Annotated in this window: 57 protein-coding genes, 3 tRNA genes and 1 pseudogene (1 of these 61 cut by a window edge); 42 read left to right on the top strand and 19 right to left on the bottom strand. The window is 65.4% G+C overall.

Translation table 11 applies throughout. From position 1 onward, the window contains the following. Window positions 1-555: 555 nt before the first annotated feature. The 7 genes from ACW11F_RS03315 to ACW11F_RS03285 all read left to right on the top strand — a co-directional run bounded on the left by ACW11F_RS03315 (window position 556) and on the right by ACW11F_RS03285 (window position 6032). Window positions 556-1758 (top strand): phage major capsid protein, encoded by a 1203-nt coding sequence (locus ACW11F_RS03315; protein WP_456995485.1) that lies wholly within the window; start codon window positions 556-558, stop codon window positions 1756-1758. A 4-nt stretch (window positions 1759-1762) separates the two neighbouring features. After that, window positions 1763-2278: an HK97 family phage prohead protease gene (locus ACW11F_RS03310; protein WP_456995484.1), complete on the top strand. Its 516-nt coding sequence runs from the start codon at window positions 1763-1765 to the stop codon at window positions 2276-2278. Next, window positions 2275-3441 carry a phage portal protein gene (locus ACW11F_RS03305; RefSeq protein ID WP_456995483.1) on the top strand — a complete coding sequence of 389 codons (1167 nt, stop codon included), beginning with the start codon at window positions 2275-2277 and terminating at the stop codon, window positions 3439-3441. Before ACW11F_RS03310 ends, ACW11F_RS03305 begins: the two co-directional genes overlap by 4 nt. Beyond that, entirely contained in the window at window positions 3422-3790 is a 369-nt protein-coding gene (locus ACW11F_RS03300) for an HNH endonuclease signature motif containing protein (RefSeq protein WP_456995482.1), read from the top strand. The genes ACW11F_RS03305 and ACW11F_RS03300 overlap by 20 nt, the downstream gene beginning before the upstream one ends. A 134-nt stretch (window positions 3791-3924) precedes the next feature. Then, window positions 3925-4191: a hypothetical protein gene (locus ACW11F_RS03295; protein ID WP_456995481.1), complete on the top strand. Its 267-nt coding sequence runs from the start codon at window positions 3925-3927 to the stop codon at window positions 4189-4191. Further along, window positions 4192-5697, top strand: coding sequence for a terminase large subunit (locus ACW11F_RS03290; RefSeq protein ID WP_456995480.1), 1506 nt, complete (start codon window positions 4192-4194; stop codon window positions 5695-5697). It begins immediately after the preceding gene. Next, entirely contained in the window at window positions 5694-6032 is a 339-nt protein-coding gene (locus tag ACW11F_RS03285) for a phage head closure protein (RefSeq protein ID WP_456995479.1), read from the top strand. Before ACW11F_RS03290 ends, ACW11F_RS03285 begins: the two co-directional genes overlap by 4 nt. Window positions 6033-6338: 306 nt before the next feature. Here ACW11F_RS03285 and ACW11F_RS03280 read toward each other — a convergent pair. The 3 genes from ACW11F_RS03280 to ACW11F_RS03270 all read right to left on the bottom strand — a co-directional run bounded on the left by ACW11F_RS03280 (window position 6339) and on the right by ACW11F_RS03270 (window position 10238). Then, a tRNA-Val gene (locus ACW11F_RS03280) sits at window positions 6339-6413 on the bottom strand. A gap of 121 nt (window positions 6414-6534) precedes the next feature. Continuing rightward, entirely contained in the window at window positions 6535-7815 is a 1281-nt protein-coding gene (locus ACW11F_RS03275) for an aminotransferase class V-fold PLP-dependent enzyme (protein WP_456995478.1), read from the bottom strand. 2 nt (window positions 7816-7817) lie between these two features. Next, window positions 7818-10238 carry a TonB-dependent receptor plug domain-containing protein gene (locus tag ACW11F_RS03270; protein ID WP_456995477.1) on the bottom strand — a complete coding sequence of 807 codons (2421 nt, stop codon included), beginning with the start codon at window positions 10236-10238 and terminating at the stop codon, window positions 7818-7820. Between the two features lie 152 nt (window positions 10239-10390). Here ACW11F_RS03270 and ACW11F_RS03265 point away from each other — a divergent pair, with 152 nt between their 5' ends. From ACW11F_RS03265 to ACW11F_RS03255, 3 genes are all read left to right on the top strand, one after another. After that, window positions 10391-10795 carry a CopL family metal-binding regulatory protein gene (locus ACW11F_RS03265; protein WP_456995476.1) on the top strand — a complete coding sequence of 135 codons (405 nt, stop codon included), beginning with the start codon at window positions 10391-10393 and terminating at the stop codon, window positions 10793-10795. A gap of 95 nt (window positions 10796-10890) precedes the next feature. Continuing rightward, on the top strand, window positions 10891-12702 hold the full coding sequence (locus ACW11F_RS03260) for a copper resistance system multicopper oxidase (protein WP_456995475.1): 1812 nt from the start codon (window positions 10891-10893) through the stop codon (window positions 12700-12702). Then, window positions 12699-13613, top strand: a complete 915-nt coding sequence (locus ACW11F_RS03255) for a copper resistance protein B (protein ID WP_456995474.1) — start codon at window positions 12699-12701, stop codon at window positions 13611-13613. Before ACW11F_RS03260 ends, ACW11F_RS03255 begins: the two co-directional genes overlap by 4 nt. A 54-nt stretch (window positions 13614-13667) precedes the next feature. Here the strand turns inward: ACW11F_RS03255 and ACW11F_RS03250 are convergent. After that, window positions 13668-14471 (bottom strand): annotated as a pseudogene (locus ACW11F_RS03250) (ribonuclease H-like domain-containing protein); the annotation flags it as partial. 92 nt (window positions 14472-14563) lie between these two features. After that, window positions 14564-16957, bottom strand: coding sequence for a DEAD/DEAH box helicase (locus ACW11F_RS03245; RefSeq protein WP_456995473.1), 2394 nt, complete (start codon window positions 16955-16957; stop codon window positions 14564-14566). Between the two features lie 201 nt (window positions 16958-17158). On the opposite strand from ACW11F_RS03245, the gene ACW11F_RS03240 reads away from it, so the two are divergent. The 10 genes from ACW11F_RS03240 to ACW11F_RS03195 all read left to right on the top strand — a co-directional run bounded on the left by ACW11F_RS03240 (window position 17159) and on the right by ACW11F_RS03195 (window position 29623). Next, a complete protein-coding gene (locus ACW11F_RS03240) occupies window positions 17159-17629 on the top strand; it encodes an Hsp20/alpha crystallin family protein (protein WP_456995472.1) in 471 nt (156 codons plus the stop codon). 161 nt (window positions 17630-17790) lie between these two features. Beyond that, window positions 17791-19002 carry an efflux RND transporter periplasmic adaptor subunit gene (locus ACW11F_RS03235; RefSeq protein WP_456995471.1) on the top strand — a complete coding sequence of 404 codons (1212 nt, stop codon included), beginning with the start codon at window positions 17791-17793 and terminating at the stop codon, window positions 19000-19002. A 3-nt stretch (window positions 19003-19005) separates the two neighbouring features. After that, window positions 19006-20205 carry an ABC transporter permease gene (locus ACW11F_RS03230; protein WP_456995470.1) on the top strand — a complete coding sequence of 400 codons (1200 nt, stop codon included), beginning with the start codon at window positions 19006-19008 and terminating at the stop codon, window positions 20203-20205. Further along, window positions 20198-20926, top strand: a complete 729-nt coding sequence (locus tag ACW11F_RS03225; RefSeq protein WP_456995469.1) for an ABC transporter ATP-binding protein — start codon at window positions 20198-20200, stop codon at window positions 20924-20926. Before ACW11F_RS03230 ends, ACW11F_RS03225 begins: the two co-directional genes overlap by 8 nt. Window positions 20927-21089: 163 nt before the next feature. Then, window positions 21090-22835, top strand: coding sequence for a type I restriction-modification system subunit M (locus tag ACW11F_RS03220; protein ID WP_456995468.1), 1746 nt, complete (start codon window positions 21090-21092; stop codon window positions 22833-22835). After that, a complete protein-coding gene (locus tag ACW11F_RS03215; RefSeq protein ID WP_456995467.1) occupies window positions 22832-24160 on the top strand; it encodes a restriction endonuclease subunit S in 1329 nt (442 codons plus the stop codon). Before ACW11F_RS03220 ends, ACW11F_RS03215 begins: the two co-directional genes overlap by 4 nt. Next, entirely contained in the window at window positions 24157-25029 is an 873-nt protein-coding gene (locus ACW11F_RS03210; RefSeq protein ID WP_456995466.1) for a GIY-YIG nuclease family protein, read from the top strand. Before ACW11F_RS03215 ends, ACW11F_RS03210 begins: the two co-directional genes overlap by 4 nt. Before the next feature lie 21 nt (window positions 25030-25050). Then, on the top strand, window positions 25051-25869 hold the full coding sequence (locus tag ACW11F_RS03205; protein WP_456995465.1) for a hypothetical protein: 819 nt from the start codon (window positions 25051-25053) through the stop codon (window positions 25867-25869). Then, window positions 25866-26474, top strand: coding sequence for a hypothetical protein (locus tag ACW11F_RS03200; RefSeq protein WP_456995464.1), 609 nt, complete (start codon window positions 25866-25868; stop codon window positions 26472-26474). Before ACW11F_RS03205 ends, ACW11F_RS03200 begins: the two co-directional genes overlap by 4 nt. Window positions 26475-26497: 23 nt before the next feature. Next, a complete protein-coding gene (locus ACW11F_RS03195) occupies window positions 26498-29623 on the top strand; it encodes a type I restriction endonuclease subunit R (protein ID WP_456995463.1) in 3126 nt (1041 codons plus the stop codon). Between the two features lie 62 nt (window positions 29624-29685). Here ACW11F_RS03195 and pdxK read toward each other — a convergent pair whose 3' ends face one another. After that, the gene (gene pdxK / locus ACW11F_RS03190; protein ID WP_456995462.1) at window positions 29686-30516 is read right to left on the bottom strand and encodes a pyridoxine/pyridoxal/pyridoxamine kinase; all 831 of its coding nucleotides are present in this window, start codon (window positions 30514-30516) and stop codon (window positions 29686-29688) included. Window positions 30517-30605: 89 nt separating this feature from the next. Here pdxK and tadA point away from each other — a divergent pair, with 89 nt between their 5' ends. Next, window positions 30606-31148, top strand: a complete 543-nt coding sequence (tadA, locus tag ACW11F_RS03185) for a tRNA adenosine(34) deaminase TadA (protein WP_456995461.1) — start codon at window positions 30606-30608, stop codon at window positions 31146-31148. On the opposite strand, the gene ACW11F_RS03180 is transcribed toward tadA, so the two are convergent. Next, on the bottom strand, window positions 31111-31590 hold the full coding sequence (locus ACW11F_RS03180; RefSeq protein ID WP_456995460.1) for a DUF2721 domain-containing protein: 480 nt from the start codon (window positions 31588-31590) through the stop codon (window positions 31111-31113). The genes tadA and ACW11F_RS03180 overlap by 38 nt on opposite strands. Before the next feature lie 67 nt (window positions 31591-31657). On the opposite strand from ACW11F_RS03180, the gene orn reads away from it, so the two are divergent. Next, window positions 31658-32239 carry an oligoribonuclease gene (orn, locus tag ACW11F_RS03175; RefSeq protein ID WP_456995459.1) on the top strand — a complete coding sequence of 194 codons (582 nt, stop codon included), beginning with the start codon at window positions 31658-31660 and terminating at the stop codon, window positions 32237-32239. A gap of 87 nt (window positions 32240-32326) precedes the next feature. Here the strand turns inward: orn and ppsA are convergent, their stop codons facing one another. Next, window positions 32327-34699, bottom strand: coding sequence for a phosphoenolpyruvate synthase (ppsA, locus tag ACW11F_RS03170; protein ID WP_456995458.1), 2373 nt, complete (start codon window positions 34697-34699; stop codon window positions 32327-32329). 94 nt (window positions 34700-34793) lie between these two features. On the opposite strand from ppsA, the gene ppsR reads away from it, so the two are divergent. From ppsR to ACW11F_RS03125, 9 genes are all read left to right on the top strand, one after another. Further along, complete coding sequence (gene ppsR, locus ACW11F_RS03165; RefSeq protein ID WP_456995457.1) at window positions 34794-35615, top strand: posphoenolpyruvate synthetase regulatory kinase/phosphorylase PpsR; 822 nt, start codon at window positions 34794-34796, stop codon at window positions 35613-35615. Between the two features lie 112 nt (window positions 35616-35727). After that, the gene (locus tag ACW11F_RS03160) at window positions 35728-36234 is read left to right on the top strand and encodes a DUF1249 domain-containing protein (RefSeq protein WP_456995456.1); all 507 of its coding nucleotides are present in this window, start codon (window positions 35728-35730) and stop codon (window positions 36232-36234) included. Between the two features lie 21 nt (window positions 36235-36255). After that, a tRNA-Ala gene (locus ACW11F_RS03155) sits at window positions 36256-36331 on the top strand. A 46-nt stretch (window positions 36332-36377) separates the two neighbouring features. After that, window positions 36378-36453: transfer RNA gene (locus ACW11F_RS03150), tRNA-Glu, on the top strand. A 181-nt stretch (window positions 36454-36634) separates the two neighbouring features. Then, window positions 36635-37519, top strand: coding sequence for an ECF-type sigma factor (locus tag ACW11F_RS03145; protein WP_456995455.1), 885 nt, complete (start codon window positions 36635-36637; stop codon window positions 37517-37519). 26 nt (window positions 37520-37545) lie between these two features. Beyond that, window positions 37546-40302 (top strand): protein kinase domain-containing protein, encoded by a 2757-nt coding sequence (locus tag ACW11F_RS03140; RefSeq protein WP_456995454.1) that lies wholly within the window; start codon window positions 37546-37548, stop codon window positions 40300-40302. Between the two features lie 135 nt (window positions 40303-40437). Continuing rightward, a complete protein-coding gene (locus ACW11F_RS03135) occupies window positions 40438-41196 on the top strand; it encodes a SapC family protein (protein WP_456995878.1) in 759 nt (252 codons plus the stop codon). Window positions 41197-41306: 110 nt separating this feature from the next. Further along, complete coding sequence (locus ACW11F_RS03130) at window positions 41307-59615, top strand: leukotoxin LktA family filamentous adhesin (RefSeq protein WP_456995453.1); 18309 nt, start codon at window positions 41307-41309, stop codon at window positions 59613-59615. Further along, window positions 59615-61240 (top strand): ShlB/FhaC/HecB family hemolysin secretion/activation protein, encoded by a 1626-nt coding sequence (locus ACW11F_RS03125; RefSeq protein ID WP_456995452.1) that lies wholly within the window; start codon window positions 59615-59617, stop codon window positions 61238-61240. The genes ACW11F_RS03130 and ACW11F_RS03125 overlap by 1 nt, the downstream gene beginning before the upstream one ends. 127 nt (window positions 61241-61367) lie before the next feature. Here the strand turns inward: ACW11F_RS03125 and ACW11F_RS03120 are convergent, their stop codons facing one another. Beyond that, window positions 61368-61802: a hypothetical protein gene (locus ACW11F_RS03120; protein WP_456995451.1), complete on the bottom strand. Its 435-nt coding sequence runs from the start codon at window positions 61800-61802 to the stop codon at window positions 61368-61370. Window positions 61803-61840: 38 nt separating this feature from the next. Here ACW11F_RS03120 and ACW11F_RS03115 point away from each other — a divergent pair, with 38 nt between their 5' ends. Next, entirely contained in the window at window positions 61841-62227 is a 387-nt protein-coding gene (locus ACW11F_RS03115) for a hypothetical protein (RefSeq protein WP_456995450.1), read from the top strand. A gap of 67 nt (window positions 62228-62294) precedes the next feature. On the opposite strand, the gene ACW11F_RS03110 is transcribed toward ACW11F_RS03115, so the two are convergent. From ACW11F_RS03110 to ACW11F_RS03095, 4 genes are all read right to left on the bottom strand, one after another. Next, a complete protein-coding gene (locus ACW11F_RS03110) occupies window positions 62295-63608 on the bottom strand; it encodes a replication-associated recombination protein A (RefSeq protein ID WP_456995877.1) in 1314 nt (437 codons plus the stop codon). Between the two features lie 106 nt (window positions 63609-63714). Next, window positions 63715-64431, bottom strand: coding sequence for a hypothetical protein (locus ACW11F_RS03105; RefSeq protein ID WP_456995449.1), 717 nt, complete (start codon window positions 64429-64431; stop codon window positions 63715-63717). Between the two features lie 157 nt (window positions 64432-64588). Continuing rightward, window positions 64589-65212 (bottom strand): outer membrane lipoprotein chaperone LolA, encoded by a 624-nt coding sequence (lolA, locus tag ACW11F_RS03100; RefSeq protein WP_456995448.1) that lies wholly within the window; start codon window positions 65210-65212, stop codon window positions 64589-64591. A gap of 108 nt (window positions 65213-65320) precedes the next feature. After that, the gene (locus ACW11F_RS03095; RefSeq protein ID WP_456995447.1) at window positions 65321-67678 is read right to left on the bottom strand and encodes a DNA translocase FtsK; all 2358 of its coding nucleotides are present in this window, start codon (window positions 67676-67678) and stop codon (window positions 65321-65323) included. 216 nt (window positions 67679-67894) lie between these two features. Between ACW11F_RS03095 and trxB the strand changes: the two genes are divergently transcribed. The 5 genes from trxB to infA all read left to right on the top strand — a co-directional run bounded on the left by trxB (window position 67895) and on the right by infA (window position 72411). Then, window positions 67895-68854: a thioredoxin-disulfide reductase gene (gene trxB / locus ACW11F_RS03090; protein ID WP_456995446.1), complete on the top strand. Its 960-nt coding sequence runs from the start codon at window positions 67895-67897 to the stop codon at window positions 68852-68854. Window positions 68855-68898: 44 nt separating this feature from the next. Next, a complete protein-coding gene (locus tag ACW11F_RS03085) occupies window positions 68899-70173 on the top strand; it encodes a DUF445 domain-containing protein (protein WP_456995445.1) in 1275 nt (424 codons plus the stop codon). 35 nt (window positions 70174-70208) lie between these two features. After that, a complete protein-coding gene (locus tag ACW11F_RS03080; protein WP_456995876.1) occupies window positions 70209-71372 on the top strand; it encodes a GNAT family N-acetyltransferase in 1164 nt (387 codons plus the stop codon). Next, window positions 71369-72109 (top strand): leucyl/phenylalanyl-tRNA--protein transferase, encoded by a 741-nt coding sequence (aat, locus tag ACW11F_RS03075; protein WP_456995444.1) that lies wholly within the window; start codon window positions 71369-71371, stop codon window positions 72107-72109. Before ACW11F_RS03080 ends, aat begins: the two co-directional genes overlap by 4 nt. An 83-nt stretch (window positions 72110-72192) precedes the next feature. Then, window positions 72193-72411 carry a translation initiation factor IF-1 gene (gene infA / locus ACW11F_RS03070; RefSeq protein ID WP_028839405.1) on the top strand — a complete coding sequence of 73 codons (219 nt, stop codon included), beginning with the start codon at window positions 72193-72195 and terminating at the stop codon, window positions 72409-72411. Between the two features lie 109 nt (window positions 72412-72520). On the opposite strand, the gene clpA is transcribed toward infA, so the two are convergent. Both clpA and clpS read right to left on the bottom strand, forming a co-directional pair. Continuing rightward, on the bottom strand, window positions 72521-74812 hold the full coding sequence (clpA, locus tag ACW11F_RS03065) for an ATP-dependent Clp protease ATP-binding subunit ClpA (protein WP_456995443.1): 2292 nt from the start codon (window positions 74810-74812) through the stop codon (window positions 72521-72523). 45 nt (window positions 74813-74857) lie between these two features. Continuing rightward, window positions 74858-75220, bottom strand: a complete 363-nt coding sequence (clpS, locus tag ACW11F_RS03060; protein WP_456995442.1) for an ATP-dependent Clp protease adapter ClpS — start codon at window positions 75218-75220, stop codon at window positions 74858-74860. An 83-nt stretch (window positions 75221-75303) separates the two neighbouring features. Here clpS and ACW11F_RS03055 point away from each other — a divergent pair, with 83 nt between their 5' ends. The 4 genes from ACW11F_RS03055 to hflD are packed head-to-tail and all read left to right on the top strand — an operon-like array spanning window position 75304 to window position 78052. Next, complete coding sequence (locus ACW11F_RS03055) at window positions 75304-75807, top strand: hypothetical protein (protein ID WP_456995441.1); 504 nt, start codon at window positions 75304-75306, stop codon at window positions 75805-75807. After that, window positions 75808-76287 carry an NUDIX hydrolase gene (locus ACW11F_RS03050; RefSeq protein WP_456995440.1) on the top strand — a complete coding sequence of 160 codons (480 nt, stop codon included), beginning with the start codon at window positions 75808-75810 and terminating at the stop codon, window positions 76285-76287. It abuts the gene before it with no gap. After that, on the top strand, window positions 76284-77432 hold the full coding sequence (mnmA, locus tag ACW11F_RS03045) for a tRNA 2-thiouridine(34) synthase MnmA (protein ID WP_456995439.1): 1149 nt from the start codon (window positions 76284-76286) through the stop codon (window positions 77430-77432). Before ACW11F_RS03050 ends, mnmA begins: the two co-directional genes overlap by 4 nt. Further along, on the top strand, window positions 77429-78052 hold the full coding sequence (hflD, locus tag ACW11F_RS03040; protein ID WP_456995438.1) for a high frequency lysogenization protein HflD: 624 nt from the start codon (window positions 77429-77431) through the stop codon (window positions 78050-78052). Before mnmA ends, hflD begins: the two co-directional genes overlap by 4 nt. Before the next feature lie 27 nt (window positions 78053-78079). Here hflD and ACW11F_RS03035 read toward each other — a convergent pair whose 3' ends face one another. From ACW11F_RS03035 to ACW11F_RS03020, 4 genes are all read right to left on the bottom strand, one after another. Continuing rightward, window positions 78080-78478: a bacteriohemerythrin gene (locus tag ACW11F_RS03035; RefSeq protein WP_456995437.1), complete on the bottom strand. Its 399-nt coding sequence runs from the start codon at window positions 78476-78478 to the stop codon at window positions 78080-78082. A gap of 162 nt (window positions 78479-78640) precedes the next feature. Beyond that, window positions 78641-81247 (bottom strand): bifunctional aconitate hydratase 2/2-methylisocitrate dehydratase, encoded by a 2607-nt coding sequence (gene acnB / locus ACW11F_RS03030; RefSeq protein ID WP_456995436.1) that lies wholly within the window; start codon window positions 81245-81247, stop codon window positions 78641-78643. Window positions 81248-81280: 33 nt separating this feature from the next. Next, window positions 81281-81688: a type II toxin-antitoxin system VapC family toxin gene (locus tag ACW11F_RS03025; RefSeq protein ID WP_456995435.1), complete on the bottom strand. Its 408-nt coding sequence runs from the start codon at window positions 81686-81688 to the stop codon at window positions 81281-81283. Then, window positions 81685-81933, bottom strand: a complete 249-nt coding sequence (locus ACW11F_RS03020) for an AbrB/MazE/SpoVT family DNA-binding domain-containing protein (RefSeq protein ID WP_456995434.1) — start codon at window positions 81931-81933, stop codon at window positions 81685-81687. The genes ACW11F_RS03025 and ACW11F_RS03020 overlap by 4 nt, the downstream gene beginning before the upstream one ends. A 188-nt stretch (window positions 81934-82121) precedes the next feature. Here ACW11F_RS03020 and acnA point away from each other — a divergent pair, with 188 nt between their 5' ends. Continuing rightward, window positions 82122-83415 carry the beginning of an aconitate hydratase AcnA gene (gene acnA, locus ACW11F_RS03015; protein ID WP_456995433.1) on the top strand. It continues 1466 nt past the right edge of the window, so only the first 1294 of its 2760 coding nucleotides appear in the window; its start codon is at window positions 82122-82124; its stop codon lies beyond the right edge, outside the window.

Raw genomic sequence — 83415 nt, 5'->3', positions numbered from 1 at the left:
CCGCAGGCGCAAATGTCTCCAATCGGAGACAAATCACCGGAGCTGCACCCGCGTGCGCGCGGGGAACCCGCCAGCTTCGTCTGAATTCGGACGAAGCTGGGGACTGCACCCGCGTGCGCGTGGAGGAACCCATCAAGCGTCCGATGGTGGGACATTTGATTTCCGGTTGCACCCGCATGTGCGTGGGGAACCCTGTTCGTCTGAATTCGGACGAACAGAATCCACCGGCTTGCGAACCTGCTGCGCGTGGGGAACCCTACGCGTCCGATGATGGGACACGTATCGAACCCGCTTCACTCGCATGCGCGTCACTTTGTCCGATGGCCGGACGAAGTTGCACCCGTTCGCGTGGCGCGTCTGTTTGTCCAATTTTGGAAAAACAGATTCGGCTTTCGGGCGCGTCACATTTCTCCAAACTTGGCGAAAGGTTCGCGCACTTTTCCCTGTTTGCCCGCTGTTTTGTATTCAGTTGAGTGCCATAGCGTCATAACTTGACGGCAGACACTACGTGTCTAGCTTCGCAGGTGGAATTCCATTCAACCCGGAGCTATTCACGTGAACCTTCAAGCTACCCGCGAAGCCAAGGCCGAGGCCGTGGCCGAGCTGCGCAAGCTGGCCAACCTGGCCGACGCCGAGCGCCGCGCACTGACTGCCGACGAGTCCGCCACCTTCGACGCATTGAAGGCCAAGGTGGAGAAACTGGAAGCCGACGAGGCCCGCGCCACGTTCGTGGCCGACGCCGAACGCCGCATGGCCGGCACGCCTGTGACCGGCAACGACTCGCTGGAGTCGCTGGAGCGCCGTGTGTCGCTGCTGGCGGCTGTGCAGGCCGGCATCGAGGGCCGGCCCCTGACGGGTGCCGAAGCCGAGTTCCACGCCGAGGCCGAGCGCCGCAGTGGCCGCAAGGCGCAGGGCGTGTTCCTGCCGCTGTCCGTGTTGGAAAAGCGCAACCCGAACCTGACCACCACCGCGCCGGAGCTGGTGCCGACCGACCACCGGGGCGACCAGTACATTGGCCCGTTGCGTGACTCGCTGGTGGTGCGTTCCCTTGGCGTGCGCGTGCTGTCCGGCCTGACCGGAAACGTCGAGATTCCGAAGTTCGCAAGCGGCCTGTCTGCCGGTTGGGTGAACGAGAACGAGGCGCTGCCCGAATCGCAGATGGCGTTCGAATCCGTGAGCCTGAAGCCGCGCCATGTCGGGGCCATCACGTCGTGGAGCCGCCAACTGGCGCTGCAATCGAACCCGAGCATTGAAGCACTGCTGCGCGATGACCTGGCCTATGCCGTGGGCGCTGAAGTGGACCGCGCCATCATCGCGGGCGATGGCGACAAGGAGCCGCTGGGCATCGTCAACGTGACGGGCGTGCAAGCTGCCGACCTGCCGACCACGTGGGAAGACGTGTTGGCCATCGAAGGCATGCTGGAAGACGCCAACGTGACGCCGAACGCATGGTTTGCCCGTGCATCCGTGCTGCGGCCCTTGCGTGCGACGCTGAAGGATTCCGTTGCGGGCGCCGACTACATCGCCACCGCATCGAGCATCGGCGCACTGCCGGCCAAGACTTCGAACGCCGCGCCGGCTGACACCGCGATTCTGGGCGATTGGAGCCAAATCATTCTGGGCACTTGGGGCACGCTGGACGTGCTGGTGAACCCGTACGAAGCCGACGCCTACCGCCGCGGCAACATTTTGATTCGGGCGCTGATGACTGCGGACACCGTGGTGCGCCACCCGGAAGCGTTCGTGGTGGCGAGCTGAGCCGATGGAGCTTGAGCGCCGCTATGCCGTCGCCAATGTGCAGGGCCGCCAGTTGTCCGGGCTGGCGGCCCCCTACGGGCAGGAAACCCGCATTGGCGAGTTCCGCGAGGTGATTGCGCCGGGCGCGTTCGCTGGCACGCTGGCGGCAGGCCGGGACATTCTGGCGCTGGCCGATCATGACCCCACCCGAGTGCTGGCCCGCACGCGCAGCGGCACGTTGGCGCTGGAAGAACGCCAAGACGGGCTGCACTTCACCTTGACGCTGCCGAACACTTCCGCCGGCAACGACATCCGCGCATTGGCCGAGCGTGGCGACCTGGGCGGCATGTCGTTTGGCTTCCGTGCCGTGCGTGACCAGTGGCAAGGCGAGCTGCGCACCCTGCACGAAGTGGAGCTGCACGAGGTGTCCATCGTGTCCGCATGGCCGGCCTACCCGGACACCACCGTGGCACTACGCAGCCGACCGAATGAGCGCGACCGGCTCGGAGCGTTGCGCCTGTGGCTGGAGACTGTGCGATGAGCTGGTGGCCGTTCAAGCGCGAGAAGCGCGAGGCAAGCACTGATCCGTCATGGGCGCACATGCAGGCGCTGGTGCCCGACGCCACCATGTCCGGGCGCTGGATCGGGCCGGACAATGCCGAGAGCTTGGCGACCGTCTATGCGTGCGTGCAAGCGATTGCGGAGACAGTGGCCAGTCTGCCGTTGCTGGTGTACCGCCGCGCTGCTGATGGTGGCCGCGAGCGTGCACCCGAACACCCGCTGTATTCGATCCTGCACGATGCGCCGAACGGCAACCAGACAAGCTTGGAATTCCGCGAGCAAATGCAGGCCGCTGTGCTGCTGCACGGCAACGCCTATGCCGCGATTGACTGGGCTGGTGACGGCACCGTGCGGAGCCTGACGCCGCTGCACCCGCGCACTGTCACCGTGGTGAAGCTGGGCAACGGACGGCACGCCTATGACGTGGCCAACGAAGACGGCAAGGCCAAGCGCCTGCTGGCCGAAGAAGTGCTGCACCTGAAGGACCGCAGCGAGAACGGCTTGACGGGCCGCAGCCGCATCACCGTGGCGCGTGAGTCCCTTGGGCTGGCCATGGCGCAGCAAGAGCATGGTGCGCGGACGTTCACCACCGGCACCCGGCTGTCTGGCGTGCTGGAAACCCCGCACGTCATGACCACCGATCAACTGGACCGGATCCGGGAAAGCTGGCAGGGCCAGTTCGGGGGCCAGTCCAATGCCGGCAAAACCGCAATTTTGGAAAACGGCTTGAGCTACCGGCAAATGTCCATGTCGCTGGAAGACGCCGAGTGGCTGGCCAGCATGCAGTTCAGCGTTGAACAGGTCTGCCGCATCTTCCGCGTGCCACCCACCATGGTGGGCGACTTGCGCCATGGCAACTACAGCAACACCAGCGAGCTGGCCCGGCACTTCGTTGTCCATTCGTTGCGCCGCCACCTGGTCATGTGGGAACAGGCACTGAGCCGCGCACTGATGGGGCCGATTGCACGTTCCCGCTACCTGATCGAACACAACGCCGAAGGATTGCTGCGGGGTGACTCCAACCACCGCGCCGAGTTTTACAAGTCCGGCATTGACGCCGGTTGGCTGCTGCCAAGTGAGGCCCGCCGACTGGAAAACCTGCCTGTGATTGAGGGGATCGACCATGGCCGACCGGCAAGCTAAGCGTGGATTGAACACCGGCAGCAAGGCATGGCGCACCATCCGCAAGGCCGTGCTGACCATGGAGCCGCTGTGCCGCCACTGTGGCGAGGCGGCCACTGACGTGGACCACATCGACGGCGACACGTTCAACAACCACCTGACCAACCTGATGCCGCTGTGCAAGTCCTGCCATAGCAGGAAGACCGCGCAGGAACAGGCCGGCAAGGTGGCCGTGATTCCGGGTTGCGACGTGACCGGCTGGCCGCTGGACCCGAATCATCCGTGGAACGCGGACAAAAATCGCCAGCAACCGAGAGCCGCCAGCACGCGCGCCCCCTTTTCTTTTGGTGCTAACCGGAGGTTGCAATGACCCGACCCCGTGCCCGCCGGAGTGATTCGGCTGAAAGCGCCGTTGTGGCGCAGCAGAACGCCGCACAAGCGCCGCCTGAGCCGCCTGCGCACACCCCCTTGCCGGATGAAGCGCGGCCATTCTGGGACGCGCTGATGGCCAACCGTCCGCGTGACCGTTGGAACGAAGCGGACCTGGGCAATGCGGCCATTCTGGCCGTGACGCAGGCGCAGGTGCATCACCTGATTGGCGACATTGACCAAGTGGTGCTGGTGGACAAGCTGACCCGCCGCATCATTGCGTTGTCGCGGCTGCTGCACGTGCACCCGGAGGCCACGCAAGGGCGTGCCGAGGCGCAGGCCAACAAGCTGCAATTGGAGCGGCAGGCGGCCAAGGTGCATCACCTGATTCCGGTGGCGTAAGTGACGCGGGCCGAGCGCATCATCGAGTTCATTGAAACCCTGTGCCGGGTGCCGGACGGTGCTGGCGTGGGCAAGCCGATGGTGCTGGCCGACTTCCAGAAAGACTTTATCCGCGCCGTGTACGACAACCCGCACGGCACGCGCCGGGCGTTCCTTTCGTGCGCAAGAAAGAATGGCAAGACAGGAACGATTGCGGCCCTGCTGCTGGCGCACCTTGTCGGGCCGGAGGCCAAGCGCAACGCGCAGATTGTTTCCGGTGCGATGAGCCGCGAGCAAGCCGCGCTGGTGTTCAACCTGGCATCCAAGATGGTGATTCTGTCGCCGGAGCTGATGCAGGTGGTGCGCGTGGTGCCGAGTGGCAAGCGCCTGATCGGGTTGCCGCTGAACACCGAGTTCCGGGCGCTGGCGGCTGAGGGCAAGACCGCGCACGGCCTGAGTCCCGTGCTGGCGATTCTGGATGAAGTCGGGCAGGTGCGTGGGCCGCAGTCTGACTTCATTGATGCCATTACCACGTCGCAGGGTGCGCACGAAGCGCCGCTGCTGCTGGTGATTAGCACGCAGGCCGCGACGGACGCCGACCTGTTGAGTGTGTGGCTGGATGACGCGCAGGCCAGCAATGACCCGCGCATTGTCTGCCACCTGTATGCCGCGCCGGAGGGTGCGGAGTTGTCGGACGAAGATGCATGGAAAGCTGCCAACCCGGCCCTTGGGTTGTTCCGTTCGCATGATGACCTTGCCGAGCAGATGCGGCAGGCGCAGCGCATGCCGAGCATGGAGAATGCGGCCCGCAACCTGCTGCTGAACCAACGGGTGTCAACGGACGCGCCGTTCGTGTCCATGGACGTTTGGAAGGCGTGCGGACGGGTTCCGCAACCGTTCGATGGCCCGGTGTTCGCCGGCTTGGACCTGTCGGCCCGCACTGACCTGACTGCGCTGGTGCTGGTGGGGCAGGTTGATGGCGTGTGGCAGGTGGTGCCGCATTTCTGGACGCCGCAGCAAGGCGTGGCAGACCGCGGCAGGCGCGACCGTGCGCCGTATGACACTTGGGTGCGGCAGGGCTACTTGCGCACCACGCCGGGCGCGACGGTGGACTATGCGCACGTTGCTGCCGACATGGCCGACATCCTGGGCGACCTGGACGTGGTGGCCGTGGCGTATGACAGGTGGCGCATGGATATCCTGAAACACGAGCTGGACCGGCTGGGGCTGTCGCTGCCGCTGGTGCCGTTCGGGCAGGGGTTCAAGGACATGGGGCCGGCTGTGGATGCGCTGGAAGCCGAGCTGCTGAACGAGCGCGTTGCGCACGGCATGCACCCGGTGCTGTCCATGTGTGCGGCCAACGCCGTCACGCTGAAAGACCCGGCAGGCAGTCGCAAGCTGGACAAGTCGCGCACCACGGGCCGCATTGACGGCATGGTGGCGCTGTGCATGGCCATGGGCGTGGCGGCCACTGCTGAAGCGCCTGCACCGAACCCGTACGCAGACAGGGGGCTGTTGTTCGTATGAGCTTCACCGCGCAAGAGTTGAACACCCGCGTCGAGTTCCAAGACTACGTGGAAGTCATTGGCGAGCGTGGCGGGGTGACGTACGAATGGGAGACGTTCGGCACCGACGTGGCCAAGGTGGAACCGCTGGTGGGGAACGAGTATTTCCAAGGCAACCTCATCAACAACAACCACAAGGCCAAGGTGACGTTGCGTTGGCGCGACGACATCCGGCCCAAGCATCGCGTGGTGTTCAACGGGCTGCCGTGGAACATCGTGAGCACGATGAACATCAAGAACAGGAACCGGGAGCTTTTGCTGATGGTGGAAGCGCCGGAAAGTGAGCGCATCGAGTAGCGCGGCAGCTCAAGGCGGATGGGGGCTGCCGCGACTTCATTCCCCACCGCCGCCGGATTAGCTGTGAGTGCCGGCCCTCCAAAAACCGCAGCAGCAGGTGACGGTTGCGGATTACAACTGGGCACCTGCAACCCGCAGGCCCCTGTTGGGGTAGCACGCTGGCGTTGGCAATGCGCCAGCACGGCCCCTGCCGGATTCGTCCGGTGGGGGCCATCTTTTTGCAGTTACCGTGCAGTTACGAAAAACCCGGCTCGCTGGCCGGGTTGTTCAGATTCCACAAAAACCGTTGTTTTTCAGTGGTTTAGGTGGTGGGCGGTACAAGGTTCGAACTTGTGACCCCTACCATGTCAAGGTAGTGCTCTACCGCTGAGCTAACCGCCCGAAGAGGCGAAATCGTAGTCCCTGCAAGCGCTTCTGGCAAGGGGTGCATGCCTCCGGCTGCGCTGACGCGACGCTTTCGGCCCCGGTTTTCGCCCGCGATGGCGATGCACGTGCGGGCTGATCAGCCGCGCAGCGTCGCCAATGCGTCGATCAGCCGGTCGATGTCCGATTCGCGGGTGAACAGCGACGGGGTCACGCGGACGCAGGCGCCGGAGGCGAGGCCGTCGCGATGCACGGTGAACACCTTGGCGCTGTCCAGCAGGTGTCTGGACAGGGCGATGTTGTCGGCCAGTGCGGTCTTGCCGCGCAGGCGGAACGAGGCGATGGCCGAGGCCAGCCGCGGATCGTCGATGCTGGCCAGGACCTGCAATGCCGGCATGTCCTGCGCGGCGCGCAGCCAGCGGTTGCGCAGGTGCTGCAGGCGTGCCTGCTTGCGTGCGCTGCCGATGCGCTCATGCAGTTCCAGCGCGGCGGGCAGGGCGGCGATGGCAGCGAAATTGGTGGTGCCGGTGTGGATGCGGGTGCGGATGTCGTCGTCCTTGCCCGGCTCGCCCATGTACGGCTCGATCGCGTCCACCCGTCCGCGGCGGATGTAGAACGCGCCCAGCCCCACCGGCGCGCCGATCCACTTGTGCAGGTTGATGCCGGCGAAGTCGGCGCCCAGCGCGGGCAGGCTGCAATCGATCTGCCCGATCCCGTGTGCCGCGTCCAGGATCACGTCGATGCCGCGGGCACGCGCCATCTGCGCGATCTCCGCCACCGGCAGTTGCAGGCCATGGCGATGGCTGACCTGGGTCAGCAGGATCATGCGCAGCCGCGGGTGGCGCTCGAACGCCCGTGCGTAGGCGTCGAGCAGGCTCTGGTGGGTGAATGGCTCGGGCAGGTCCAGCCTGATCACCTCGACGCCGCGTCGCTGCTGCAGCCAGCGCATGGCGGTGATCATGCTGTCGTAATCGACATCGGCGTACAGCACGGCATCGCCGGGGCGCAGCCGGTGATAGCCACCGATCAGGACCTGCAACGCCTCGGTCGCGCCGCGGGTGAGCATGATTTCGTCCACGCCCACGCCGAGGAACTGCGCCAGCCGCGCACGCGCCTGTTCGTAGGCCTGCGGGAACAGCCGGCGCCCGTACCAGGCATTGTCCCGATTGGCCTCGGCGGTGGCCGCCTGATAGGCGGTCAGCACCGGCCTGGCCATCGATCCCCAATAGCCGTTTTCCAGCATCACCACGTCATCGGTGATGTCGTACAGATCGGCTACCGCCGACCAGTAGCGGCTGTCCTCGGGGCCGCCGCCGGCGGGCAGGACGCTGGCCGAGGCCGGCAATGCGGGCAGCCAACCGGCCACGCCCATGCCGAGCAGGGTGCCGGATTTGAGCAGGGTGCGACGTTGCGGATCCATGTTCAGAACGTCACCCGGTATTCCAGGTACAGGTTGCGCCCGTCGGTGTCGTAGGGCGCATTGCGCGAATAGATCAGGCCGCGGCTGGCCTGGAAGGTGGCTTCGTCCGGATAGGTGTTGAACAGGTTGTCCGCGCCGAGGCGGAACTGGTGGCTGCCGAGCCGGTAGCGCAGCGCCACATCGAACAGCTGGATGTCACCGAAGCGCTGGAAGATGTCGCCCTGCGCGTTGCCGGAGGAATCGGTCCACGAGCCGTAATGGCGCAGGCGCGCATTGATGCCCCATTGGCCGGCGTCGTAATCGGCGCTGAAGGTGGCCTTCTGCCGCGGCAGGCGTTCTTCGAACAGGATGCGCTGGGTCTGGTTGGTGGCCACCCCGGTGCTGCCGCGGTCCACCTTGGTCTGGTTGTAGTTCCAGGCTGCGGTCAGGTTGAGCTTGCCCGACTGCAACCGTTGCAGCCAGCCGGCGACCACGTCGATGCCGCGGGTGGTGGTGTCGAAGTCGTTGGTGAAGTAGCTGACCGAGGTGTAGTGCATCGGGTTGGGGATGCCCGCGGGAATCGCGAGTGCCGGCGATTGGCTGAAGCGGTCCTTCACCTTGATGTCGTACACGTCGATCGAGCCGGAAAGCCCGGCATCGGTCTGCCAGGCCATGCCCAGCGACAGCGTGCGCGACTTTTCCGGTCCCAGCGGCTTGGCGCCCAGGGCTATCGCGATCGGGTCATTGGGCGAGAGCCGGCCGGCGGTGAACACCTGCAGAGTTACCGTATCCAGGCCCTGGAAGGTATTGGTCGAGTTGACCTGGCCCGGCGTCGGTGCACGGAAGCCGGTCGACCAGGCGCCACGCAAGGCCACCGCCGGGCTCAGCTCCAGGCGCGAGGACAGTTTGCCGTTGAGGGTGCTGCCGAAGGTCGAGAAGTTCTCGTGCCGCAGCGCGCCGCCGAGGTTCCAGCGCGCGGTCAGCGGGACTTCCACGTCCACGTAGGCGGCGCGGCTGCTCTGCCGCCAGCGCCCGGCTTGGGTATCGCTGAAGCCCGGTGCGCCGTTGGAATTGGGGGCCAGCCCGCTGGCCGCGCCGGGGCCGATCGCGTACGACGCCGGGTCACCGGCCGTGACTTCGAAGGTTTCCTGGCGGTGTTCGACGCCGAAGGCCAGGTTCACCGCATCCGGCAGGCTGGCCACGTCCCAGGTGTAGACGAAGTCGGCGTTGAGGTTGCGTTCGGTCTGCGCCAGCTGACCGAGCTGGAAGAAGCTCGGGCTGTCCGGCCCCAGCGAGGCATTGATGGTATTGCCCAGGGTGTAGCGGATGGCGTTGCGCCCCCAGCTGGCGCTGACGTCCCAGCGCAAGTTATCGCTGAACTCGCCACGCACGCCGCCCACCCACTGGCTGTCACGCTGGCGGCTGCCGTACTTGGGCGAGAAGCCCGCCGGGTAGCGGCTGCGCACGTCCCAGCCCGGGAATTGCGGCACCGGCCTGTACACCGAAGGCGTGCCGTCCGGGTTGCGCCAGTTGAAGTCGGACACGCCCTTGCTGGTCGAATGCAGGCCGTGGCTGTACAGCTCGGTGTAGCCGGCCAGCGGCAGCGTCAGGTTGTAGCCGAGGTAGCGATTGTCCAGATCCGGCTGACCCCAGCGCTGCACGGGGTTGGGCACCTGCACGTCGGGATGGGCCTCCTGGAAAGCGATGGCATCGGCACGCTGGCGGCTGCGCGAGGTGGCATCGCTGTTCTCGCCTTCGGCAAACAGGTTGAGATGGCCCATCTCACCCAGCGCAAAACCGGTGCGCGCGCCGAGGCGGAACGCGGTGCCATCGCCTTCGGCATACTGCGACCAGCGTGCCGAGATATCGGTGCCGATGCTGTCGTCGAGGATGATGTTGATCACCCCGGCGATGGCATCCGACCCGTACTGCGCCGAGGCGCCGTCGCGCAGCACCTCGATGCGCTTCACCGCGCTGACCGGGATGCGCGCCAGATCCGCACCCTGCGAACCACGCGCGCCGAGGAAGGCCGAACGATGGAAGCGCCGGCCATTGACCAGCACCAGGGTCTGGTCCGGCGACAGCCCGCGCAGCGTCGCCGGGCGCACGAACACCAGGCCGTCGTTCATCGGCAGGCGCTGCACCACGAACGAGGGCACCAGCTGTGCCAGCACGTTGTTGAGATCGGCCGATTCCACCGCGCGGATTTCCTCCGCCGAGAACACGTCCACCGGCGCCATGGTGTCGAACTGGGTGCGCTGGCTGCCACGGGTGCCGGTGACGATCACGCTGTCCAGACTGGTCGCCGAGGCAGGACGGCTGCCATTCGGCTCCTGCGCGTCGGTTGCAACCGACGCGTCATCCGTGTCGTTCGCCATTGCGGCGGGGAGCACCGAAGCACTCAGAGTCAAGGCGATGCAACGAGCCAGCACAGCGTGTTTCATGGGGCAGTCCAGACTTCCGGGTAAGCCGGCCATGCTGCCGGGCACGGATTGCGCGGGCTTGACGCCGCCATGTCAGTTTCATGAATGCGGGACGGGTTCGACTCATGGACCGTGCCTCGGCGGCGTACATGCCGCGTGCTACGATCCGGCCGATGCTGCAACGTGCATTCCAATGGCTGTTGTTGCTGTCCTTGCTGCTCAACGGGCTTGGTGGCGCGGCCGCGTCATCGATGCGCATGGCGGGCATGCACGATATGCATGGCCGGCTGCACATGGGTGTTGCGGTGCAGATGGCTCCCGATCCCGGAGTCAGCGACCACGTTGATCCGGGGCATGCCACGGATCTCGCGATGGCGGGCGATGACACCAAGTGCAGCAACGACTGCTGCGACGCAAGCGGTGCGTGTCAATGCCCGTGCCTGCACCACCTGCACGCCGTTGCCGGGGGAGCGCAGACATTGAACGCGCAGGACGGACATGGCGACGTGCCGAAGACAGGTACGCGCGGACACGACGCCCCACCACCTGCCCAGAGCACACGACCTCCCATCGCCTGATGCCCTTCGGCGCGTGTGTGCGCCACTTGTCGTGCCCGCGTTGATTCGCGGGCTACGGGCTGTTGCGACAGCCGCTTCAAGCATCGGGAGTCATCATGTCCGTGTTTCGTCCCTGCGATCCCGGCAGCGCACTGTCGCTGTCCCGGCGTCGCTTCGTGCAAGGGCTTGCCGCAGCAGGGGCCGTGTCGGTGTCCGGGTTCTGGCCCGGATCAGCCTGGGCACTGCGTTCCCATGGCCAGCTGGAAGTGCTGTCCGGGACCGAGTTCGACCTCAGCGTCGGGGAAACCCTGGTCAACTACACCGGCAAGACGCGCCCCGCGATTACCGTCAACGGCAGCCTGCCTGCGCCGATCCTGCGCTGGAAGGAAGGCACCACGGTCAGCCTCCGCGTGCGCAATGATCTGCCGCGTGGCTCCATCCACGGCCCGGACACCTCGATCCACTGGCACGGCATTCTGCTGCCGGCCAACATGGATGGCGTGCCCGGGATGAGCTTCGATGGCATCCGGCCCGGCGAGAGTTATCTGTACCGCTTTCAGGTCAAGCAAGCCGGCACCTACTGGTACCACAGCCACTCCGGCTTCCAGGAGCAGGGCGGCCTGTACGGGCCGCTGATCATCGATCCGATCGCGCCCGAACCCTTCCACTACGAGCGCGACTACGTGGTGTTCCTGTCCGACTGGACCGACATGGATCCGGCAAAGCTGTTCGCACGGCTCAAGAAGATGTCGGCCCACGACAACCTGTACCAGCGCACGGTCGGTGATTTTCTGCGCGATGCCCGCACGCACGGGCTGGCCGCCACCATCGAGGATCGCAAGGCCTGGGGCCAGATGCGCATGACGCCCGCCGATTTGTCCGACGTCAATGCGCTGACTTACACCTTCCTGCTCAACGGACATACCGCGCTCGGCAACTGGACGGCACTGTTCAAACCTGGTGAAAAGGTGCGGCTGCGGCTGATCAATGGCTCGGCGATGACCTATTTCGACCTGCGCATCCCCGGCCTCAAGATGACCGTGGTGGCGGTGGATGGGCAATACGTGCATCCGCTGACGGTGGACGAGCTGCGCATCGCCACTGCGGAGACTTATGACGTGATCGTCGAGCCGTCAGGGCAGGATGCCTACACCATCTTTGCCCAGGACAGCGCGCGCACCGGCTGGGTGTCGGGTACGCTGGCAGTGCGTGAAGGCTTGCGTGCGCCGGTGCCGGCCCTGGATCCGCGTCCGTTGCTGACGATGGAGGACATGGGCCACGGCCACATGCAGCACGGTGCCGGCGAGATGAAGTGTGGCGCGTCGATGATGCATTCCGGCGAGATGGCCTGCGGTGCCAACATGGGGCATGCGGGCATGGACGATACCGGTGCCGGGATGCAGCAGCATCCCGCCAGCGAAACCAACAACCCGCTGGTGGACATGCAGACGATGAGTCCCGAGCCGAAGCTTGCCGACCCCGGCATCGGCCTGCGCGGCAATGGCCGCAAAGTCGCCACCTATGCCGACCTCAGGAGCGCCTTCCCGGATCCCGACGGCCGTGAGCCGGGCCGCACCATCGAATTGCACCTGACCGGGCACATGGAGAAGTTCGCCTGGTCCTTTGACGGCATCAAGTTTGCCCAGGCCGAACCGCTGCGGCTGAACTACGGTGAGCGGGTGCGCATCGTGCTGGTCAATGACACCATGATGAGCCACCCGATACATCTGCACGGTTTGTGGAGCGACCTGGAGGACGAATCCGGCGCCTTCCACCTGCGCAAGCACACCATCGACATGCCGCCGGGCACCCGCCGCAGCTACCGGGTGCGCGCCGATGCCCTGGGCCGCTGGGCCTACCACTGCCATCTGTTCTTCCATATGGAGTCCGGCATGTTTCGCGAGGTGCGGGTGGAGGAGCGCGCATGAATCGCTGCTCGATCTTCCTGGTCCTGACCGTGTTGCTGCCGGGTACGGCCGCAGCAACGCTGGCACAGCATGTGGAGCACGCCACGCCGCACGCAACGACCCAATCCGAGCCCGCCCAGCCTGTGCAGCAGATGCATGCGCAGGATCACCAGGACCATCGTGAACATCGGCATGATGCCGATCTGCCCGTCCACGCGACCCCACATGAGCCGATTCCGGCCGTGACGGCCGCCGATCGTGCAGCTGCCTTTCCGCCGGTGGGGGAGCATCACAAGCATGGCACCAGCATCCACAGCTTCTCGTTGCTCGATCGGATGGAATACGTCGGTGCCGAGGACGGCGACAAGCTTGCCTGGAGTGCATCGGGCTGGGTTGGTGGCGACATCCGCAAACTGTGGTGGCGAAGCGAAGGCCATGCATGGGAAGGACGGATCGAGGATGCCAGCGTCGAATTGATGTACGGGCGCGGCGTTCGTGCGTGGTGGGACGTGGTTGCCGGTGTACGCCACGATTTTGGCCAAGGGGCGGACCGCACCTGGCTCGGCATCGGAGTGCAAGGCTTCGCGCCATACAAGTTCGATGTCGCCACCACGCTCTATGTCGGGCAGGGAGGGCGCGCAGCGTTGCGTGCCGAGGCCGGCTACGACACCTTGCTGACCAACCGCCTGATTCTTCAATGGCATGCCGAAGCCGATGCGCATGGCAAGGATGACCCCACGCGTGGCATTGGCCGCGGGCTGTCATCGGTGGAAATCGGACTGCGCCTGCGCTACGAGATCAGGCGCCAGTTCGCTCCCTATGTCGGCATCGAACATGCACGCAGCTTCGGCACTACCGCCGACTTGCGCCGCGCGCACGACGAGGCTGTCCGCGACACCAGCTGGGTTGCCGGTCTGCGCCTGTGGTTCTGAAGCCCGCTTTGCTGGACAGGCAAGCCATGGAAGGCTGCGTGGGCTGCGCTGAAGTCACACTCCTTGCGCGCCGCTCAACACCCCGATCAGTCTTGAAAGCGTGACCACGTCCTGGTGGTTGTGTTGCGCGACGCGGCGCAGGTTGCGGGCGGGGCCGCCGCGCAGGTAGCCAAGCCACGCGGCGGGGGCCTGGCTGCCGGGCAGGTCGTCTTCGCGGACGATGCCCAGGGCGTGGCGTTCAATGGTGGCGAGGCGGCAGTTTTCATATACGCTGCGCCAGCGTCGGCGCGAGGGATACAGCAGGTCGATGTGGGCAAGACCGGCCAGCGGGTCGGGCTGGCGCGCGAGGCGGTAGCGGGTGCGCAGCAGCGGAGCGTCGTAGCTTTTGCCGTTGTAACTGGCCAGCACGGTGTCCGGGCGCAGCCAGCGGGCGAATTCGGCCAGCATCGCGGCTTCGGCCGACAAGCTGGTGATCAGCAGCTGGCGGATCAGCAGATGGCCGTCCTGCCAGTGCGCGGCACCGATCATGAAGGCGCGGGTGCCGGTGCCGCCGGCAAGGCCGGTAGTTTCGGTGTCGAAGAACAGCAGTTGCGCGGGGTCGACGTCGCCGCGGCGGTCGAAGGCACCATCGAAATACGGCGGCAGTGCATCGGCCGGCAGACTGGTGTGGATGCAGCGCAGACCGGGCGCGATTTCCTCGCCGGGCAGGCTGCGGTCGCGAGCGCTGGCGGCCTTGCGCGGCGGCGCGGCGGGCGTGCGGATCCGCAGCAGGGTGCGCAGGCGCGCCAGTTCATCGGCCTTGGCGGTGCCGGTCATGTCCGCGGCAGGCCGCGCATCGTTCCGGCCCGCCGTGCTGGCGGCTTCCACCAACGGGGCAGGGGCAACCCCCGCCTTGCGCCGGCCGCCACCGGCCTGGCGTTGCAGCGCCTGCAAACGGGCCAGGCTCACGCTCATGCCGCACTCAATGCGTGCAGCACGCGCAGGGCGTGGGCTTTGGGCGAGCGCTCGATGGCGATGTCCTCGTCCAGCACCGGGCCGATGCAACTGGGGCAGCCGCCGCGACAGGCACAGCCCTGCACCAGCCCGATCGCCTGGGTCACCAGTTCCGCCTGCCGCTGCCACAGCGGTTCGGACAGGCCGACCCCGCCCGGGTAGTTGTCGTACAGGAACACGGTCGGGCAGAACGTCTCCAGCATCGCCGGCGCGGTGTCCTCGCCCTGCGCGCTGCGCAACTGGCCACGACCGGAGCGGTCGGACTGCGCCGACCACGCGCCATCGCCGCTGCCGACCGCGCGGTGCAGGTCGCGGCCCTCGGCCATCACCGCGATCCGTGCCACCACGTGCAGTGCGTGCGCCGCGCCCAGAAAGCCGTCCAGCGCGTCCTGGCGCGAATCGAACAATCCGTCCAGCAGCGCCTGCGGCAATTGCCACCACAGCGCGCTGGTATGCATCTCCTGATCCGGCAGGTTGACCGGCCCGTAGCCGACGTTTTCGTGGCTGTAATAGCGGATCTTCTTGTAGCCGGCTACGCGCCGCACCACGTGCACCTCGCCGTGATGGCTGAAGCCGGCCCCGGCCACGCACTGCTCGAAGCTCTCCAGCACTTTCAGCCGGGTGTAATCGATGGCGTCGGTGTAGTAATCGACATGGGTGCGGGTGACGAAGGCCTTGCGCCCGTCCCAGTCCAGCCGCTCCACCTGATAGGGCGTGGACTGCACCATGTGGATCGCGCCTTCGTACAGCAGCAGCGGCGCCGAGGAAAAATCGACCTCGGCAATGATCGTCTGCCGGCCATCGCTGCGATCGACCACCACGAAGTTGCCATCGGCCACCGAGCGCAGGCTCACCGCCGCCGCCGGATAGCTGTCGGCGATCCATTCCCAGCGTCCGTTTTCCGCGTGCAGCACGCCATCTTCGGCCAGCAGCTGCAGATAGGGGGCGGGGTCGATCGGGCCGAACGCCTCGCCTTCGGAGAAAGGCAGTTCGAACGCCGCGCAGCGCACATGGTCGAGCACGATCACCGGCTGGTCGGCGGCGATGCGCGCGTGTTCCGGCGGTGCGCTGGAGAAAAACTGCGGATTGCGCACGATGTACTGGTCCAGCGGATCGGATGTCGCCACCAGCACGCCCAGCGAGGCCTGCTGGCGCCGCCCGGCGCGGCCGATGCGCTGCCAGCAGGCGGCGATCGAGCCGGGATAGCCATTCAGCACCACCACGTCCAGCGCGCCGATATCCACGCCCAGTTCCAGTGCCGAGGTCGAGACGATGCCGTCGATGCGGCCATCGCGCATCGCCCGTTCCGCCTCGCGGCGCTCGGTGGGCAGGTAGCCGCCCCGATAGGCGCGAATCCGCGCCGGCTTGCGCGGGTCGTGGTCGAACACGTCCTTGAGGTACTTGGTCAGCACCTCGACCATGGTCCGCGACTGCGCGAACACCAGCGTCTTCAGCCCGGCCTTGATCGCGGTGCGGGCGATGCGGTTGGACTGCGAGCGCGCCGAGGCACGCAGGCCGAGGTCGGGATTGACCACCGGCGGGTTCCACAGCAGCACATGCTTCTCGCCCGAGGGTGCACCGGATTCGGTGATCGCGGTGACGCGCTGGCCGAGCAGCGCCTCGGCATGTTCGCGCGGATTGCCGATGGTGGCCGAGCACAGGATGAATTGCGGCCGGCTGCCGTAGAACGCGCAGATGCGCTTGAGCCGGCGGATCACGTTGGCCAGATGCGAGCCGAACACGCCGCGATAGCTGTGCACCTCGTCGATCACCACGAACTTCAGGTTCTCGAAGAACTGCGCCCACTTGGTGTGATGCGGCAGAATCGCCTGATGCAGCATGTCCGGGTTCGACACCACGATGTCGCCATTGAGCCGGATCGCCTGGCGCTGATCGCCCGGCGTATCGCCATCGAAGGTCGCCGCGCGCACGCCCAGATCGCCGGCCCGCGACAGCTCCAGCAGTTCCGCCACCTGATCCTGCGCCAGCGCCTTGGTCGGGAACAGATACAGCGCCTTGCCGCGCTCGCGCATCGCCGCGGCCACCACCGGCAGCGTGTAGCACAGCGACTTGCCCGAAGCGGTCGGCGTCACCACCACCAGATCCTCGCCACGCGCCGCCGCCTCCCAAGCCTCGGCCTGATGCAGGTACAGCTGCTCGATGCCGCGCGCCCGCAGCGCCTTGCCCAAGGCCTCGGGCAGCGCCGACGGCAACGGCGCGAACCGCGCCGCCTGCGCCGGCAGCACGAACGCACCGCTGATGCGATCGGAAAACTTGCGCGCCAACCGCGGCGCCAGCGCATCGGCCGAACTGCCGGCCGCATCCAGTGACAGGGGAAGCAGAGCGTTCATGCCGCCAGCCTGGCCCGCCCCCGTCTCACGAGGTGAGACTGGACGCCGCAATCGCCAAAACGTTGCGGCAACGCGGTCGATCCGCTCGCGGCAACGCCTCAGCGCGATGCCTGCTTCGGCACGGCCCTTGAAATCCCGCGTGGCGCGCCCATTTCAGTGACAGCGCCGGACATCACGCCGGCAACTTCCAGGAGATTGAAGATGAGCCAGATCAGCCGCAGCCGGGGCCGGTGGCCCCACTCCCAGGATCCCATGGGCCAGCTGTTCGAACGCCTGTTCGAAGGCAGCCTGCTGGGCGACTCCAACGACGAGTCTTCGGTGGTGACCAGCCAGTGGGCGCCGCGCGTGGACATCAAGGAAGAACCCGACCGCTTCGTGCTCTATGCCGATATCCCCGGCGTGGATCCCGCGGACATCGACATCCAGATGGACAAGGGCCTGCTGACCATCAAGGGTGAGCGCAGCAGCGTGAAGCACGACGAGGGCGAGAACTATTCGCGCATCGAGCGCAGCCACGGCGTGTTCCACCGTCGTTTCGCGTTGCCCGACAGCGCCGACGCCGAGGGCATCACCGCGCACGGTGAACACGGCGTGCTGGAGATCGTGATCCCCAAGCGCCCGGAAACCACTCCGCGCCGCATCCAGGTCGGCCCGCGCAGCGACAAGGCCTGACCCGCCGCGTCAACGCCAGTGACCCAGCCCCGCCGGAAACGGCGGGGCTTTTTCTTGACAGTTCTTGCTCGTTTTTGACGTTTTCACGCCGACTGCGGGAGGATGGGCGCTTGCCCGTAGCGATCAGGACAACGGTACCGGTGCGAAAGAAGTGGTTGCTCGTGGCCGTGGTGGTTTTCCTCGCGCTGCTGCTGGCGTGGGCGCTGCTGGCGATGCGTGGCCCGCGGCTGCCCGGATACACGCTTCAGGCCGGGCCGATGGTGCAGAACGTCGTCGCCACCGGGCGCGCTGCCGCACTGTCCCGCGTGCAGGTGGGGACGGAGATCGCGGGGCTGGTGCTGGAACGTCGCGTGCAGGAGGGCGACCGTGTCGCCGCGGGCGACGTGCTGGTGGTGCTGCGCGCGCATGATCTGGAAGCACGCCGCGACGAAGCCCGTGCCGCGCTGCAGGCGCTGCGCGATACCAATCGCCCGGATGCGCAGGCCCGCTTGCAGCAGGCCCGGGCACAGCTGGCGCAGGCCGCGCGGGAACATGCACGCCGGCGCGACCTAGGTGCACGGCAGCTGGTGTCACGCGAGAGCGTCGAACAGGCGGCCCAGGCCGAAGTCGCAGCACGCGCCGCCGAGCGCCAGGCCCGGGTTGCGTTGCAGGCACTGGTGCCCGGTGGCTCGCTGGAGGCGCAGGCACGTGAGCGCCTTGATGCCGCCGAGGCCATGCTTGAGCGTGCGCTGATCCGCTCCGGCGTCAATGGCGTGGTGCTCACGCGCAGTGTTGAGCCGGGCGACACGGTCAGTCCCGGCCAGGTGCTGCTGGAGATCGCGCGTGATGCGCCCGGCGAAATCCTGCTGCCACTGGATGAAAAGAATCTCGCACGGTTGCAGGTCGGGCAATCGGCGACCTGCATCGCCGATGCGTTCCCGGACCGTCCATTCGCCGCCACCGTGCACCATGTCGCGCCCGGCATCGACCCGGCACGCGGTACCGTCGACGTGCGCCTGCGCATCGACCCGGATGTCGACTTCGTGCGCGATGACATGACGGTGACCGCGACCATCCTCACCGGCCAGCGCGACCACGCGCTGGCGGTGCCTAATGATGCCTTGCTTGACGCCAGCCCTGGTTCCGATGCCGCCTATGTCCTGCGCGTGCGCGACGGTCGGGTCAAGCGCACCGCGGTCCGCCTGGGATTGCGCGGCCTTGCCATGAGCGAAGTGCTCGAGGGCCTGGAGGAGGGTGATCAGGTGCTTGCGGCCGGCGCGCTGGAGCCCGAGCGGATTCCCGCCGACGGCAGCCGCGTGCGGCTCGACGGCCAGCCACCACCGGACGACGCAAGCAGCGCCAGCAGTCGCGAACTCCCGGCCGGACTCGACTGAGCCATGTGGGTCGAATCGCTCATCGCGATGCGGTTCCTGCGCCAGGGGCGCACGCAGACCCTGCTGATCCTGTTCGGCATCGCCGTGGGCGTGGCGGTGATCGTGTTCGTCACCGGGCTCATCACCGGGCTGCAGGAGAACATCATCCAGCGCACCCTGGGCACCCAGGCACACGTGCGCGTGGAAGCGCCGCGCGAGGCCAACCGCATTGCCCGGCCGCCGGCTGGCAGCCTGCAATTGCTGCTGGAGGATCGGCGCGCACAGGCGCTGCGACCGATCAACAACTGGCCACAGGCGCGTGACGTGCTCGAACGCCTGCCCGGGGTGACGGCCGTGTCTCCGGTGGTATCGGGCCCGGCCTTCGGCCGGCGCGGTGATGCCGTGCAATCGGTGGCGTTGCTGGGCATCGATCTTGAGCGTTACCTGCGCATCATCCCGTTGCGCGAGAACCTGATCCAGGGTCGGCTTGAAGTTGGCTCGGGCAACGCGGTGGTCGGCAGGAAGCTGGCCGAAGACCTCGGCCTGAACCTGGGAGGGAAGCTTCGTCTGTACACCGGCGAGGATCGTGAGGCGATTGTCAATGTCGCCGGCATCTTCGAACTGGGCGTGCGCGAACTCGATGCCCGCTACGTCTATCTCGACCTCAAACAGGCGCAATCGCTGTTGGCCTTGCCCGGTGGCGTCACCGTGATCGACATGACCGTGGAGGATCTGTTTGCCGCCGATCGCATGGCTGCGCGCGTGCGCGGCTTGACCGGATTGCAGGCCGAAAGCTGGATGGAAAGCAATGCCCAGCTGATGAACGCGTTGACCTCGCAGAGCATGGCCACGCGCATGATCAGTTTCTTCGTCGCGGTCTCGGTCGCGCTCGGCATCGCCAGCGTGCTTGCCGTCAGCGTCGCCCAGCGCACCCGCGAAATCGGCATCCTGCGGGCAATGGGCACGCGCAGGCGGCAGATGCTGCTGGTGTTCCTGGTGCAGGGCGCGGTGCTGGGCCTGGCCGGTTCGATCGTCGGTGGTGTGGCCGGTCTCGGCATGATCGCCGCATTCAACAGCTTCGGGCAGGCCTTGTTCCGCATCCCGCTGCCGGCTGCACTGGTGCCGGCGGCCATGGCGCTGGCCACGCTGGCCGGGATCGGTGCGGCACTGGTGCCGGCTTCGCGCGCCTCGCGCATGGATCCGGTGGAGGCGATCAGTGGCTGAGGACAACGAAGTCCTGCGCCTTGAAGGGCTGCGCAAGTCCTACAACCTCGGCAAGCCGAATGAGGTCGAAGTGCTGCATGGCATTGATTTGTGCCTGGAGCGTTCCGACTTTGCCGCCCTGGTTGGCCCTTCGGGCTCGGGCAAGAGCACCTTGCTGAACCTGATCGGCCTGCTGGATTCGCCCACCGGCGGCGAACTGCACCTGCTTGGCAAGCCCACCTCGGCCATGGACGATGAACAGCGCACCGCGCTGCGCGGCCGGCACATCGGCTTCGTCTTCCAGTTCCACCACCTGATCGGAGCCTTCAGTGCGCTGGAAAACGTGCTGATGCCGTGGATGGTGGCGAATGGAAAACCAGACCGGGAAACGCAGGACATGGCCCGCGAGCTGCTGAGCGCCGTCGGCCTGGAGGCGTTCACCGAGCGCAAGCCGGACGAACTGTCCGGCGGCCAGCAGCAACGGGTGGCGATTGCACGCGCCCTCATCACGCGGCCGGCACTGTTGCTGGCCGACGAGCCCACCGGCAATCTCGATACCCGAACCGCTTCCGGTGTCTTCGACCTGCTGCGACGCTTCAACGAAAGCCACGGCTGCGCGGTGCTGGTGGTCACCCATGACCCGAAGCTGTCCGAGCGCTGCGATCGCACCATCGAACTGGTGGATGGTTGCATCGTGCGCGACGAACGCCGCGCCGCGAAGGCGATGCAGGCGGAGGATTGATCGCGCGCAGTGGCGCGATGCCGCAGGCCGCTCAATCCGCAGCGGTGAACGCGTGTTCCAGCAGCAGTTCGGCGCTGGCCGGCAGCACGCGGCTGCCCGCATCCCACCGCATGGGACAATCGGGCAATCAGCCTGCAATCAACGCTCAGGATCACGCCCGCCCATGCCGCAAGCCGAACTGTCCGCTTTTCTCTGGTCCGTTGCCGATCTGCTGCGCGGCGACTTCAAGCAGTCCGATTACGGCAAGGTCATCCTGCCGTTCACCGTGCTGCGCAGGCTGGACTGCGTGCTGGCACCCACCAAGCAGGCGGTGCTGGCCGAACTTGACGCCAAGAAACAGCAGGGCATCAATCCCGAGCCGTTCCTCAAGCGCAAGTCCAAGGTGCCTTTCTTCAACCAGTCGCCGCTGGACATGAAGACCCTGCTCGGTGACCCCGCGCACATCGCGCAAAACCTGTTCAGCTACATCCAGGGCTTTTCGCCCGAGGTGCGCGACATCTTCGAGCACTTCGAATTCCACGCGCAGATCGAGCGCCTGTCCAAGGCCGACCTGCTGTACCAGGTCACCGGGAAGTTCTGCCAGATCGACCTGCACCCGAACCGCATCAGCAATGCCGACATGGGCACGCTGTTCGAGGAGTTGATCCGAAAGTTTGCCGAGCTGTCCAACGAAACCGCCGGTGAGCACTTCACCCCGCGTGAAGTGATCCGGTTGATGGTCAACCTGATCTTCATCGAGGACAGCCAGGCGTTGTCCAGGCCCGGCGTGGTGCGCACCCTGTACGACCCCACGGCCGGCACCGGCGGCATGCTCAGTGTGGCCGGCGAATACCTGGCCGAACTCAACCCGCGCGCCAGCCTCAACGTGTTCGGCCAGGAACTCAATCCCGAGTCCTACGCCATCTGCAAGGCCGACATGCTGATCAAGGGCCAGAACGTCGACAACATCGTGTTCGGCAACACCCTGTCCGATGACGGCCACCACGGCGAGCACTTCGACTACATGCTGTCCAACCCGCCGTTTGGCGTGGAATGGAAGAAGGTGCAAAAGCAGGTGCGCCGCGAACACGAAACCCTGGGCCATGCCGGCCGCTTCGGCCCCGGCCTGCCGCGCATCTCCGATGGCTCGATGCTGTTCCTGTTGCACCTGATCAGCAAGATGCGCCCGGCCGCCGATGGCGGCAGCCGCTTCGGCATCGTGCTCAACGGCTCACCGCTGTTCACCGGCGGCGCCGGCTCCGGCGAAAGCGAAATCCGCCGCTACGTGCTGGAAAACGACCTGCTCGAAGCCATCGTCGGCCTGCCCACCGACATGTTCTACAACACCGGCATCGCCACCTATGTGTGGATCCTGTCGAACAAGAAACCGCCCGAGCGCAAGGGCAAGGTGCAACTGATCGACGCCAGCGGCATGTGGCAGAAGATGCGCAAGAGCCTGGGCTCCAAGCGCAAGGAACTGTCCGACGCGCACATCGAACACATCACCCGGCTGTTCGGCGCATTTGCGGAAGCCAGGGACGAAGACGGCACGCCGATCAGCCGCATCTTCGACAACCAGGACTTCGGCTACCACAGCATCACCGTCGAGCGCCCGCTGCGCGACCAGGACGGCAGCATCGTGCTGGGCACCCGCGGCAAGCACAAGGGCTTGCCGCAAGCCGACAGCAAGCTGCGCGACACCGAAAACGTGCCGCTGAAGCAGGACGTGGCCGACTACTTCATGCGTGAAGTGCTGCCTCACGCGCCGGATGCCTGGATCGACCTGGACAAGACCCGCGTCGGCTACGAAATCCCCTTCAACCGCCACTTCTACGTGTTCAAGCCACCGCGCCCGCTCGCCGAGATCGATGCCGACCTCAAGGCCAGCACCGATCGCATCCTGCAGATGATCCAGGAGCTGTCGGCATGAGCTTTGCGCGCTATCCGGCCTACAAGGACTCCGGCGTGGAATGGCTGGGGGAGGTGCCGGAGCATTGGGATGTCGCTGCTGGCCGACGCGTTTATCGCCAAGTCCGAGAGCAAGCTCACGCAGGCGATGTTCAACTTTCGGCGACACAAAAGTATGGGGTCATTCCACAGTCGGAGTTCATGGAAGCCGAAGACCAAAAGGTCATGTTGGCTCTCAAAGGCTTGGACAACTTCAAGCACGTAGAAAAGAATGACTTCGTAATCAGTCTTCGGAGTTTTCAAGGTGGTATCGAGCACAGCGCCTACAGCGGGTGTGTCAGTCCTGCATACACAGTGCTTCGTGCGCAACAGGAGATCGACCCCAGCTACATGGCTTTCGCGCTCAAATCGAGTAGTTATATTTCAGCGCTACAAAGCGCTACCGATGGTATTCGAGACGGCAAGAACATCAGCTACGACCAGTTCGGAAGCATAGGTCTGCCGCTGCCACCCGTGCCAGAACAAACCGCCATTGCCAATTTCCTCGACCGCAAGACGGCCAGGATCGATGCGCTGGTGGCCGAGCAGCAGCGGCTGATCGCGCTGCTGAAGGAAAAGCGCCAGGCCGTCATCTCTCACGCCGTCACCAAGGGCCTGAACCCCGACGCGTCGATGAAGGATTCCGGGGTGGAGTGGCTGGGCGAGGTGCCAGCGCATTGGGAGGTTTCGGCGATCAAATACGTTGCGAGTGTCGGTAACGGCTCAACGCCCAACAAGGCTACATTGAAATATTGGACTGACGGTGATTTTCCGTGGTTAACAAGCTCTGTTGTCAATCTTGATAAGGTTTTGTCGGCGGATTATTTCGTCACACGGACAGCGCTGGAGGAGTGCCACCTACCTGTTCTCCAACCTCCGGTAGTGCTTATTGGGATTACGGGGGAAGGCAGAACTCGCGGGATGGCGGCGACGTTGGGAATTCAGGCGACGATTAATCAACATATTGCTTACGTGAAGCCGGATGCTGAAAGGGTGCGGGTTGAATTTCTTCGCTTGTTCTTCGATATGGCGTATGAGCGTATGCGCTTTGATAGTGAAGGCGCTGGTAGCACCAAAGGTGCAATCACATGTCAGCAAATTTCCAACATGCGACTTCCGTTGCCGCCTAGCGTTGAGCAGGAGAAAATCGGGGAATACGTTCACGATACGATTTCGAGGTTTTCTGAATTGGAGGAGGAGATGCTGCAAACACTGACATTCCTCCAAGAGCGCCGTGCCGCCCTGATCTCCGCCGCCGTCACCGGCCAGATCGATGTGCGCGGGCTTGTCGCCAGGGAGATCGCATGAACACGGCTGCCACACCCAAGACCATCCAGATTTTCCTGCCGGGCGGGGATCCGGTCGGCATCCGCGTGGCCGAAATCACCACCCGCATCGTCCAGGTCATCGACGTGCCGCGCAAACGCCTGCCGGACTTTCTGAAGATGCCGGAAAGCGCCCAGGTGGGCGTGTATTTCCTGGTGGCCGAGCCCGAGGACGGCGAGCCGCCGCAGGTGTACGTGGGCCAAAGCGGCGACCTGCGCGGACGGCTGCGCGGCCACGACGCCAGCAAGGACTTCTGGGAGCGTGTGCTGGTGCTGATCTCGCGCACCAACTCACTGACCCAGACCCATGCACTGTTCCTGGAATGGCGGGCGCTGCAATGCGTGCAGGAAGCCGGGCGCTATGTGCATGTCAACGGCAATGCCGGCAGCCGCCCGCACACCCCGGCACCGATGCAGGCCGATTGCGAGGAAATCTTCGAGACCGGCAAGACCCTGCTGGCCACGCTGGGGCATCCGCTTTTCGATGCGGTGGCGGCCTCCGCGCAGGACGGCGACGAAGCGCACCTGTTTCATTGCCGCAGCAGTGATGCCCATGGCCGCGGTCAGTACACCAGCGAAGGCTTCGTGGTGCTGGCCGGCTCGCTGGCCCGCCTTGGACACGTGCCATCGGTGGAAGGCACCGGCGTCACCGCGCTGCGCCAACGCCTGCAGGCCGATGGCGTGTTGCGCAAGGACGGCGACAAACTGGTGTTCAGCAAGGATCACCTGTTCAAATCCCCCAGCATGGCCGCCGCCGTGGTGTTGGGCCGCAGCGCCAACGGCTGGGTCGAATGGCGCGACGACAGCGGCCGCACCTTGGACGCCGTCAAGCGCCAGGCCATCGACGGCTGAGGGCGTGACGGGGGCAATGGCATGCTGAAGGCCGTGGTATCGGGCAAGGCGGGCAGGCTGCGGATCGGGAGTTCGGAGTTTTCCGTTTCCTGGCGCGATGCATTTCGGAGCAACGAGGACCTGCTGACCGGTGCGTTCTTCGGCCGTTTGGGCTATTTCTCCCCGCAAGCCTTGTCGCAGCTGATGACGGTGCTGATTGGCACGGATGCGGAAAACCTTGGAGAACTTGAGCAGATCGAGCTCTGGCCGAGCCTGAAGGCGCCGGGCCGCCTGCGGGTTGAGCCCGACGTGATGATGCGCTTCACTGAGGGGACGTTGATGGTGGAGGTGAAGCCGCCGCATTGGGGTGTGCAGTCGTTGTTTCAGTGGGGCGAACAATTGCGGGCACTGATTCACGACCCGGATGTCTCGCGGGAGCTGGATTTTGAGACCGTTCGGTTCCTGGCATTGGGCGGAAACCTCCGTGCAGGTATCCAAGCCGATGAACTCCAGCTGCCCGAGGAGCTTGCCGAATTGGCCATCACTCAACGCGAGTGGGAGGAGGTCTCGGCGGGTTTGCTGCAATTGCGTGTGCTGGACTTGCCACCCAGCGATACCGCCATCATTGATGACTTGCTGGATCTGCTTGAGCTTTATGGCGTGGCGCAGCCCATTGCGCCACCGCCACCTTGGTCGCCACTGCTGCGGCTTTCGCGGTTGCGTGCATTGCGACTGGATTGTTTGCCGCACTTGCACAGGCCCAGACAACAGCGCACATCGCAGCCAAGCAGCATGGTGGAAGCGATTGACTGGCGTGACCTTCTGAAGTTTTCCAAGAGCCATCCTTTGGAGTTGCGATGAACGACATTTCCGAAAATGAGGCCGCTGAACTGCTGCTGCAGGTGCAAACCGCGCATCGGCTTTGCGCAGGCTTCTACCAGCGCTTCCTGCCCGCCTTGGAACGCATCGCCGAGGATGCAGGCTTCGACTTCTTCCGGGAATGGCGGCCGTCAGAGACATCGCGCCCGGCATCCAGGAGGGCGTGGCCGGGACGCTATTGGGCATGGGACTTGCTGCCCATGTATGCCCCCGCATTCACGTTTCAGAATTCGGCCCCCGGTCCGGCAGTGGTTGGTGATTCTTCCCTGACGTTCCATGTGTATCTGGAAGACAGCTTCCGAAAGTCCAATCGGGCGAACAGGGGCGTGCGTGGCCAACCCGATCCGGTTGAATTGCCGACAGGTGCAGCTGTCATCGATGTGGCGCTTCACCGTTGCCGGGTTCCCAGTGGGCATGAACTCGCCGAGCTCTGGAATGATGTGCGTAGTGTCGAGTCGAATATTGATGAGTGGAAGGCTTGTGGTGAGCACCTTGAAGTGCGCGGTTGGCAAGTGCCCGTGCAAGATTTGCTGGTGAATCCGGAGGGACTGTCTACCCGGATCAAAGACGCCATGCAGGACAGGTGATCCGCGCAAGGGAGGGCAGGTACGTGGCATTGCATCACGAAATCGAGCTGGAAAAAGATATCTGCCACCACCTGGCGGCGCATGGCTGGGACTACGCCGCGCCGGGCAGCGAGGGCGATGCACGCAGCTACGACGTACCGGGTGCGCTGTACCCGGCCGACGTGCTGGCTTGGGTGCAACAAACCCAGCCGGATGCCTGGCAGGCCTTGAGCAAGGCGCACGGCGAAGCCGCCGGCGAGATGCTGCTGAACCGGCTGCGCAAGGTGCTGGACGAGCGCGGCACGCTGGAAGTGCTGCGCCAAGGCTTCGACATGATCGGCTTGCGCGCACCGATCCGCATGGCGCAGTTCAAGCCGGCGCTGGGCATGAACGAGACGCTGCAGGCGCGTTACGCCGCCAACCGGCTGCGCGTGCTGCGCCAGGTGCCGACCAATCATGACGACATCATCGACCTGGTGCTGCTGCTCAATGGCGTGCCGGTGGCGACCAGCGAAATCAAGACCGACTTCACCCAGGACGTGAACCGCGCGGTTGACCAGTACCGCGACGAGCGCCATCCGCGCCCCAAGGGCCGCGCCAGTGCCGAGCCGCTGCTGGACTTTCCGCGCGGGGCGCTGGTGCATTTCGCGATCAGCAACCGCAGCGTGTTCATGACCACACGGCTGGCCGGGCCGGCGACGTATTTTTTGCCGTTCAACCTGGGCGACGGCGGTGGCGCCGGCAACCCGCCCAACCCGGACGGGCATCGCACCGACTACCTGTGGAAACAGGTCTGGCAGCGCGAATCGTGGCTGGACATCATCGGTCGCTACCTGGTTACCGAACGCGACGAGAAAAAGCGCATCAAGGCGGTGATCTTTCCGCGTTATCACCAGCTCGATGCCACCCGCAAGCTGGTGCAGGCGGTGCGCGAGAAAGGCGCCGGCGGCAAATACCTGATCCAGCACAGCGCCGGCTCGGGCAAGACCAAATCCATCGCCTGGACCGCGCATTTTCTGAGCGACCTGCACGATGCCGAGGACCGCAAGGTGTTCTCCACCGTATTGGTGGTCAGCGACCGCAACGTGCTGGATTCGCAATTGCGCGATGCCATCTTCGACTTCGAACGCACCACCGGCGTGGTCGCCAGCATCACCGGCAGGGGCGGCAGCAAGAGCCGCGAATTGGCCGAGGCGCTGTCCGGCGACAAGAAGATCGTGGTGTGCACCATCCAGACCTTTCCCTTCGCGCTGGAAGCGGTGCGCGAGCTGGCCGCCACCGAAGGCAAACGCTTTGCGGTGATCGCGGACGAGGCGCATTCCAGCCAGACCGGCGAGGCGGCGAGCAAGCTCAAGGAACTGCTCGGTGCGGACGAGCTGCAAGCTCTGGCCGACGGCGGCGAGATCAGCAACGAGGACATCCTCGCCGCGCAGATGGCCGCACGCGCCGGGAGCGATGACCACATCACCTATATCGCCTTCACCGCCACGCCCAAGGCCAAGACCCTGGAGCTGTTCGGCCGTCGCCCGGATCCAACGCGTCCGGCCGGCGCTGACAACCTGCCGCAGCCGTTCCATGTGTATTCGATGCGCCAGGCGATCGAGGAGGCGTTCATCCTCGACGTGCTGCAGAACTACACGCCCTACAAGCTGGCCTTCCGCCTGACCCACGAAGGCCGCGACTGGGACGACACCGAGGTGGAGCAGAGCGCCGCGGTGAAGGGCCTGATGCGCTGGGTGCGGCTGCATCCGTACAACATCGCGCAGAAGGTGGCGATCGTCGTCGAGCACTTCCGCAGTACCGTGCAGCCGCTGCTGTCCGGTCATGCCAAGGCCATGGTGGTGACCGCCAGCCGGTTGGAAGCGGTGCGCTGGAAGCGGGCCATGGATGCCTACATCAAGGATCAGGGCTATGCGATCGGCACCTTGGTGGCGTTTTCCGGTGAAGTGCAGGACGAGAGCAGCGGCGAGGCGGTCAGCGAGCGTTCCGATGAGCTCAATCCCGGCCTTGCCGGCAAGGACATCCGCGGCGCCTTCGACACCGATGGTTTCCGTATTTTGCTGGTGGCCAACAAGTTCCAGACCGGTTTCGACCAGCCGCTGCTGTGCGGCATGTACGTGGACAAGCGCCTGGCCGGCATCCAGGCGGTGCAGACCCTGAGCCGTTTGAACCGTGCCTACAACGGTGCGCATGGCAAGAAGGACGCCACCTACGTGCTGGATTTCGTCAACGACCCGGAAGAAGTACTGGCCGCCTTCCGCGTCTATTACGAAACAGCGGAGTTGTCTGGCGTCACCGATCCGCATCTGGTCTACGACCTCAAGGCCAAGCTGGACGGCAGTGGCCATTACGACGAGTTTGAAGTCGAACGCGTGGTCCGGGTGGAACTGGACCCGAATGCGACCCAGGCGGATCTGGTGGCAGCGATCGAACCAGTCGCCGACCGGCTATTGAAGCAATACCGTGCCGCCCGAACGCGCCTGGAAGGCGCCGTTGAAGGCAGTCCGGAAGCCGCTGCGGCCAAGGACGAGCTGGACGCGTTGCTGCTGTTCCGCCGCGACCTGGACAGTTTCGGTCGCGTGTATGCCTTCCTCGGCCAGCTGTTCGACTACGGCAACACCGGCATCGAAAAACGCGCGATCTTCTACCGTCGCCTGCTGCCGTTGCTGGATTTCGGTAGCGAGCGCGAAGGCATCGACCTGAGCAAGGTGGTGCTGACCCACCACCGCCTGATCGACAAGGGCCAGCGTCGGCTTGGCCTGGGCGATGAGGGCGAAAAGTACCTGCTGCAGCCGATGGGCGAAACCGGAACCGGCCAGGTGCAGGACAAGCAGAAGCGTCTGCTGTCGGAGATTCTGGAGAAGGTCAACGAGCTGTTCGAAGGCGACTTGAGCGACGGCGACATGCTGAACTTTCTCCACACCGTCAACGACAAGTTGATCGAGTCGCCGCGGCTGATCGAACAGGCGCACAACAACTCCGAAGCCCAGTTTCGCGCCTCACCGGACTTGCCGCACAGCTTGGTGGATGCGCTCATCGACGTCTTCGACGCGCACCAGATCATGAGCCGACAGGCGCTGGATTCGGAAACTGTGCGAGCCGGCATGCTGCGCCTGCTGGTCGGGCCGATGAATCTGTATCAACGCCTGCGCGAACAGCCGCGGCCCTGAGATCGCAGTCATCACCATGGACGCACGCCGTTCCGGTTGTTCGCATGGCCCTGTGGCCGCGCTCAATCCGCAGCGGTGAACGCGTGTTCCAGCAGCAGTTCGGCGCTGGCGGCCTGGCGGGTGGCGTGCAGGGCGCGGATCACCGCGTCGCTGGCGAGGCGGATGGCGTCGGGCATGGCATGGCCGCGCAGCAGGGCCGCGTTGAGCCAGGCACTGAACAGGTCGCCGGTGCCCTTGGGTTGGGCATCGATGCGCTCGTGTTCCAGCACCTCGACTTCGTCGGCGCTGACCCGCACCATACGCATGCGCCCGTCCGGCCAAGTGTCGGGCAGGGCGCTGGTGGCGATGATCCATTTCAGCTCGCCATGCAGCATGCGTCGCGCGGCGGCGACGATGCCGTCCAGGCTGTCGACCGCCATGCCGGCCAACGCGCCGAGTTCGAAGGTGTTCGGCGTCAGCCCATCGGCCAGTTGCAGCAGGCCGCCGCGGTAGGCGTCGACCAGCGCCGGATCGACGTAGATGCCGGTGTCGCTGTCGCCGATCACCGGGTCGATCAGCACCTGCAGGCGCGGGCGCAAGCCACGCAGCTTGCGCAGCCAGGCTTCGAGGATGCGCACCTGCCCGGGCGAGCCAAGATAGCCCAGTTGCACCGCGCGCACGTGCTCGCCCACACCGCGCAGCAGCAGGTCGTCCAGCCACGCGGCGAACCACGCATCCGGCATCGGCCCGCCGTTGCAGGTGGGGTAGTGCGGGGTATTGCTGAGCAGCACCGTCGGCACCGCCGCCGCACACAGGCTGTGGTGAGCGAACACCGGCAGCGCGACATTGTTGCCCACCCGGCCATACACGACCTGGGACTGGATCGACACCACGTCGATGGGCAGGGGATTCAAGGCGGATGGAGGCATCGGCGGCGTGGCGCGAGGTCGGGCGGGGAAGCGGCGGCGGTATAGTCTGCCAGACTCGCGATGGTGCCCACTGCATGACGACGACGCTTGATCCCGCTCAATCCGCGACCGGTAACGAGGCCGACCTGCGCTGGATGCGCCAGGCGCTGGCGTTGGCCGAACGCGCCGCACGCGAGGATGACGAGATCCCGGTCGGCGCGTTGGTGGTCACCGCCGATGGCAGGCTGCTGGGCGAGGGCTGGAACCGCAACATCGCCGAACACGACCCGGCCGCGCATGCCGAGATCGTCGCCATGCGCCGCGCCGGGCAGGCGCTGGGCAACCATCGGCTGACCGGTTGCACGCTGTACGTGACGCTGGAGCCGTGCGCGATGTGCGCGATGGCGATGGTGCATGCGCGTCTGGCGCGGGTGGTGTTCGCCGCGCGTGATCCCAAGACCGGCGCCGCCGGCAGCGTGTTCGACCTGCTCACCGATCCACGTCACAACCACCGCATCGCGCTCAGCGATGGCGTGCTCGCCGATGAAGCCGGGACGATGTTGAGCAACTACTTCCGTCGCAAACGCGGCAAGTCGCCGATCACGCCGCCGGAGGCAGCGGACCGCGCAGGCGGTTGAGCTCTTCGTCCATTTCCAGGTCGAAGCTCTGCACCGCGAGGCTGACCTCGCGCCACAGCCACAGACTGGCGAGCAGCAGCATCAGCACGCCGAGCACCGCCAGCAGGGTCGGGCCCGCGCCCATGCGGAAGCCGCTGAAGGCATCCAGCGCGAGCGTCAGGCTGGTGCCGACGAAGGCGCCGAGGGCAAGGTAGAGCATGCTGCAGGCCTGCAGCACCAGGTGTGCGCGGCGGCGATGGCGCTTGATCTGCGCATCGGCACGCTCGCGTGCATCCGCCGGCAGGCGTTCCCATTCGCGCAGCAGGGTGCGCAGCCGATCCACCACCCGCGCCAGGCGATTGTTGGCGGAAATAAGCAGCGACGAGGTGGCGGTGATCAACAGCGCCGGCGTCACCATCGCGGCGAGGATCGCGTAATGGCTGCTGAGGGCGGATTCGAACATCGCACGAAGCGGGGCAGGGGGCAGTCGTTATCATGCCAAGCTTCCGCCACTGACGCGATGCGTGAACATGCCCGACGCCACCGAGCAACGCCTGATCTGGATCGACCTCGAGATGACCGGCCTGGATACCCGCCGCGACTCCATTCTCGAGATCGCCTGCGTGGTCACCGATGCGCAGCTCAACGTGCTTGCCGAAGGCCCGGAGTTCGCCATCGCCCATCCGTTGCCGGTACTGGAGGCGATGGATGACTGGAACCGCACCCAGCACGGTCAGTCCGGCCTGTGGCGGCGGGTGCTGGAAGAGGGCGTTGAACTCGCCGAAGCCGAGCAGCGCACGCTGGAGTTCCTGCGCCAGTGGGTGCCGGAGGGCGTTTCGCCGATGTGCGGCAACTCGATCTGCCAGGACCGGCGTTTCCTGCATCGGCAGATGCCGACGCTGGAGCGGTATTTCCATTACCGCAACCTCGACGTGTCCAGCATCAAGGAACTGGCGCGACGCTGGGCGCCGGAGATCATGGCCGGCTTCGACAAGGAAAGCGCGCACACCGCGTTGTCGGACGTGCGCGATTCGATCGCCGAACTGGCGTACTACCGCCGCTTCATGGGCCCGTTGGCCGGGCACGCCGAATCACTCGCATCGCAGGCATGAAACGAAACCCGGCCGGGTGAAGGGCCGGGTTTGCTGGCCTTGCCCGGGTGCGGACACGGCCCGCTGATTGCAGGCGGGCCGTCGGGCTTATTGGTGCTTGGACTTGGCCAGCGCGAGCCAGGTGTCGACCACGGTATCGGGATTGAGCGAGACCGATTCGATGCCTTGCTCCATCAGCCACTGCGCAAGATCCGGGTGATCGGACGGGCCTTGCCCGCAGATGCCGACGTATTTGCCCTGGGCGCGCGCCGCGGAAATCGCCATCGACAGCATCTTCTTGACCGCCGGGTCGCGCTCGTCGAACAGCTCGGCGACGATGGACGAGTCGCGGTCCAGGCCCAGGGTGAGCTGGGTCATGTCGTTGGAGCCGATGGAGAAGCCGTCGAAGATGTCGAGGAACTCCTCCGCCAGCAGCGCGTTGGACGGCACTTCGCACATCATGATGATCTTCAGCCCGTGCTCGCCCTGCTTGAGGCCATTGCGCGCCAGCACCTCGATCACCTTGCGGCCTTCGTCCAGCGTGCGCACGAACGGGATCATCACCCACAGGTTGTCCAGGCCCATTTCCTCGCGCACGCGCTTGACCGCGCGGCATTCCAGCGCGAACGCTTCGCTGAAGCTCGGATCGATGTAGCGGCTGGCACCGCGGAAGCCGATCATCGGGTTCTCTTCATGCGGCTCGTAGCGGCTGCCGCCGATGAGGTTGGCGTACTCGTTGGACTTGAAGTCCGACAGCCGCACGATCACCGGGTTGGGCGCGACCGAGGCGGTGATGGTGGCGATGCCTTCGGCGAGGCGATCGACATAGAAGTCCACCGGCGAGTCGTAACCGGCGATCTTGGCATCGATCTTCGCCCTGGTTTCGGCATCCTGGCGGTCGTATTCCAGCAGTGCCTTGGGGTGCACGCCGATGTGGCTGGCGATGATCATTTCCAGACGCGCCAGGCCAATGCCGGCGTTGGGCAATTGGCCGAAGTCGAAGGCGCGCTCCGGGTTGGCCACGTTCATCATGATTTTCAGCGGCGCCGGCGGCATGTTGTCGAGGTCGGTGGTGGTGCGCTCGAACGGCAGCGACTTCGCATAGATGTAGCCGGTATCGCCTTCGGCACAGCTCACCGTGACTTCGGCGCCATCGGAGATCGCATCCAGCGCATTGCCGGTGCCGACCACCGCCGGCACGCCCAGCTCGCGGGCGATGATCGCGGCGTGGCAGGTGCGCCCGCCGCGGTTGGTGACGATGGCGGCGGCGCGCTTCATCACCGGCTCCCAGTCCGGATCGGTCATGTCGGCGACCAGCACGTCGCCCGGCTGCACCCGGTTCATGTCCTCCAGCGTGCGCACCACGCGCGCCACGCCGGCGCCGATCTTCTGCCCGATGGCGCGGCCTTCGCACAACACGTCGCCGCGTTGCTGCAGGGTATAGCGCTCGATCTGAGTGGCCTTGGCACGCGACTTCACCGTTTCCGGGCGTGCCTGCAGGATGTACAGCTTGCCGGTGGCGCCATCCTTGCCCCATTCCACGTCCATCGGCCGGCCATAGTGCTGTTCGATGACCAGCGCCTGCTTGGCCAGCTCGGCCACGTCGGCGTCGCTGATCGAGAACTTGCCACGCAGGTCTTGCGGCGTGTCCTCGGTGCGCACGCGCTCGCCGGGCACATCCGAATACACCATGCGCAGCTGCTTGCTGCCCAGCGAGCGGCGCAGGATCGCCGGCTTGCCGGCCTTCAGCGTCGGCTTGTAGACGTAGAACTCGTCCGGGTTGACCGCGCCCTGTACCACCATCTCGCCGAGGCCATAGCTGGAGGTGACGAACACCACGTCGCGGAAACCGGATTCGGTATCGAGGGTGAACAGCACGCCCGAGGCGCCGATGTCCGAGCGCACCATCTGCTGCACGCCGGCGGAGAGGAACACGTCCTCGTGCTTGAAGCCGTGGTGCACGCGGTAGGCGATGGCGCGGTCGTTGTACAGGCTGGCGAAGACTTCCTTGACCTTGCGCACCACGTCATCGGCGCCGGTCACGTTGAGGAAGGTTTCCTGCTGGCCGGCGAAGCTGGCATCGGGCAGGTCCTCGGCGGTGGCCGAGGAACGCACCGCCACCGCGAGCGCATCGCTGCCGGCTTCCTTGCACATTTGCGCATACGCGTCGCGGATGTCGGCTTCCAGCTGCGGCTGCAGCGGGGCATCGATCACCCAGCCGCGAATCTCGGCCCCGGCTTCGGTCAGCGCAGGCACGTCTTCCACGTCCAGCGTCGCCAAGCGATCGAAAATGCGTTGCTCCAGGTCGTTGTGCGCGATGAAGTCCTTGAACGCATCGGCGGTGGTGGCGAAGCCGCCGGGCACGGAGACGCCGAGGTCGGCCAGTTGCCCGATCATTTCGCCGAGCGAGGAGTTCTTGCCGCCCACCTGGGCGAGATCGGACAGGCGAAGGTCTTTCAGCCACAGGACGTTGGCGCTCAAGGCAGGCTCCGGAAGTTTTCGATTGGAAAGGACGACACACCGTCAACGCGCTATTTTAGCCCTCCCGACGCCCGTTGACCCAGCCGCACTGCCCATGAGCGCACCCCGCCCGGTTTTTTTCGTTTCCGATGGCACCGGCATCACCGCCGAAACCATCGGCCACAGCCTGCTGACCCAGTTCACCCGACAGGAGTTCTTCACCGATCGCCTGCCGTTCATCGATTCGAAGGAGCGTGCGCGCGAGGCGGCGGCGGAAATCCGTCTCGCCAGCGAACGCAGCGGGCACCGTGCCATCGTGATCAACACCTGCGTCGACAACGAGCTGAGCGAAATCATCGCCGGCAGCGGCGCCTTGATGCTGGACGTGTTCGCCCCCTTCATCGCGCCGCTGGAGGAAGAGCTCGGTGCCAAGCGTCAGCCGCGCATCGGCAAGGCGCATGGCATCGTCGATTTCGATGTCTACCACCAACGCATCAACGCGATGAACTACGCGCTGACGCATGACGATGGCATGCGCGTGGAATACGACGATGCCGACCTGATCCTGGTCGGCGTTTCGCGCGCGGGCAAGACGCCGACCTGCGTGTACCTCGCGCTGCACCACGGCGTGCGTGCGGCGAACTATCCGCTGACCGAGGAAGACCTCGACCGCGACACGCTGCCGGCCAAGCTGCGCCCGCACCGGCACAAGATCTTCGGCCTGACCATCGACCCGGTACGCCTGCACCAGATTCGCGAGGAGCGCCGGCCGAACTCGAATTATGCGCGGCTGGACACCTGTCGCCGCGAAGTCGCCGCGGCCGACGTGATCTTCCGCAACGAGCGCATCCCGGTGCTGTCGACCACCCATGCCTCGATCGAGGAGATTTCCAGTCGCGTGCTGGAAACCCTGGGCATCAATCGCGGCATGTACTGAACGCCGCAAGGGCCACGGCCCGCACGTGGCGGGCCGGGCATTCCAACGTAGCGGCGCATCCCGGCGGCGTCAATACGCTGCCCGCCGCGGCGGCTGCGTGTAGCATCGGGTCATGTCCGCCGTCCTGGCCCCTGTTGCGCGCCTGCCTCGCCTCAACCGTTTCGTGTGGTTGATGGCGCTGTATGCGGAAAACCACCGCAAGCTCTCGCGCCTGTTCGCACCGGCGGCGCTGGCGGTCGGCGACTATCGCTCGCAGGCGGGCGACAGCCTGCCGCTGCGGCTGGAAGTCATCGAGCAACACCGCTTCACCACCGAGTTGCGCCTGACTTACGATCTGCTCGATCCGCTGACCGGCCAGCCCGACCCCTCCGCGCATCTGCGCCACTACCATGACGCGCGCCAGACCGAGGCCACGCACTGCTATGTCGGGCGTCGCTGGCAGGACGTGATCGGCATGTATCCGCCACCGGCGGCACTGGTCGACCATCGCCTGCGCATGAATACGTTCCTGGGCAAATGGCTGGATTACCTCGCCGGCCAGGGGCATGGCGTGGCCACCCTGCGGCGCGTGGCACCGCGCAAGGTGGAAAGTGTTGACGGGGCCCCGCTGGCCTTATAAAATGCCGGGCTTCCACATCGTGGGGCCATAGCTCAGCTGGGAGAGCGCCTGCATGGCATGCAGGAGGTCAGCGGTTCGATCCCGCTTGGCTCCACCAAAATTCGGCGATGTCGGCAGCCTCCCGACCCGCCAGCAAGAACGACGTCCCCATCGTCTAGAGGCCTAGGACACAACCCTTTCACGGTTGCGACCGGGGTTCGAATCCCCGTGGGGACGCCAACTTGAAACCCCTGATTCGTCAGGGGTTTTTCTTTGCCTTCGATACAGTGATGGCATTTGTCGAGTGCTGAGCGATGTGTTCCGGGCGCCGGCGCTCTGGCGTGTCCGGGCTTCGCCAATGCCTCCCGTGCTGGATTGAAAAGTATCGATTTGGCAACGGCAGCCCGGAAGGCGAGGCCGGATGCACGCCCCGCATCCTGCTGCCTGCGTGAAGCGGCACAGGCATGACGCGGGGCCGGCACGATCGTCGACAGCCGCACGCACATGCAACACGATGCAGGTCGTGTGGGGCAGGCCTGCTGCACTGCCGCAGTGTTCGGCTGCCAGGCATGGCAGGAAGCGTGGCAACTGCCGGAGTGCCATGGTCACGTGCCACAGGAACGGCATCGTCGGCGTTGCCTCACCGGTGAATGTGCGCCCGGGACTGCATCGCCCGATACGGCGGCAGCGTCTGTTGGCCGGGCAGTGCCGTATCATTGTCACCCCGCCGCACAGTCACTCGACGACGTTGAAGAGCAACAACATCACCCTGCTTCTGCGCAAGTGGCGAGAGCGCGACAACGACGCGCGCGAAGCGTTGTTCGATGCGTTGTACGAGGATCTGATGCGGGTGGCCCGCGGCCGTCTGGCGCGTGATGCAGGCGGCACCCTGGAGCCGGGTGAACTGGTCAACGAGTCGATGCTGCGGCTGCTCGGCACGGCCGCCGATTATCAGGATCGCACCCATTTCATCGCGGTGGCCGCATTGAAGATGCGTTCGGTGCTCGTCGACCACATGCGTGCACGGATGGCGGACAAGCGCGGCGCGCAGATGCAGCGATTGACCCTCTCGCATGTCGATGAACTGCCCGATCACATGGATGATGGCATCGATGTCATGGCGCTGCACCAGGCGCTGACCCAGCTCTCGGAACAGGATCCGCGGGCCGCGAGCATGATCGACTTGAGTTATTTCGGTGGCCTGACGCGCGAAGAGATCGCCATGGTGCTGGATGTGTCGCTGCCCACGGTTGACCGGGATCTGCGCTTTGCCCGAGCCTGGTTGAACCGTCAGCTGGCGGCCTAGCCACGGCACGGTGTGCGATGGCTGACATGGAATCGACACGCTGGCAACGCGTACGCGATCTGTTCGAAAAAGCCTGTGAACTCCCGCCAGAGCAATGGGACCACGTGCTGGATGCATGCGGCGACGATCCCGAAATCGTGGCCGAAGTACGTCAACTGTTGCGCGCTCAAACCGTCAAACTGGATCGGGTAGGCGAGATTCTCAAGGCCCATGGCGGCGCCGAGCTGGGTGAAGGCGACCGGCTCGGGCCTTGGCGCCTGTGCGAGCGCATCGGTGCCGGCGGCATGGGAGTGGTATTCCGCGCCGAACGTGCAGATGGCAGTTACCAGCAGCAGGTCGCGATCAAGTTGCTGAGCGGATTTGCCAGTCGTGTCGAGATCGAGCATCTGATCGTGGAGCGGCAGATGCTGGCCGACCTGCAGCTGCCCAATGTCGCGCGGCTGTACGACGGTGGTCTGACCCCGGCCGGGCAGCCGTATCTGGTGATGGAACTGGTGGATGGTGTGGCCCTGGATCGCTGGTACCAGGGCCAGGCACTGGATCTTGAGGCGCGGCTGACCTTGTTCCTGGCCATCTGCACGACGGTGCAGGCGGCGCATGAACGGCTGGTACTGCATCGTGACCTGAAGCCGGAAAACATCCTGGTACGTGCCGATGGGCGTCCGGTATTGCTCGATTTCGGCCTGGCTCAGGTAACCACCGACGCGATGTCCAGGCAGACCCGCTATTGCACGCCGGCTTACGCCAGTCCGGAGCGCTTGTCCGGTCAGGACGAAGGCGTGTCCACCGACATCTTCAGTCTGGGCGTGCTGTTCGTGGAGATGCTTGCGGACACGCGCTGTGACCGTGAACTGGATGACGCCTCCAGGCCGGTGGCCTTGCCCAGCCAACTGGCAGCGGCATCGGTGCCATGGAAACGCCAGTTGCAGGGCGATCTGGACGCGATTGCCGGCCGAGCCACCGCATTGCGGGCCGCAGATCGCTATCACTCGGTAGAAGCATTCATTGCCGACATTCGCCTGCACCAGCGGCATTTTCCGGTGACCGCACATCCAGGCGGACTGCCTTACCGCACGCGCAAGGCGGTGCGCCGCAACTGGAAAGTGTTGGCCAGCTTGTTCTCGGTGGCGATCCTGACTGCGCTGATGTTCGCCAACGTGCAGCAAGCGCGACAACGCGCCGAACAGGATGCGGCCATCGCCGAGCAAGTCAGCAACTTCCTGATCGATACTTTCGAAGTGGCTGATCCGCTGAAGCGTGGCGAGCACGGCGTCAGCGAGCTCAGCGCCCGGCAACTGCTGGACAGAGCCGCGCAACGCGTGACGACCGATTTGCAGGATGCCCCCGTGCAACGGGCGCGAATGCAGTTGGTGCTGGGCGAGGCCTATCAGAACCTCGGCATTCCCGGTGCTGCCGAAGCGCAGCTTCGTGGCGCCTTGCCGGTGTTCCGCCAACTGTCCGGCACGCATTCGCGCGAGTGGGCGCGCTTGATGGCCGTGTTGTCGGTGCAGGAAACGCTCAATGGCGACGGCAGGGCCGGGCGTGATTTGGCCGATCAGGCGCTGGCCAGGCTGCCGCGCAAGAACACGGAGCCGGAACGTGCGCGACTGTACGCCGCACGGGGGTTTGCGCTGAGCAACCTGCAGGCATTCGATGAGTCGGTTGCGGCCTACCACAAGGCACTGGATCTGTATGCGGACTTGCCAGCGGCATCGGTTGGCCTGGATGCGCTGCGCGCACGCTATCAATTGGGTCATGCCTTTGCCCTTTGGGGCAGGCAGCAGGATGCCGAACGCGAGTTCCGCAGCGTGCTGGCCCAGCTCGGCGGGCGTTCGCCCGTGCTGCACCTGGCGACCGAGACCCGGCTCGGCCAGGTGCTGCGTTGGCAGGGACAGTTGTCCGAGGCCTTGCCGCTGCTGCAGCAGGCGCTGGCCGAAGCACAGGCCATCTACGGGCCGGACAGCGGCATGCTGATCCTGCAGCACGACGCGTTGGCCGACCTCTATCTGGACATGGGTGACTATCCCGCCTCCGAGGCGCAGTATCGCCAACGGCTGGCATTGAGTGAAAAAGTCCAGGGGCCGGACAGCATCGGTCACAGCATGGGCCTGTTCAATTTCGGGGCGTTGCTGGAGGCGCGCGAAGACCTGGCCGGGGCCGAAGCCCTCTATCGGCAGGCCTGGGCCATCCGCATGCAACAACTTGGCGAGGACGCCACCACCACGCTTCGCGCGCAGACAGGGCTGGGCGAGGTGTTGCTGAAGATGGGGCGCTTGCAGCAGGCCGGGGAGATGCTGAGCGCGGCCGATGCCGGTCTGACGCGGCAATTGCCAGACGATGCGCCGGGGCGACTCGAATCGCGCCTGGTCTTCGCGCGATGGCAATTGGCGATGGGCCAGGTGGCGCAGGCCGGAGCCACATTGGCCGAAGTCGATCCGCATGTCGGCGAAGGGGAGTTCGACATCATCCGCTGGCATCTGCATGGGCTGCTGGCGGCGGCTAAAGGCCAGCACGCAGCGGCAGTCAGCGCCATGCAGCGGGCCTTGATGTTGTCGACCGCGCATTACGGCAACGACAGCCCGGACACCGCGCGCATGCGTCTGGCGTTGGCGCAAGTGCTGATCGATGCCGGCTCCCGCGCGGAGGCAGGGGCCCAGTTGCGCCTGGCCGGCCCGATACTGCGCACCCATCTGGTGGCCACGGCGCCCAGCTTGCGACAGTTGCGCGACCTGGAGCAAGCCAATGCCGCGCAGGACGTGCTCACGCGTCAGGGCGCGCGCTAGGCCCGGCCCGGGTTGTCCGGATGGCCCGCGGCGCCATCGGCAACGCGGCATGATTGTTTTTCGCAACGGTTCCCGGTTGTAAGTGTAGGGGGAGCAAATTCCGACGTCCCCCAGTCACTGCCACAGGGGGGCATCATGAAGCAATTGCTGATCTACGAGCGCCCGGTTCAGCTGAACCGCGTCGCGCACCGAAACCACCGCATCGTCGCCCGTGAGGCCGACTACTCCTTTGCCGCCGAGCTCAACTCGGTGCCGCTGGCCTGTGTGGAGTTTGCCCGCGCAGCGCGTGAATATCCCATCGTGTTCGCCGGTGCCAGTGCCGATGCCGTCGTGCCTGCCGCATTGTTGGGGCTGCGTGCAGGTCAGAACCTGATGGTCGATGCGTCCGGTGCCTGGCGCGAGAATGCGTACATTCCGGCTTTTCTGCGTCGCTATCCGTTCGTGCTGGCCGAGCATCAGCAGGATGACGAAACCGATTTCACCGTCTGTCTGGACGCCGCATTCGACGGCTTCCGCGAAGGCGGTGAAGAGGGTGCGCCGTTGTTCGACGAAGACGGTCAGGACAGCCCGCTGCTGACCAACGCACTGCAGTTCCTGCAGGAGTATCAAACGCATCTGGCCCGCACCACCGAGTTTTGCAAGGTGCTGTCAGACCGCGATTTGCTGGTTTCGCGCCAGGTGAACATCCAGAGTGCCAATGGCGAAACATCGTCTCTGGACGGCTTCTTCGTGGTCGATGAAGACAAGTTGCGCGAACTGAAGGGCAAACCCGCGCTGGATTTGCTCAAGTCCGGCCACCTGGGCTGGATTTACGCGCACCTGCTGTCGCTGGGCAACGTCGAGTTGCTGAGTCGCGCGCTGGATGAACGTCCTGCGTCCGAAGCCACGCACTGACGTCAACACACCCCTTTCCGCTGCATCCGCATCGACAGCTGCCATCCGGCGGCCGAAGCCCATGCCATCAATCCGCCAGCCGTATCGGCTGGCAACCCTCGGAGTTCGTCATGAACCGCATTGATTCGCAGATCCGTCCGCGCGCCACCCGTGATGGCGCCGCCAACAGCAAGCGACGCCTGCGTCCGGCAAGTCTGGCCCTCGCCATCGGTTCCGCACTGGGGCTCGTGGTGGTGCCGGTTGACACGCGAGCGGGTGAGGACGGCAGCTCGATCACGCGTGATGGGCGGACCGACAGCAAGGTTGAGCGTGTCGGCAGCGCAAATCGCTGGAAGGTCACCACCAAGACCATCCGCGATGCACGCGCAGGGCAGGTCGCATTCAACTCGTTCCGGGAGTTCGGGGTGGAAGCCGGTCAAACCGTCGACCTGATCCTGCCGAACAACACCGATGGCAAGCAGGTCAACAACCTGGTCAATCTGGTGTGGGATTCGAAGGCTTACATCAACGGCACTCTCAACGGTTTCCTGGCCGATGAAAAGACGGTCGGCGGGCGCGTGTTCTTCGTCGATCCGCATGGCGTGGTGGTCGGAAGTCAGGGTGTATTGAACGTCGGCTCGCTGTCCATTGCCACGCCGACTTCGAAGGTGATGGAGGACATGCTCACCGACGGTGCCGCACTGACCGGGCTGATGACCGGTACGCTCACCCCCGATCAGATCAGTCGCGACGGCGTGGTCAGCATCGCCGGCACCGTCAATGCCAGCAACGGCGTGCGCGTGCAGGCGAGGGTGGTGGATGTCACCGGTACCATTCTGGTGGCGCAGGCACCGGCGACGGGCCGCGATTCCGCTTCCAGCCTGCAGCGTCTGCAACCGGCGGTCAATCCCGGCGCCACGCCGGACGGCATGGAGCTGGTCGACGATGGCGGCAAGATCCAGCTGCGTGCGGCTGCGATCAGTGACACCGGCGCCGGACTGCGCAATGCCACCGCCACTGTCACCGTCGGTTGCGATGGCGGCATCACATGCGGGCCGAGCACGTTGCGTGCCGACGCCATCGAGCTCTCCGCGCTGGCCGTGGCCGATTCCAGCTATGAAAATCCGGACATGACGCCGGAAGGCATCGCCAACAACGTGCGCGCCACGCTGGAGGATGCCAGCCAGATCACCGGGCTGCTCAATGCCGCTGCCGAGCTGGGGCTGGAGCAGGGATTGAGCGGCCAGGTTGCCTTCCTGCACGTGGATACCACCGCGCGGGTCGAAGTCAAGGGCAACAGCCAGCTGCAGGCCTACGCCGGTGATGTCGCGCTGCATGCGGCGACGCGCCAGGTCATCGATACCTCGGCGGCCGGCAAGGCGTACGAAAAAGGGGAAGTGCCCGAGCTGGATGAGGATGGCAACCAGGTCGTCGACAAGGATGGCAAGCCGGTCACCAGGCCCAAAAAGCACACGCTCAGCCTGGGCGCGGCGTATGCGCAGGTCGATGCCACCACCGAGGCGATCATTCGCAGCGGTGCGCAGGTGGATGCCGGCGCGGGCGCGCTGACGGTCAAGGCCGATGCCGATACCAAGGTGGACGTGGCTGCGGAATCCTTTGCCACCAACAACACCGCATTGGGCTTTACCGCGGCAATCAGCAATGTCAACGTCAACACCAATGCGCTGGTGGAGGCTTCGTCGCAAGCCGTGGTCGCGGGTGCAGTCAATGTATCGGCAGTCAACAGCGCGGAACTGTCCACCTCGGCCACTGCACGTTCCGACCAGAACGGCAAGGTCGGCTTGGCCGGCGCAGTCAGCCTGCAGGACATCCAGGCCAATGCGGTGCTGGATCGCGGCGTGGTCGGCAGCAGCGGCATGTCCACTGGCGACGTGACCGTGCAAGCCGCCAGCATCGCACGCAGCAACAGCACGACCTCGCTGGTGGATGCACCGAAGAAGGGCGAGAAGGACCCCGACGAGGTCGAAGACAGCGGCGCTTCGGGCGGTGGACTGATGGACCTGGTGCAAGGCCTTGCCGGCAAGGGTATCGGCAAGGCCAGCAGCAAGCTCTCCGGCAGCGGAAGCGGCAGCGGAAGTGGCGGAAATGGGGGTGGTACCGACGACGCACCCTCGCCATTCCGCCTGGGTGGCGCGATCAGCTTCGTGCACGGCAATCATGGCGCCAATGCACGCATTGGCAATAACGTCAAGATCAGCAGCGTTGGCGACATTGTCGTCGATTCGCAAGTCATCGATGCGCAGATCGCCAACCACGCGCTGAGCAACATCCAGGGCAAGGGCAAGGGCCAGGACGGCACCGAGTTCAGCCTGTCCGGCGCCGTTTCCATCGCCCTGCTGGACCACGAAGCGGAGACGACCATCGGCGAAGATGCCGAACTGGGCGCCGCACGGATCGGCCTGAACTCGAATGTCACCCTGCCGCGTGACTTCAGCAAACTGCATGCGGCGAAGCCGAACTTCAGCAGCTTCGATGCGTTCAAGGACTCCATTTCTGCGGCGAAGAGCCTGATTTCGGACCCCTCCGACCTGTTCACCACGTACGGCTCGGCCAAGGGCTCGGCCGACAAGCTGGCCATCGGTGGCGTGGTCAGCTACTTCAAGGCACGCAACAGTGCGCGCACCGACGTTGCCAGCGGTGCTTCGCTCAGCACCAGCAACAACTCCGGGGGCGCGTGGAGTGCAAACCTGGACGGCGCAGACCAGGGCGGCAACGACCGCGTGCGTCAATTTGCCGCCGCGACGGCGATCCAGGCCAGCACCGACATCACGGCATTGCATGCCGCGGGCGACCTGGGCCTGACCCTGAAGCGGGTCAGCGTGGCCGATGGCGGCGCCGCGGTCGGCGGCAGTGTCGGCTATCTCGACTATCAGAACTCCGCCACCGCCATCGTCAATGATGGCGTCAGCATCGATACCAACGGCGGTGATCTCGCCATCGATGCACACAACAAGGAGTTCATCGTTTCGCTGGCCCTGCAGTCGGGGCAGGGCGGCAGCATCGGCGTCAACGGTACCGCCTCGGCGCTGGATCTGGACAGCCGCACGGTCGCCGGCCTGAGCAACCGGGCGCGCGTCGACTCTGGCAGCGTCGATCTGTCTGCCGAGGAAGACCTGTTCGTGTGGTCGGTGGCAGGGGCCGTCACCATGACCGACAGCATCTCCGTCGGCGCCAGCGTCGCTTATCAGCAGATGGACTCGGATACGGCCGCGTTCATCGGTGACATTCCGCAGGATCTGCGTACCGGATCGGCTGGCGGCACTGTCGGTCATGTCAACACCAGCGAGTTGAACGTGCATGCGACCACCGGCGGCCTCAGTGGCGCGGTGGCAGCGGCGGGCGCGATGGTCCGCAGCAAGTCGGCCAGCGAGCAACAGCAGCAGGATCAGTTGACCGAGAAGCAGAATGCCGAAAATCCGAGCTTCCATGCCGGCCTGCTCAAGCGTGCACAAGACAACAGCAAGCATCTGGACCAAATGGGAGCGGCAGCCTCCGAGGGCGGCAGCAGCAGCCTGGGTGGCTATTTCGACAAGGCCAAAGGCCTGCTCGGAGCAGGCGGGGGCCAAGGGGGCTCCGGCAAGGAGCTGCCGCAGCCAGCCGTGAGCATCGGTGTGGCCGGCAGCGCCACGGTCAATCGGGTGCGCCAGAACACCCGGGCCAGCATCGCCGGTGCCACCATCGGGGCATTGAGCGGCGCGCCCGCGGCGGTGGATGTCGCCGCCATCAACAAGGCGCTGCTGATCAGCATCAGCGGCGCGATTTCGATCGTCAACGCACAATCCGACAACTCCCAGGCCAGCGCCGCGATTGCCGCCGGGCTTGCCTATGGCGACGTGCGCAACGATACCGTTGCCGAGGTGCAGGACAGCACGATCAGCGACACCGCGGGCGTGGACATCACCGCGCGCAATGAAAACGAGCAGGTCAACGTGGGCCTGGGCGTGGGTGTCAACAAGTCGAAGGAAACCAGTGTGAGTGCGGCGGTTGCCGCGTCGGTCACCCTGGGCATGTCGCGCAATCGCACCGAGGCACGGTTGCAGGATTCGACCATCACCGGCAAGGGCGGCACCGATGCCGACCTGTCGCTGCATGCGGTCAATCGTTCACGCATCGCCAATGGCGGTGGTGCCCTGTATTTCGGCGGCAAGCAGGGTGTCGGCGCGGCGGTTACCTATGCCGACATTCGTGACACCGCGAACGCTTCGATCCTCGGCGGCAGCATCAGCGATGTGAACGATGTGACGGTCAGCGCCGCGGATGCTTCGCGGATCGTCGCGGCGGCTGCCAGCGGTGGCTATTCCGGCCAGACGGGCAGCATCGGCCTGGCCGGATCGGTGGTGGTCAACCAGGTTGCCAACGATACGGTCGCGCGCATTGCTGACGGGGCGCAGGTCAGCTTCAGTGGCAATCTGGAAGCGTTTGCAGGCACCGCCACGATCAGGCAAGTGCCCGGAACAGCCGGTGATTGCGATTCGCAGGCGCATGTCGACTATTGCGGCAGCGGCATTGGCGCTGTAGCGATCGATGCCAACATCGAAGCCAAGCCCGAGGCTGATGGCAAAGCCAACCGCGAGAATGAAGTTCAGGCGCTCGAGCGCAACCACGCCAAGAGCTCGATCATCGCCGTCGCCGGCATGCTGCAGGCCGCCGACAGCAATGCCGGCATCGCGTTCGGCTACAACACCATCGACAACACGCACGTGGTCGAAGTCAACGGCGCGACGCTGACCGCGACATCGACCGACGGCGGCCAGGGCCAGGTCAATCTTGTTGCCAACGACAGGTCGGACATACTCGCGTTCAGTGCCGGTATCGGCGTGGCCACCGGCAACTTCGCCGGCGTCGGCAGTGCCTCGTACAACGCGATAAGGAACAACACCGCAGTGCTGGTGGGTACCTCGCTTCCCGATGCCAGCGGCGCGGTGCAGCAGGCGCCGACCAGCATCGATGCACGTTCGCTGGCGCTGGACGCCAGCGACGATGCGTACATCGGTTCGCTCTCCGGTGCCGTCACCGTTGGCCAAAGCACCGCGGTGGGTGCCGCGTTGACCATCAACGAGATCGGCAACGACACGCAGGCAGTAGCCGATGACGCGGAACTGACCGTTGCCGAAGGTGACGTCAAGCTGCATGCGGCAAACCGCGCCCGCATCCTTTCCGGCGCAGTGGCTGCCGGCATGGCCGGCAACGTGGCGGTACAGGGTTCGGTGGCATGGAGCCGCATCGGCAACAACGCCGAGGCCATCCTCCGCGGGGGCAGTGTGGATGCGGGCGATCTGATGGTCGAGGCGGACAACACCTCGCGCATCCAGACCCTGACCGGCGGCGTTGCCGTGGGGCAGTCCGCGGTTGGAGCAGCGGTCAACATCGCGACCATCGGCGACAAAACAGTCGCCGGAATTGACGATGCACAGGTGCACGCCAGCGGCAGTGTGGATGTGGCGGCAACCGCCGACTCGGTCATCAAAACACTCGCCATTGCCGGCACCCATGCCGGCAACGCGGCGATCACCGTCAGCAACAGCACCAATCTGCTCAACACCACCACCGAAGCGCGCATCGCTGGCCTGCGCATGCTTGGCAAAGGCGCGACCGGTGATGTGCGCGTGCGCGCAGAAAATACCGGCAAGACCTATTCATTGGCCGGCAGCCTCGCGGCAAGCGGCAGCGCCGGCGTGGGCGCGGCCAGCAGCGTGAATTGCATCGGCACCCAAAGCTGTCTGGACGATCGCAACGACAACCCGTTCAACACGGGCGACAAGACACGTGCGGTCGTGGTTGATTCGCAACTGGACAACGTGAGTTCGCTGGCAATTTCCGCGGCATCCAGCAGTCTGATCCGCAGTGCCGCAATCGGTGGTGCCAGCGGTGGCTCCATCGGTGGAGCCGCCAGCGTCACCACCAATCTGATCAACTCCGACACCCTGGCCGAGCTGGTTGATACCAGCATCACCCGCAGCACGGACAGCGATGACAACGTGCTGACGGAGGCCGATGTCTCGGTGCAGGCCCGCGACAAGCGCCACATCGATTCCCTGGCCGGTGGTGCCGCCGGTGGTGGCACTGCCGGTTTGGGTGCGGCGGTGGCGTACAACGACATTGCCGGACACACCACGGCGCGCGTTGCCGGAGGTTCCAAGAAACGCGCCCTCGACGTGCGCCACCTGCTGGTCAGCGCCGATGCCGCCGGTACCGACGGCGGCAATCGCATCCGCACCGCCGCGACCGGTATCGGCCTCGGCGGTCAGGTCGGTGGTGCCGCTTCAGTGGCGGTCAACCGCATGCAAGGCCAGGTCAAGGCGACCATTGCCGATGGTGCCGACGTGGTGGCGCAGGGCAATATCGGCGTACTGGCTGCGCAGCAGCAGCACGTACAGGTGCTGGCCGGCAGCATCGGCGGGGGCTTCGCAGCCGGCGTCGGTGCCGGTACCGTGGTCAACCTGATCGAGGGCAGCACCGAGGCCAGCATCACCGGCGCCGATACCCGGGTCACTGCACTGGCGCTGGAGCCGGTCTCGCTGAACATCGACAGCGGCAAGCGTCTTCATGCCAATGCACTCAGCACCCGCGATTCCGCCGAAGATCTGGCCTTTGACTCTGCCGACCTGAAGACCGGCCTGCATCAGGTTCAGGGCTTGGCGGTCAATGCCAGCACCAAGCAACAGGTCGATACGCTGGGCTTCAGCGCAGCGGTCAGTGCCTCACCGATCTTCAGTGGCTCGCTGTCGGTGATGGCGGCGGTCAATCGTGTGGCCGGAAGCACCAAGGCGCTGATTCAAGATGCGCAGATCAACCAGTCCGGGCTGTACCTGGATAACCAAGGTGTCTCCCACAATCGGGCGTCGCTGTTCCAGAGCGTGGACGTGCGTGCCAGCCAGCATGTGGCCAGCAACAGCTATGTATTTGGCGTGGCTGGCGCTCCGGGTGTGTTCTCCGGGGCCGGGGCGGTCTCGACCAATCTGTTCGACGGCAATACCCAGGCGCGTGTGGAAAACGCCACCATCGATGCCGCCGACGCGGTCCACATCAATGCTGCAGCCAGCCACAATGCGTTGGCCATCGTGGTGGGTGCCTCCGCTGCGCTGGGCGTCGGATTTGCCGGCACAGGCGTGGTCAACCAGTTCGACAGCAACACCGAGGCCAGCCTGCTGGGCGGCAAGCTCCGGGCCAACAGCCTTGACGTGATCGCCAGCAGCGACAATGCCGGTGCGATGGTCGCGGGTACCGGCGCCGCAGGCGGTCTGGTCGGTATTGGTGGCGCGGCACTGGTCAATGTGTCCCGCTCCAGGACGCAGGCCCGCATTGGTCGGGATGATGATGCCAGCCGCGGCACCAATGTTTCGGTGCACGGCGCGCTGCAGGTGGATGCAGGCAGTGCCTCGCGCTTCCAGGGCACGGTCATCAGCGGTGCCGGTGCGGGTGCCGTAGGCCTCGCCGGCATGGCACAGGTGCATGTGGTGGAGAACGACACCCGTGCGCTGCTGACCAACAGCGTGGCGCGCAGCGGCTCGCTGGCGGTCAACGCACACGACGTGTTGCGCCTGAATGCCTATTCCGGCGCACTGGGTGTGGGCGTGTCGGCAGGCATCGGCATCGGTGCCGGTGCCTCGGTGGCGCTCCTTGGCAGCACGGTGCGCGCCGACATCGTCGACAGCAATACACGAAGCACCGGTACGACTCGGGTCAGTGCCAACTCCGACCGTGCGGTGGACATGGTCACCATGACCGCCGGTGCGGGTGGAAGCACCGGCATCGGCGGTGCAGCCGGTCTGTTGCTGGCCGGCTTGGACAAAGCAAATGACGATGAAAACAATGAGAACAGCCAGAAAGAGCTGGGCAGGACATTCGGCAAGCTGAACGAGATCGGCAACAGCGAGAAGATCGATGCCGCCACGCTCGGCGGCACCCTCGATGCGGATGCCATTGCCGCTTTGAATGGTCGTGGAAAGGTTGATCCCGGACAGTTGGAGGGCCGTGGCGACCTGGTAAAAGCCAGTGTCAGTGGCGGAGCCCTGCATGCCAACGCTCTCGAGATCGCCTCCAGCAGCTTGATGAGCAGCCGCAACATCGTCGGTGGATCCGGCGCAGGTGGCATCGTGGGCATAGGCGGTTCGTTCGGCATGAGTGCACTGTACGGAAGCACCTTGGCCGAATTGAACAGCGATGTGCCGGTGGTGGCCGACCGCGTCGAGGTGTCCGCGCAGGCCGGCAATGGCAGTGCGGGCGATGCGCTCGATGTCGATGCCTACGCCGGTGCCCTTGGCACGGTTGGCGTGGGTGCGGCGGTGGCCGTGGCGCGCCAGCAACAGGATGTCAAGGCGAAGGTGCGTGCCGACGTTGCCGGCGTGGCGCACCGTGAGGGTTTGCGTATCAGCGCGCTGGATGGCAGCAACATCGGCGCCCGCGCCAACGGCATGGCAGCAGGTGCCGCGGCGGTGGGCGTGGTGGTGGCCGATGCACGGCGAGCATCGGCCGTGGCCGCGCGTCTGGATGACGATGCCGATGTCACGGGCTTGAGCGGTATCGTCATCAAGGCGCAATCCTTGGGCGGCACGCGCGCCGATGCCGTGGGTGCAGCCGGTGGCGTGCTTGCCGGCGCCAGTGCAGCCATCGCAACGGCGGATGATGCCAGCACCGTCGACGCTGAAATCGGCGACAAGGCGAAGGTAACTCTCGCCGTCGACGGCATCCAGGTGCTGGCCGAGGCACAGCCGAACGTGGACGCCAGCGCCACCGGCGCCAGCGTGTCGAAGGGCGTTGCCGTGGGTGCAGCCGTGGCCAACGCCACGGCCTCCACCAAGGTCAATGCAAAGATCGGCGACAAGGCGAATTTCAACAATGTCGGCGAGATCACGATCAGCGCCGATGTACATGGCGGCGATGTCCTGGCCAAGGCCATCAGCGGCTCCGGCGGACTGTTCCTCAGCGGTGCAGGTGCGTTTGCCACGGCACAGGGCAACAACGTGGTGGCTGCCGGCATTGGCGCGGAGTCGAAGATCGTCAGCCCGCTTCGGCTGCAGCTCGATGCGGATGAGGGCAGCCTGCTGTCTTCGCGCAAGACCGGCGTGACCATCAACGCGCGCAACGACAGCAGCCAGCGTGCGCAGGCGAGCGGCGTGAGCCTGGGCGGTGTACTGGCCGTCGGCCTCATGAAGTCACATGCGCAGTCCGATGCCAAGACCAACTTGAACGTCGGCAACAAGGCCAATTGGAATACCGGCACAGTGGTACTCAGTGCCTCCGGGGCCGATGCCAACCATGCCGATGCGATCGCCGGCAGCGGTGGCGCGGTGGCCGGCAATGCCACCATCGCCAGCACCCATGCCGGCAACAAAACCAAGCTGGATATCGGCAGTGGTGGTGTATTCAAGGTGGGCAAACTGCTGGCCAGTGCCCGCCATGACACCGGCTATGGCAGCCGTGCCAACAGCAGCAGTGCCGGCGTGCTCAATGCCAGCGGTGCACTGGCCGAAAACGCCGCCAACTCGAATGTGGACCTGAAGCTGGGCGCGGGGACCAGGATTTCAGCCGATGGCGACGTCTGGTTGGTCACCGACAATGCCTTCAACAGCCTGCTCGTCGACGAGCTGGCTGCCAGCGCCGCCGGTGGCGGCGTGGCCACCGGCAACGCCTCCAGTGTTGTGACCACGCTGAAAGGTCACAGCAAGATTGATCTGGCAAACGATGCGAACATCAATACCGGCCTGGCACCCGACCACGGCAACTCCGGCCTGCTCAACATCCTGGCCAGCACCCACGCCAAAACCGATGACCGCGCCGGTCTGAGCACCGGCGGTGGCCTCAGCGTTGCCAAGGTGCATGCTTCGACGACCACCGCGTTCGAGAACGCGGTGGGTATCGGCGAGAAAGCCACGCTGGAAAGCACCTACATGCTCAACGTCGGCACGCTTGCCGACCTCAACATCCAGGCCAATGCATTGGTCAACACCTGGGGCGTGCTGGCCGCGGCGGGCGAAGCCGACGCCAAGGTCGACATCGGCCTGGAGCAGAATGTCACGCTGAAAAAAGATGCCACGCTGGAATCGCTGGACAACATGTTCGTGCTCGCCGGTGAAGATGGGCGCCGAGGCCAAAGCAGCCGCGTCACCGGCAATGCGATCGCGCTGGGGTACATCAAGGGCACGATCGCGATACCGAAGGCCACGGCGGAATCCAACATCAACAGCAACGCAAAGACCTCGCTTGACAGTGACAGCAAGCTGCTTGGTGCCCGTTTCGTATGGCTGGGCGCGCAGGCCGGGCATCTGCAGCGCAATGCCACCGGTACCGCCACCGGCTACGAAGTTGGCCTCATTCCGGTCACGCGCAATGACAGCAAGGGCATCAGCAAGGGCGCTGGCCATGTGCATCTGGACGGCACAGTGCTGGCCGGTCGCTACAACAAGCTCGACATCACCATCGATGCCGCCGGCAGGATGACCTCGAGCGGCAATGGCAGCGACACGATCGAGTTCGACAGCCGGCGTTGGGAAACCGGCACCCTGCTTGCCGCACTGCATGCACAGGGCAACTATGAATTTGATGCGGCAGCAGCCAAGACTCATTCCGGCGACACCTGGCAGTTCGGTACCCTGTACGCCTCCGGTGGCGACGTAACCCTCAACGCCGACACATTCAGCGGATCCGGCAGCATCACCGCCCGCGGCAAGCCGCAGATCACCGTCACCAACCACAGCAACGATCATGTGCTGTTCGGCGACATGCTGATTCCCGACTACAGCGGTGGCCGGATCCTGTTCACCGGTGGCACCACCGATGTCGGGGACATCGCCTTGCATGAGGCCTCCAACGAGGACGGGGGAAAGATCACGATCGACAACCTTGGTGGCATGGGCTCCTCGATTGCCACCGGTGGCACCATCTCCAATCCGGATGGTGCGGTGCGCATCCACAATGCCCAGGGAAGCATCTATGGCTGGGGTGACACCTCGGGCGAAACCGTCAGCATCAGCGCGCCCAACGGCGAGGTTGGCTACAAGGTCCGCGGCAACTGGTGGGGCAACAGCCCGGCCACGCTGTGGGCCAGGTACAGTCTGGCCAGCGACATTCGCAATGCCAACGATGCCGCCGCATACATCGCCAGCTGGCTGTACATAAACAGCGGCGAATACGTAGAAACTACCGACAAAACGGACGTCGATCCAAACAAACCTTCGCTGACCAACTGGCTGCTGTACCAGAACTCGGACAGCAGCAACAACAATGGCACCGGTTCGATTTTCGTGTACGGCGGTTGCTTCTATCGTGTCGACGAGAACAACTGCAACCTGAGCGACTTGCAACACCTTTACTACGATAATGGCGTGCAGTCGAAGTATGCCCACAAAAGCGAAAACTGGTGGCCGATCGTGTATGAGCGCACGATCCGTCGCTCCCTGACTTATCAACCCGGGGATGTGACACGCAACAGCGCGGGCAGCAATCCGGGCACCGGGCCAGGCATCGAGGCCGGCAGTGGCATCAAGATCACCGCCGGAGGGTTCCTCGACGTCAACGTGCCACTGCGCGCCGGCAAGGGCGTGGATTGGTCGGTGCGTCTGCTCTCGGAAAGCCGCTCCGGTAACCTGCGCACGCTCGAAGAGCAGGTGGACATCTGGAACGCGCAAGGTTCGGGTCTGTACACAGTGTCAGACGAATACCTTGAGGTGATCTCCGGGGGGGCAACCGCACGCAAGATCGTGCTGCAGTACAACGCAGCCACCGGTCAGTTCGAGACTCCCGACAAAATCGATGCCAATGGCGGCGGCGCGATCTACCTCGATGGCAAGATCGTCAGCACCACCACCAGCGGCTCGCTCAACGTGATCTCCGGGCGCGGCTCGGTGAAGATCGATACAAGCGCCATCAACGGCAAATCACTGGTGTTGCACGACATCACCGTGGGCAATGCCGCGCCCGGAGTGATCGAAATCACCGACCGACTCCAGAATACGCGCACCAAGTACGTGAGCAATGCGATCACCGGGAAGGTCACTGGCACCCGATGGGTCTTGACGGACAATGGCGATGCGGTCAATCCCGTGGATTTGGGCAGAAATACAGCCACGTACAACCCTGAAAAAGACTGGCGTGCGACATGGACCCAGACCGCCAGAATTCGCCGTGCCGACGCCAACCAGAATTGGTACTGGGCCGATGCCAACGGCAACCAGCTGGGTGATGGTCAACAGTGGACAACCAGCCAGGTTCGCTATGAGGAGGGTGCGAGTGCGCAGTTCGAATCCGAAATCACGAGCGCGGAATTCAGCTTCTTCCGTAGCACGAGCCCCGGGTATCGATGCGAGGGCACACACAAGCAGAGCCAGACCTGCGCGAAATTCCGTTTCGGCTTCCCGGCCAATGGTGTGTTCTGGGATGGTTCAGCCAATGCAAGCCGTACCGTGTGGCAGTACAGCACTCCGTTGCGCGGCACGCTGATCGTCACGAATACGGTCAAAGCCGACAACGCCATCGCCATCAACTTCCAAAGCAACAATCTCGGCGTGCTGGAAGTGACCAGTGACGGTGACCTGCTGCTCAATGGCGCGTTGCGCAACCGTGCCGGCACCACCAACCTCACCAGTCGATCCGGTGACATCCTGGCGTCGTCCAAGAACGCGAAAATCATCACCAACAGCCTGAATCTGGATGCCGCCGGCAAGATCGGCGAACTGGCCGGGGCAGGGCAGGGCGAGGCGCTGCGTCCGCTGGACGTGCAACTGGTGAGCTATACCGGCAGTAACAACGCACTGGTGCTGCCCGGCACGCTCATCGCGACTTCCGGTCGCGTCCGCGCCGGTGATATCGCGCTGAACGTGGAAACCACCGACAATGCCCCGTTGCAGGTGCGCCTGTCCGCAGGCAGCCGTGGCAATGTCTGGCTGAAGTCCAAGTACGACATCACCGGTATCGCCGGCGATGCGGTATCCATTGACGGTCGCGACCTGACCCTGTACAGCGAGTCGGGCGCCATCGGCAGCCTGAGCAAGCCGCTGGTGGTGGCCGGCCGCGAGGCGCCGCGTTCCGACGGAGTGTTGGAAGGTGGGTTGGTGCATGCGCGTGCGGCTTTCGACGTGGCGCTGACCGATACCGCCGGCGATTTGTGGGTGCAGCGGGTGAAGTCCGAACATGGCGACGTGCGTCTAGAAGCACGTGATGGCGCGATCTTCAGTGCCGCCCAGCGCGGCGCCACCAGCAGTCTCAGCGAAGAACAGCTGCAAAGCCTGCGCCAGAACCTGAAGTTGCAAGGCGGCGGCGCCGAGCAATCCATCCGCAGCTACGAAAACCGGGTCAACTCGGCTTATGCGGAATACTTCCAGTTGCTGGAAATGGGCACGGTGGTCGATGGCGTGTATCAGCCCGATGGCGACGCCATCACCCTGTTCCGCGCCACCGCCGAGGCTGCCGGTGGGGAACCCCTGGATGATGCCGGTGTGGCCGCCTGGCTGGCTGGCCGTTACCAGCAGCTGACCGGCGAAGTGTTCACCGAGGCCTTCGGTGAGAACTGGGCCAACGAAGCGGTGTTTGCTGCCGCCTTCAATCCGACCTATCGCTATCAGCTGCGCGACACCAGCGGCGACAGTGCCGCCCTTGCCGCACGCAAGACCGAGCTGGTCGGGTCAATGAGCGACGATGCGGTATGGACTGATGCACAACTGCGCTACGTGCTCAATGCCAATGCACTGGAGCCGTCTTCCGGTGTCTCCATCGACATCGATCCGGTGATTTCCGGTCGCAACGTGACGCTGGTGGCCAAGGGTGATCTGGGTCGCCTGGACAAGACCTTCGACCTGTCATTGGCCGACCTGCTGGCAGGCAATGTGGACCCCGAAACCGCGCTGGCCATGCTGCTGGCCACCACGCCGGGTGATGTGGAGCTGCTCGACGCCGCCGGCAAACCGCTCAGCCGGGAACAGATTGAAAACGGCGCGGTGGTGGTTTCCCTGCGCATCAACAGCACCTCCCCGGTGGTGGTGGAGGCCCTGGGCAAGCTGAACGGCGACATCGGGGGTGACACCTACCTGCACGGCACGACCGGTCTGGAGATCGACGTGTTCCGTGGCACCGGTAACGCTCGCATCGGCAGCGACGCCGACATCACCGGTCGCAGCAGTGGCACCCCGGCGATCAGCGTGGGCGGTGATCTCAGCATCAGTGCCGGTGGCAACATCAGCGGCTACGACAACCGGCCGTTGCTGGTACAGATCAACCGCACGCTGCTGCTGGCCAATGCCGGCCAGAACCTGGCGCTTTCGCAAGCCAGCGGCGACCTGCGCGTAGGTATCGCCAGCGGCAACGAGGAGGTCACCCTCAAAGTGGGCTCCGGCAGCCTGCTGTCGTACCTGGACGAGGTGGTGGCGGTGACCGGCCGCAATCTGCGCCTGGATGTGCGCGACGACATTCGCAGCGAAGACGGTGGGCGCCTGGCACTGCGCATTCTCGACAATGGCCAGCTTGATGCCGAGGCGGGTCGTGACATCAGGATTTCCAGCGATGGTGACCTGCCGGTGGACAAGCTGGCCGCCGGGCGTGACCTGGACGTGCTGGTCGCCAATGGCAGCCTGAGTGGCGACACCCTGCAGGCCGGTGGCGATGTGAAGGTGCTGGCGCGCGAGGGCATCACCGTGCAGCGCGTGTTGGCGGGTGGCAAAGCCGACCTCAATGCCCCCATGGGCGATATCGCCATCGAAGCGTTGCTGGACGCGGCCAACGTGAATCTGGTCGCCGGCGCCAATCTGTCCCTTGGCAATGCCAAGGTGGATGATCACCTGAACCTGTTCGCGGTCGATGCCATCAAACTGCGCGATGACGCCGTCGTCGATGTCGGCAACAGCGTCAGTGCTCGCGGCGCATCGCTGGCGATGGGCAACAGGAGCCAGCTGCTTGCGGGGCATGACATTGCAGTCAATGTCGATGACGACATCGAGCTGGGCAACCTGACGATCACCGGCAACGCCGTCGACGCCAGGATCACACTCGATGCCGGTGGCGGCATCCACGGCAACGGTGATGACACCATCCACATCAACGGTGGCAGCAACGTGCAGGCCAGCCTGCAAGCCGGTACCGGTATCGGCAGCGCAGCCCAGCCGCTGCAGGTCGATGTCGGCAAGCTGACGCTTGCCCGCACCACCCAAGGCGACTTGTTCCTGCATCTGCCCAATGGCGGTGAGGCTGACGACATCGATGCGCAGGACGGCGACGTCACCCTGAGTTCCGATGCGCTGCTCGTCTTCGATCGCGTCAATGCCACCGGCCATGTGCGCATTGAGGCCGACAGCCTGCAAGGCAATACCGCCACCGCCGGCGACAGCTTGCATGCGACCACGAACGGTGCCATGACCTTGGGTACGATCAGCAGCGGCGGCGACGCGCTGTTGAGCAGTGGTGCAACCCTGAGCCTGACCCAGGGCGCCATCGGCGGCAATGCCACGCTGGACAGCCGCGATGCCATGACCGTCGATACGCTGGCGGTGACGGGCGATGCGGGCCTGAACAGCGGCAGCACCCTGGACCTGACCCAGGGCACTGTCGGCGGCAATGCCACGCTGGACAGCCGCGATGCCATGACCGTCGATACGCTGGTGGTGACGGGCGATGCGGGCCTGAACAGCGGCAGCACCCTGGACCTGACCCAGGGCACTGTCGGTGGCAATGCCACGCTGGACAGCCGCGATGCCATGACCGTCGGTACGCTGGCGGTGACGGGTGATGCCAAGTTGGATGCCGGCACCCGTCTGACGGCCGACACCCTGACCATCGATGGTCAGCTGGTGATGGACAGCGGCGCGGCGATGGTCGTGACCACGGCCGAGGTCGGCGGCGATGCGACCCTGACCAGCCTCGGCACCCTGGACCTGACCCAAGGCACCATCGGCGGCAATGCCACGCTGGACAGCCGCGATGCCATGACCGTCGATACGCTGGTGGTGACGGGCGATGCGGGCCTGAACAGCGGCAGCACCCTGGACCTGACCCAGGGCACTGTCGGTGGCAATGCCACGCTGGACAGCCGCGATGCCATGACCGTCGGTACGCTGGCGGTGACGGGCGATGCGGGTCTGAACAGCGGCAGCACCCTGGACCTGACCCAGGGCACCGTCGGCGGCAATGCCACGCTGGACGCCAGCGATGCCATGACCGTCGGTACGCTGGCGGTGACGGGTGATGCCAAGTTGGATTCCGGCACCCGTCTGGCGGCCGAAACCCTGACCATCGATGGTCAGTTGGTGATGGACAGCGGCGCGGCGATGGCCGTGACCACGGCCAAGGTCCGCGCTGATGCGACCCTGACCAGCCTCGGCACCCTGGATCTGACCCAGGGCACCATCGGTGGCAATGCCACGCTGGACAGTCGCGATGCCATGAGCGTCGGCACGCTGGCGGTGACGGGCGATGCGGGCCTGAACAGCGGCAGCACACTGGATCTGACCCAAGGCACCGTCGGCGGCAATGCCACGCTGGACAGCCGCGATGCCATGACCGTCGGTACGCTGGCGGTGACGGGCGATGCGGGTCTGAACAGCGGCAGCACCCTGGACCTGACTCAGGGCACCGTCGGCGGCAATGCCACGCTGGACGCCAGCGATGCCATGACCGTCGGTACGCTGGCGGTGACGGGTGATGCCAAGTTGGATGCCGGCACCCGTCTGGCGGCCGAAACCCTGACCATCGATGGTCAGCTGGAGATGGACAGCGGCGCGGCGATGGCTGTGACCACGGCCAAGGTCGGCGCTGATGCGACCCTGACCAGCCTCGGCACCCTGGATCTGACCCAGGGCACTGTCGGTGGCAATGCCACGCTGGACAGCCGCGATGCCATGACCGTCGGCACGCTGGCGGTGACGGGCGATGCGGGTCTGAACAGCGGCAGCACACTGGACCTGACCCAGGGCACCGTCGGCGGCAATGCCACGCTGGACGCCAGCGGCGACATGGGCATTGGCACGTTGCAAGTCACCCGCAATGCGAAGCTGGACAGTGCAGGTGCGCTGACTGCGGGCTCGGTGTCCACCGGCGAGCAGTTGGACGCCGACGCAGTGGTCGCAATCACCGCCGACGACTTGCGCTCGGGTACCGACATGACCTTGCATTCGAACGGAGACGTGAGTGTGAAGGTGCTGGATGCAGGCACCCTGGCCATCATCGACAGTGGCCGCGATATCACCCTTGGACAGGCCACGTCGGGTACCGACATGCGCTTGACGGCGGCGCAGGCCATTCGAGTCGAACAGGCGGATATCGGAGTCGATGGCGATTGGGTTGCGGGCACCGACCTGGAGGCCGAAACGGTTAGCGCCGGCTGCAACTTCAAGGGCGATGCCGGTGGCCGGATTCGTATCGGTGACTTGCAGGCGGGTTGTGGAATCCGCCTGGCATCCGGAGACACGCTCTCGTTCAGGGCACTGGTGGCCGGTGGCGATATCGTCCTGATCTCCCGTCGCAAGGATGTCCTGGGTGGCAGCGCCGATGCCGGCGCCTCGATCACCGTGGATGCGGCGCGCAACATTGCCATCGAGCAGGCAGACGCAGGACATGACCTGCGCGGCGACAGTGGCGGCAGCCAGTCGTGGGGCCGTTACCAGGTTGGCGCGGATGCCGAACTGCTGGCGGGTGGCGACGTCGACATCGGAAGCGGCATCACCGGTGGCGCACAATCGATCATCAGTGGTGGCAGCATCCGCTTTGACCGCGTGCAGGCCGGATCCACGGCGACGATGGACGCGCAGGGTGGCTCGCTGTCGGGCACTGCATTCAAGGCGGTATCCGGCGACCTGGCAGCACGCGATCATTTGCAACTGGGCAGCGGTGAGGTGGATACGCGCCTGACGCTGGCTGCGGACACCGTGCAGGCGCATGTGACCCAGTCCGAACAGGGCGATGGCCCATTGACCATGGAGCTGACCGGCTATCAGGACGGCATCGCGCGTCGAGTGGTGGTGGAAGTGGACCCGCGCGACGCGTGGCTGCTGGAACGCCTGAAGGCGGTGGAAGCCGAGCTGGTTTCCAGCGTTGGCAAGGTGGATGTCGTCGAAGGTCATATCGGTGAAACCATGACCCTGAACACCCCGCAGATGCGTGTGTTGATGGACAACACCAGTCCGTTGCTGAAGCCGGTCGACGTGCAGCTGACGCAGCTGGACAAGGATTTCCGACTCAGCATCAACGGCGTGTACATGGATACCGATGCCTACGTCGTGCGCTTTGCAGACGGCTTCCGGGTGACCAGCCCCAACTACAACCGCGACCATGCCGACAGTGCGCTGGACTACCTGGGCGAAAGCGCCGTGCGCTACACCGGCCGGATGTTGCAGACCGAGCCGGATGAGCGTGAAGAGAAGCGCAAGCTGCTGAAAGAAAAGGATATCGAAGTGATTACCAGCAAACCTGGTGCCGTCAATACCGGAGCAAACAACTGATGCGTGAGGTGCAATTGAAACGATGCCGGCAGCTGGTGCTTGGCTGCGGACTGTTCCCGGTACTGGCCGTGGCACAGTCCGCCGCTACCCAGCAAGGGCAGGGCGTGCAGCGCATCGACGAGTACTACGAGCAACGTCGGCAGATCCAGCCTCAGCCGGCCGAAGCGGATCCGGTACAGCAACCCGCGCCACCGGACCCGGCCACGCTGCCAGCGGAGGCGAGTACCCGCTTTCGGCTCAACGATGTGCGATTCACCGCGTCCGAACTGCTCCCTCCCGACGCCCTGGAGGAGATCCGCACACGGCATGTCGGTCGCGATGTGTCATTGGCGGACCTGAACACCATCGTGGATGAAGTCAATGCGCTGTACGAAGCGCGCGGCATCAACACCGCAAGGGCCTTGCTGCGCGAGCAATCCATCGAGGATGGCGTGGTCGAATTGACCTTGGTGGAAGGGCGCCTGGGGAAAATGGAAGTGACCGGCGAGACTCACGTCCCCATCGCCTTCGTGCAGCGACGCATCCATCAGCGCGAAGGCGAAATCGTGCAGGCCGATCGCTTGCGGGATGACCTGGTTTACCTGAATCGAACCAGTGACCTGCAGGTCCGGGCATTGCTCAGTCCGGGTCAGCAGCCCGGGCAGACCGACATCACCTTGCTGGCGGAAGTGCCGGCCCGTCGCAGCTGGGGCGTGTTCATCGACAACGCCGGTATCGAGTCCACCGGGCGCGAGCGCCTCGGCGTGCAGGGGCAGTTCTGGGGCCTGGCCGGAGTCAATGATTTGCTGTCCGGATCGATTGCGCATTCCCGTGGCGGACTGGAGGGCAGGGTGTCCTACTCGGGCCTGATCAACCGCCGCAACGGCCGTCTCGGGGTGAACATCATCCGCAACCAGATCAACATCATCGACGGTGCCTATGTTGACCTGGAAATCACCGGCCAATCGACTTCATACGGCTTCGATTACGTGCAACCCTGGATCGCCAGCCAGAATTGGCTGTTTTCCACCGTGGCCAGCGTTTCCCGCGGCACGTCGACCACGGACATTGCCGGTCAGCGTGTCTCGGACATCACTTCCACCACAATTTCGGTCGGGCTGAACACGAGCTACCGCGCAGACGGTTACGAATGGACCTTCTACCAGGGCTTCTCCAACATCAACGCCGATGAAACCCTTGCCGAGGGCAGCAGATTCACCACCGCCAATGGCGCCACCAGCTGGACCCAGCGATTGGGTGGCACCGGTTTGCTGGCACGCGCACAACTGGGCTGGCAGTTCTCCAGCGGCGACTTCCTGCCGTCCAGCAATCTGTTCCAGGTGGGCGGAATTGGCAGCGTTCGCGGCTACGTGCGCGGCGCCTTGTCTGGCGTGAAAGGCTATTTCGGAAGCATCGAGCTGCACCGGCCTTACCGGGGCAACCATGACATCTATGCGTTTTACGATCACGGATCGGTTCGTGGCGACTATCCGGAGTCGGCCAGCATCAGCAGCATCGGGCTGGGTCTGACAGGCCAGTTTGCGCGTCGCTACAGCTACAGCCTGGACATCGGCCATCCGCTGGATACCGTGCTGCGAGACCAGGACAGCATCCGCGCCGATTTCCGCCTCAGTGCGCGCTGGTGACACCCCGCGGCAGGCACTTGTAAACTTTACATAATAAACATTATGCGAAGTGAAGTTTCCCCATGGAGGGTGTTCTGAACTGGTCTTCTGGCTGGCATGTCTCTCCTCCGGCAAATCTGCCCTTCTCTCAGCGTGGAACCCGGCAGCGTACCGGCTGGTGCTCGCTGTCATTGACCTGCTGCCATCCGTTTCGTGTCTTTTCGATGGCATAACCCTCCGAGCACGCATAGCCGAGTTGTCCCGACTCGCGGGTGAGCAGATCCGGCAACAGCAGGATCCTGCGTGACATCGGCACGCGGTCGCGCCGTGAAATCGCCACGACTTCGATGCTTTCGCAGAAATGGCGCAAACCCGGATGCGGGTTCTGCTCGCATTGCAGCGGCGTGGTCGTGCGTGGCTGGCGACCGTAATGCTTGATATCGGCCGGCTTGTGCTGAGCCCATGCCAGCGGACTTACGACCAGCAAACCGGTGATGATCAGTGCTTTCATGCAACACCCCTGTACGCCGCCGACGGGCGCGGCTTGCACATCATGGCCGGTTGCGGGTATCAGTGCCAGCATGACTGCGGTCGCATGCCGCGACCACGAATTCGAGACTCATGCCCGACCGCTACGGTTCCCATCCGCCATTGCGTCGCGTGCGTTCCAGCACAAGCCATGACAAATGGCTTGCCGCGGTTCTGGCGCTGGTCGCGGTGGTGATCCTTTCCAATTCGCTGTGGTTCTACAACTGGCGGGTTCGCGCAGTGGCTCACCACGAGGAGGTCGAAGCGCTACGTCGCGAGCATGCGCGGGAACGCGCGGACATGGTGGCGAGCATCGATGTCATGCCGCAGTTGCGCTCCGGTCCACGGCAGGCTCCCGTGTCGGCAAATGCGCGGCGCGGCATGCGCCAGCCGATCGCCGGTGAAGAGTGTCGTGGCGGCGTGATCTTCCGACGCAATGGGAACATGCTCGAATCGAGCGGCGAGCGCTGCGGCTATTGAGCCGTCTCTTGGCATGAGGTATGAAGCGTGAGTTGCGCCGAAGGCGTCCCCAGCTCCGTGGCGGCTGTCAGTCCGTCGTGCCTTGGTTGCGCGCGGCTTCGCGCGCGCTGCGCAGGGCATCGAGTTTTTCCTTCAGCTTGATCTCCATCCCACGCGCGACGGGCTGGTAGTACACGCGCTCGCCCATGGCATCGGGAAAGCCGGTCTGCTCCAGTGCGATGCCGCCGTCGGCGTCATGGTCGTACTGGTAGCCCTTGCCGTAGCCCAGGTCCTTCATCAGCCGGGTCGGTGCGTTGCGGATATGCATCGGCACCTCCTGGGTGCCATATTCGCGCACATCGCGCACGGCCTGCTTGTAGGCCATGTAGGCGGCATTGGATTTGGCGGTACTGGCGAGATAGATCACCACCTGGGCCAAGGCCAGCTCGCCCTCGGGCGAGCCGAGCCGGTCGTAGGCATCCCAGGCTTCGGTCGCCATCGCCAGCGCGCGCGGATCGGCCAGGCCAATGTCCTCGACCGCCATGCGGGTCAGGCGCCGGGCCAGGTAGATCGGGTCGCAGCCGCCGTCGAGCATGCGTGCGAACCAGTACAGCGCGGCATCCGGGTTGGAACTGCGCACGGACTTGTGCAGCGCGCTGATCTGGTCATAGAACTGCTCGCCACCCTTGTCGAAGCGGCGGCTGCGGTCGGCCAGCACCTGCTCGATAAGCTCGCGCCCGACCGGCCGGTCTGCATCCACGCTGCCCTCGCCCACCAGTTGGGCGGCGATTTCCAGCAGGGTCAGCGCGCGACGCACATCGCCATCGGCAGCCGCGGCAATCGCCTGCAGATCCTCGTCGGCAATCCGGATGCCGCGCCCGCCGTGGCCACGTTCCGCGTCTTCCAGTGCGCGCTGCAAGGCCTGGCGGATGTCCTCGGCGGCGACCGCTTCCATCACGTGCACGCGGCAGCGCGAGAGCAAGGCCGAATTGAGCTCGAACGACGGGTTTTCCGTGGTCGCGCCGATGAACAGGATGGTGCCGCGCTCGATATGCGGCAGGAAGGCATCCTGTTGCACCTTGTTGAAGCGATGCACCTCGTCCACGAACAGCACGGTGCGGCGACCGGAATGGAAACGCTGCTCGGCTTCGGCCAGCACCTTGCGCACTTCGGGCAGGCCGGACATCACCGCGGAGATCGCGATGAACTCGGCATCGGCATACTGCGCCAGCAACAGCGCCAGCGTGGTCTTGCCGCAACCGGGCGGGCCCCACAGCACCATCGAATGCACGCGGCCGGCCTCGATCGCCCGGCGCAGCGCACTGCCCTGCCCCAGCAAGCGGCGCTGGCCGACCATCTCGTCAAGGCTGCGCGGTCGCATGCGCTCGGCCAGCGGGCGCATGGCATCGGCATCGCCGGTGGCGAGCAGATCGGCGGTCAACGGTGGGGAGTCGGGACGTCTGGCCACGCGTCAAGTATCGGCGATCGCTGCCGTCCTGCGAAGCCGCTCAAGGGGCCGGCATCGCGGCGGCGCCGAGTTCGCAATCCACGCGCAGCCAGCGGCGACTGGCCGGGTCGTACAGCCCGTCCACGGCGGCGGCGGCATGCTGATCGCGGTCGAAGCGTGCACTGCCTTCGGCCAGCACGCGCTGGTAACGCGTGCCGGTCGAGCTCAGGCGCACGTCGGCCAGGTTCAGTGCCACGTGCTGCTGCGGGAACTCGCGCGCCAAGCGCGCTTCGGCCTCGCGGCGCAGTTCTTCGGCCAGCGGATCATTCTCGTCCAGTCGAGAGGCGGTACGGTCGTGGGCGCCCAGGGTGACGCGGGCCCAGCTGGCACTGCCGGTCTGGGTGTCGTACAGGCTGACATAGCGGAACGGCAGCCAGTCCACATCGTCGCCGATCTTCAGCAGGCCACTGCCTTCAGCTTCGCGATCACGCGCGCTGACCTCTTCAAGCACCAGGGTCTGGATGCGGATCTCCACGCGCGAATCATCGAACTGCTCGCGCAACATGCCGAGCACCGCACCGGCGATGGAGATTTCCGCCGCTTCCAGGCCCTGTTCACGGCTCAGCGGCTGCGCATGGGCGCGGATCGGCTGGGCACTGACCACTTCGATGCCGTCGTTGCGGTCCACACCCGCCACCGGTGCACTGCCCTGCCCCATGCCGAGGCTGAGCGCGGCAAGGCCAAGGGCCGTGGTAAGCAGCGGTGCGAAGCGATCCATGGGCGGATTGGGCGTGGAGAAACGAATTGCTGGTGTTGCATCGAGTCTCGGCGGCAGCTCGTCTAGGAGGCGTGAGCGCAAGCCGCTGGGGCTGAACCCCGATGCAACAAGGGCGGCCTAAGCCGCCCCTGGGGTCAATCCACGTGCGCGATGGCGCTCACTGGCCGATCACGTCCACGCCCTTGGGCGGGGTGAAGCGGAATTGCGAAGCGGCGATGCGGGTATTGCGCTTCCAGGTGCCGAAGTTCATTTCCGTGCGCTGGCCCAGGCCATCGGTGATCACCACCTTGGCCAGGCCGCGCTGGTTGAAGCCCAGCCGCGCCTCGTCGAAGCTGGCGCCGGCCTGCGCCTTGGGCGTCAGCTGCAGCCAGTGCATGCCGTTCTCGCTGCCGGCTTCGGCCACGTTGAATTGACGATCCAGCCGGCTGCGGTCGATCAGTGCCGCCAGCGGGCTGGATTCCTCTTCCGCCCCCTGCGGCCGACGGCTGACCTGTTCCAGATCCGGCTCGTAGATCCACACGCTGCTGCCATCGGCGACGATCAGCTGCTGGTACGGACTGACGTACTGCCAGCGGAACAGGTTGGGCGCGGACATCGACACCTTGCCCGAGGACGATTCCTTGAGTCGTCCCTTCTGGTCGAACACCTGCTGGGTGAAGCCGCCTTCGAGCGACTTGAGCCCGGCGGTGAAGGCATCGAGCTGGGCGCGGGCCTCCTGGCCGAAGGCCATCGGGCTGGCGGCCGCGAGGGCCATGGCAAGGACGGTGATGCGGGTTTTCATGCGGCTCTCCCGGAACGTCTGGGGCGATGGCTCGAGTCTGCGATGAGGATGATGAATGGGGGATTGAAAGCGGCTCTGCCCGCCTCGCCCGTTCAGCCTGGAGGCGGCTCAGTCGCGCGGCGGTGGCGGCGCCAGCACGGTGCGGTCGCCATTGTGCTCCGGCGGCGACACCACGCCCGCGGCCTCCATCGCTTCGACCAGCCGGGCGGCACGGTTGTAGCCGACCTTGAGCCGTCGCTGCACGCTGGAAATCGAAGCGCGCCGGGTTTCGGTGACCACACGCACCGCCTCGTCATACAACGGGTCGGATTCGTCGCCCGAGGCGGCTGGCGCTTCGGGCAGGCCGGTGGCGCCGATCACGGTGCCATCGTGCATGGTCTGCACTTCTTCCAGCACACCCTCGATGTATTCCGGCTCCCCTGCCCCGGCCTTGAGGTGCTCGACCACGCGGTGCACCTCGTCATCGCTGACGAAGGCGCCATGCACGCGTTCGGGCATCGAGGTGCCCGGTGGCATGTACAGCATGTCGCCGTGGCCGAGCAGGGTTTCCGCGCCGCCCTGGTCGAGGATGGTGCGTGAGTCGATCTTGCTGGAAACCTGGAACGCGATGCGGGTCGGGATGTTGGCCTTGATCAGGCCGGTGATCACGTCCACCGAGGGGCGCTGGGTGGCAAGGATCAGATGGATGCCGGCGGCACGCGCCTTCTGCGCCAGGCGGGCGATGAGTTCCTCGACCTTCTTGCCGACGATCATCATCATGTCGGCGAATTCGTCGATGAACACCACGATGTACGGCAGCGGCTCCAGCGGCTGTGGCGCTTCGTCGGGCACTCCCGAGGGCTTGAACAGCGGGTCGAGGATCGGCTGGCCGCTGTCGGCGGCCTCGCGCACCTTCTTGTTGAACCCGGCCAGGTTGCGCACGCCGACCGCGCTCATCAGCTTGTAGCGGCGCTCCATCTCGACCACGCACCAGCGCAGGCCGTTGGCGGCTTCCGCCATGTCGGTGACCACCGGCGCCAGCAGATGCGGGATGCCCTCGTAGACGCTCAATTCGAGCATCTTCGGGTCGATCATCAACATGCGCACGTCCTTGGGGCTGGCCTTGTACAGCAGCGACAGCACCATCGCGTTGATCGCCACCGACTTGCCCGAGCCGGTGGTGCCGGCCACCAGCAGGTGCGGCATGCGTGCGAGGTCGGCCACCGTGGGTCGTCCGGCGATGTCCTTGCCCAAAGCCAGGGTCAGTGCACTGCCGGCCTTGTCGTACTCGCGCGAGCGCAGCAACTCTGAGAGGTAGATCATCTCGCGGCTGGTATTGGGGATTTCCAGTCCGATCACCGACTTGCCGGGAATCACGTCGACCACGCGCACCGATTTCACCGACAGGCCGCGGGCGATGTCCTTGTCCAGCGAGGCAATCTGGCTGACCTTGACTCCCGGAGCGGGATCGATTTCGAAACGGGTGATGACCGGGCCCGGATAGGCACCGACCACCTGCGTTTCGATGCGGAAATCCCGCAGCTTGAACTCGATTTGCCGGCTCAGTGCCTCCAGCGTCTTCTCGTCATAGCCCTTCGGCTGCGGCTTGGGATCGTCCAGCAGCGCCAGCGGCGGCAAAGCGCCCGGCTCGCCACCACTGAACAGCGGAATCTGCTGGTCGCGCTTGGCGCGTTCGCTCTTCTCCACCACCGGCGCCGCGGGCGGCTCGATCTTCACCGGCTCGCGGCGGGCACGCAATTGGCTGTCGATCTTGCGCGCTTCGTTGCGTTGCTCGCGCAGATTGCGCGCTTCGTTCCAGTCCGCTGCCTGCTTCTGTCCGCGACGCATCAGCTCGGGCAGTTTCAGCACCTGCGCGCCGATCCAGTCCATCACCGCGAACCACGACAGGCCAGTCGCCAGGGTCACCGCGATCATCAGCAGGGCCAGCAGGAACAGATGTCCGCCCATCGGCCCGAACAGCCGGCTCAGCGAATCGCCGACCAGGCGGCCGAGGATGCCGCCGCCGCCGGCGGAGAAGTCGGCAACCTGCGGGAAATGCAGCTGCAGCAGGCCGACGCTGGCGATAAGAAAGGCGAACAGGCCGAGCAGGCGCAGCGCGGGGCCGAGATCGGCCTGGCCGTCGCCGTCAGTGTCCATCTTGAACAGGGCAATCCACGCCACCGCGCCGAGCAGGAACGGCAGCACGAAGGCGACATAGCCGCACAGATAGATCAGCATGTCGGCCAGCCATGCGCCGACCGGGCCACCGAAATTGTGCAGCGGCGCGGTCACGCTGCCGGCACGCGACCAGCCCGGATCCTGCGGCGAATAGCTGATCAGCGCGGCCAGCAGGTAGAGCAGGAACGGCGCCAGCGCGATCATGATCAGATCGCGCATCAGCTGCGTGCGACGCGGGTTGGCCGCGCGCGCGGCCTTGGCGGTACTGCGGCTGCGCCGCTTGCGGATATCCGGCTTGGGGATTGCCACCGTGTGGTTTTACCTTAAGTGAATCTTGTAATTTGTTGATTATAAACAACTTCGCTGCGAGTTCCATTGCGCCATGCCGCTGCAGTGCAGGAAACGGGCTGGCGTCATGCCCTGCCCGGCCACCCGACCACGCACAGGCGGCGATACCCGCCCGATCCGCTCCGCGCCGTACACTATGAGGCTTCGTTCTCCCGCAACGGTTGAAGTATAGCCACCATGACCAGCCCCACTCCCAAGCATTGTCGCCTGCTCATCCTCGGTTCCGGTCCGGCCGGCTGGACCGCCGCGGTGTATGCCGCGCGTGCCAACCTCAAGCCGGTGGTGATCACCGGCATGGCCATCGGCGGTCAATTGATGACCACCACCGAGGTGGACAACTGGCCCGGAGATGCCCACGGCTTGATGGGCCCGGCGCTGATGGAGCGCATGCAGGCGCATGCCGAGCGCTTCGATACCGAGGTGGTGATCGACCAGATCCACACCGCGGACCTGTCGCAGCGTCCGTTCCGGCTCAAGGGCGATGCCGGCGAATACACCGCCGACGCACTGGTCATCGCCACCGGCGCCACCGCCAAGTACCTCGGCCTGCCCTCGGAAGAGCACTACAAGGGCCGCGGCGTGTCCGCCTGCGCCACCTGCGACGGCTTTTTCTACAAGGACAAGGAGGTGGCGGTGATCGGCGGCGGCAATACCGCGGTCGAGGAGGCCCTGTACCTGTCCAACCTCGCCAGCAAGGTGTACCTGGTGCACCGCCGCGACACCCTGCGCGCGGAAAAGATCATGCAGGACAAGCTGTTCGCCAAGGTCGAGGCCGGCAAGATCGTGCCGATCTGGCATCACACGGTCGAGGAAGTGCTCGGCGACGAGGCCGGCGTCACCGGCCTGCGCCTGCAATCGACGCAGGACGGCGGCAGCCGGGAAATCGCCGTGCACGGCATGTTCGTCGCCATCGGCCACCACCCCAACACGCAGATCTTCGATGGCCAGCTGAAGATGGATCACGGCTATCTGGAAATCCGCTCCGGTCTGGAAGGCAATGCCACCATGACCTCGGTGCCGGGCGTGTTCGCCGCCGGCGACGTGACCGACCAGCATTATCGCCAGGCGATCACCTCGGCAGGCTTCGGCTGCATGGCCGCGCTGGACGCCGAGCGCTGGCTGGAGTCGCAGGGCTGAGCAATGACGCGGGCTGAACCTGCCCGCAGGCATGCTGCGGGCCGATGAACCATCAGCACCGCATCCGCCGCCTGAAACGGATGAAGGCGATCGCGCTGGGCTTCCTGCTCGGCGCGGTGGCGCTGCTGGTGCTGGCGCAATGGCATGGCCGCGAAGGCGCGTGGGCCTGGGTGGCGGCGTTCGCCGAGGCCGCCACCATCGGCGCGTTGGCCGACTGGTTCGCGGTGGTGGCGCTGTTCCGCCACCCGCTGGGTCTGCCGATCCCGCATACCGCGATCATTCCCAACAACAAGGCGCGCCTGGCCGACGCGCTGGGCGAGTTTCTGGTCAACAACTTCCTGTCGCGCGAGCAATTGCTCAGACGTCTGGATGCGTGGAACCCGGCGCGGCACTTGGGCGAGTTCCTCGGCGATGCTGAGCGCCGTGACCAGCTTGCCCGGCAATTGCAGGGCTGGGCCGCGGAATCGATGAAGTCGCTGGATTCGCCGGTGCTCGAACGCGAAGTGCTGGCGCTGGTGCACCGGCAACTGCTGCGATGGGACGCCGCCTCCACCGCCGCACGCCTGACCCGCGCGCTGACCGGCGGCCAGCATCACCAGAAGGTGCTCAACGCCGGCCTTGAGCAGATCGCGCAGTGGCTGGACAAGCCCGAGGTGCGCGCCTTCATCACCGACAAGCTGGTGGCGATGGCGCGGCGCGAATTCCCCAAGATCACCTGGCTGACCGACAAGCTCAACTACACCGACGAGCTGGGCGTGGCGCTGTCGGAAAAGCTGGCGCGGGCGATCCTGGAAGAAGTGCAGGCGGTGCTGAACACCCCCGAGCACCCGCTGCGCCAGCGTTACAGCCGCGAAGCGATGCGCCTGCTGGAACGGCTGGAAGACGATGCCGAGTTCCGTGCCCAGGTCGATGCCTGGAAGCAGCGTTTCGTGCACAGCCCGCTGGTGCAGGACTATGCGCGCGACCTGTGGACGCGGATGCTCGCGTGGCTGCACGCGGATCTGGCCAGCGCCGATTCGCGCACCTTCGCCTATTTCCGCAGCTATGCCGAACGTCTTGGCCGCCGCCTGCGCGAAGACCCGGTGTGGCAGCAGGCGGCCAACGCGCAAATGCGCATCGCCGCCGAGCACCTGGCCGAACAGTTGCGCAAGGTCGCGCCGGGCTATATCCGCCAGACCGTGGAAGCCTGGGATACCCGCGAGATGGTGCGCGAGATCGAGATCTCGGTCGGCCGCGACCTGCAGTTCATCCGCCTCAACGGCACCATGATCGGCGGCCTTGCCGGCCTGCTGCTGCACGCCCTGCTGCGCCTGCTGTGAGCGCCGCCGACCCACTCGACGCGCCCGCAAATGACCTGAGGCTGCGCCTGCTCGGGAACATCGCCGAGGTGCCGGCCGCGCAATGGGATGCGTTGCACGATGGCAACAACCCGTTCCTTGCCCATGCCTTTCTCGATGCGCTGGAAGCCAGCGGCAGCCTGCGCGAGGACTGGGGCTGGACGCCGCATCACCTGCTGCTTTGCCACGGCGACACGTTGCTGGCCGCAGCGCCGATGTACCTCAAGGCCAATTCGCATGGCGAGTTCGTGTTCGACCATGCCTGGGCACGGGCCTATGCCGAACACGGGCTGGACTACTACCCGAAATGGCTGTGCGCGGTGCCCTACTCGCCGGTCACCGGCCCGCGCCTGCTCGCGTCCGACCTTGCCCTGCGTGCATTGCTGGCGCAGGCGATGACGCGACTTGCCGGGCAGCAGGCGCTGTCCTCGGTGCACGTCAACTTCCATGCCGAGGCCGAGGATGCCGCCTTCGGTGACGACTGGATGTTGCGCGAGGACGTGCAGTACCACTGGCACAACGCAGCCGGATGGCACTGCTTCGATGACTTCCTCGCCGCCATGGACCACAAGCATCGCAAGAACATCCGCGCCGAGCGGCGCAAGGTGGCGCAGGCCGGCGTGCGCTTCCGCCACCTGCACGGTGACGAGGCGAGTGACGAGGAGCTTGCCGCGATGCACCGCTTCTACCTGCGCACCTTTGCCGAGTACGGCAATTCGCCGGCGTTGACCCTGGAGTTCCTGCGGCGGCTGGCACGCTCGATGCCGCGCAATCTGTTGCTGATCCTTGCCGAGATGGAAGGTCGCACCGTTGCCGGCGCGCTGTTCCTGCGCGGCGGCGATCGCCTGTACGGGCGCTACTGGGGCAGTGATCTGCGGCTGCCGGGGCTGCATTTCGAAACCTGCTACTACCAGGCCATCGATTACTGCCTGAGCCATGGGCTGCACCATTTCGAGCCGGGTGCACAGGGCGAGCACAAGCTGGCCCGCGGCTTCCTGCCGCGAATCGTGCGCAGCCGGCACTGGATCGCCGATCCGCGCTTCCGCCCCGCCCTGGCAGCCTGGTGCGCCGAGGAACGCGGCGCGGTGCGGCGTTACGCCGGACATCTGGCCGGGCGCTCGCCATTCAAGGCGGATGCCGACCCGCTTGCGGTCGATGCGGCTGGCACGCCGCCGTCATGAACATTGCCCTGCCCTGGTTGCCGGATGATCCGGCCGCGCCGTTCCCGTCCGTGCAGCAGGCGCTGCGACGGCCCAACGGACTGCTCGCGGTCGGCGGTGATCTCTCGCCCGTGCGCCTGCTCAATGCCTATGCGCATGGCGTGTTCCCGTGGTTTTCCGAGGGCGAGCCGATCCTGTGGTGGTCGCCGAATCCGCGCATGGTGCTGCCCAGCGACGGCATCCGCCTGTCCACCCGCTTCCGCCGCCGCTTGCGCTCCAGTCGCTGGCGGCTGCGCGCCGATACCGCCTTCGACGCGGTGATCGCCGCCTGCGCCGAAGCGCCGCGCCCTGGCCAGGACGGCACCTGGATCAGCGCGCAGATGCGCGATGCCTATTCGCGCCTGCATGCGCTCGGCCATGCCCATTCGCTGGAAGTGTTCGATGGCGAACGCCTGGTCGGGGGCATCTACGGCGTGGCGATCGGCCGCATGTTCTTCGGCGAGTCGATGTTCTCGGCCGAATCCGGCGGCTCCAAGGTGGCGCTGGCGGGCCTCGGCCGCTGGTTGCAGCGACAGGGCATGCCGTTGATCGATGCGCAGGTGGAAAACCCGCATCTGCTGTCGATGGGCGGCGGCACGATGCCGCGCGAGGCCTTCATCGGCGAGGTGCGGCGACTGTGCGCCTTGCCCGGGCCACAGGGCCCCTGGCGTGCCGCGTTCGACGAGATGCCGGCTTCGGAGCTTGCCAACCCGGCCTGAACACGCGCGCGCATTTTGCTTGTGGCTGTCCGCAAGCGGTACAATATCCCGTTACCGCGCGCAACGCGCTTGAAGAAGTGGTTATGGCAAAAGACGACGTCATCGAGTTCGAAGGGACCATCAGCGAAACCCTTCCCAACACCATGTTCCGGGTGAAGCTCGAGAACGGGCACGAGATCATTGCGCACATTTCCGGGCGCATGCGCAAGAATTACATCCGCATCCTGACCGGTGACCGGGTCAAGGTGGAAATGACGCCCTACGACCTGACCAAGGGCCGCATCACCTACCGCCACCGCTGAGGTTGGCGCGAGCGCACTGCACGGTGCGGCTCAGCGCACATCCCGCACACTGAAAAAGGCGACCCTCGGGCCGCCTTTTTCGTTCCTGCAAGGCCGCACCGCGCGGGCCTCAATCCTGCTCCGCCAGCGCCGGCTCGGCCGGGCTGGACGCGGCCGGTTGCACGTCCAGACGCAGGGCATCGTCCACCACCTCCACCTGCACGTGACCGCCCTCGCTCAGCTCGCCGAACAGCAGTTCGTCGGCCAGCGGGCGCTTGATCTGTTCCTGGATCACGCGAGCCATCGGGCGCGCGCCCATCTGCGGATCGAAGCCGTGGCGTGCCAGCCATTCGCGCGCCTCGCTGCTCGCAGTCAGGGTGACCTGCTTGTCCTGCAGCTGGGTTTCCAGCTCGATCATGAACTTGTCCACCACGCGCAGGATGTGCTCCATCGCCAGCGGCTGGAACTGCACCACCGCGTCCAGGCGGTTGCGGAACTCCGGCGTGAACGACTTGCGGATGACTTCCATCGCGTCGGTGCTGTGGTCCTGGCGGGTGAAACCGATGCTGCGTCGCGAGGCCAGCGTGGCGCCCGCATTGGTGGTCATCACCAGGATCACGTTGCGGAAGTTGGCTTCGCGGCCATTGGTATCGGTCAGCACGCCGCGATCCATCACCTGCAGCAGGATGTTGAAGATGTCCGGATGCGCCTTTTCCACTTCGTCCAGCAGCAGCACGCAGTGCGGGGTCTTGACCACCTTCTCGGTCAGCAGGCCGCCCTGGTCGAAGCCGACGTAACCCGGCGGCGCGCCGATCAGTCGGCTGATCGAGTGCGGCTCCATGTATTCGCTCATGTCGAAGCGCACCAGCTCGATGCCCAGCTGCATCGCCAGCTGGCGGGTGACTTCGGTCTTGCCCACGCCGGTGGGGCCGGCGAACAGGAAGCTGCCGATCGGCTTGTCCGGGTTGGCCAGCCCCGAGCGCGCCAGCTTGATCGCCCCGGCCAGGGTTTCGATCGCCGGATCCTGACCGAAGATCACCATCTTCAGGTTGCGCTCCAGGTGCTGCAGCACGTCCTTGTCCGAATGGCTGACCTGCTTGGCCGGGATGCGCGCCATCTTCGCCACGATGGTCTGGATTTCCTCGACGTCGATCAGCGACTTGCGCTGGTCTTCCTCCAGCAGGCGCTGGCGTGCGCCGGCCTCGTCGATCACGTCGATCGCCTTGTCCGGCAGCAGGCGGTCGTGGATGTGCTTGACCGAGAGATCGACCGCGGCCTGGATCGCGTCATCCGCATAGCGCACCGCATGGTGCTCCTCGTACTTGGGCTTGAGCCCGCGCAGGATCTCCACCGCCTCGCCGACGGTCGGCTCGGTGACGTCGATCTTCTGGAAGCGGCGCGCCAGCGCGCGGTCCTTCTCGAAGATGCCGCGGTATTCCTGGAACGTGGTCGAGCCGATGCAACGCAACTCGCCCGAGGCCAGCATCGGCTTGATCAGGTTGCTGGCATCCATCGCTCCGCCCGAAGCCGAGCCGGCACCGATGATGGTGTGGATTTCGTCGATGAACAGGATCGAATGCGGAACCTCGCCCAGCCGCTTGAGCACCGCCTTCAGGCGCTTTTCGAAATCGCCGCGGTACTTGGTGCCGGCGACCAGCGCACCGAGGTCAAGCGAATAGATCGTCGCATCGGCCAGCACCTGCGGCACCTCGCCATCGACGATGCGCTTGGCCAGACCCTCGGCCAGCGCGGTCTTGCCCACACCGGCTTCGCCCACGTACAGCGGGTTGTTCTTGCGTCGGCGGCACAGCACCTGGATGGTGCGCTCGATTTCCTCGCCGCGGCCGACCAGCGGGTCGATGCGGCCCTCGCGCGCGGCGGCGTTGAGATCGGTGGTGTATTCGGCCAGCGGATCGCCCTTGCCGGATTCGCCGCCAGCTTCCTCGCTGCCCTCGCCCGCCACCGGCTGCGCGGCAGCCTCGCCATCGGCCAGCTTGGAAATGCCGTGCGAGATGTAGTTGACGACATCGAGCCGGGTCACGTCCTGCTGGCCGAGGAAATACGCCGCCAGCGAGTCCTTCTCGCCGAAGATCGCCACCAGCACATTGGCCCCGGTGACTTCCTTGCGCCCGGAAGCCTGCACGTTGTAGACCGCGCGCTGCAGCACGCGCTGGAAACCGATGGTCGGCTGGGTATCGCGGCCATCGTCCTCGGCCAGCACGTTGACCGACTCGGCAATACCCTGTTCGAGGTCGGCACGCAGGCGGTCGCGGTCGGCACCGCAGGCATGCAGCACTTCCTGCGCCGCAGGGTCGTCCAGCAGCGCCAGCAGCAGATGTTCCACGGTCATGTACTCATGCCGTGCCTGGCGGGCCAGCTGGTAGGAACGATGGATCGAGTGTTCGAGATCCCTGGAAAACATGGGCATGCCCCAAAAAGCGGTACTGCAACCGTTATGGGGTCGAGATTAGGCCTTTTCCATCGTGCATAGAAGCGGATGTTGGTGCATGCGCGAGAATTCGTTCACCTGCGCGACCTTGGATTCGGCCACTTCACGGGTGAACACGCCGCATACGCCGCGCCCGCGGGTGTGGATGTGCAGCATGACCTGGGTGGCCTGCTCTTCGCCCATGGCGAAGAATTGCATCAGCACCTCGACTACGAAATCCATCGGGGTGTAATCGTCATTGAGCAGCAGAACGGTGTACAGCGGCGGTCGCGCGAGGCGCGGCCTGGCCACTTCCACTGCCACGCCATGACCTTCCTCGTGCGCGGGATGCTCATCACCCGGCAGGGCACCGTGCAGCCGGACGCAAGGATGCGGATTCATCCCCTCATTATAGATCGCGCAACGATGGACGCCTGCCGCCGCCGCAATCGATAATGGCCGGCAACCCCTCACCGGAGCACTCGATGAATACCTATATGCGCTGCATTGTCGGGCTGTTGCTTGGCGTGGCTGTGGCACTGCCCGCAGTGGCCAGCCAGGATGACGCCAAGTCCGGCGCCGATCCCGCCATCGCCGCCCAGTTGAAAGTGCTCGATTACAAGCACCAGGTGGATGACGATGGCGACTACCGCCTGGTGTTCAGCGTGGACGACGCAGGTGAACGCACGCAGCTGGTATTCATACGCTCCGCCGTCGAGAAGTTCATGGACTACCAGGTGCGTGAAATCTGGTCGCCCGGTTACCGGCTGGTCGACGGCGAGCTGCCGGCCGCGGTGGGCCGGCGCCTGCTCGAGGCCAGCTGGATGGACAAGCTTGGCGGCTGGAGCATCAGTCAGGGCCACGCGATCTATGTCATCCGCATCCCGGCCGATGCCGACAAGGCGGTACTGGAGGCCGCCCTTGCCGCAGCGGTGGCTTCGGCCGATGCGATCGAGGCCGAGCTGACCCCCGGCAAGGATGAGTTCTGAGTGAGCTACCGCGAAGGACGTTTCTGGCAGCCGGATGTGACCGTCGCCACCGTGGTGGTGCGTGATGGTCGCCTGCTGTGCGTCGAGGAGAAGGCCGGCGGGCAGCTGGTGATCAACCAGCCCGCCGGACACCTCGAGCCCGACGAGAGCCTGCAGCAGGCCGCCGTGCGCGAGGCGCGCGAGGAGACCGGCTGGGACGTGCGCCTGACCGGCTTTGTCGGTGCCTACCAGTGGCGTGCACCGCTCAACCCGGACGGCAGCGGGGGGCGACATTACCTGCGCTTCACTTTCTGCGGCGAGCCCGAGGGCTTCGATGCGGAGCGCGAGCTGGATACCGGCATCGTGCGTGCGCTATGGCTGAGTCCGGAAGAACTGAAGGCCGAAGCGGCGCGCCACCGCAGCCCGCTGGTATGGCAGGTGGTCGAGGACTGGCTGTGCGGACACCAGCATCCGCTGGATCTGGTGCGGCAATTGGCGTGAAGCCGGCACGCACCATCGTCGGCATGTCCGGCGGCGTGGATTCGTCGGTCGCCGCGCTGCTGTTGCAGCAGGCCGGTGAGCCGATCGCCGGCCTGTTCATGCACAACTGGGCCGATGACGGCAGTGGCGAATGCCGCGCCGAGGAGGACCGGCGTGACGCGGTCGCGGTGTGTGGCCGCCTCGGCATCCCGATCCACTTCCGCGACTTCTCGCAGGAATACTGGGATGGCGTGTTCCGCCATTTCCTCGACGAATACGCCGCCGGGCGCACGCCGAATCCCGATGTGCTGTGCAATCGCGAGATCAAGTTCAAGCATTTTCTCGATGCCGCGCAGGAGCTGGGCGCGCAGTTCATCGCCACCGGGCACTACGCCCGGCGTGACGAGCAGGATGGACGCCAGCGCCTGCTGCGCGGCGTGGACCGGGACAAGGACCAGAGCTACTTCCTGCACCAGCTCGGCCAGCAGCAATTGGCGGCCACGCGCTTTCCGCTGGGAGATCTGCCCAAGTCGCGGGTGCGCGCGTTGGCCGCCGAAGCCGGCTTCGCGACCGCGGAAAAGAAGGATTCGACCGGCATCTGCTTCATCGGCGAGCGCGATTTCAAGACCTTCCTCGCCCAGTACCTGCCGATGCAGCCGGGTGAGATCCGCGACCCGCAAGGCGTCGTGCTCGGCGAGCACGACGGCGTGTTCTTCCATACCCTCGGTCAGCGCGGTGGCCTCGCCATCGGCGGCGTGCGTGGCCGTGCCGCGGCGCCCTGGTACGTGGTGGGCAAGGATGTGGCGCGCAACGTGTTGATCGTCGACCAGGGCGCGGACAGCCCATGGCTGTACTCCACTCGCCTGCTCTCCGAGCCGATGCACTGGATCGCCGACAGTGCGCCGGCAGCGCAATTCGAGTGCACCGCGCAGACCCGCTATCGCCAGCACGAGGAGCCCTGCCAGGTCAGCGTGCGTGCCGATGGCAGCGTGCTGGTGGAGTTTGCGCGAGCGCAACGCGCGGTCACGCCGGGGCAATCGCTGGTGCTCTATCGTGGCGATGAATGTCTGGGCGGTGCGGTCATCGCAAGCTGCGATGCGCCGTTGCAACGCCCCCACTTCCAGGCCCTGCTTCAAACCCCGCAAGGAGTCTCCGCAAGCGAATGAATGCGCAATCGATGCCACAACGCGTGATGCCACTGGCCGGCCTGGTGCTGGCCCTGCAGGAGGTGCGTCACCTCGCCGAGAACGGCCGCGTCGATCAGCGCCGCCTGCAGACCGCGATCGACAGCGTGTTCCGTACCGATGCCGCTTCCGTTGCCGATGTCTATGGCGGTGTCGAACCGCTGGCCGATGGCCTGCGTGCGCTCAATGGTTACCTTGGCGGTGCCGCACCCGATGCGCAGGTGCCCAAACTGACCTTGGCGCTGATGCAGTTGGAGCGGCATTTCGACCGTGCGCCGGATGCAGTGGACGGTGTGCGCGATGCCATCGAGCGGCTGGCGACGCATGCACGCACGGATGGCTCCACCCATCCCGACATCCTGCGCGAGCTGGGCGCGATCTATGCGCGCCATCTGAGCCCGCTCAAGCCCAAGGTGATGATCCAGGGCAATCCGCACTACCTCGGCCGCGAGGATGTGGTGGCGGAAATCCGCGCCCTGCTGCTGGCCGGACTGCGCTCGGTGGTGTTGTGGCGGCAGATGGGTGGCAGCCAGTGGGACCTGCTGCTCAAGCGCCGCGACATGCGCCGCGCGATTGCCGAGCTGCTGGCGACGGTGGAGTGAGTCCGCCGCGCCGGCAGCGGCAGTGGCTCAGAAGCCCTTGGCCTTGACCGTCTCGACGTAGGCCATGTCGTTGATGCGGATATGGGTGAACAGCCAGCCCTCGAGCAGGTTGAGCAGCTCCTCCGCAGTGTCCTTGCCGGCGGCATGATCGGCGAACAGCTTGCTGACCTTGTCCACGAACCGTTCATGCACGCCCTTGTGGGTCTCGGTCAGCTCGTAACCGGCTTCGACCAGCATCGCCTCTTCCTCGGCGAAATGGGTGGCCGTGTAATTGACCAGGCCTTCCATCACTTCCAGCACTTCGGCGCGATCCCCGGTTTGCTGCACGTCATGCAATTGGTTGATGTATTCGACGATTTTCTTGTGCTGCGTATCGATTTTCTCGATGCCGGTGTCGAGATCCGGTGTCCAGACCAGCAGTGCCATGTATCCCCCCTATCCGTATTCAGCAACCCTCAGTGTAGCCGCAATGGATGAACGCGTGGCTGCGGTGCTTGCCGCGGTCGCGCCCCTGATGTCGGCAGACGCCAGCAAACGCACACGCCCCGCAAAGGCGGGGCGTGTGGGGGCCAAGCCGGGTGCGCCCGATCAGGCGGCCTGCACCTTGTCGGCGACTTCGCGGTACTCGGGAATCTGGTCGAAGTTCATGTAGCGGTAGATCTCCTCGCCCTTCTCGTTGACCACGCCGATGTCGGCCAGGTATTCCTCCCGGGTCGGGATGCGGCCAAGGCGCGAGCAGATCGCGGCAAGTTCCGCCGAGCCCAGGTACACGTTGCTGTTGCGGCCCAGGCGGTTGGGGAAGTTGCGGGTGCTGGTGCTCATCACCGTGGCGCCTTCGCGAACCTGCGCCTGGTTGCCCATGCACAGCGAGCAGCCGGGCATTTCCATGCGCGCGCCGGCGGTGCCGAAGGTGGCGTAATGGCCTTCCTTGGTCAGTTCGGCTTCGTCCATCTTGGTCGGCGGGGCGACCCACAGGCGGGTCGGGATGTCGCGCTTGCCTTCCAGCAACTTGGCCGCGGCACGGAAGTGGCCGATGTTGGTCATGCACGAGCCGATGAACACCTCGTCGATCGCGGCACCGGCCACGTCGGACAGGGTCTTGGCATCGTCCGGGTCGTTCGGGCAGCACACGATCGGCTCGACGATCTCGTCCAGGTCGATCTCGATGACCGCCGCGTATTCGGCGTCGGCATCGGCTTCCAGCAACTGCGGGTCGGCCAGCCAGGCTTCCATCTTCTCGATCCGACGCTGCAGCGAACGCGCGTCGGCATAGCCCTCGGCAATCATCCACTTGAGCAGGGTGATGTTGCTGTTGAGGTATTCGATGATCGGTTCCTTGTCCAGCTTCACCGTGCAGCCGGCGGCGGAACGCTCGGCGGAGGCATCGGCCAGTTCGAAGGCCTGTTCCACCTTGAGCTGCGGCAGGCCCTCGATTTCGAGGATGCGGCCGGAGAACACGTTCTTCTTGCCCTGCTTCTCCACCGTCAGCAGGCCCTGCTTGATCGCGTACAGCGGGATCGCGTGGACCAGGTCACGCAGGGTCACGCCCGGCTGCAGCTTGCCCTTGAAGCGCACCAGCACCGATTCGGGCATGTCCAGCGGCATCACCCCGGTGGCGGCGGCAAAGGCCACCAGGCCGGAGCCGGCGGGGAAGGAAATGCCGACCGGGAAGCGGGTATGCGAGTCGCCGCCGGTGCCGACGGTATCCGGCAGCAGCATGCGGTTGAGCCAGCTGTGGATGATGCCGTCGCCCGGACGCAGCGAGATGCCGCCGCGGGTGGAGATGAAGTCCGGCAGGGTGTGGTGGGTCTTGACGTCGACCGGCTTGGGATAGGCCGCGGTGTGGCAGAACGACTGCATCACCAGATCGGCCGAGAAGCCGAGGCAGGCCAGGTCCTTCAGTTCGTCGCGGGTCATCGGCCCGGTGGTGTCCTGCGAACCGACCGAGGTCATCTTCGGCTCGCAATAGGTGCCCGGACGGATGCCCTGCCCTTCCGGCAGGCCGCAGGCGCGGCCGACCATCTTCTGCGCCAGGGTGTAGCCCTTGCCGCTGTCGGCCGGGTTCTGCGGCAGGCGGAACAGGGTCGAAGGTTCCAGCCCCAGCGCTTCACGCGCCTTGGCGGTGAGGCCGCGGCCGATGATCAGCGGGATGCGGCCGCCGGCGCGCACCTCGTCCAGCAGCACGTCGGACTTGAGCTGCGATTCGGCAATCGGCTGGCCGTCCTTGAATGCGGTGACCTTGCCGCTGGCGTGGTCGATCTTCAGTTCCACCACGTCGCCCATGTTCATGTCGGAGACGTCGATTTCCAGCGGCAGCGCGCCGGCGTCTTCCATGGTGTTGTAGAAGATCGGCGCGATCTTGCCGCCCAGGCACACGCCGCCGAAGCGCTTGTTGGGGATGAACGGGATGTCCTCGCCGGTCCACCACAGCACCGAGTTGGTGGCCGACTTGCGGCTGGAGCCGGTGCCGACCACGTCACCGACATAGGCGACCAGGTGGCCCTTTTCCTTGAGCTCGCGGATCAGCTGGATCGGGCCGCGCTTGCCGTCTTCCTCCGGCACGAACGGCGCGTTGTCGCGCTTGTTCTTCAGCATCGCCAGCGCGTGCAGCGGGATGTCCGGGCGCGTGGTCGCATCCGGCGCCGGCGACAGGTCGTCGGTATTGGTTTCGCCCGGCACCTTGAACACGGTGATGGTCAGCGACTCGGGCAGCTCGGGGCGGCTGGTGAACCATTCACCGTCGGCCCAGCTCTGCAGCACCGCCCTGGCGTTGGCGTTGCCGGCATCGGCCTTGGCCTTGACGTCATGGAAGGCGTCGAACATCAGCAGGGTGTGCTTGAGCGCATCGGCGGCCACCGGGCCGAGCTCGGCATCGTCCAGCAGCTCGATCAGCGGCTGGATGTTGTAGCCGCCGAGCATGGTGCCGAGCAGCTCCACCGCCTGCTTGCGCGAGATCAGCGGGGTGGATTCCTTGCCGAAGGCGACCGCGGCCAGATACGACGCCTTGACCATGGCCGCCTCGTCGACGCCGGCCGGCACGCGCTGGCTGAGCAGCTCCAGCAGGAACTCGCCCTCGCCCTGCGGCGGGTTCTTGATCAGCTCGATCAGCGCCGCGGTCTGCTCGGCGTCCAGCGGCAGCGGCGGGATGCCGAGGGCTTCGCGCTCGGCGGCGTGTTGGCGGTAACTGGCAAGCATGGTGTTCTCCTTGGACATGCGGTGTTGCGGGTATCAGGGGCTTGCGGGGCTGATCACTTTCAACCCCTTGAAGTAGTCGCGGTAAAAGCCCGCGTCGCGGGTGATCAGGCCCTTGCACTGCAACAGGGCATGGGCGCCGATCAGAAAATCGGGCACCGCGCGCTCGCGGCGGCCGCCGCGGCTGCGGAATCGCTTGTTCATGTGACCGGCGCGCATGGCCGCGGTATCGCTGATGGCATCGAAGCGGATGCCGGTGCCGGCGAGCACCTCGACCAGGCTGGTCGAGGTATCCAGCATTGCCTGCACTTCGGCCACCACCACTTCGCAGACCACCACTTCGTTGTGCGCCAGCGCGTCGGCGATGCAGCGCTCGGAACTGGCCGAATGCCGCGGATCGTCGATCAGGATGTCCAGCAGCACCGAGGAATCAAGCGCGATCATGGCTCCACCGGATCGTCCGGGGCGCGGCCACGCAGCTCGCGCATGGCCTCGTCGGTGCTGCTCAGGCCATCGACCAGGCGGAACTTGCCGCGCACCTTGCGCAGCGCCTCGCTGACATCCTTGCGCAGCACGATCCTGCCACCATCCAGCTCGACCTTGAGCACGGTGCCCTTGGTCAAGCCCAGCGCGTCACGCACCGGCTTGGGCAGGGTGATCTGGCCGCGTTCGGCAACGATGGCTTCCATGGTGTCGGCCTCAAAAGGTATGCATCAATTATACATACTTGATGACCCATACCCAAGCGGGACTGCGAATTCAGGCAGCCGCGCACGCGCTGCCTTCACCGCGCTGAACACGCTGGCGTAACAGGGCTTGGCGCACACTGGCAGGCATTCGCCACGGCCCGCGCCGGCCCAGCCCAGAGGAGCATGTCATGCAGGATTCCTTCGCCACCCGCGACCGCCTGAACGTCAACGGACGGGAGGTCCATTTCTTCAGCCTGCCCAGGCTGGCCGAGCGTTTCCCCGGGGTCGCCGACCTGCCCTTCTCGATGAAGATCCTGCTGGAAAACCTGCTGCGCCACGAGGATGGCGGGCGCAGCGTGGATGCCGGGCATATCCAGGCGCTGGCCGAATGGCAGCCCGGCTCCGAGTCGCAGACCGAGATCGCCTTCATGCCGGCGCGCGTGGTGCTGCAGGACTTCACCGGCGTTCCCTGCGTGGTCGATCTTGCCGCGATGCGTGATGCGGTCAGGCAGCTCGGCGGCGACCCGGCGCGGATCAACCCGCTGATTCCTTCCGAACTGGTCATCGACCACTCGGTGCAGGTCGACGTGTTCGGCCGCCGTGACGCGCTGGACCTCAACGGGCAGATCGAATTCGAGCGCAACCGCGAGCGCTACGGCTTCCTGCGCTGGGGCCAGAGCGCATTCGAGAACTTCAAGGTGGTGCCGCCGAACACCGGCATCGTGCATCAGGTCAACCTGGAGTACCTGGCGCGGGTGGTGATGCAACGCGAACTCGAGGGCGAGCTGTTCGCCTTCCCCGATACCGTGTTCGGCACCGACAGCCACACCACCATGATCAACGGCCTGGGCGTGCTCGGCTGGGGTGTGGGCGGCATCGAGGCCGAGGCGGCGATGCTGGGCCAGCCCTCTTCCATGCTGATCCCGGAGGTGGTCGGCTTCAAGCTGAGCGGCCGGCTGCCCGAAGGCGCCACCGCCACCGACCTGGTGCTGACCGTGACCCAGATGCTGCGCAAGCATGGCGTGGTCGGCAAGTTCGTCGAATTCTTCGGCGAGGGCCTGCAGCATCTGCCGCTGGCCGACCGCGCCACCATCGCCAACATGTCGCCGGAATACGGCGCCACCTGCGGCATCTTCCCGATCGATGCCGAAGCGTTGAACTACCTGCGCCTGTCCGGCCGCCCGGCCGAGCAGATCGAACTGGTCGAAGCCTATGCCCGCGCGCAGGGCCTGTGGCATGACGCCGACAGTCCCGTGGCGCGCTACAGCGCCGAGTTGCACCTGGACATGGGCAGTGTGCAGCCCTCGCTGGCCGGCCCGCGCCGGCCGCAGGATCGCGTGCTGCTGGCCGACATGCAGCGCAACTTCCGCGACAACGTCGAAAGTTTCACCAGCAACCGCAAGGGCGTGGGCTGCGCGGTGAACGAGCTCGACAGCGAAGGCGGCGACCAGGAACAGGCCGAGCAGCTGGCCGCCAAGCCGA

The sequence above is a fragment of the Luteimonas sp. e5 genome (assembly GCF_054031035.1).
This window is presented reverse-complemented; position numbering and strand designations above follow the sequence as displayed.

Excerpts from the sequence above, each read along its gene's own strand:
- ACW11F_RS03310 (WP_456995484.1), top strand. The coding sequence starts at position 1,763 with ATGGAGCTTGAGCGCCGCTATGCCGTCGCCAATGTGCAGGGCCGCCAG.
- ACW11F_RS03305 (WP_456995483.1), top strand. The coding sequence starts at position 2,275 with ATGAGCTGGTGGCCGTTCAAGCGCGAGAAGCGCGAGGCAAGCACTGAT.
- ACW11F_RS03300 (WP_456995482.1), top strand. The coding sequence starts at position 3,422 with ATGGCCGACCGGCAAGCTAAGCGTGGATTGAACACCGGCAGCAAGGCA.
- ACW11F_RS03295 (WP_456995481.1), top strand. The coding sequence starts at position 3,925 with ATGGCCAACCGTCCGCGTGACCGTTGGAACGAAGCGGACCTGGGCAAT.
- ACW11F_RS03285 (WP_456995479.1), top strand. The coding sequence starts at position 5,694 with ATGAGCTTCACCGCGCAAGAGTTGAACACCCGCGTCGAGTTCCAAGAC.
- ACW11F_RS03275 (WP_456995478.1), bottom strand. The coding sequence starts at position 7,815 with ATGGATCCGCAACGTCGCACCCTGCTCAAATCCGGCACCCTGCTCGGC.
- ACW11F_RS03270 (WP_456995477.1), bottom strand. The coding sequence starts at position 10,238 with ATGAAACACGCTGTGCTGGCTCGTTGCATCGCCTTGACTCTGAGTGCT.
- ACW11F_RS03265 (WP_456995476.1), top strand. The coding sequence starts at position 10,391 with ATGCTGCAACGTGCATTCCAATGGCTGTTGTTGCTGTCCTTGCTGCTC.
- ACW11F_RS03260 (WP_456995475.1), top strand. The coding sequence starts at position 10,891 with ATGTCCGTGTTTCGTCCCTGCGATCCCGGCAGCGCACTGTCGCTGTCC.
- ACW11F_RS03255 (WP_456995474.1), top strand. The coding sequence starts at position 12,699 with ATGAATCGCTGCTCGATCTTCCTGGTCCTGACCGTGTTGCTGCCGGGT.
- ACW11F_RS03245 (WP_456995473.1), bottom strand. The coding sequence starts at position 16,957 with ATGAACGCTCTGCTTCCCCTGTCACTGGATGCGGCCGGCAGTTCGGCC.
- ACW11F_RS03240 (WP_456995472.1), top strand. The coding sequence starts at position 17,159 with ATGAGCCAGATCAGCCGCAGCCGGGGCCGGTGGCCCCACTCCCAGGAT.
- ACW11F_RS03230 (WP_456995470.1), top strand. The coding sequence starts at position 19,006 with ATGTGGGTCGAATCGCTCATCGCGATGCGGTTCCTGCGCCAGGGGCGC.
- ACW11F_RS03220 (WP_456995468.1), top strand. The coding sequence starts at position 21,090 with ATGCCGCAAGCCGAACTGTCCGCTTTTCTCTGGTCCGTTGCCGATCTG.
- ACW11F_RS03215 (WP_456995467.1), top strand. The coding sequence starts at position 22,832 with ATGAGCTTTGCGCGCTATCCGGCCTACAAGGACTCCGGCGTGGAATGG.
- ACW11F_RS03210 (WP_456995466.1), top strand. The coding sequence starts at position 24,157 with ATGAACACGGCTGCCACACCCAAGACCATCCAGATTTTCCTGCCGGGC.
- ACW11F_RS03205 (WP_456995465.1), top strand. The coding sequence starts at position 25,051 with ATGCTGAAGGCCGTGGTATCGGGCAAGGCGGGCAGGCTGCGGATCGGG.
- ACW11F_RS03200 (WP_456995464.1), top strand. The coding sequence starts at position 25,866 with ATGAACGACATTTCCGAAAATGAGGCCGCTGAACTGCTGCTGCAGGTG.
- tadA (WP_456995461.1), top strand. The coding sequence starts at position 30,606 with ATGACGACGACGCTTGATCCCGCTCAATCCGCGACCGGTAACGAGGCC.
- ACW11F_RS03180 (WP_456995460.1), bottom strand. The coding sequence starts at position 31,590 with ATGTTCGAATCCGCCCTCAGCAGCCATTACGCGATCCTCGCCGCGATG.
- orn (WP_456995459.1), top strand. The coding sequence starts at position 31,658 with ATGCCCGACGCCACCGAGCAACGCCTGATCTGGATCGACCTCGAGATG.
- ppsR (WP_456995457.1), top strand. The coding sequence starts at position 34,794 with ATGAGCGCACCCCGCCCGGTTTTTTTCGTTTCCGATGGCACCGGCATC.
- ACW11F_RS03160 (WP_456995456.1), top strand. The coding sequence starts at position 35,728 with ATGTCCGCCGTCCTGGCCCCTGTTGCGCGCCTGCCTCGCCTCAACCGT.
- ACW11F_RS03145 (WP_456995455.1), top strand. The coding sequence starts at position 36,635 with ATGCACGCCCCGCATCCTGCTGCCTGCGTGAAGCGGCACAGGCATGAC.
- ACW11F_RS03140 (WP_456995454.1), top strand. The coding sequence starts at position 37,546 with ATGGAATCGACACGCTGGCAACGCGTACGCGATCTGTTCGAAAAAGCC.
- ACW11F_RS03135 (WP_456995878.1), top strand. The coding sequence starts at position 40,438 with ATGAAGCAATTGCTGATCTACGAGCGCCCGGTTCAGCTGAACCGCGTC.
- ACW11F_RS03130 (WP_456995453.1), top strand. The coding sequence starts at position 41,307 with ATGAACCGCATTGATTCGCAGATCCGTCCGCGCGCCACCCGTGATGGC.
- ACW11F_RS03125 (WP_456995452.1), top strand. The coding sequence starts at position 59,615 with ATGCGTGAGGTGCAATTGAAACGATGCCGGCAGCTGGTGCTTGGCTGC.
- ACW11F_RS03120 (WP_456995451.1), bottom strand. The coding sequence starts at position 61,802 with ATGCTGGCACTGATACCCGCAACCGGCCATGATGTGCAAGCCGCGCCC.
- ACW11F_RS03115 (WP_456995450.1), top strand. The coding sequence starts at position 61,841 with ATGCCCGACCGCTACGGTTCCCATCCGCCATTGCGTCGCGTGCGTTCC.
- ACW11F_RS03110 (WP_456995877.1), bottom strand. The coding sequence starts at position 63,608 with ATGCGCCCGCTGGCCGAGCGCATGCGACCGCGCAGCCTTGACGAGATG.
- ACW11F_RS03105 (WP_456995449.1), bottom strand. The coding sequence starts at position 64,431 with ATGGATCGCTTCGCACCGCTGCTTACCACGGCCCTTGGCCTTGCCGCG.
- lolA (WP_456995448.1), bottom strand. The coding sequence starts at position 65,212 with ATGAAAACCCGCATCACCGTCCTTGCCATGGCCCTCGCGGCCGCCAGC.
- trxB (WP_456995446.1), top strand. The coding sequence starts at position 67,895 with ATGACCAGCCCCACTCCCAAGCATTGTCGCCTGCTCATCCTCGGTTCC.
- ACW11F_RS03085 (WP_456995445.1), top strand. The coding sequence starts at position 68,899 with ATGAACCATCAGCACCGCATCCGCCGCCTGAAACGGATGAAGGCGATC.
- aat (WP_456995444.1), top strand. The coding sequence starts at position 71,369 with ATGAACATTGCCCTGCCCTGGTTGCCGGATGATCCGGCCGCGCCGTTC.
- infA (WP_028839405.1), top strand. The coding sequence starts at position 72,193 with ATGGCAAAAGACGACGTCATCGAGTTCGAAGGGACCATCAGCGAAACC.
- clpA (WP_456995443.1), bottom strand. The coding sequence starts at position 74,812 with ATGTTTTCCAGGGATCTCGAACACTCGATCCATCGTTCCTACCAGCTG.
- clpS (WP_456995442.1), bottom strand. The coding sequence starts at position 75,220 with ATGAATCCGCATCCTTGCGTCCGGCTGCACGGTGCCCTGCCGGGTGAT.
- ACW11F_RS03055 (WP_456995441.1), top strand. The coding sequence starts at position 75,304 with ATGAATACCTATATGCGCTGCATTGTCGGGCTGTTGCTTGGCGTGGCT.
- hflD (WP_456995438.1), top strand. The coding sequence starts at position 77,429 with ATGAATGCGCAATCGATGCCACAACGCGTGATGCCACTGGCCGGCCTG.
- ACW11F_RS03035 (WP_456995437.1), bottom strand. The coding sequence starts at position 78,478 with ATGGCACTGCTGGTCTGGACACCGGATCTCGACACCGGCATCGAGAAA.
- acnB (WP_456995436.1), bottom strand. The coding sequence starts at position 81,247 with ATGCTTGCCAGTTACCGCCAACACGCCGCCGAGCGCGAAGCCCTCGGC.
- ACW11F_RS03025 (WP_456995435.1), bottom strand. The coding sequence starts at position 81,688 with ATGATCGCGCTTGATTCCTCGGTGCTGCTGGACATCCTGATCGACGAT.
- ACW11F_RS03020 (WP_456995434.1), bottom strand. The coding sequence starts at position 81,933 with ATGGAAGCCATCGTTGCCGAACGCGGCCAGATCACCCTGCCCAAGCCG.